Here is a 115,343-nt window from a genome sequence, read left to right on the forward strand (position 1 = left end):
TTTATGTATACAATCTGAAAAACGGTTATCCGTATATCTCATACGATTTAAAGGGAATCGGTTTTATTATGATGATTGCAGTGCCGATCCTCACAATGAGATCACTTTCTGATGAGAGAAAGACAAAGACAGATCAGCTCATGCTGACATCGCCTGTATCTGTCGGCAAAATTGTCGCAGGAAAATATTTTGCAATGGCAGCAGTATACACAATAGACATAGCTATTTTTGCACTTTCACCGCTCGTGCTGTCAATCTACGGCAAAGTGGCTTTAAGTGAAGCCTATGTGGCTTTGTTTGGCTACTGGCTTTACGGTTTATCATGCATCGCAGTGGGACTTTTTATATCGTCAATATCTGAGAGTGTGATTATATCTGCAATACTTACATTTGCGGCATTGTTCCTTTCATATATGATGCAGTCCATCACAGGGCTTATCTCATCGAGCGGCAACCTGCTTACAAATGTGCTTAATTGCTTTGATCTGTACACACCATTTGAGAATTTTGTGAGTGGCTGCTTCAGTGTCACATCGGCAGCTTATTATGTGACGGTTATTCTGCTTTTATGCTTCCTTACGACGCAGTCTATCCAGAAGAGAAGGTGGGCTTTTTCAAAGAAGAGGATAGGCACAGGAGCGTTTTCGGCTGGAATGATAGTCATAATGTGTGCAATCTGTGTGGTTGTAAACCTCGTGGTGTCAGCGCTTCCTGCTAAGTATACGTCAATTGATTGTTCGGCTACAAAGCTGTACTCGCTCACAAGCGATACAAAGGACAGGGTAAGTAAGCTCGACGAGGATATCACAATCTATGTTTTGAATTCCAAAAAATCAAAGGATGCAAAGATAGATGAGACAATAAACAGATACAAGGACCTTTCAAGTCATATAAAGGTAAAATATGTAGACCCGGCGACAAGTCCGAAGTTTTATCAGGATTACACAGACACGACACCTACCACGAACAGTCTTATCATTGAGAGCAAAAACCGTTCAAAGGTGATTGATTACAATGACATATATGAATATGACAGCTCATCATACTATTACGGATACCAGTCGCAGTCGAGCATCACAGGCTATGATGCAGAGGGACAGATTACAAGTGCTATAGAGTATGTCACGATGGATGCAGATGAGCTTCCTGTAATCTATCAGATAACAGGACACAATGAAACAGAGATAGGAAGCAATTTCCAGAGTGTTGTAAGTAAGGCAAATGCAAATTTAAAGAGCCTTGAGCTTTTTAATGAGGAAAAGGTGCCGGAGGATGCAACAGCCATTATTATTAATTCCCCGACGGTTGATTTCAACGAGGAGGACGCCCAGAAGGTAATTGATTATTTAAATGGCGGCGGAAAGGCACTGATTATCGGCTGCTACGCATATAATGACGAGCTTACAAACTTTAACAAGATACTTGCGGCTTACAATGTCAGCTTCAAGACCGGTGTTGTAGCTGAAAATGACAGTTCAAAATACTATCAGAATCCTCTCTACCTGCTTCCAACGGTTGAGACGACAGATTACACCTCAGATGCCACAGACGGATATGTATTTTTGGCAGGAAGCTGTGCGATCAGTTATCCTGAGGATACAGATGATGTGACATATACAAAGCTGCTTTCTACATCAGACAGCGCAGTTTTAAAGAAGGACTGGAAGAATATCACCACATCGAAGGCAGAGGACGGAGATGAGAACGGACCTTTTACCACAGGTCTTGCTGTAAATGATTCAAGCACCGGCGCATCGGTTGTCGTGTTTGGCACACCGTATGTGGTTGATGATTCATACGATAATGCCGTTTCCGGCAACAATGCAGACATGTTCAAGGATGTTATCACATCAATGACCGGAAATGTGGAGCTTGCATCAAGTGTGATACCGGTGAAGGATTACACCTTAAGCAATATCACTATAAATACGCTGCAGGCAGTTGTTACGGGACTTATCATAATGATTGCTGTACCGATACTGCTTATAATCATAGGAATCGTTGTGTGGGCAATGAGGAGAAAGAAGTAGATTTCAGTTAAAAGCGTATAGGAAACAGGAGAAATAATGAATGAATAAGCAAAAACGCACCTTTGTGATACTTGCGATAGTTCTGGTAGCCTGCCTGGCGGGCTACCTGGGGCTTCTAAATTACAATAAATATAAAAGTGATGATGATTCAGAGAGCGAAAGCGACAGTGTTGAGGCACTTTCGCTTGACTCATCGGATGTCAAATCGCTCTCATTTCTGATTGAAGGTCAGGAGTATACCTTCAGCCGTATAAAGTCAGAGGATACCTCCGATGATACCGAGTCAACGGAGTCTGAGAAAACAGATACCGATTCCGAAAGCAGCGCAGATGATGATGACCAGTGGGTCTGCGATAATGACACCTCTCTTAAAATCAATACAAGCAAGGTTACATCACTGCTTGGAAACGCTACAAGCATCACAGCTTCAAAAAAATTTGATTCAGATGCGGATACATCTGATTTTGGACTGGACGAACCACAGAATGTTGTAAAGCTAAGCACCGATGATAAGACATATACCATCACAATCGGTGAGAAAAACGCTATGCTTGGAGAGTACTATATCAAGGTAAATGATGATGTATATCTTTCAAGCAACACAATCCTTGGAACAATACCGGATTCTATAGATGATATGGTAGCAACAGAGGACAGTGAGAGTACTGAGACTGAAAGTGAATAGTTACAATGTGAAAACAAATTAAGAAATAGTTCATCTTTTTTTTATGAAATATGTATTGAAATCATGCTGATGTTGTATCATTATTATTATGATTAAAGGGTCAAAAGGTATCATCGATGCATGCTTGCATGCAATTCGATGTATACCTTAGTGATCCGCACTACACCGAGAAAGTAGCAATTTGCTGCGGAAACGCAGGAAATTAGCGGATTTCGAGGTGGAGTCAGATTACGGGAATGCGTAGCATGTAGTAATCTGATTAATCATAAATGAGGGGCAAAAGGTGAATAGCATGAATCAGATGAATAATGACAGCAAAAATATAAATATCACGGGTCTTACGGACGAAGAGGTTAGGCAGAAAGCAGAGGAAGGACTTACCAACAGAGCGGATATATCGACAGACAAGACAACAAAGGAAATTGTGATTTCAAACGTTTTCACATATTTTAACCTTATATTTCTTGTCATAACGATTCTTCTCATAATGGTAGGTTCTTTTAGAAATCTGACATTTCTGCCTATAATTATTGGAAATACGGTAATCGGAATCGTTCAGGAGATCCGTGCAAAAAAGACTCTTGAGAAAATGAGCCTTTTGAATGCTCCACATGCGGATGTCATCAGAAACGGAAGTCTAAAGCAGATTAGTACGGAGGAGCTTGTAAAGGATGATGTGATTTTACTTACCGCAGGAAAGCAGATTTGTGCGGATGCGGTTGTGATATCCGGAAATATACAGGTAAATGAATCGCTGCTCACAGGTGAAGCTGATGAGGTGGAAAAGACAGAGGGCAGTACTCTCATGTCGGGCAGCTTTGTTGTATCGGGAGAGTGCTATGCAAGGCTTGAAAAGGTCGGTAATGAATCATATATCTCAAAGCTGAGCCTTGAGGCAAAATCAATGGGAGACAAGGAGCAGTCAGAGATGATACGCTCCATCAATTTGATCGTCAAATGGGTTGGCATAGTGATTATTCCGATTGGGCTTATACTGTTCTGGCAGAGTCATTTTGTGAATGGTGAGTCTATCACAAAGAGCGTTACATCGACAGTTGCAGCGATTATAGGAATGATACCGGAGGGCTTGTATCTGCTGACTACGGTGGCGCTTGCCCTAAGCACTATGAAGCTTGCAAGCAAAAAGGTATTGCTTCACGATATGAAAAGTATTGAGACGCTTGCGCGAGTGGATGTGCTGTGTGTGGACAAAACAGGCACAATAACTGAGCCTGATATGAAGCTTAAAGAAATTTTCCTATGCAAAAACAGTGGAGCAGATGGCGCACAGACAGCTTTGACATTAGATGAGCTTAAGAGCCTTATTTTAGATTATGCAAATGCCTCCGTTGACAACAATGCGACTATGCTCGCACTAAAGGCATATGCAGCAGATGCTTTGACAAATAATACATCTGCATTACACCGTACAGCGGTTTCACAGCAGGCCTTCTCGTCGGGCCTCAAGTATGGCAGTGTTACCTTTTCTGACGGAACATATCTGCTCGGAGCACCTGAGTTTATCATGCACGATGACTTTGCGCGCATTGAGGAGGAAATCATACCATACGCTGACAAAGGCGACAGAGTGCTTTTATTTGCAAGGTATGATGGAGAAAACGTGGAAAACGGCATAAACGGCAGCGTTACTCCGCTTGGATTTGTGGCACTTGCCAATCCTATCAGGGCAAATGCAGTAAAGACCTTTGAGTATTTCAAGAGTCAGGGTGTTGCGATAAAGGTTATTTCAGGTGACAATCCACGTACTGTTTCAAGGATTGCCATACAGGCCGGGATAGAAAATGCAGAAAGCTTTGTCGATGCGGCAACACTTGATACTGAGGATAAAATAGCTGATGCAGTGAATAAATATACTGTATTCGGACGAGTGACACCAAAGCAGAAGAAGCAGCTTGTAAAGGCTTTGCAGGCTAAAGGTCATACAGTTGCGATGACCGGAGACGGAGTCAACGATATACTTGCCATGAAGGATGCAGACTGCAGTGTGGCTATGGCATCGGGAAGTGAGGCGGCAGCCCAGGCAGCACAGGTTGTCCTTTTGGACTCTGACTTTGCACACATGCCGGATGTGGTATATGAGGGCCGCAGGGTGGTAAACAATATCCAGCGCTCAGCCAGTTTGTTCCTTGTAAAAAATATATTCTCACTGTTACTTTCACTGTTTTCGGTTGTTCTGATGGTTACGTATCCGCTTGAGCCGGCACAGGTATCGCTCATCAGTATGTTTACCATAGGAGTACCGGGATTCTTACTGGCACTGGAGCCGAATAAGGACAGGATAAAGGGACACTTTATCACAAATGTCATGCTAAAGGCGCTGCCCGGCGGACTTACGGATGTAATAGCTGTCGGAGCACTTGTCATATGCGGAGAGGTATTTTGTATATCGGATGCAAGTATCGGAACGATAGCGACACTTGTACTTTCGGTAGTGGGCTTTATGATTCTCTTTAAAATCAGCGAGCCGCTCAATGGAATGAAATATGCAGTTATTATCGGAAATATAGCAGGTCTGGTATTTTCAGGCTTCTTCTTAAAGAAGCTGTTTGCACTGACGGATTTGTCAAATATATGTATTCTTCTCATGATAGTGTTTGGCTTTGCGGCTGAGTCACTGTTTAGGAATCTGACACTTCTGGTTGAGAAGCTGCGAGGCTCCTATGAGAAAAATCTGATGAAGAAAGAAATGAAAAAAAAGAAGGGCTTCAATGTCTGATATTGAAAATCTGCATGGCACCGTAGGTGTGTGGCAGCTTAGGACCCGGAGCCTTTCTTGACGGGCACGACAGATTCTTACAGCTTGCGCAGGTATTGCAGAGCTCTGTGATATTTTTTTTCTTTTGTGAGTCAAGCTTTATTATGAGAGCGGCTGTCTTAAGCGGCATGAGCATATTTGAACCGGTGAGACGTATGCCATCGGGGCTTACGTGCTCAAAAATCTCAGGCAGCAGCTCAAGTGGATATTCATCGCCTAAAAAGGACAGCTCTATGGCATAAAGGCAGCTGTCTTTTTCAACAGTCTTTGCAAACTGCTCATATGCATTTGACAAAAGCATGAGACTTAAACAGTCTGCTATGTATGCTTCCTCAAGCTGCTCGTGGTTTAAATACAGCTCTGACAGCTCGTCTGCACCGTTTCCAAGTGTCACGAGGCCGTAGGCATAGTGCGCTAAGGATACCCTCTGCAAATCCTGTTTTATGGAATAATATGCGTAGGCATCCACCAAAGGAAGCATTGCTGTGTATATAGACCGGATAAGAGGCAGCTTATCATTATCAAAATGGAAACGGCTGCAGAATTCCTTCCAGTCTTTAGCTGATAATTCAGGTGTGATTTTGCATTTCATGGCATGGATACTCCTTGAAGGATGATGCTATTTGTGAAGAGAGTCGTTTTTATCACTGGCATCTGCTTTATTTTTGTTTACATCATCAGAGTCTTTATCAGAACCCTTTAAAAGCCTGTATACAAATGAATATGCCCAGATAAGCACCGGGATAATGATGGTTGCGGCAACGGCAGCCTTCCAGTAGCGCATGTCGTTTGTGTGATCGAGCACAGTGGCAGCAAATGCCACAACATATAAAAGTAATAAAAGGATGGCACCGGTCAGGGCCAGAATACGTTTTGTCTTTTTCATGAATTGTTCTCCGTGGTTCTGAATAGTTATTTAATAATTATAATATGATATGAGGGTCAAAAGGTATTTTGCCCCTCATTTATGATTAATCAGATTACTGCATGCTACGCATTCCCGTAATCTGACTCCACCTCGAAATCCGCTAATTTCCTGCGTTTCCGCAGCAAATTGCTACTTTCTCGGTGTAGTGCGGGTCACTAAGGCATACATCGAATTGCATGCAAGCATGCATCGATGATACCTTTTGACCCTTTAATCATAATATAAAAAAACAAAATTGACGTCAAGCCGTTATTTTGGTATAATACATCCATATGTGAAGTTGAGGCTGTAGTTGGCCTCATATCAGTTTATAAAAGATAAAGGTGGTAGTAAAAATGGCTTTATTAGAAGAGTGGCACAAGATTGCCTACAATGACAAAGCAGATCAGGGAGAGTTACAGCGTTTTTGGCAGCATTATTTCCTCTTGGAGAAGGGCGTATATGAGCAGCTTCTTGCAAATCCGGATGAGGCAGTAGAGGGAACAGTCAAAGAGCTTGCTGAGAAATATGAGTTATCAATCATGGAGATGACAGGCTTCTTAGATGGAATCAATGACAGTCTTGTTACACCAAATCCAATCGAGGAGATGGATGAGGACACAAAGGTAAGCCTTGCATTCGATAAGGAGAAGCTCTACAAGAACATGGTAGATGCAAAGGCAGACTGGCTTTACAATCTTCCTGCATGGGATGAAATCTTTGATGCAGAGACAAAGCATGCGCTTTACCTCGAGCAGAAGAAGTCGGGAACAGTAGTAGTAGGCAAGAAAATCGGCCGAAATGACCCATGTCCATGCGGTTCAGGCAAGAAATATAAAAAATGTTGCGGAAAAAATGCATAAAGTACTTTACAGATTAGAAAAATAAGTATATTATCATTTTTTGAAAGGAACATTAGCATAATAACAATACGTTGAAGAGCACAGTAAGTATATTAAAAGCAGCAGAGAGGGAAGCCTTGGAGGACGATAAAATCTCATGTCCAAAGAGTGGTGAAAGCTCCCCGGTGGATGATATACCGAACACCAGCTTGGAGTGGCTCTAATAAAGCCCGGTGACACCGTTATAGTCAAATGAGTTTCTGTCGGATACATACAAGCAGTTTGTTTTCAGGCAGAGAGAATGTGGGTGGAACCACGGTAACAAAGCTTATCGTCCCCGATGTCGCAGCAATGCGGTGTCGGGGATTTTTGTATTAAAAATAAAGGAGAGATAACCATGAAGATAACATTGAAGGATGGCTCATCAAAAGAGTACAGCGAAGCAAAAAGCGTATATGAAATCGCAAAGGACATAAGCGAGGGTCTTGCAAGAGCAGCCTGCGCAGGAGAGGTTGACGGAGAAATCGTTGACTTAAGAACAGTTCTCGACAAGGACTGCGCACTCAATATCATCACAGCAAGCGATGAGGAAGGACTTCGTGTCATCAGACATACAGCATCACATGTGCTGGCACAGGCAGTAAAGAATCTGTTCCCGGATGCAAAAGTCACAATCGGACCGGCAATTGATGACGGTTTCTACTATGATTTTGATTCACAGCCATTCTCAAGAGAGGATCTTGATGCACTTGAGGCAGAGATGAAGAAAATCATCAAACAGGGTCATGAGATAACAAGATTTACACTTCCTAGAGAGGAAGCAATCAAATTAATGAAGGAAAAGGATGAGCCATACAAGGTAGAGCTTATCGAGGAGCTTCCTGAGGGTGAGGAGATTTCGTTCTATGATCAGGGTGGCTTTGTAGATTTATGTGCAGGACCACATCTTATGAGCACAAAGGGAGTAAAGGCCTTCAAGCTCACATCGTCATCAATGGCATACTGGAGAGGCGATTCAAACAAGGCAAGGCTTCATCGTATCTACGGAACAGCCTACAATAAGAAAGAGGACTTAAAGGCACATCTTGAGAGAATGGAGGAGGCTAAGAAGCGTGATCACAATAAGCTTGGCCGTGAGATGGAGCTTTTCACAACAGTAGATGTAATCGGACAGGGACTTCCGCTTATGATGCCAAAGGGCACAAAGATGATTATGAAGCTGCAGAGATGGATTGAGGATCTTGAGGATAAGGAGTGGGGCTATGTGCGTACAAAGACACCACTCATGGCAAAATCAGATCTGTACAAGATTTCAGGACACTGGGATCATTATCTTGACGGCATGTTTGTTCTCGGAGATCCTGAGAAGGATGGCGAGGAAGAGGTTATGGCACTTCGTCCGATGACATGTCCGTTCCAGTATTATGTATACAAGGCAAAGCAGCACTCATACAGAGACCTGCCTTACAGAATGGGTGAGACATCCACACTGTTTAGAAACGAGGATTCAGGAGAGATGCACGGACTGACACGTGTCAGACAGTTTACTATCTCAGAGGGTCACAATGTTATCCGTCCTGACCAGTGTGAGGAGGAGCTTAAGGCATGCTTCAGCCTTAACAGATATATCCTTAAGGTGCTCGGACTCGAGAATGATGTGACATACCGTCTTTCAAAATGGGATCCAAAGAACACAGAAAAGTACTTAGGAGATGACGAGTACTGGAACTCAACACAGGAGGTTCTTCGTAACATCCTTATTGAGGAAAATGTTCCTTTTGTTGAGGCCGACGGCGAGGCTGCATTCTACGGACCAAAGATTGATATCCAGGCCAAGAACGTATACGGTAAAGAGGATACCATGGTAACAATACAGCTTGACTGCGCTATTGCTGAGAATTTTGATCTGTACTATATTGATCAAAACGGCGATAAAATCCGTCCGTATATCATTCACCGTACATCACTCGGCTGCTATGAGCGTACACTTGCATGGCTCATCGAGCACTACGCAGGAAAGTTCCCTACATGGCTCTGCCCTGAGCAGGTAAGAGTACTTCCTATTTCAGAGAAGTATGCTGATTATGCTAAAAAGGTAGCAGATGAGCTTAAGAGAAATGATGTCGATGTGACAGTTGACAACAGAGCTGAGAAGATTGGATACAAGATCAGAGAGGCTCGTATGGATAAGCTTCCATATATGCTTGTTGTCGGAGCTGACGAGGAGGCAGACGGCACAGTATCTGTAAGAAGCCGTTTTGAAGGAAATGAGGGTGTTAAGCCGCTTTCAGATTTCATCGATCAGATTTGCAAGGAAATCCGTACAAAGGAAATCAGAGTGGAGCTTCCGGAAGAGGAAAAACACAGATAATTGATTTAAAAAGCATAAAAACAATCAATCAGGACATACTAGCCTATGCATAAGCAAAGGAGGCAAAAGTATGACAAGACTTGATTGTAATGTTGAAAAATGTGCGTATAATGCAGATAACTGCTGTAAGCTCAGAGAAATCGATGTGAAAGGAACTAAGGCAAAGAAAGCCTGCGATACACAGTGTGGCAGCTTTTCAAACAAGGCCTGTGACTGCGAGGTATCTGCAGAGTTAGCTATTCACAAGGAGACAGATGTGCACTGTGATGCGGCAAAGTGTAAGTACAATGACCACAATAGCTGCATGGCCAATCAGATTGGCATCAAGAAAAACTGTACACCAAACAAGTGCAGTACAGAGTGTGCAAGCTTTGAGTGTGAGGCATAGAAGCTTTAGTGACGATAGTGTCTTTGACTAAGAAGCACATAATGACAGCTGCCCGGAGTATCATGCTTATGGTGCTCCGGGTACATATATTTTCATAATTGGTGATTGTTACCGTATATATTATGGTGTGACAGACAGCAATTACAGCCAGGAAAGGAAAAATATGGATTATAATATAAACTTCCCACATCTTCATATATATCTGCAGCATGTGATAAAAAGTATATCAATAGGCAGCTTTGATATTGCTATGTACGGCATAATAATCGCATGTGGTATGCTTGCGGGGCTTGGTGTGGCCTGCTATGTGGCCAAAAAATCAGGACAAAATCCTGATACATACTTTGACCTGGCACTTGTGGCAATCATATGCTCGGTGATAGGTGCAAGAATATACTATGTGGTATTCAGGTGGGATTTGTACAAGGATGACCTGCTTAGCATATTCAATATCAGGCAGGGCGGACTGGCAATTTACGGAGGTGTGATAGCGGCGATTATCACTACATTCGTTTTTGCAAAGGTCAGAAAGCTGTCGTTTCCACTGCTGTGTGATACGGCAGGACTTGGACTGATACTGGGACAGGTGATTGGCAGATGGGGAAACTTCTGTAACAGAGAGGCCTTTGGCGATTATTATGATGGGCTTTTTGCCATGCAGCTTCCGGTATCTGCTGTCAGGGCATCAGATCTGACGGAAAGGCTTATGGCACATACAACCATGATTGACGGAGTGGAGTATATCTCGGTGCATCCCACATTTTTGTACGAATCATTCTGGAATCTGTGCCTGTTTATTTTGCTGATGCTTTATTTTAAGCACAGAAGGTTTGACGGAGAGGTGTTTCTTCTATATTTATTAGGCTATGGTATCGGAAGATTTTGGATAGAAAGCCTGCGTACAGACCAGCTTCTCATACCACATATCAATTATCCGGTGTCTATGGCACTCGCCGCCACTTTGGTGGCAGTATCAGCCATATGGATAGGTATTGTCAGGTATAAGCAGATGAAAATGGGTAAAATGGTGGACACTCCACCACAATCCACCACTAAAGAGTAAATTTTATATGTATTTTATAAAAAAGGCGTAAAGTCCACAAAAGACTGAACGTCTTTTTTTAATGCTTTTTTATGGGAATTTGGCTTAAAGCCTTGATTTTGTGGGCTGTTAGGTGTAATATTGTATTCAAGTGGTGGAAAGTGGAGCGAAATACCATATAAGTGGAGTGAAGTGGTGGAAAGCTTCAAAATGAGGAAAAGGAGGATGGATGCCATGTTCATGGGCGAATATAATCATTCAATAGACGCCAAGGGCCGTATGATTGTCCCGGCAAAGTTCCGTGAACAGCTTGGCAATGAGTTCGTAGTTACCAAGGGCTTAGATGGCTGTCTGTTCGTCTATTCCAATGAAGAATGGCATCGCATTGAGGAAAATCTCCGTGACAAACCACTCACATCAAGAGAAGCAAGAAAATTTATGAGATTCTTCTTTGCAGGAGCAGCCACCTGTGAGGTGGACAAGCAGGGCAGAATACTCTTACCGGCGAACTTAAGAGAATACGCAGGTATAGATAAGGAAGTAGTATCTGTCGGAGTATACAGCAGAGTAGAAATCTGGAGCAAGGACAGATACCTTGAGAACTCTGATTTTGACGATATGGATGAGATAGCAGATCATATGGCAGAGCTTGGCATAGGAATTTGATTTTAAATGGAGAGACCGCATGGAATTTAAGCATTATTCAGTCTTAAGGGACGAGACAATTGAAAATTTAAACATCCGTCCTGACGGCATATATGTTGATGGTACTCTCGGAGGAGCCGGGCACTCATATGAGATAGCAAAGAGACTTTCAGGCAAGGGCAGGCTGATTGGCATAGATCAGGATGCAGATGCCATAAAGGCAGCAGGAGAGAGACTTGCAGAGTTTGGCGACAGGGTAACGATAGTCAGAAGCAATTATTCTGATATGAAGAATGTGCTTCATTCACTCGGAATTGAAAAGGTGGATGGTATTATGCTGGATCTTGGAGTGTCATCCTTCCAGCTTGACACACCAAACAGGGGATTTACCTACAGGAGTGAGGATGCACCGCTTGATATGCGTATGGATGACAGAAATGCCCTTACCGCAAGGGATATAGTAAATACCTACAGCGAAAATGACCTGTACCGTATCATCAGGGATTACGGTGAGGACAAGTTTGCAAAGAATATTGCAAAGCACATTGTAGCAGCAAGGCAAGAGCATGAGATAACGACAACAGGCGAGCTCAATGAGATAATAAAGGCGGCGATACCCAAAAAGGTCAGAGCTACCGGCGGTCACCCGTCAAAGAGAACCTATCAGGCTATCAGAATTGAGCTGAATCATGAGCTTGATGTGCTAAGGGACAACCTGGATGACATGATAGATTTACTTAATCCAAGCGGCAGGATATGCATTATCACATTCCACTCGCTTGAGGACAGAATAGTAAAATCCAATTTCAAAAAAAACGAAAATCCATGTACATGTCCACCAAGCTTTCCGGTATGTGTATGCGGGAATAAATCGAAGGGAACGGTTATCACCAGAAAGCCTATCCTTCCATCAGAAAAGGAACTTGAAGAAAATTCACGCTCGAAGAGTGCAAAGCTTCGTGTGTTTGAAAGAAATGAATTGTAGAATGACAGCAAAAGGAGCAGCTAAATGAATAAAACTACTTATTATATAAACGGGAATGCAGTAAGACAGCTTGACGAGGCAGCACCGGTCAGAAGACCTCAGAAATCGACAAGAGAGCTTGAGGAAGTAAGAAGAAAGAAAAACAGAAGAACAGCTGCAAGAAGAAATCAGGAGAGAGCGCTCTCCATGAACAGGGCTTTTGTAGCCTTTCTCACAGCGTGTGTGGCAGCTTCAGCCTTTGTATCTGTTTCACTTATTCAGATAAGGTCAAATGTGACACAGCAGATGAAGGAGGTCGCAGCACTTGAGAGCCAGATAAATGATATGAAGGCTGATAATGATGCCAGATACAAGCAGATTACTACATCTGTTGATTTAAATGCGATCAAGGACGCCGCTATCAACAGACTTGGCATGAAATATGCTTCACAGGATCAGATAGTTTATTACTCTGTTGACAAGAGCAACTATATGGATCAGTATGATGATATCCCGGAATAAATTGGAGGAATCATATTGGCAGCCAGGACAAGAAAAAGACCGGTAAGAAAAATCGGACGCAAAATGAAAACAAAGCTGTTTGCGTTGTTTATGTTAATAGTTATAGCCATGCTCGGACTTATCGGCAGGCTGATGTTTATTGAATATACAAGCGGAGACGCATATACCAAAAAGGTACTGTCATTACAGTCATATGACAGCAAAACAATACCGTTTCAGAGAGGAAATATTGTAGATTCAAACGGTACAGTGCTTGCTACGAGTGTGGCTGTTTATAATGTTGTGCTTGATTGCTCTGTCATGACCAGTAAGAAAGAGTATATAACTCCGACGATAGATGCACTGACACAGTGCTTTCCGGATTTAGACAGGGCAGCACTTGAGGATTATGCAAATAACAGCAAGGATAATAAATACATTGTACTGTTAAAAAAGCAGTCCTATGATGCGATTCAGCCATTTGTACAGCTGCAGGACGCAACAGATGAAAAGGGCAATCTGAAGAATCCAAACATCAAGGGTGTGTGGTTTGAGACCGAGTATCAGAGAAATTATCCGTTTAAAACACTGGCAAGCTCGGTTATCGGCTTTACCTCAGCAGGAAATGTAGGTACAACAGGACTTGAAAACTATTACAATGATACCTTAAATGGTGTAAATGGCAGGGAGTACGGCTATCTGAACGCAGACAATGATTTTCAAAAGACTGTAATTGCCGCACAAAACGGAAATACCCTTTACACAACTATAGACGCAAATATCCAGTCGATTGTTGAGGACAAGATAAAGCTGTTCTCAGATACTTATGCAAATAATGCAAGAGAAGGACTTGGCGCAGAAAATATTGCCGTCATTATAGAAAATCCTAAAAATGGTGAGATACTCGCCATGGCGAATTATCCAAACTTTGATTTGAATAATCCAAGGGATATGAGTGCATATTACAGTGAGGAGCAGCTTGCGGCATTTAAAGAGGACAGCACTCAGGAGATGGATGCACTAAATAAGCTGTGGCAGAATTTCTGTGTTACACATACATATGAGCCGGGTTCTGTACAGAAGCCTTTTACAGTTGCATGTGGACTTGATACAGGCACGCTCACCACTGATATGACATTTTTATGTGATGGATATGAGATGTTTGGCGGCGAGAGGGTATCATGTGTAAATCGTAGCGGACATGGCATAGAGACACTTGAAAAGGCACTCATGGATTCATGTAATGATGCACTCATGCAGATGTCATATAAGATTGGTGCAGAGAATTTTCTGTATTATCAGAGCGTATTTGGATTTGGTCAAAAGACAGGCGTTGACCTGCCGGGTGAGGCAAATACATCAACGCTCATGTATACACTCGACAATATAAAGCCTGTCGATTTAGCGACAAACGTATTCGGACAGAACTATAACTGTACCATGATAGAGATGGTCAGTGCATTTTCTTCACTGGTAAACGGCGGAAATTACTATCAGCCGCACGTAGTAAAGAAAATCACAGATGACAACGGCAACACAGTAAAGACAATTGAGCCTACACTGCTGAAAAAGACAGTGTCGGAAAATACGAGTGCGACACTTAAAAACTATCTGCAGAACGTAGTTGCAAACGGAACCGGTAAGGTTGCGAAGGTTGACGGATACTCAATGGGAGGCAAGACAGGAACAGCGCAGATGTATGATGAGACAACACACCTTAGAAAAAAGGGCAGCTATCTCGTATCATTTATAGGCTGTGTACCGGCGCAGGATCCGCAGCTTGTTATTTACACTGTAATCGATCAGCCGAATGTGCAGGATCAGCCTCACAGTAACTATGCACAGAACCTGACCAGAGAGATATTAAAGGAAGTACTCCCGTATATGAATATATACCCTGATGAGGAACAGACAGGTGTAAATGCTGACCTTACGATAACAGGCGCAAATCCTCCTACAGGAGAGAAGGTTACCCAGGAGGGTGAACAGGGTGAATAGAGAATAGCCTCAATATTTTTTGCATATATTAGTGTAAAAATATTGAGGCATTTTTTCTTATGATACTTAACAATACGCGCTACAGAAGAAAAATATGCGTGTTTTGCAGTATACTGACAGCAGTTCTTATCGCCTTGTGCGGCAGGCTGTTTTATCTCATGATAGTAAAAGGCGATTATTACAGCAAAAAGGCAGCTGCGCTCCAGGAAAGAGAGCGTGATATCGCAGGAATCCGCGGAGATATAGTGGACAGAAATGAAAGGATAATAGCGACAAATGAAACTGCATATAACATAAGCGTTATACACAATCAGATAACCGACAAGGAAGCTGTCATATCGGTTTTGAGCAGTGAGCTTTCGATTGATGAAAAGACTATCCGCAGTAAGGTGGATAAGGTTACATCCATTGAAAAGATAAAGAACAATGTTTCTAAAAAAACGGGAGATAAAATACTTTCATATGGCTTGGCAGGGGTAAAGGTTGACGAGTCAAGTGTCAGGTACTATCCGCTTGAAGAGCTCTTCTCAAAGGTTATAGGCTTTGCCGGAGCAGACGGTCAGGGAGTTGTGGGACTGGAGACCACATATGATGATGTTTTACGTGGTACACCGGGGTGCATATATACTGTATGTGACGGCCGAGGTGTGGAGGTAAAGGGCTATAAGGAGAGAAGGAAGGCTCCGAAAAAAGGAGATACACTTGTCACCACACTCGATATAAATATACAAAGAGTATGTGAGAAAAATGCAATGATGGCATATGCGCAAAACCTGGCGGACAGTGTGAGCATAATTGCCTTAAATCCTAAAAATGGAGAAATATATGCCATGACCGACTATCCGGAGTACAATTTAAATGACCCTTTTTCATGCGAAAACCATGACGAAGCCTGGAGAAACGGCTGTGTGAGTGATACATATGAGCCCGGCTCCGTATTCAAGATAATCACAGCGGGAATCGCACTGGAGGAGGATGTGGTGAGCCTTGATGACCGCTTTTACTGCCCGGGATATATTACTGTGGAGGACAGACGCATACACTGCCATAAGAGAACAGGACATGGAAGTGAGACCTTTGTGCAGGGCATACAAAATTCATGTAATCCGGTGTTTATAGACCTGGGCCTTAGAATAGGCAGTGAGAGGTATTATACTGATTTCAAGAGGTTTGGTCTGCTCGATAAGACAGGTATTGATTTGCCGGGAGAGGCTGCAACCATAATGCATCAGCCGGATAAGATAGGCCAGGTGGAGCTTGCGACGATTTCCTTTGGACAGTCATTCCAGCTCACACCCATTGAGCTTATGACAACGGTATCATCACTTATAAACGGTGGCAACAGAATAACTCCTCATGTCGGTAAGGAAATTCATGGCACTGACGGCACGGTAAAGGAGGTATTATCCTTTGAACAGACCTTAGGTATATGCAGTGAAGAAACCTCTGATACACTGCGTAAGCTTTTGGAGGGCGTGGTGTCGGAGGGCTCAGGAAAAAATGCAAAGGTTGAAGGGTATGCGATAGGAGGAAAGACTGCCACATCACAGACACTTCCGAGAAGTGACAATGTATATATAGCCTCATTTCTCGGGTTTTATCCGGTGGATGATCCGGCTCTTATGGTGCTTGTTAAGATAAATAATCCAAAGGGCGGTGCATACTATGGCGGAACGATCGCTGCACCGGTTGCCGCTGAAATATTTAAGGAAATAATACCGTATGCACAGGAAATTGGAGCTTTTAACTGACTTACGACCTCTTGCGAAATAGAAGCAAATAACGTATACTATAATTTAATGATTAAGGCTGTCATTTGGAGGATATGATTTGTAATATATCCACACGGATGGCTGCAATAAAAGATGGAGGAATAAAAATGAGCTTACAAGGAAAAAAGGTACTGGTTGTCGGCACAGGAAAGAGTGGCATTGCAGCGACTGAGCTTTTGTGCGCAAATGGCATCGATACAGTATTGTTTGACGGAAATAAAGAACTGGATTCAAAAGCACTTTATGAGAAAGCGCCAAAGCTTAAGGAGGTGCCGCTTATTTTAGGCGACCTTACAGATGAACAGATGGATGAATTTGATGTGGCTGTGCTAAGTCCGGGAGTACCGACAGACATTCCTATGGTCAATTCCTTACGTGACAGGGGCGTTAAAATATGGGGTGAGATTGAGCTTGCATATACATTTGGGGCAGGTGAGATTATCGCCATCACAGGAACCAACGGCAAGACGACCACGACTGCCCTGACAGGTGAGATAATGAAGAATTACTTTAAGGATGTGAGAGTTGTAGGAAATATCGGAATACCTTACACATCAATGGTCACAGAAAGTACCGGTGAGACAGTTACGGTTGCAGAGATATCAAGCTTTCAGCTCGAGACAGTTGACACCTTTAAGCCTCATGTAAGCGCAATTTTAAATATCACACCTGATCATTTGAATCGTCATCATACGATGGAAAACTACATCAGGGCGAAGGAGGATATTACAAAGAATCAGACAGCGGATGATTACTGTGTATTAAACTACGAGGATGAGGTGCTTAGAGCTTTTGCAACAGAGTGTCCGGCCAAGGTTATATTTTTCAGCAGCAAGTCTGAGCTTTCAGAGGGCTTTTATCTGGATGGAGACATCATCATATATGCACACGACGGTGTTCGCGATGAGGTAATTGATGTAAATGAGCTGAATCTTCTTGGAAAGCACAATTTTGAGAATGTAATGGCAGCGTGTGCCATGAGCTTAAGCTTTGGCGTACCGATGGATAAGATTGTCGAGGTGCTTAAGGTATTTAAGGCAGTTGAGCACAGGATAGAGTATGTGACCGAAAAGCGCGGAGTCAGATTCTACAATGATTCAAAGGGCACCAATCCTGATGCAGCCATTCAGGGCATACGTGCCATGAACAGACCTACACTTCTCATTGGCGGTGGATATGATAAGCAGTCTGAGTATGATGAGTGGATAGAGGCCTTTGACGGCAAGGTAAAGGAGCTTGTGCTTATCGGTCAGACCGCAGATAAAATCGAAGAGTGTGCACACAGACATGGATTCATGAATACTGTAAAGAAGGATACGTTTGAGGAAGCGGTAAATTACTGCTACGAGCATGCGGTTTCAGGTGATGCAGTGCTTTTATCACCGGCATGTGCCAGCTGGGGCATGTTTCCTAACTACGAGGAGCGCGGACGTATCTTTAAGGAAATAGTAAAAGGATTTAAGGAGTAAATGTTTTGGCAGGAAAGCGTAGAAGAAGTAATAAGAATAAAGAAAAAAAAGAAAAAGGAATACCTTATTTCGACTACAACCTGTTGTTTATAGTTATATTCCTGCTCTGCTTTGGCCTTGTTATGCTCTATAGCTCAAGTGCATACACCTCGGCCATCAAAAATCATGACAGCATGCACTATCTTAAGCTTCAGATACGAAATATTGTACTGGGACTTATACCTATGGTATTTCTGGCCAAGGTCGACTACAGATACTGGAAAAAGCTTGGTTTTTTTGCGTATATAGTATCGCTTATACTGTGTGTGCTTGTGTTTGTGCCGAAAATAGGCTCAAGCTCACATGGTTCATCGAGATGGATCGGCATAGGACCGATACAGTTCCAGCCTTCAGAGGTGGCTAAAATTGCTGTCATACTGTTTATGGCTATGATTATTGACAAGATTCCCAAGCAGTTTGACAAATTTTCAAGTCTAATAAAGGTGCTTGCAATGCTTATTCCACTCATAATAGTTGTTGCAATCAGCAATCTGAGTACGGCAGTTATCATCATAGGCATTTCGGTCTGTATGCTGTTTGTCGCAAGCCCGAAGTATCTGCAGTTTATTATTGTAGCAGTGGCGGTAGTTGTGTTTGCAGTGGCGTTTGTCATGCTGGCAGGCTATAGAAGTACGCGTATTGAGGCATGGCTGCATCCGGAGACTGCGGGAACAGACGCTGTGTTCCAGACTATGATGGGACTTTATGCGATAGGCTCGGGCGGATTGTTTGGAAAAGGGCTTGGAGAGAGCTTGCAGAAGCTTGGCAATGTGCCGGAGTCACAAAATGATATGATATTTACAATCATCTGTGAAGAGCTTGGGCTGTTTGGAGCTATCTGCCTTATTTTGCTTTTTATACTGCTTATCTGGCGTATGATGGTCATTGCAAACAATGCAAGGGATTTGTATGGCTCACTTTTGGTGATTGGTGTGATGAGTCATATTGCAATCCAGGTGATACTGAATATTGCGGTAGTTACCAATTCACTGCCCAATACCGGTGTTATTCTGCCATTTATCAGCTATGGAGGTACGTCAATCATCTTCCTGATGGCGGAAATAGGGCTTGTTTTGTCTGTGTCAAGAGGCATCAGGCTTGAAAATGTGTAGATTAAGGCGTGAAATATAATGATTAAGAAAAAAAGAAAACATAAAAAGAGATTAAAGCATTTTTTTATGGGACTGTTAATTGCGGTAGCGGTGCTCGCAATACTGTTTCTCATTGCACTTAAGCTTTTTACTGTAAAAAAGGTGGTTGTCGAGGGCAATGAGCTTTACGACCAAAAGACTATAGAGGATGCGGTGCTTAATGATAAGTACTCATGGAACTCACTGTATGTCTATCTGAAATATAAGGTAAAGGATACAAAAAAGATACCGTTTATTGATACAATGAGCATAAGCCTGGATAGTCCGTATACTCTTCATATATCTGTTTATGAAAAAGGAATGCTTGGATACATATATATTCCGGGAATTAATGAAAATGCATATTTTGATAAGGATGGTTTTGTGGTGGAAACGTCATCAGACACGGTGCCGGGTGTGCCATGTATAGACGGCATAAGCTGTGACAAGGTAGTGCTCTATGAGAAGCTTCCTATAAAGCAGACTATGCTAAGAGATATCCTTGAGCTTACCCAGGGATTAAAAAGGCAGGAGCTTGTGCCTGATTCTGTGGATTATGGCGCACAAAATGCACCGGTAGCCAAGTATGGCAATGTGAGTGTGATAATTGGTGACACGACAAAGCTTACACGTAAAATAGAGCGGCTTAAGGCCATCATGCCATCGCTTGAGGGGCAGTCCGGCACACTACATTTAGAGAGCTGGACGGAAGAAACCACAAATATTGTGTTTGACAAGTCAGAATAATGTAAAATTAAATAAAAAAAATCATATTTTATAGTTGATTATTTGGAAGAAAAATTATATTATAGAATATATGAGTTTAAGAATATTTGATATTTTTATATAGATAATTAAATTTTGGGAAAGAAAGAGGAGGAATCACCTTGCTTGAGATAAGAACTAACGAGGCTGATAACAGCGCAAAGATTATTGTCATTGGAGTCGGAGGAGCCGGTAACAATGCAGTTAACAGAATGATTGATGAGAATATTGGTGGAGTAGAGTTTATCGGTATCAATACTGATAAGCAGGCTTTACAGCTTTGTAAGGCTCCTACACTTATACAGATTGGAGAGAAGCTTACAAAGGGACTCGGCGCAGGTGCGCAGCCTGAAATCGGTCAGAAGGCCGCAGAGGAGAGTGCAGAGGAGCTTCAGGCAGCAGTAAAGGGCGCTGACATGGTATTCGTTACATGCGGTATGGGAGGCGGAACCGGTACAGGTGCAGCTCCTGTTGTTGCAAAGATTGCAAAGGATCAGGGCATACTTACAGTTGGTGTTGTTACAAAGCCATTCAAATTTGAGGCAAAGCAGCGTATGATTAATGCTGTTTCAGGAATAGAGAGACTTAAGGAGAGCGTTGATACACTTATCGTCATTCCAAATGACAAGCTTCTCGAGATAGTGGACCGTCGCACAACTATGCCGGATGCACTCAAGAAGGCAGACGAGGTATTGCAGCAGGCAGTTCAGGGAATCACTGATCTTATCAATCTGCCTGCACTTATCAACCTTGACTTCGCAGATGTACAGACTGTCATGAAGGATAAGGGTATGGCACATATCGGTATCGGTAGTGCACAGGGCGATGATAAGGCTATCGAGGCTGTCAAGCTTGCGGTTGCTTCACCTCTTCTTGAGACAAAGATCAATGGTGCAACACATGTCATCATCAACATCTCAGGAGATATCTCCCTTATGGATGCAAACGATGCAGCAAGCTACGTACAGGATCTGGCAGGAGAGAATGCCAATATTATCTTCGGTGCCAAGTTTGATGAGAGCATGACTGATCAGGCTTCTATCACTGTTATTGCTACAGGACTTGAGGATGTTTCAGAGAAGATAGATATGCAGGGCAAGCAGGCAGTACCTGGTGCAGGTATGGCAGGCGGTATGCAAAGCCGTATGGTATATCCAAATCAGACAGCAGCAAGACCTGTTTCAAGCATGGGTACACAGTCTACAGCGACAGCAGGGCTTCATAGCACAGCTGCAAGCGGACTTCATACAGCTGCCCAGCCACAGCAGACAGCACCTGCACATGCATATACAGGTATCCAGAAGCCACGCCAGCCGGAGAGCACAGTTAAGCCGGTAGAGATTAATATACCTGACTTCCTTAAGAATTCAAGACGTTAGTTTATAGGACATGCAGCCTTTTGGCTGCATGTCTTTTTGATTATTGTCGACATATTACGTCACTTAAAAACCTGCTTTTACGCTATTCTTGTCTGTGAAAGTGAGGTGAAAAATTATCTATGCATTTTATCTCGATATTTTTCTTCTTCGTACATTTATCACCAACTGTCTCATACTTATATTTGTCACATATATGCTAAAAATCCCATTGACCGGGAAGTTGCTGCGTCTGATTGCTTCTGCGGCGGTGGCAGCGGGAGGTGAATGTGTACTGCTTCTTTTGGCAGGCAGCTATGCGTTTTATAAATGGACCTCTGTTTTGGTGGTCGTACCACTTGCGGCAAGGCTTGCGATAGGCAGACAGGCCGGCAGAAAAATCACGTTTCTTAGGCTTTTTGCACTTTGTATGTTTGTAACAGTGCTGGCCGGAGGCATAGTGACAGCGTTAGACAGCTTTTTTAGCTCTGATGCGACAGTTATGATATGCTTTGGTTTTGTCATATCATACATAGTGTTAAAATGCTTCTGTGAGCGAAGCAATGAGAGCAGAAGACTATATAGGGTCACACTCCTAAAGGATGGTAAAAGAGCTTGTGCCACGGCCTTGTATGATACAGGCAATCTGCTAAAAACACAGCCCGAGCAGCTTCCGGTACATATAGGCGGCAGTGCATTGTTTGATATTGTGGGAGAAGATGTCAGCTTTTTTGATGTGCCGTACAAGAGTCTGGGTAATGATGGTGGAAGCCTTAGAGTGTGCGTATTTGATGAGATGACAGTCATGAAGGGAAATAGTAAGCTGATTTTACATAATGTGCTGGTGGGAAGAGCATCGGATAGTTTATTTGAGGACAATGCATATGATATGATTTTGAATGAAGCTGTTTTTAGTAATAAAACGGGTATGGAAAATACTCTGGGGAAATAAGCCGGACACAAATGAGGTGTTTTACATAGGAGGGACGGAGGTGCTGCCGCCTCCGCTTGAGACAGATGAGGAGAAATGCTGCCTGGTTGCACTGGTGGATAAAAATGTGGCAATGTCAAAGGAACAGGCAAAAAAGCAGCTTATAGAGCACAATCTGCGGCTTGTTGTGTATCTGGCAAAGAAATTTGAAAACACGGGAGTATGCGTGGAGGACCTTATCTCAATCGGTACGATCGGCCTCATAAAGGGGATAAATACATTCAATCCCGAGAAGAAAATAAAGCTTGCCACATACGCATCCAGATGCATAGAAAATGAGATTCTAATGTATCTGCGGCGCAACAACAGAGTGAAGCTTGAGGTATCCTTTGATGAGCCTCTTAACACGGATTGGGACGGAAATGAGCTGCTTTTATCGGATATATTGGGGACGGATGAGGACGTTATATACAAGGATATCGAGACTGAGGTTGAGATATCACTGTTAAAAAAAGCCATGCTGTCATTAAACGAGCGTGAGAGGCAGATAATAGAGCTTCGATTTGGAGTAAACCGTGTGGAGAATAAGGAGCTGACACAGAAGGAGGTGGCAGATATCCTTGGGATTTCACAGTCATACATATCGAGGCTTGAGAAAAAAATAATGGCAAGATTGAAGAAAGAAATACAGAAAATGGCATAAGTGTGATATAATATTTTTATTATAAAACAGAATAGGAGATGGTAGTATGGTATTGGAATTTATCGGGGCTGACAGAGAGGTTACTGGAAGCTGTCACTATCTGACATTTGGGGACACACATATACTTATTGACTGTGGAATGGAGCAGGGGGCTGATTTGTACGTGAATCAGGAGATTCCGGTCAATCCTTCACTCATAGACTATGTGTTTGTCACACACGCACACATTGACCACTCAGGTCTTTTGCCGCTCATATACAATCATGGTTTCAGGGGTACCATTTTTGCTACAAAGGCGACAACAGATTTATGTAACATCATGCTAAAGGATTCTGCGCATATTCAGGAATTTGAGGCGGAATGGAAGAACAGAAAGGCAAGACGAGCCGGAAGACCTGAGGTGACTCCTATGTACAATGTGGAGGATGCACAGAATGTCATGCAGCACTTTACACCGTGTGATTACAACAGTGTGTATGAGATATGTCCGGGGCTTAAGGTGCGATTTGTGGATGCCGGTCATCTGCTTGGCTCCTCATCTATTGAGATGTGGGTGACTGAGGAGAATGTGACCAAAAAGATTGTCTTTTCAGGTGATATCGGAAATCACAACAGGCCGCTCATCAAGGATCCGCAGTATGTGGACAGTGCTGATTATGTGGTTATGGAATCTACATATGGCAATCGTCTGCACGATACGCCGCCTGACTACGCGGTGGAGCTTGCAAAGGTCATCAATGCAACCTTTACAAGAGGCGGCAATCTGGTAATCCCGGCATTTTCGGTAGGCAGGACACAGGAGATGCTCTACTTTATCAGGCGTATAAAGACTGAGAATCTGCTGCCGGAGCATCCGAATTTTGAGGTTTACATCGACAGCCCCCTTGCTGTTGAGGCGACAAATGTATTTCATGAGAATATATCGGACTGTTTTGATGAGGAGGCTATGGAGCTTATTTCATCAGGCATCAATCCAATCAAGTTTCCGGGACTTCGTGTGGCAGTATCATCGGATGAGTCAAAGATGATTAATTTCGATAAGAAGCCAAAGGTTATAATCTCTGCATCGGGTATGTGTGAGGCCGGACGTATCAGGCATCACTTAAAGCACAATCTTTGGAGAAGCGATTCGACAGTTCTGTTTGTAGGATACCAGGTTCCGGGCACACTTGGCTATGCACTTTTGAACGGAGCTAAAAAGGTGAAGCTTTTTGGTGAGGAAATAGAAGTAAGGGCAAGCATAGTAAATCTGCCGGGTATCAGCGGACATGCAGATAAAAATCAGCTTACCGAGTGGCTTGGCGCAATAAAAAACAAGCCGGAGCATGTATTTATAGTTCATGGAGAGGAATCCACAGCAGAGTATTTTGCAAACCATGTGCATGAGACCTTCGGCTATGATGCGGTGGCACCGTACAGTGGTGATGCCTATGACCTTATCACGAATCAGAAGGTGGCTGATGGTTCACGCAAGCGTGTTGAGAAAAAGGCTTCATATGGCATGGCGAGCAGAGAGAAGACTATATTTGACCGTCTTGTGGCAGCAGGACAGAGGCTTGTATCTGTTATCCAGAAGTGCCAGGGTATGGCGAATAAGGATTTGAGCAAGTTTGCAGACCAGATAAATGCACTGTGTGATAAGTGGGATAGATAGAATATAATCACAGCATATCAAAGTAATAAAGCAAAAAGCTCTGTGCATACATATAAGTGTATGACACAGAGCTTTTTTATTTTATGACGCGCAGCTTATTAAAAGTGCTATGTATGTAACTACGCCTCGTCCTGCTTGAAAATGACATTTCTGTATTTTGAAAGTATTCCTTTTAACAGGCCTCCAAGTACACATATTGATATAATCTCACCGATTCCGACTGTAACTGCATTGAAAACAAGAGAGATATCAACACCCTTGTATACAGTTGTAAAACCGTATCCGTATCTGAGCACGAGTGGCACGATAATTATGTTGGCGATGACCGGTGGCAGGGTGTATACAAACTTCTTCTTTCGAAGGAAGTAAGTGCCGAGTGCGCCGAGCAGTGTGGCGATGCTTCCAAAGATGATATCCCAGATGATGCCGCCTGTGATAAGGTTGGAAATCAGACATCCGATAAAAAGCCCCGGAATGGCTGCCGGTGTGAAAACCGGAAGGATGCAAAGCGCCTCAGAAAAGCGTACCTGAATAGTTCCTGATGCGAGACCAAGCAGATTTGTGATATACGTGAGCACAACGTAGAGTGCCGCGATCATAGCTGCCTGTACTGCAAATAATACTTTTTTGTTTCTCATATTTAGTTCTCCTTTAGTTTTGTTTTACGTCAGGAAGGTTTCGAACTGACGCAATTATTTTTGCCTTGACATGTTAACAAAAATTGCATTGAATGTCAAGAAATATATAAAGTCAGTGTCCCCTATTTGGAAATGTTGTGCTATAATAAGTACAAGTGAGCAGTTAAGTGAGAAGATAAGTGACAAGAGGAAACAGGTATTATGAGAGAACTAAAGGTTAATGAGCTAAAAGAGGGAATGTTTACTGCTATAGATGTTTTTTCTCCAAAAGGACAGCTTATCCTTAAAAGACATCAGGCTGTATCGGCATTTGATATAGCAAAGTTTGGATTTTACAATATAGATTCGATTTTTGTTGAGGGAAGCTCAGAGCAGAAAAAGGAAGAATGGAATAAAAAATATGCCCTGATTAGGGAAGAATATCGTGACTCCATCGATAACCTGCATGAATATATGAATGATATACTATACAGGAATATCATCCCTGATAAGAATACGATCATCAGGGATTCGGTAGAGATTTTTGACAGGTTTGAGACCTCATATGAGCTTTTTGAGGCACTTCAGGTATTAAAGCAGACAGATGTATCTACGATGGCGCATTCCATGAATGTATCAATCATTGCACGTCTCATTGGTGTATGGGCAGGGCTTGATACTGAAAAACTGGATGAGATTTCCATGGCAGGCTTATTACACGACATAGGCAAGTTCAAGATACCCGATGAGATATTATTGAAGCCGGGAAAGCTCACAAAGGATGAGTTTGAGGTGATAAAGAAGCATACGATATATGGCTATGAGATACTTAAGAATTTCAAGATTCTTGAAAGCACAAAGCGTGCGGCGCTTTTACATCATGAAAAGTTTGACGGCTCAGGATATCCGTTTGGATATGAAGCTGATAAAATCGACGATATATCAGCTATTATTACGATAGCCGATGTCTATGATGCAATGACCTCAAAGCGCTGTTACCGTGACGGAATGTGTCCGTTTGATGTGATAGCAGATTTTGAGTATGATGGCATATCAAAGTATCATCCGAAGTATATAGGGATGTTTTTAAAGAAGATTGCAAGCTCATATATCGGAAGTAATGTGCTGTTGACAAACGGTAAAAAGGCTAAAATAATTTTTGTGACGCAGAAGTATTCAAGGCCTACGGTTACATTACTTGATGACAACAGTGTGCTGGCACTGAAGGATGAAAAGGACATAAATATTGCGGCAGTGTTGTAGAATAATACGCGCAGATTAATTGAATAAAATTACTGTAAATGGGAATGCTTTAGATAAAGAAATTTATCCGGAGGATTCCCATGTCTGTATATAAGGTTGATATATGTGGTGTGACTACATCAAAACTGCCGGTACTTAAGGATGACGAAAAAGAAGAACTGTTTGAGAAAATAAAAAAGGGGGATAAGGCTGCAAGAGAAAAGTACATTCGTGGAAATTTAAGGCTCGTGCTCTCGGTAATAAGAAGGTTTTCAAACCATAATGAAAATATGGATGATTTATTTCAGATAGGCTGCATCGGGCTTATGAAATCAATTGATAATTTTGATCCGACTATAGGTGTTAAGTTTTCCACCTATGCTGTGCCGATGATTATCGGTGAAGTGAGGCGCTATCTGCGTGACAACAGTGCGTACCGCATTCCGCGTTCTCTGAGGGATACGGCATATCAGGCTATTAAATCAAAGGAAAAGCTATCCAGAAAGCTGGTGCATGAGCCATCATTGGCAGAAATATCAAAGGATTGCGGCATTCCCGAAAACGATATACTATACGCACTTGATGCAATCCAGACACCGCTTTCACTCTTTGATCCTGTATATACTGACGGTGGTGATACACTTTATGTGATGGATCAGATATCGGACAAGAAAAACAAAGAGGAAGCATGGGTGAAAAATCTGGTTCTCGACGATGCATTAAATCTGCTTGATGACAGAGCGAGACAGATAATAAAGCTGCGATTTTTCGAGGGCAAGACACAGATAGAGGTGGCAGAGGAGATAAATATCTCTCAGGCACAGGTATCAAGGCTTGAGAAAAATGCGCTTAAAAATATGCACGGATATCTGGTATCTTAAATGTCTCTTTTAGATTAACTATCTAGTCGGTCTGTGCTAAAGAAGTTTTTTTAAGCACAGCTGCAATTATGACTGCGTATACACCTCCGATAACAGCGGTGATAAGCTGAGTCACTGAAAACTGAAGCTGTAAAACCGGCAGCATTTTGTGCATCGGAGCAGGCAGAAATGCCGGGAGAATGATAAGAGCAATGGCTATACCCATGAAAACGGCTTTTAGTACGGCTCCTATAGCAATTGATACAGGAAAACCGGCAGCTTTGCCGCATTTTTTGCGAAGCAGTCCCACACAGACCACGAGAATGATATTTCCTATCATGATACATGGAAACATCGCAGGGATAGCTGCCATAACAGGGCTTCCTGTGATGAAAAATGATGTGACAGGTGTGATAATGCTTAGGATAATGCCACATGCCATTCCGGCATAGAGCACGGTAAGTATTAAAGCTGCATTGATGACCGGCCCTGTGATGTATACGCTTAAGTTCTTAAAGAACTGGCTGACAAGACAGATTGCAAGCATAATTGCAGTAACAGTTATTTGTTTGGTTTTTATCTTCATTGATAAGACCTCCTTTAATTTTTCATATGCAAGCATACTCCTTTAGGGGTGTAAATGCAAGTTTACGTTACATCTTATCTGTTTAATCCGCAGGCAAAAATGACGGTTGATGTTGAAAGCAATTCATTTGTGTGCTAATATAAGTATATTCGCTGTTTGACGCAAAACAGCTATATATCAGGAGGAATACAATGAAAAAACTGATTAATTTGATATCAGAGGAAGTGACAAAGGCTTTCGTCAGTGCAGGATATGATGAGAAGTACGGAAAGGTTACACTTTCAAACAGACCGGACCTTTGTGAGTTCCAGTGCAACGGAGCAATGGCAGCAGCAAAAGAATATAAGTGTGCACCATTTATAATCTCAGACAAGGTAGCAGCGCTCCTTGAGTCAGATGAGATGTTTGAGTCGGTAGAATCAGTAAAGCCGGGATTTCTTAATATCAAAATGGATACCGCTTTTCTGGCAAAATATATGAACGAGATGAAGGCTGATGAGGGCAGATACGGCTTGGAGAAAGCCAAAAAGCCACTCACTATAGTAGTGGATTACGGCGGACCAAACGTGGCAAAGCCTCTTCATGTAGGTCATCTTCGCTCAGCAGTAATCGGAGAGAGCGTAAAGCGTATCGCAAAGTTCATGGGACACAATGTGATTGGTGATGTACATCTTGGTGACTGGGGACTTCAGATGGGGCTTATCATTACAGAGCTTCGAGAGAGAAAGCCTGACCTGGTTTATTTTGATGAGAGCTATACAGGAGAGTACCCGAAGGAGGCACCGTTTACCATATCAGAGCTTGAGGACATCTATCCGACAGCCAGCGGCAAGTCAAAAGAAGATGAGAGCTTCAAGGAAGCAGCACTTCTTGCCACAAAGGAGCTTCAGGGAGGCAGGAGAGGTTATCAGGCACTGCTTTCACACATCATGAATGTCTCTGTAACAGACCTTAAGAGAAATTATGAGAATCTGAACGTTCATTTTGAGCTGTGGAAGGGCGAGTCGGATGCACAGCCATACGTACCTGAGATGGTTGAAATGATGAAGGAAAAGGGCTTTGCACATATGAGTGAGGGCGCTTTGGTTGTAGATGTGAAGGAAGACACAGATACAAAGGAGATTCCGCCATGTATCATCCTAAAGTCTGACGGAGCTTCACTTTACAGCACTACAGACCTCGCAACACTTGTTATGCGTATGAAGGAGAACAATCCTGACCGTGTGATTTATCTGGCAGACGCACGTCAGTCAATGCACTTTATTCAGGTATTCCGCTGCGCAAGAAAGACAGGCATCGTACCTGACACAACAGAGCTTGTACATATCGGCTTTGGAACCATGAACGGCAAGGACGGCAAGCCTTTCAAGACAAGAGACGGCGGAGTAATGCGTCTTGAGTACCTCCTCAAGGAAATTGACGATGAGATGCTCAATAAGATTAAGGAAAACCAGAAGGAAAAAGAGAATCTCAACATAGACGAGGCAGAGGCCAAGCAGACAGCCAAAACTGTAGCGCTTGCAGCAGTCAAGTATGGTGATCTGTCTAATCAGGCGAGCAAGGATTATGTCTTTGATATCGACAGATTCACATCCTTCGAGGGCAACACAGGACCATACATCCTTTACACCATCGTGCGTATCAAGTCGATCCTTTCAAAGTATGAGGCAAAGGGTGGCGACATCAGTGCACTGAAGGATGCAATCATGCCGGCAGTCAATGCAGGACAGAAGAATCTCATGCTCTCTCTGGCAAAGTTCAATGCTACAATTGAGAGCGCATACGAGGAGTCTGCACCGCACAAGATATGTGCATACATCTACGAGCTTGCCAATGCATTCAATGGCTTCTACCATGACACAAAGATTCTTTCCGAGGAGAATGAGGAGCTTAAGAAGTCATATATTTCACTTCTCGTGCTCACAAAGGAGATACTTGAGGCTTGCATCGATATGCTTGGATTCTCAGCTCCTGACAGGATGTAGAAAATATTAATTTTTACGTTCTAAAACAATTGGACATGTAATATAAATAGGACATAGATGATTTAACAGAATCGTCTGTGTCCTTTTTTTATTTGAAGCTACGATAAGGGGTGAAAATATGGATATAATTGATTACCTGCCACAAAAGATGAGAGCTGAGGCAGAAGAGTACATGCCGCGTGGTCTGGAGGAAATCAGAGTGCGCGTGGGAAAGCCGGTGCAGTATAGGTTTGCGGGAGGCTATAGAACAGGAGTGAATATCTTACAAAGCGATATAGAGGAGATGATAAATTATCTGAGCGGATATTCAATCCATGCGATAGCGCCGCAGCTTGCCGCAGGCTATTTTACGGTGGAAGGAGGTCATCGTGTGGGAATTGCGGGACAGATGGGCTGCGATGGAGGAAAGGTTACAGCAGTCAGTGAGATAGCATCCTTAAATATCAGAATTGCCCATCAGATAAAGGGTGTTGCAATGCCGCTGATGCCTTATATCAGGGATGAAAACAGCATTTACAATACATTGGTTGTATCGCGTCCGGGAGAAGGGAAAACAACATTTTTAAGAGACTGCATCAGGATACTTTCAGACGGCTGTGACGGAAAAAATGCTCTTAAGGTGTCGGTGGTGGATGAGCGCTCGGAGATAGCGGCGTGCTACAGGGGAGTGGCTCAAAACGATGTTGGAAAATCCAGTGATGTGCTGGACAACTGTCCGAAATCACTTGGCATGAGGATGCTTTTGCGCTCTATGTCCCCGGATGTGATTGCGGTGGATGAGCTGGGTGGCGAAAGTGATATCGAGGCACTAAATCAGCTTGTGAGCTGTGGAATAAGGATACTTGGCAGCGTACATGGCACCAATGCAGAGGATCTGCGAAGAAAAATGCTGCCACATGCAATAGAACGGTTTGTGTTTATAGACCATGACGAAAAAGGGGTGAGACGCTATAGCATTTATGATGAAGCTTACAGGCTTTTGTATAGTACTGTTTGCGGTATCGGGGCTGATAAACGATTACAGCAAAAGAAAAAAGGCAGATATAGCGATGCTGTATGATTTCATGCTTTTGCTTGAAAAGGGGGCATTTTATCTGGCAGGAGAAAGAATGAAGGCACCACAGTTTTTTAGCAGCATAAGAGGAAAGAGCGAGGTGTTTAATGAGGGCTGCAAAAGAATGGGAGAGGTACTTTCAAACAGAAGCTGTAGAAGCGGAGAGGAGGGCTGGAGGGCTGTGTGGGAGGATGTGCTTTGCGGCAGGATATCGGATGAGAAGGTGAAGAAAATGATAGTTGAAATGGGAGGCGCATTCTTTGAAAAAAATGCAGCCGCAATGGAACAGCGGCTTAAGGAATGTGCTTTGGACATACATAAACAGATAGATTTTTACAGGAAGGAGTATATTGAAAAAATGAAGGTGATTTGTCCGGTGGGGATTTTGGGAGGGATTATGATATCAATCATGCTTATATAAAAATGCTCGTATAAAAAGTGGTAATCAGATTAGACATACTGTTGTATGAGATGAAAGGACTTGATGATGGAGATTTCGATTATTTTTAAGATAGCAGCACTTGGAATAGTGATTACAGTGCTTGGACAGGTCTTAAAACACAGCGGAAGGGAGGAAATGACTTTCCTGCTTAGTCTGGCCGGACTTGTGATTGTATTGTTCTGGATTGTGCCATATATAAGTGAGCTGTTTAAGACAATGCAGGATATGTTTTCTTTGTAATATGTTGAAGATTGGGATAATAGGAATTGCGGCGGTGTTTTTTGCGGTGCTTTTAAAGCGTGACAGACCTGAGCTGTCCATGCTTCTTTCAGTGGCCTGCGGTACGATAATTTTTGCTTTTGCATTGGAGCGGCTTGGCGCAACAATTGAGTTTTTTAAAGGGCTTCTTTCAAAGCTTCCTGTGGATTCGGCATTTTTTGTCACTATGATAAAGATGCTTGGGATTGCATATATTGCGGAGTTTTCATCCTCAATCTGTAAGGACTGCGGTCATAGCGCGATTGCATCGCAGATAGAGCTTTTTGCAAAGGTGGCGATTGTTGTGATGTCAATTCCTGTAATGTCGTGTCTGATAGAGCTGATTGGAGAGCTGCTTTGATTTATAAAAAATATATTTTGATAATAGTCATGTTGGCTGTGATATTTTTGCCGCAGGATTTTGTGTATGCGTCGGACGCCGAAATTACAGATACAATTGAGCAGCAGATGCTTGAAAAAATAGATATGTCCGACGTGGAAAAATATTCAAAGGATTATCTGCCGGAGCGACTATCGTTTTCGGATATTGTGGATGCTTTTTTAGATAAAGACCAAAAGGCAGGCGAAAAAATCTGTGAGTATATTTACGAGCTGTTCTTTTACGAGATAGCGGCAGTGAAGCCTGTTGTTATAAATGTGCTGTGCTACACGATACTTTTTATGGTGTTTTCAAGGCTTATTTTCTGGCGGCAGGATTATGTATACAATGTAAGCTTCCTGTTCATGTATGCATCGGTTATATCGATGCTTATGGCATCATTTTTCGTGCTGTCTGACGTAGCAAAGCGCTGTATTGATGTGCTTTTGACCTATCTTACAGCTTTAGTTCCGGCATATGCGACAGTGCTTCTTGCGTCCGGAAAAGGCTTTTCGGCATCAGGCTTTTACATGCTTGCATTTGTACTTATTTATGTGGTGGAGTGGCTCATAAAGCTGGTGCTTATTCCGGGAATCCATCTGTTTCTGGTGCTTGAGGTGCTCAATCATGTATCAAGTGAAAAGAAGCTTGAAAAGCTTGCAGAGTTTATTGAAGCAGCAATCACAAAAATAATGAAGGCATCCATAAAGATAGTGGCAGGAATAGGCATAGTCCAGGCAATGATTGCTCCCGCAAAGGACAAGATATCGGAAAGTCTTATCTTAAAAAGCTTTCAGGCGATACCCGGTGTGGGGAGGCTTGGGCAGGGCGCAGGCGAAATCCTGCTTGGCTGTGCGATGCTCATAAAAAACAGCGTTGGGATGGCGGCAATTATCGTGCTCTTTTTCATAGTACTGACACCGCTTGTAAAAACGCTAGTTTTTTCTTTGATGTACAGACTGCTTTCTGCGGCACTGCAGCCGGTTTCTGACAACAGGATTGTGGAGGGGATAGAAGCTGTTGCGAGGGCAGGAAATCTGTATTATATCGTGATAAGGGATGCATCTATATTGTTTTTTATAGTGATTGCGATAGTATGTGCATCCACAAGCTTTATTGGAGGTTGATAAGGAATGAAGGGTTATCTGTATCTGGCACTTTTTTTCATGGTAATGACATATCTTTCGCCAAAGGAGCAGTACAGGAGGTATTTTAGGTTTATGCTTGGGGTATTTTTGGCGCTCATTATCCTAAAGCCTCTTGCGGCAGGGTATGAATATGACTTGAGATTTGCTGAGCTTACAAAGAAAATAGAGGGGATTTCATATGAATATGACGCGGATGCAACAGATTTGTTCACGGCTTTTGAAGCTGAAGAAAACTGACTATATCGTGATTTTACTCGTTGGAGTGCTGCTTCTTATTGTAGTGCTTCCGGTAAAAGAGGATAAAAAGACCGGTAGTGATTCACAAAATAAGGCTAAAGCTAAGTCAGTAAGTGAAAGCACCTCCGATGATGAAGAATATGAGAAGCTGCTTGAAAAAAACCTTGAGAGTATTCTTGAAAGGATGGACGGGGTGGGAGAGGTGTCTGTGATGATTACGCTGTCAGACGACGGCACGAGGATAGTGGATAAGGATACTAAGGAGACCACGGAGAGCGTTGAAAAGACAACTGTCATATACGATGATGAGGATGCAAGCGTACCCTATGTCACAAGCACGGACAAACCGACTGTTTCCGGAGTGCTTGTGGTAGCGCAGGGAGGAGGAAGCCCGCAGATAAACAACGATATTTCTAATGCGGTTTCTGCATTATTTGATGTGCCCATGCATAAAATAAAAATAGCAAAAATGATATCCAGGGAGGAATAAAAGTGAAGAAAGGCAGCCATAAAAATCAGATAATTATTACGACACTTGCACTTCTTTTGGCAGTGGTCGGATACATAAGCTACGATAACAGGGATACCTTTATGAATGCAAGGGATGTGCTTTCCACCGAAATCGAAGCTGTAAATGGTAAGGCGGGGACAAAGGAGCCGGATGAAGGCGGGGATACACAGGTATCGGATGAGGTGGCACTTGAGACAGACTCGACAGAGGAGATATTAAATGCCGGTGAGACAGTGCTGACAAGTGCATCAACAGAGAGTGAGGAGTGTGTGGCACAGGTGAAGCTGGGACGCGAGCAGGTGCGCTCAAAGAACAAGGAGGCCCTGCAGAAGATTATTGATGATGCAGGAGTATCGGAGGAAGAGAAGAAGAGCGCGGTCGATGCCATGGTGAAGCTGACAGAAAACGCACAGATGGAGGAGGATGCCCAGATGATGCTGGAGGCAAAGGGCTTTAAGAATGCGGTGGTAAGTCTCAGTGACGACTGCTGTGATGTGATTGTTGGAAAGGAGGATGTGACTGATGAAAAGAGGGCTCAGATAGAGGACATTATCAAGCGCAAAACCAATATAGGGGCATCAAATATCGTCATATCTACGATGGACTGATACATAAATTTTTAGTATCTTGAAATAGAAACCGTTTTAAGCTATACTATACTCTGATTTTGTTTGGAGGAAATATCAGTGGATAACTTAAGACAGGAAATAGAAAAAAGAAGAACATTTGCAATAATTTCCCATCCGGATGCAGGAAAGACTACTCTGACAGAGAAGTTTCTTTTGTACGGAGGGGCAATAAACCAGGCCGGCTCAGTAAAGGGAAAGGCTACGGCAAAGCATGCTGTTTCGGACTGGATGGAGATAGAAAAGCAGAGAGGTATTTCGGTTACTTCATCTGTGTTACAGTTTAATTATGACGGATATTGCATCAATATCCTTGATACACCGGGACACCAGGATTTCTCAGAGGACACATACCGTACACTCATGGCAGCCGATTCGGCCGTCATGGTAATTGATGCGAGCAAGGGTGTTGAGGCACAGACCAGAAAGCTTTTTAAGGTCTGTGTCATGAGACATATCCCGATTTTTACATTCATAAACAAGATGGACCGTGATGCCAACGATACGTTTGAGCTTCTCGATGACATCGAAAAAGAGCTTGGTATCGCGACATGTCCTATCAACTGGCCGATAGGCTCGGGAAAGCAGTTTAAGGGTGTGTATGACAGAAACAGTAAAGAGGTCATGACCTTTGCTGACACCCTAAAGGGCACAAAAGAGGGCTCGGAGAAGATCATCCATATAGATGATCCGGCTCTTTCCGATGAAATCGGAGAGGAATTTAAAAGCCAGCTCATGGATGAGATTGAGCTGTTGGATGGCGCCAGTGCTGATTTTGACATGGAGCTTGTAACAAAGGGAGAGCTTTCACCTGTATTTTTCGGCTCGGCTCTCACAAACTTTGGTGTTGAGACATTTTTACAGCATTTCCTTAAGATGACATATGCACCGACAGCCAGACAATCCGATATCGGAATGATTGATCCGTTTTCAGAGGATTTTTCTGCATTTGTATTCAAGATTCAGGCCAATATGAACAAGAACCACAGGGACAGAATAGCATTTATGCGAATCTGCTCAGGACAGTTTACGGCCGGCATGGAGGTATATCATGTGCAGGGCGGCAAGAGCTTAAAGCTTTCACAGCCGCAGCAGATGATGGCGGATGAGAGAAAAATAGTGGACAAGGCATATGCGGGAGACATCATAGGTGTGTTTGATCCGGGAGTATACTCCATCGGAGATACACTCACAACAGCAAAGGATAAATTTGAGTTTGAGGGCATCCCGACATTTGCACCTGAGCATTTTGCGAGGGTATCGCTTGTGGATTCCATGAAGAGAAAGCAGTTTGTAAAGGGTGTCACACAGATAGCGCAGGAGGGTGCTATCCAGATGTTCCAGGAGTACAAGGGCGGCATGGAAGAAATCATAGTCGGCGTGGTCGGCGTGCTTCAGTTTGACGTGCTTAAATTCAGACTGGAAAATGAGTACAATGTGCAGATCAGACTTGAGAATCTGCCATATGAGCATATCAGATGGATTGAGAACAAGGATGAGGTCAATGTAGATACAATCAACGGAACGAGCGATATGAAGAAGGTTGTCGACATGAAGGGCAATCCGCTTCTTCTGTTTATAAATGAGTGGAGTATCGGCATGACTCTTGATAGAAATGACGGACTTGTGCTTACAGAGTTTGGAAGAAACTAGGTAAGGATTTCAAGGTTGAATTTGGACTTGACGTTAGTAAGAGATTATGTGTATAATGAGGACAGTTGTGAAAGCAACTGTCTTTTTAATTATGTTTATTTGTATATTTTTGAGTATTTTATTTATAGCTGTTTTTAATGGCAGCTATTTGATTCTGTAATTATTCCAATTTATTAGTTGACAATTGAATAGAAGTGTATTATTATAATAACAGAACGAACGTTTGTTCGCGAGAGAATAGGAGATTATTATGGCAAAGGAAGATAAATTAAAAGCATTAGACGCTGCCATCGCGCAGATTGAGAAACAGTACGGAAAGGGCTCTGTCATGAAGCTTGGCGACAATTCAGCCAATATGAATGTGGAGACAGTACCTACAGGCTCATTAAGCCTTGATATTGCATTAGGACTCGGAGGCCTTCCAAAGGGCAGGATTGTTGAGGTGTACGGACCTGAGTCATCAGGTAAGACAACGGTTGCACTCCACTGTGTGGCAGAGGTGCAGAAGCGTGGCGGTATCGCGGGCTTTATTGATGCGGAGCATGCTCTTGATCCTGTATATGCCAGAAATATAGGTGTTGATATTGACAATCTCTATATTTCACAGCCTGACTGCGGTGAGCAGGCACTTGAGATAACAGAGACAATGGTGCGTTCGGGCGCTGTGGATATCGTGGTTGTCGATTCGGTTGCGGCACTCGTACCAAAGGCCGAGATTGACGGAGATATGGGTGATTCCCATGTGGGTCTTCAGGCAAGGCTTATGAGCCAGGCACTCCGTAAGCTCACGGCAGTTATCAGCAAGTCAAATTGTATCGTTATTTTCATCAATCAGCTTCGTGAGAAGGTAGGTGTGATGTTTGGAAATCCTGAGACTACCACAGGTGGAAGGGCATTAAAGTTCTATTCATCAGTACGTCTTGATGTCAGAAGAACCGAGTCGCTCAAGCAGGCCGGTGAGATAGTTGGTAACCATGTCCGTGTAAAGGTTGTCAAGAATAAAATAGCTCCACCTTTCAAAGAGGCAGAGTTTGATATCATGTTTGGTCAGGGTATCTCAAGAGAGGGCGATGTGCTCGATCTTGCAGTCAATGCAGGCATTGTCAATAAATCAGGTGCATGGTACGCATACGAGGGCGATAAGATAGGCCAGGGTCGTGAGAATGCAAAGACTTATCTCCATGAGAATCCGGCATTTTTTGATATGCTTGAGGCAAAGGTCAGGGACTTTTACTTTACACAGCCGGAGGATGAGGAGACTGCAGTACAGGAAGATTCTGAAAAGGCTGAATCAGAAGAGTAATAAGTGAGCAGGATTATATATGATAGAAATTACCGGATATGAGAATATTGGTAAGGGTAAATACCGCACGACCTTTGATAATGGTACGACATGTGTGTTGTACCGTACAGAGGCCGTGCGGTCCTCTATTATGGAGGGCGCCTTTATCAGTGAAGAGGATTATGAAAAGCTGATAAATGAGGTGGTAGGAAAGAGAGCCAAAAAGAGAGCACTGCATCTGCTTGAGCAGATGGACAGGAGTGAAAGAAAGCTCAGGGAAAAACTCGCACAGGGCGGATATCCGGATTGCTGTGTGGATGCAGCGATAGAGTATGTGAAGAGCTTTCATTATCTTGATGATTACAGATTTGCCGCCACATATGTCAGATATCATCAGGACAGCTTAAGCCGCAGGCAGCTTGAGCAGAAGCTTATGACAAAGGGCATAGGCAGAGATGATATCAATTGTGCCATAGAGAGTGAATATACCGCTGAGGAAGAGAAGCATATAGTAAAGCTTCTTGAAAAGAAACACTATGATCCTGATAACTGTGATGAAAAGGAGTTTCGCAGGATATACCAGTTTCTAATGAGAAGGGGCTTTAAGAGCAGTCAGATTCTTTCAGCAATGAGGTCACAATTACCTTGACAATTTGCACCAAAAAGTATAGAATTTAATTGTTGTAATTTGTGAAATACAATGAAAATTTAATAAAGGAGGTGCTCCTGTAATGCTACCGTATATCATTACTGCTGTAGTTTCTATTGTTATTACTGCATTGGTTGTATGGTTTGCAGCCGCTTCATACCAGAAGAAATCTGCTAATTCCAAGATAGGAAATGCTGAGGAGAAGGCAAGAGGAATCATTGATGAGGCTGTAAAGACTGCGGAGGAAAAGAAGCGCGAGTCTATGCTTGAGATCAAGGAAGAGTCGATTAAGGCTAAGAATGATCTGGATAAGGAAATCAAAGAGCGTAGAAACGAGATTTCCCGTAATGAGCGTCGTATCGTTCAGAAGGAAGAGAATGTCGACAAGAAGCTCGAAGCTATCGAGAAGCGTGAAGCCGGATTTGCAGTTAAGGAAGAGGAACTCAAGAAGCAGAAGATTGAAATATCAAAGCTTAACGAGCAGCGTTTACAGGAACTTGAAAGAATCTCTGGATTAACCTCCGAGCAAGCTAAAGAATATCTCTTAAAGACCATTGAAGAAGATGTAAAACTTGATACTGCAAAAATGATTAAGGAAATGGAAAACAAAGCAAAGGAAGAGGCAAACCGTAAGGCTAAGGATTACGTGGTTACAGCTATTCAGAAATGTGCAGCAGACCATGTATCTGAGACTACTATTTCAGTAGTATCACTTCCAAATGATGAGATGAAGGGACGTATCATAGGAAGAGAGGGACGTAATATCCGTACTCTCGAGACTATGACAGGAGTAGATCTGATTATAGATGACACACCTGAGGCAGTCATTTTGTCAAGCTTTGATCCAATCAGAAGAGAAGTTGCAAGAATAGCTCTTGAGAAGCTTATTGTTGACGGAAGAATCCATCCGGCCCGCATAGAGGAGATGGTAGAGAAGGCTCAAAAAGAAGTCGACAATATGATTCGTGAAGAGGGTGAGGCTGCCACACTTGAGGTGGGCATACACGGTATTCACCCAGAGCTTGTGCGTCTTCTTGGAAAGATGAAGTTTAGAACAAGCTACGGTCAGAATGCGTTAAAGCATTCTATCGAGGTTGCACAGCTTACCGGCTTACTGGCTGCTGAAATCGGCGAGGATGTCAGAATGGCAAAGCGTGCAGGCTTATTACATGATATAGGTAAGGCAGTAGATCACGAGATGGAGGGTTCACACATCCAGCTCGGTGCCGAATTATGTAAGAAATACAAGGAGTCACCACTTGTGATTAATGCAGTAGAATCACATCACGGTGATGTTGAACCGGAGTCACTTATTGCATGCCTTGTGCAGGCTGCTGATACAATCAGTGCGGCACGTCCGGGTGCAAGAAGAGAGACTTTGGAGACATATTCAAATCGTCTTCAGCAGTTAGAAGACATTACAAATGGTTATAAAGGGGTAGAGAAATCTTTTGCTATTCAGGCAGGTAGAGAGATTCGTATTATGGTAGTTCCTGAGCAGGTCAGCGATGCCGACATGGTTATCATGGCCAGAGATATATCTAAGCAGATTGAGTCTGAGTTAGAGTATCCGGGTCAGATAAAGGTTAATGTAATACGTGAGTCACGTATAGTGGATTACGCAAAGTAGAGCATTAGTGTATTGTCGGTTTGACATAATAACATGTACATTTGAAAAGGCTTCGTATGAAGCCTTTTCTTTTTGCTATATTCACAAAAAGTGATAATAGTACGTGACAAAATTGGTAAAATGTTATAAAATAATAAATGTAATATTTAGTAACTATTCAGTGTTGATGGCTGCGATATTTATAAATATTACAAGGGAGAAACTATATAATAAAATATCATATGGAGGGTTTTACAATGCAGAGATTTACATTACCAAGAGATTTATATCATGGAAAGGGTGCACTTGAGGCATTAAAGAGCTTTGAGGGAAAGAAAGCTATTATCTGTGTGGGCGGAGGCTCAATGAAGAGATTTGGCTTTTTAGACAAGGCCGAGGCTTATTTGAAGGAAGCCGGCATGGAGGTAAGGCTTTTTGAGGGAATCGAGCCTGATCCGTCAGTTGAGACAGTCATGAAGGGTGCTGCTGCCATGGAAGAGTTTGAGCCGGACTGGATTGTAGCTATCGGTGGAGGCTCACCTATAGATGCAGCTAAGGCTATGTGGATTAAGTACGAGTATCCGGATATCACATTTGAGGACATGTGCAAGGTATTTGGTATTCCAAAGCTTAGAAAGAAAGCACATTTCTGTGCTATTTCATCTACATCGGGTACAGCAACAGAGGTTACTGCTTTCTCAATCATCACAGATTATGAGAAGGGTATCAAGTATCCAATCGCAGACTTTGAGATTACACCTGACGTTGCAATCGTAGATCCTGAGCTTGCAGAGACAATGCCACAGAAGCTTGTTGCACACACCGGAATGGATGCTATGACACATGCTATCGAGGCATATGTATCCACAGCCAACAGCGATTTTACAGATCCGCTTGCACTTCATGCAATAGAGATGATACAGCATGACCTGATTGATTCATACAATGGCGATATGGCAAAGAGAGATGCAATGCACAATGCACAGTGTCTGGCAGGAATGGCATTCTCCAATGCACTCCTTGGAATAGTTCATTCCATGGCACATAAGACAGGCGCAGCGTTTGCAGATTACGGCGCACATATCATTCACGGAGCAGCCAATGCAATGTATCTGCCAAAGGTTATTGCTTTCAATGCAAAGGATGAGACAGCAAAGGAGCGCTACGGAGCAATAGCTGATTTCATGAAGCTGGGTGGAGAGACACTTGACGAGAAGGTTGAGCTTCTTATCAAATACTTACGCGGCATGAATGATGACCTGAATATACCACACTGCATCAAGAATTACGGAGCAGACAGTTATCCGACAGAGCAGGGCTTTGTACCGGAGGAGGTATTCCTTGAGAGACTTCCTGAGATTGCAGCAAATGCTATCCTTGATGCTTGTACAGGCTCAAATCCACGCCAGCCAAGCCAGGAGGAGATGGAGAAGCTTCTCAAGTGCTGCTATTATGACACAGAGGTTGATTTCTAATCAAAACAGCGGCTCTGAATTTTAATTATTTAGAAGGTAAACAGGAAAATGATTGATGAAATGAAACGGCAAAAAAGAGAGCTTGTATATAAGGGCTCAATACTCGATATATACAAGGATACAATGCAATTTGCAAATGGCAAGACAGAGGAGTGGGATTTTGTCTCACACAGAAAGGGAGCTGCGGCAGTGCTTCCGGTACTCGATGACGGCAGGATAGTCATGGTACGCCAGTACAGAAATGCCCTCGAGAGAGAGACAATAGAGATTCCGGCCGGCTGCAGGGATTTTGTGGGAGAAGACACAAGGCTGTGTGCAGAAAGAGAGCTGAAGGAGGAGACAGGCTACAGTTCTGATGATATCTCGTTTTTACTTTCACTTCGCACAACAGTAGCGTTTTGCAATGAGGAAGTAGATGTCTATCTTGCCAAAAACCTGAAAAAGGGCAAACAGCACCTCGATGATGCCGAGTCAATCGATGTAGAAATATACACCCTAAAGGAGCTGTGCGACATGATTTATGCAGGGAAAATCCAGGATTCCAAAACAGTCAGTGCAGTTCTTGCCTATAGTAATATGATTAAATAAATAGACAAATAATTCAAGCCACAGGATATTTATTCCTGTGGCTTGTGTTTTGCAAAATAATGTGCTTATAATCCGCGGCTTAAGAATTCATTTCTGCAATATCGTAGATAAGCTTCTTTGAATCCTCCCATCCAAGACATGGATCGGTGATGGATTTTCCGTAGACGTGCTCGCCGATTTTCTGGCTGCCTTCCTCAATATAGCTCTCAATCATGAGACCTTTGACCAGTGATTTGATATCAGAAGAAAGCTGTCTGTTGTGCATGACTTCTTTGGCGATACGAATCTGCTCCTTGAACTGTTTTCCGGAGTTGGAATGGTTGGTATCGATGATACAAGCCTGGTTGACAAGATCCATCTTGTTGTACATTTCGTGCAGACGGATTAAGTCCTCGTAATGGTAGTTTGTTGTAGTGTTGCCATGCTTGCTGACTGCACCTCTTAAAACAACGTGTGTGAGAGGATTTCCTGATGTCTCAACCTCATAGCCTCTGTAAACGAAATGATGTGGGTGCTGTGCTGCGTAAACAGAATTGAGCATGACAGAAAAATCACCACTTGTAGGGTTCTTCATGCCGCTTGCCACATCAAAGCCGCTGACGGTGAGACGATGCTGCTGATCCTCAACAGAACGGGCACCGATTGCGACATATGAGAGGAGATCCTCAACATAGCCCCAGTTCTCAGGGTAAAGCATCTCATCTGCACAGGTGAGTCCGCTCTCTGCGATAGCACGGATGTGCATCTTTCTCATGGCAATGAGACCCTCAACCATGTCGGGAGCCTTCTCCGGATCAGGCTGTGAGGCAATTCCCTTGTAGCCCTCGCCGGTTGTTCTTGGCTTATTTGTATATACACGTGGGATGATGATTACGCGGTCCTTTACATCCTCCTGAATCTTTGTAAGGCGGCTGACATAGTCACAGACGGAATCCTCGTTGTCGGCTGAACATGGTCCGATAATGACAAGAAATCTGTCATCCTTTCCGCAAATGACATCTGAAATCATTGCATCACGCTTGGCTTTGAGCTCGGTAAGCTCCTTTGACAGAGGATATTCTTCCTTAATCTGTGCAGGAGTTGGAAGCTGGTTTAAAAATGTGAAACTCATAATACTGCTCCTTATGTAAATAGTAATTTTATTAATTATAATGGTATATTATAATGGCATATTGGGAAAAATTTCCAATATATATATTGCCCGAATAGTTAAATAATAAGATAAATGAAATATATTGTCAAATTTTTATCAATTATAGTAACATGCATAAAAAGTTATAATAAGGAAAAGGACATTTATGGAAAATAAGCTGTAATAAAAACTAAAAGGCTTTAATAAGTAAAAAGTAACATTGAAAAAAAGTAAAAGATGTGATATAAATAGTTGGTAACTTTTTTGTGACCGTAGTTTAATGGATAAAATTCCGGACTCCGACTCCGGCGAGTGCGCGTTCGATTCGCGTCGGTCACATACTTTGATTTTAATATGTTGGGTTAATGGAGGAATCACATGAAGGACTTTTTTAACAAGGAAACATTGGATAATATAAAGCAGTTTTGCACAGAAAATAAAAAATACGTTGGAGTAGCAGCAATACTTATAGGGCTTATACTGATACTTATAGTGGTTGTTGCGGGAGGACATAATGACAGACACTCTGATACAGAGTCAGGCTCCCAGGAAGAGATTTCGGTAAAGGACTTTGAGTTTGAGAAGGATTATACAAATGACGCAAAGGATGATATCAGCACTCTGCTTGCTGATTACTACAAGGCATACGTAGGCGATGATCTCGATACACTTGATAAGCTTGCGACACCTATGAGCGACAACGAGAAGAGCTATATCGGTGTAGTCAGCCAGTATTATGAATCAGTTAATGATATCACACCTTATACAAAGAATGGATTAAAGAAGGGCTCATACTTTGTGTCTGTCAAAAACAGCATAAAGTTTACAGGAGTTGATACACAGGCGCCTACACTTGACTTCTTTTATATAGAGACAGGCAAGGACGGAAAGCTCTTCATAAACAATGTATACAGCAATTTCAACAGAACATACTGTGAGAATGCACTCGATGACGATATTATGGAGCTTATTTCTAAGTATACTGCTTCATCTGAGTTTGCAGACCTGCATGAGGATGTGCAGAAGGCATATGAGCAGGCGGTCAGTTCTGACGCCAACCTAAAGAATATGCTTGAGACAACACTCACAGGTGCCATAAAGCAGTGGTATACATCGTCAGGCATTGCCAATTTAAAGAAGTCTGATACAGATACACAGACCACAGAGGCTGATACGCAGCAGGCCGAAGATGCATCAGAAAGCGGTGATCAGCAGACTACGGATGCAAATGCCGGACAGAATGCAGACCAGCAGACTACGGATGCAAACGCAGGACAGAATGCAGACCAGCAGACTACAGATGCAAATGCCGGACAGACCACAGATCAAAATGCTGCAAATCAGCAGCCGGCAGAGCAGCCACAGGCACCGGCTGAGTATCAGGTGGTGACAAAGGATGTTGTAAAGGTGCGTGATGGTGCAAGCACAGATGCCAAGGAGCTTGGTCTCTTAAAGGAGCAGGTAACACTTACAGCATACGGCACAGAGGGAGACTGGACTATAGTAGCATACAGTGCCGGAACAAATGGCAGAGCATATATCAAGACGGAAAATCTCCAGACAGTAGGACAGTAAAAGCAATACAAAGTAACAGATGTGCATAAAATCATAAAAGCAACACGGAGGCTTACAGGTCTCCGTGTTTTAATCTACATGGCATATGGCTGCCTGGTTTATGCATATCGGATAAAGAAATCTAAAAAGAGGATATGGTATGGAAGAAAATGGTGTAAGAATAAATAAATTCCTCAGTGAGGCAGGTGTGTGCTCAAGGCGTGAGGCAGACAGGCAGATAGAGGCAGGTAAAGTAGAAATAGACGGCGTGACAGCAAAGACAGGCGACAGAGTTCTAAATGGACAGACTGTCACATATAATGGACAGGTAGTATCAAAGGAAGAAGAGATGATACTGATTGCCTTGAATAAACCGGCCGGCATAGTCTGTACAGCGGAAAAAAGAGAAAAAAACAACGTGATAGATTATCTTAATTACCCAAAGCGTATTTATCCTATTGGCAGGCTGGATAAGGATTCGGAGGGACTTTTACTTCTGACAAACAACGGAGAGATAGTAAACAAGATGATGCGCTCCGGCAACAGACACGAGAAGGAGTATATCGTCACGGTAAACAAAACAATATCTGACAGCTTCATCAGAGGACTCGCAGGAGGCGTACCGCTTGTAGAGCTTGGTGTGACAACCAGAAAGTGCCATGTGAAAAAGCTGTCTTCAAAGCAGTTTAAGATTATTTTGACACAGGGCTACAACAGGCAGATAAGACGAATGTGTGAATACTTTGGCTACCGTGTGGTCAAGCTCGAAAGAGTGAGAATCATGAATATTGAGCTCGGCGACCTGCCAAGAGGAAAGTACAGGGAAGTAACACCACTTGAATATAAGGGGTTAAAAAGACTTATTGCGGATTCATCGAATCAGCCGGTTATGCCTGATGCGAATAAGAAGCATTCTGATAAGAAATATCCGGATAGAAGAGCAAAGTAAAGCAGACAGGGGATTATTACAGCATGGAAAATAACAATATAAAAGATAAGATAGATGAGCTTGTTGAAAGTCTTAACCGCGCATCCAAGGCCTACTACAACGGTGCGGATGAAATCATGCCAAACTACGAGTGGGATGCAATGTTTGATGAGCTTACACAGCTTGAAAAGGAGACAGGATATATCCGTCCGGACAGCCCGACACAGAATGCAGGCTATGAGGCAGAGGCTGGAAATCGTGAGCCGCATGAGTATCCGGCGCTTTCACTTGCTAAGACAAAGAGTGTTGAGGAGCTTAAGAAATGGGCAGGCGATATGCCAATCTGGCTTTCGTGGAAGCTTGACGGTCTGACACTCGTGCTCACATATGACGGTGGCAGGCTTGTGAAAATATTGACAAGAGGAAATGGAACTGTAGGAAGCAATATCACCTTTTTGCAGGATGCCATAAGTGGTTTTCCGAAGAAAATACCATACAAGGGGCATATGGTTGTAAGAGGAGAAGCGACAATTTCCTACACGGATTTCAAGCTCTTAAATGATACAATCGAGGACGATGATGAGAAATATGCCAATCCAAGAAACCTTGCCTCCGGTACATTAAATCTCGATGATGTGGAAGAGGTGAAGCGCAGACATGTAGTGTTTTATGCATTTACACTTGTGCATATAGATGATGATATCGTATCATGGGGCGATAGAATGAGCTATCTTTGTGATATGAAATTCAATGTTGTCAAAAGGGAGGCAACTGATGCGGCAGGTCTTGAGGAGGCTATAGAGCGTTGGACAAGGGATGTCGAGAGCGGAAAGATGGATGTGCCTGTGGACGGGCTTGTCATTTGCTATGATGATACAGCCTACGCTTCAGGTGGAAGCATCACGGGACATCATGCGACGAGAGCAGGCTTTGCCTTCAAGTGGCAGGATGAGGCTGTAGATACGAGGCTTCGCTATATTGAGTGGTCGTGTGCGGTTTCGACGATATCGCCGGTGGCAGTTTTTGAGCCGGTGCAGATAGAGGGAACGACGGTTTCGAGAGCCTCGCTTTGCAATCTGACTGAGATAGAAAGGCTTGGAGTGGGAAAGGAGTGTACGCTCTCTGTCATAAAAGCCAATAAAATTATTCCAAAATGCATAGCTGTAAAGGATGCCGTGGGAGCCGTTGAGATACCGAAGGAATGCCCGGTATGCCATCATCCGACACGCATATTTGTCAGTAAAAACAGCGGTGTAAGGACATTGCACTGCACCAACCCGGACTGTACAGCAAAGAATGTGAAAAAATTTTCAAGATTTGTAAGCAAAAGCGGAATGGATATAGATGGACTTTCGGTACAGACAATGTTAAAATTTATAAATGAGGGCTTCATAAAACAGTTCCCAGATATATATCATCTGCCCGAGCACTTTGATGAGATAAGCAGCATGGAAGGCTTTGGCGAGAAGTCGTGCATGAATATGCAGGCTGCCATCGAAAAAAGCAGACATGTACACCCGGTCAATCTGATATTTGCACTCTGCATACCTCTTATAGGCACCGATGCCGGCAAGAAGATTGTCAATGCAATAGGCTTTGATGCCTTTGCGGACAGGATGAGAAATGCCAATGCCTTTGTGGACATAGACGGCATAGGTCAGGAAAAGTCAGGCTCCATACTTGAATGGTATGCAAATCCTAAAAACAGCGCAATGTTTGAAGCATTGATTAAGGAACTTGACATAGAGCAGGTGGCTATAAAGGATATGTCAGAGGGCAGCTTAAACGGCAAGACCTTTGTCATCACAGGCGATGTGCATGATTTTGCAAACAGAAGCGAGTTTAAGGCCTATGTGGAGTCACAGGGCGGCAAGGTGACGGGAAGTGTGTCAAAAAAGACAGACTATCTGGTCAACAACGACACAGAATCTACTTCATCAAAAAACAAAAAAGCAAAAGAATTAGGAATACCTATCATCTCGGAGGATACATTTATAGAGATGTTTGGGCGTTAGAAAAGAGGTTATAAAATGCCTATAAAGACACAAAATGATTTACCTGTAAAGGAAATACTTGAGAGAGAAAATATATTTGTGATGGATGAAAACAGGGCATCACATCAGAACATCAGACAGCTCGAGATTGCGATTGTAAATCTCATGCCGCTTAAGGAGGATACTGAGCTTCAGATACTGCGCTCATTGTCAAATACTCCTATACAGGTCAATGTGACTTTTGTAGCTACTTCGACTCACGAGGCTACACACACATCACTCAGCCATCTGAACAAGTTTTACGAGACCTTTGAGGATATAAAGGACAGATATTTTGACGGCATGATAATTACAGGAGCACCGGTTGAGCTCATGGAATACGAGGAGGTAGACTACTGGGACGAGATATGCAGGATAATGGAGTGGAGCAAGACACATGCTTTCTCTACACTTCATCTGTGCTGGGGTGCGCAGGCCGGGTTGTATTATCATTACGGCATACCAAAGCGTGTGCTTCCAAAGAAGAAGTTCGGTGTATATGCGCATCGCGTAAAGAACAGAAAAATCCCGCTTGTCAGAGGCTTTGATGATGTATTTTACGCACCGCATTCAAGGCATACCGAGGTGTTAAAGGAGGATATATTAAAGCATCCTGAGCTTACCATACTTGCAGAGTCGGATGAGGCAGGAGTATTCCTTCTTATGGATCAGGACGGTAAAAAGATTTTTGTGATGGGACATCCTGAGTATGACAGATATACTCTTCACAATGAGTACGAGAGGGATAAGAATAAGGGGCTTGATATAGATATGCCTGTGAACTACTATCCGGATAATGATGATACACAAAAGCCGCTTTTACAGTGGAGGTCACACGGCAATATACTTTACTCCAACTGGCTTAACTACTATGTGTACCAGGAGGTACCGTACGAGTTCATAAACAATCGCGAGATAATTGGAAAATAATGACAAAAATTATAGTTATTTTTAGTTAATTTTGAATTGCATAAATGCCAAAGTGTGGTAAAATATAACTATAAACCATTATAAAAAACCAAAATAATTGCAAAAGCTAACAAAATTTAATAAAATTTAACAAGGGGGATTTTAATATGGCAAAAGAGCTAGTTGCGATGCTTCTTGCCGGTGGTCAGGGCTCAAGACTTTATGCACTGACACAGAAACTTGCAAAGCCGGCAGTTCCGTTTGGAGGCAAATACAGAATTATTGATTTTCCACTTTCTAACTGTGTTAATTCAGGCATAGATACAGTTGGTATACTGACACAGTACCAGCCGTTTGTTTTGAATGAGTACATAGGAAATGGACAGCCATGGGATCTTGACAGATTATATGGAGGAGTGCATGTGCTGCCACCGTATCAGAAGGCTTCAGGCTCTGACTGGTACAAGGGCACAGCCAATGCGATTTATCAGAATATAGCATTTATCGAGAGATATGATCCTGAGTATGTTATCATACTTTCCGGAGATCAGATTTGTAAGCAGGATTACAGCGATTTCCTTAAGTTCCATAAGGAAAAAAATGCGGAGTTTTCTGTAGCGGTTATGGAGGTTCCGTGGGAGGATGCATCGCGTTTCGGTCTCATGGTAGCGGACGATAACGACAAGATCACAGAGTTCCAGGAAAAACCAAAGAATCCTAAGTCCAATCTTGCATCTATGGGTATTTATATCTTCAATTGGGATATACTTAAGAAGTATCTTATCGAGGACGAAAATGATCCGGATTCAGAGAACGATTTTGGTAACAATATCATTCCAAACCTTTTGAGAGATGGCCGCAGGATGTATGCATACCACTTCAATGGATACTGGAAGGATGTAGGAACAATACCGGCTCTGTGGGAAGCCAATATGGAGGTGCTTGACCCGGAGCACAGCGGTATCAACCTGTTCGATGAGAACTGGAAGATATACAGCCGTAACAGCGGTCATACAGGACATTTCATCGGCAACAATGCAGAGGTTACAGACTCTATGATTACCGATGGCTGTGTAGTGAAGGGTACAGTAAAGCATTCGATTCTTTTTGGCGGTGTCGTCGTAGAAGAGGGCGCAGTGGTAGAGGATGCGGTTGTCATGGGCGATACTGTGATAAAAAGAGGCGCTAAGGTCACACACTGTATAGTTGCAGAGGGTGTAACAGTAGGCTGCGATGCAGTTATTGGAGAAAAGCCACAGGAGGATATAACAGGTGATGTTGCCACAATTGCACCGGGAGTTACAATTGGCGACAGAGCGGTTATAGGACCGAAGGCTATGGTATATAATGATGTTGAGGAGGGCCAGGAACAATGCTAAACATGAACAACGAAGAGGCTTTGGCCGTTATTTTTGCAAACAGCTACGATGCCCTCATTCCTGAGATGGTATCCGAGAGACTTATGGCTTCCATTCCGTTTGCAGGTCGTTACAGACTCTGTGATTTCCTGATTTCAAGCATGGTGCATAGCGGAATCGACAATATATCTCTCATAGTTAAGAAGAATTATCACTCTCTGATGGATCACCTCGGCTCAGGCCAGGAGTTTGATCTCGCAAGAAAAAATGGTGGTATCAATATAGTTCCGCCGTATGCGCAGAAGCAGATTAAGGTATATGAAGGCCGTGTTGAGGCAATTGAAAGTCTTAAGGGCTATCTGAGAAAGTGCACACAGAAGTACGTTATCATGGCTGATGCCAACTACGTATTCAACTTTGATTTCAGGGAGCTGATTGAGGCACACAAGAGCACAGGAGCTGATATCACTGCAATGTACCGCAAGCAGGAGGTACCAAAGGTATTCCTAAGACCAAACGGCAACAATGATGAGCTGTACTATACATTTGATATAGATGACGGACGCATTAAAAAGATATATATCAATGCCAGGGATATGGGCAAGGTAAACTTTGGCATGAATATCTATATCATGGAAAAGGAAAAGCTCATGAGAATAATCGATGATGCTTTTGTGCATGGATATTCTTATTTCACAAGAGATCTGATGGCTGCAAACACTGATTCACTCAATATCCAGGCATATGAGTACACAGGCTATGCTTCACAGATTACAGATATGAAGAGCTATTTCGAGGAGAATATGAAGCTCCTTGATGAGGATAACAGGGCAGCACTGTTTAAGAGTGGCAACTCTATCTATACAAAGATCAGGGATGATAACCCTACAAGATACATAAATGGCTCAAAGGCCAAGAATGTCATGGTTGCCGATGGCTGTGTCATCGAGGGAACCGTGGAAAACAGCGTCCTATCAAGAGGCGTCAAGATAGGAAAGAATGCAAAGGTCAAGAACTGCATCCTGTTACAGGATACGGTGATTGAGGATGGCGCCAATCTGGAGTACGTGATCACAGACAAGAATGTTCGCGTATCAAGCAATAGATCACTTACGGGTAATGACTCATTCCAGGTTTACGTGGCAAAGGGACAGACCGTATAGCCGGTTAAGGAGGAACATGGACATGGCAGAAAATAGAAACACAATAAATATCAAATCAGATGAGTCTGGCGAGATCAAGGTAGCGGATGAGGTTGTAGCTATCATAGCAGGTCTTGCTGCCACTGAGGTTGAGGGAGTAAGCTCCATGGCAGGCAATATCACAAACGAGATTGTCAGCAGGCTCGGTATGAAGAATCTCTCAAAGGGAATTCAGATTGAGATAGCAGACAATGAGGTAGTAGTTGATGTTGCACTCAATATTGCTTATGGATACAGCATCCCTGAGGTTTCTACAAAGGTACAGGAGAAGGTTAAGTCTGCAATTGAGACAATGACAGGGCTTTCTGTGGCTACTATCAATGTTCGTATAGCAAGTGTTGATATGGGAGAGAATTAAATAGTTCTTTTTAAATGAGCACAAATGTAGTATAATTAAGGATGTCGTACAGACATCCTTAATTTATATAAAATACTATTCACGAGAGGAATTTAAATGACAAGAAGCAAAATAAGAGAAAACGTTTTTAAGATGCTTTTCAGGGTTGAGTTTCATGACAAGTCTGAGCTTGCAGAGCAGATGGAGCTTTTAAATGATGAGCTTACAAATCCTACAGACGAGGAAAAGCAGTATATTGATGAAAAGTGCAGTGCGATTATTGAGCACATGGCTGAGCTTGATGCACTCATCGATGAGAAGTCTACAGGCTGGAAGACCAATCGTATGGCAAAGGTCGATCTGGCAATCATCAGATTGGCCGTTTATGAGATAAAGTTTGAGGATGATATTCCTACAAAGGTTTCAATAAATGAGGCTGTTGAGCTTGCAAAGAAGTATGGCGCAGATGAGTCAGGTGCATTTGTGAACGGAGTGCTTGCAAAGTTTGCATAGCTTAAGCTAACAGCGATACAGAGCATTAATATGACAAAGAAAAATATATATTCGGTAGCACAAGTAAATAGCTATATTAAAAATATGTTCGCTCAGGATTTTATGCTCAGACAGGTGAGTATAAAGGGAGAGGTGAGCAACTGCAAGTATCACACGAGCGGTCATATTTATTTCACAATAAAGGACGCGGGAGCGGCCATGAACGCTATCATGTTTGCCGGCAGCAGGGCAGCAGGACTTTCCTTTCGTATGAAGGAAGGAGACCAGGTTATTGTGACAGGCTCTGTTGAGGTGTATGAGAAGACAGGTGCATACCAGCTTTATGCCAAAAAGATAGAGCTTGACGGAGAGGGCAATCTGTATCTCAAATTCGAGCAGCTAAAGCGTGAGCTTGAGGAGATGGGCATGTTTGCCGCAGAGTACAAGCAGCCCATTCCGCAGTATGCAAGCCGTATCGGTGTGGTTACAGCACCGACAGGCGCGGCTGTGCAGGATATAAGGAATGTATCATCGCGCAGAAATCCATATGTACAGGTCATACTTTACCCGGCACTTGTGCAGGGCGAGGGTGCGGCTGATAGCATAGTGAAGGGCATACAGACATTGGATGCGATGAAGCTTGATGTGATAATAGTCGGCAGAGGAGGAGGCTCCATAGAGGATTTGTGGGCCTTTAACGAGGAGGCTGTGGCGAGAGCCATATTTGACTGTCGCACGCCAATCATCTCGGCAGTAGGTCATGAGACAGACTGGACAATAGCGGATTTTGTGGCAGACAGGAGAGCTCCCACACCTTCAGCGGCTGCAGAGCTTGCAGTCAGTGACTACAGGCAGACATTAGAGCGTCTTGACAATCTGCGCCGCAGGATGGACAGAAATCTGACAGGCCGGATTGATTTTTTTAAGGAAAAGCTGTCACATATTAAAACAAGGCTTAATTTCCTTAGTCCACAGAATAAACTAAATGAGAATAAAAGGCGTCTGGCAGATATCGAGGATGCACTTGAAAGGATTATGAAGCAGAGGCTTTCGGACTGCAGACAGCGTCTGGCACTGCTTTCAGGTACACTGGATGCATATTCACCGGCCAAAAAGCTGGCACAGGGCTATGCATATGTTGAGGTGGAGAAGAAAGGTGCACTGCACAGTGTATCCGATATCAATGCAGGCGATGACATAGATATATATCTGATAGACGGTCATGCAAAGGCCGTAGTTTCGGAGGTTATTAAAGATGAGCAAAGAAAATGAAAAAACACTGACACTGGAGGAGCGCTTTGCACACCTGGAGCAGATAGTGGCGAGGATGGAGGATGCGGATGTATCCCTGGATGAGGCCTTTGAGCTCTACAAGAAGGGGATTGATGAAGTAAAAAGTGCCAATGATATGGTGCAGGGCATGGAAAAGGCCATGCTTGTGCTAAACAGCGACGGACAACTGGAGGAATTCTGATGAGCTTAAACGGTAATTTAAATAAGTCTCAATTCATGGAAGAGCTGCAGAAAAAGGCAGAGCATATTAACGGCGTGCTTGAGAAGTTTCTTCCTGCTGAGGAGGGACAGCAGCGTATTATATTTGAGGCCATGAACTATAGTGTGAGAGCCGGTGGAAAAAGGCTTCGTCCTATGCTCATGGAGGAGACATACCATATGTTTGGCGGAAGCAGTGCAGTGATTGAGCCATTTATGGCTGCGATTGAGATGATACATACCTACTCGCTGGTGCATGATGACCTGCCTGCCATGGACAATGATGAGTACAGGCGTGGAAAGAAGACCACACATGCTGTGTACGGTGAGGCTATGGGTATTCTTGCAGGTGATGCACTTTTAAATCTGGCATATGAGACCGCCTCAAAGGCATTTGGCATGGAAGTGGCTGATGCGCGCGTGGCAAGGGCATTTGTAGTACTTGCAAAAAAGGCAGGCGTGTATGGCATGGTCGGAGGACAGGTGGTTGATGTGGAAAGTGAGAAATCCGATGACTGTCCTATCACAAGGGAAAAGCTTGACTTTATCTACAGGCTTAAAACCGGTGCACTTATAGAGAGCTCGATGATGATAGGAGCAATCCTTGCGGGAGCATCGTCTGATGAGATATCACGCGTGGAGCAGATAGCGGCAAAGCTGGGGCTTGCGTTTCAGATACAGGATGATGTGCTCGATGTCACAAGCTCACTTGAGGTGCTTGGAAAGCCGGTAGGCAGTGACGAGAAAAATAATAAAGCGACATATGTCACATTTGAGGGATTGGATAAGGCAGTTTCTGATGTGGAACGCATCTCTAAGGAGGCAGAAAAGCTGCTTGATGATTTGGGATACGACGATGCATTTCTTAAGGAGTTATTTGAATATCTGATCCATCGGGAGAAATAGGATGGTTTTAGAAAAGATACAAAAGGAAAATGATATAAAAAAACTGACACCTGAGGAGCTTGAGCTGTTAAAGGATGAAATCAGGCAGTTTCTTATAGAGAGCATATCGGTGACAGGAGGTCATCTGGCATCAAACCTCGGAGTAGTGGAGCTTACCATGGCGCTACATCTGTGCTTTGATCTGCCGAAGGATAAGATAGTGTGGGATGTAGGGCATCAGTCGTACACACACAAGATACTCACAGGCAGAAAGGATGGATTTTCATCGCTCAGACAGTATGGCGGCATGAGCGGCTTCCCGAAGGCGGATGAGAGCGACTGTGACTGCTTTAATACAGGACACAGCTCCACATCAATCTCAGCGGGACTTGGGCTTGCAACAGCCAGACAGGTGACCGGAGATGACTATCATGTGGTTTCTGTAATAGGAGACGGTGCGCTGACCGGAGGCATGGCATATGAAGCACTCAACAATGCTTCAAGCGTGAAGGGCAATTTCATTATAGTGCTAAACGACAACAATATGTCGATTTCAGAGAATGTCGGAGGTATCAGCCAGTATCTTTCAGGCTTTCGCACAGCGGATGCATACAGGGATTTAAAGAATAATGTCATGAATTCCCTAAACCATATACCAATCTACGGAGAGCGTATGGTAAAGCATATCAGGAATACAAAGAGCAGCATAAAGCAGCTTTTTATTCCGGGAATGTTCTTTGAGGAGATGGGTATCATCTACTTGGGACCTGTGGATGGCAGTGATATAAAGGAAATGTGCCGTGTGTTTGATGAGGCAAAGCGTGTGGATGGCCCGGTGCTGGTGCATGTGCTCACGAAAAAGGGGGCAGGCTATGGTCCGGCAGAGCGTTATCCTTCCAGATTTCACGGTGCAGAGCCGTTTGTCATAGAGACAGGGCTTCCAAAGAATAAGCGCACGAAGGCCAATTACACAGATGTTTTCTCAACGGTCATGAAGAAGCTGGGTGAGAGAAATCCAAAGGTGGTTGCGATAACGGCTGCCATGGCAGAGGGAACAGGGCTTCGCAGATTTCACCGCAATTTCCCGGAAAGGTTTTTTGATGTGGGAATAGCCGAGGCACATGCCACGACCTTTGCGGCAGGTCTTGCAAAGTCAGGACTTATCCCGGTTTTTGCGGTGTACTCGTCATTTTTACAAAGAGCGTTTGACCAGATACTTCACGATGTTTGCATACAGAATCTGCATGTCATCTTTGCAATCGACAGGGCAGGGCTTGTAGGCAGCGACGGAGAGACACATCAGGGTATATTTGACATATCATATCTGTCGGTCATCCCGAATATGACAATCATGGCTCCGAAGAATAAGTGGGAGCTGTCCGATATGATGAAATTTGCAGTGGCATATGACGGTCCGATTGCGCTCAGATATCCAAGGGGTGCAGCCTATGACGGTCTCAAGGAAATCAGACAGCAGGTAGAGCTTGCAAAGAGTGAGCTTATCAAAAAAGGAAGCACGGTGGCTATCATGGCACTCGGCAGTATGGTAAAGACTGCCGTTGATGTAGTAAAGCTGCTTGAGGCAGAGGGAATCTCTGCTACACTTATCAATGCGCGTTTTGCAATGCCTTTTGACAAGGAAGCAATAAAGGAGCTGCCGGCTGAGCACAGCCTGCTTGTGACCATGGAGGAAAACGTGCAAAGCGGCGGTTTTGGTGAGCATGTGACGGAGTATGTCAAGACTAACGATATAGCTCTAGAGGTGTTGACAGTTGCACTTCCTGACTGCTATGTGGAGCATGGCAATGTCGAGGTGCTCAAAAAGGAGCTGCATGTGGATGCCGAATCGGTGGCTAAGCGTATAATAGCAGCATTATAGATAGAGGTAACATACAGTATGAAAGAAAGATTAGACGTATTACTTGTAAACAGAGGCCTTGCACCATCACGGGAAAAAGCAAAGACCATGATTATGGAGGGCAATGTTTTTGTAAATAACAACCGTGAGGATAAGGCGGGAAGCACATTTCCTGATGACTGCAATATTGAGATTCATGGAAAGACACTGCAGTATGTGAGCCGTGGAGGTCTAAAGCTTGAAAAGGCTATGAAGCACTTTGATATCACGATGGATGGCAAGGTGTGCATGGATATAGGTGCTTCAACAGGCGGTTTTACAGACTGTATGCTTCAAAATGGTGCTAAAAAGGTGTATGCCGTGGATGTCGGATATGGCCAGTTTGCATGGAAGCTACGCCAGGATGAGCGCGTGGTGTGCATGGAAAAGACAAATATCAGATATGTGACGCCCAATGACATAGATGATGCGCTGGATTTTGCATCGGTTGATGTGTCATTCATATCACTTACCAAGGTGTTAGGTCCTGCAAGAGCACTGTTAAAGGACGGTGGCGAGATGGTTTGTCTTATCAAGCCACAGTTTGAGGCAGGCAGGGAAAAGGTAGGTAAAAAGGGCGTGGTCCGTGACAAGAGCGTGCATGAGGAGGTAGTGAACAATATCATATCCTTTGCACTTTCAAATGGATTTAGCGTGTTAGACCTTGAGTATTCACCAATCAAGGGGCCGGAGGGCAATATAGAGTACCTCGTACATATCAAAAAGACAGATGATCCTATAAAGGAGGAATCAGTGGATATTCATAGTGTGGTCGAGGCCGCGCATGGAGAGCTGGACAGGAAATAGACTATGAAACATTTTGTTGTGATAGCAAATGCCTATAAGGACAGGGATTTTGCACTTACAAATAAAATAGTGGCATACATAGAGCAAAAGGGCGGCACGGCAAAGGGTCTTATGAGCAATGTCGAGGCTATATCCGATAACGAGTTTGAGCTGGAGGATATACCACAGGACACGCAGTGTATTCTTGTGCTCGGCGGAGATGGTACACTGATTCGTGCAGCCACAAGGGTGGAGACACTTGAGATTCCGCTTATGGGAGTGAATCTCGGCACACTCGGCTATCTGTGTGAGGTGGAGGAAGCTACGGTATTTGACGCTATTGATTCGCTCATGGCTGATAAATACATGACAGAGGATCGTATTATGCTCACAGGGCATAAAAGAGGCAGTGAGACCTCGAGAGTTGCATTAAATGATATAGTCATCCATAGAAAGGGCAATTTGCAGATATTAAGCCTCAATGTGTATGTAAACGGTGAGTTTTTAAACAATTACCATGCCGACGGCATCATTGTTGCGACTCCAACGGGCTCTACAGGCTACAGTATGTCGGCGGGAGGTCCGATTGTGGATCCGAAGGGCGATATGATACTGCTCACACCGAATAATGCTCACAATCTTACGTCAAAGAGCATTGTGCTTTCAGGCGATGATGAGATAGAGATAGAGATTCTAAGCCGCAGGGAGCAAAACGATGAGCTGGCGTGTGTCAGCTATGATGGCGACACCACAGCAGAGCTGGCTGTGGGAGACCGTTTTGTTATTTCAAAGGCAGCCAATCATACAAAGATTTGCAAGCTTCACCAGAGAAGCTTTTTGGAGATACTCCGCAAAAAGATGGGAAATTATTCATAACACAGATAAGGATTGTTATAATGAATAGTTACAAATAATATTTATGAGGTGACAGGACATGAAAACAAACAGACAATCCAAGATAATTGAGATAATCCAAAAGAATGAGGTAGAGACGCAGGATGAGCTGTCTGCGCTTCTTGAAAAAGATGGTTTTCGCGTGACTCAGGCCACAGTATCCAGGGATATCAGGGAGCTTAAGCTCACAAAGATTCCTACCGCAGGCGGCAGACAGAAGTACGCCGTGATAACGGATGCACCTGAGAATCTCTCAAAGAAATACGAAAGAGTACTCAGAGAGGGCTTTTTGTCAATGGATATGGCACAGAATATCCTCGTTATAAAGACTGTATCGGGAATGGCAAGCGCTGTCTGTGCTGCAATAGATGCCATGAAGATGAGAGAAATCGTCGGTTCGATTGCAGGAGATGACACAATCATGTGTGCAATCCGGACTGTTGATGATACATATGCGGTGATGAAAAAAATCCGCAGAATTGTGGAATAATGTTACATGAATATCAGATTATAGCTGAACTGTAACAGAAAATAACATATATCGTCATGCCTGGGAGAGGAAGGAGAAAATATGTTACAAAATCTACATGTAAAGAATCTGGCACTCATAGATGAGTGTGAGGTTGAGTTTTCCGACGGACTAAATATACTGTCGGGAGAGACCGGAGCCGGAAAATCAATCATCATAGGCTCTATCAATCTGGCGCTTGGTGAAAAAGTGCAAAAGGAGATGCTAAGAGACAATGAAAAGCCTGCTTTTGTAGAGCTTATTTTTTCAGTTGAGGACCCAAAGATTATAGAGGCTTTAAGGGAGCTTGATGTGGAGGTCGAGGACGGATGCGTGATTTTAAGCCGTAAAATCACACAGTCGCGCGCAGTCGGCAGGGTAAACGGTGAAGCCGTGTCTGTTTCGCGAATGAAGGAAATAGCCTCATATCTCATAGATATCCATGGTCAGCATGAGCACCAGTCACTTTTATCAAAGAAAAAACACCTTGATATACTTGATGAGTACGCAAAGCAGCCGCTTGGAGATAAAAAGCAGCAGCTTTCAGTCACATACAAAGCATATAGGGCGCTTAAGGATGAGTATGAAAAGTCAAATATCGACAATGAAGAAAGAAGCCGTGAGCTGTCATTCCTTGAGTACGAGGTGAAGGAGATAGAAGAAGCTTCCCTTGTGCCGGGGGAGGATGAGGAGCTTGAGGCGCAGTTTAGGAAGTTTTCAAACTCAAAGAAAATCATGGAGGGCGTAAATGCTGCATATTCTGCCACAGGAGGCGAGATGGAGAGTGCCTCAGAGCTTATTGGCAGGGCGGTAAGAGAGTTGTCACTGGTATCAGGCTATGATTCGGATGTGGAAGCTCTGGAGAGTCAGCTGTCAGAGATAGACAGTCTGCTTTCTGATTTTAATCACGAGATATCAGGATATATATCACAGGCTGAGTTTGACGAGGAGACCTTCTATGAGACACAAAAGCGTCTGGATGAGATAAATCATCTAAAAAGCAAATACGGCAATTCGATTGACGATATACTGATAGCACTCAATGAAAAGAGGGAGCGTATCAGTGTCCTGAATGATTATGATTCTTATTTACAGAAATTAGAGCAGCAGCTTGCGAAAAAGGAAAAGGAGCTGGCACAGATATCGGATGAGGTATCAGAAATCAGACAAAGGAGTGCTGTAAAGCTTGTGTCAGAAATTAAATCAGCACTTAATGATTTGAATTTCCTTGATGTACAGTTTGATATGCAGTTTGACAGATTGTCTGACTATACGGCAAACGGCATCGATGCGCCGGAGTTTCTCATATCAACTAACCCCGGAGAGCCGCTTAAGCCGCTCGGCAGGGTAGCATCGGGAGGAGAGCTGTCGCGTATCATGCTTGGCATCAAGACAATCATGGCAGAAAATGACCACATTGAGTCGCTTATTTTCGATGAGATTGATTCTGGAATCAGTGGACGTACAGCTCAGATGGTCTCTGAGAAGATGAACGAGCTTGGCCGTAACCATCAGATTATATGTATCACACATCTGCCACAGATAGCAGCTATGGCAGATGCACATTTCCTTATTGAAAAAGCAGTTGAGAACAAATCCACGGTTTCAAGGATTCGAAGACTAACTGACAATGACAGCGTGGCTGAGCTTGCCAGAATGCTCGGTGGTGCAAAAATCACGGATACTGTGATTGAGAGCGCACGAGAGATGAAAGCACTTGCCATGGAGAAAAAAATCTGACATTATCAGTTTACGGCGCGGTTGATTACCAGTATATCACCGGTGGTCAGCCGTACGTTTCCGTTTGGGATGATTACCTGCCCGTTTCTTTGGATCATTATTATAATCTCATTGTGTTTTTTTGATATTTCAGACAGCAGTTTATTATTATATCTGCTGTCTTTTTCTATTATTTTTTCCACCAGCCTTATACCATGCACCTCATCAGGTGTGATGGCACTAAGCACGAGCACATCATTTTGCAGAATTATTGTTTCACCGTCCGGTATTATATTCTGCTCACCTCTTCGTATAAGCACAATCAGTGTCTCAGGAGGCAGCGTCAGGTCCTTTAGCTTGTGGCCGCACCACAGATGATTTTCCGGTATGGTAAGCTGTATGAACTGGATGTCTGCTTCCTCGGAGTAATCATTGAAGGTCTTCATTACATCGGCTGTTTTATCAAGCATGTCAAGCTTTCGTGATATCCATGGAAGCATTGAGCCTTGAAGCAGTATTGAAAAAAGTACTATCATAAATATTATGTGGAATGTGTCGAGGTCATCATTGGTGACGGTATATGCCATGATGGAAAACACTATGGATGCAGCTCCTCTTAAGCCGGACCATGAGACAAGCAGCTGCTGTTTTATTTTGCTGTGAAATGGTGTGAGCACAAGTGCGACAGAAAGAGGTCTTGCCACAAAGGTCAGCCACATAAATATTAAAAGTGCCGGTACTATGACGTGTGGCAGCTTTGATGGGAAAGAAAGCAGACCAAGTAGAAAGAAAATAAGCATCTGCATGAGTCCCGTTATGCCATCAAAGAAATTCACCAGATTCTTTTTATTTTCTATTTCTGTGTTACCGAGTATAATGCCGACTATATAGGCACTTAAGAAGCCGTTTCCGTCAAAGTAAGCAGGCAGGGCATACGATATCAGAGCAATTCCCACCATGAAAATCGCATCAAACCCTGCGCTTTTGAAGCATATATATCGAAGGAGCATGATGGAAAGCTTTGCAATCAGGATGCCGAAGATTATGCCGAAGGCAAGCTGCTTTACTATGAGTATGGCAATATTTCCCGCGCTTGCGCTACCCTGGGATACGGCTATAAAAGCAACTGTGAGCATATAGGCACATGGGTCATTACTACCGCTTTCCACTTCAAGAAGAGAGGCAGTATTGTATTTCAGATTCAGCTTTTTCGAACGCAGTATGGAGAAAACGCTCGCCGCATCAGTTGATGAAATCAGCGCACCGAGGAGAAAGCTTATTTCCCAGCTCATATTAAGGGCAAAGCGACAGAACAGCCCTGTGAGAAAGCATGTGATAATAACACCGATGGTGGACAAAAGCACAGACTTAACGGCAACAGCCTTTGCACGCTGCCAGTTGGTGCCAAAGCCACCGTAGAACATGATAAAAATAAGGGCGGTAGAGCATATCTGTTCGGCAAACGCATAATTATCGAAATCTATCTTCATGATGCCGTCAGAGCCAAAGAGCATGCCGAGCACGATAAAGGCTAAGAGCGCCGGAATACCTATGCGGTTTGAGACACGGTTTAGCAGGATACATAGGAAGATGACTATTGATGTGATTAGCAGGTATGTATTCATGAAATCCCTCCTTTATTAAATGGTGATTTAAGAATTGTAAAGCAATTGCTGTATTTATTTGTAACTGACAATATGGAAATTATATATGAAATTTATAATAAACATATAAATATAACGAAATTATATAGGAAAACACCTAAGCTGTCAAACTATATCGTTTTTTCTCAAAATGATTGGAATAGTTACAATGAGATAATAAGATAATAAAAGAATAAAAGAAAAATGACAGGCGCATACTAACCAAAATGGAGGTAACAGTATGCGGAAGTTTTTTGGAAAATTTGTGAGTGTCACTCTGGCGGCAGCAGTGATAGCTATGTTTGCGCTAAGCAGTGATGATAAGTGGTGCAGCAGGGTAGATAAGGCATTTGATGAGAGTGTTTTAGGCAGTTTTTTAAGCGAATCAAAGGGAGACTATGGGAGATATGCGACCGGTCTTTCAGGACAGACGGCGAGTGTATCGGCTGATTCGGGCGAGAATGGTGGAAATGACGGAAATGGTGGAACAGGACAAGTCATAGGACAGACAGCAGATACAGCATCAACTGACAGAGCTACTGACAGTGATTATCAAGAGACCGGAAAAATATGTGATAGCACAGGCGTTGAGGGTGTATATGCCTGCGGCAGACTGACCGGTATATATGAGCAGACAGAGGGAGTGCTTGTAGTGAATACGACAGAGGTGACGAACGAGGATGGCAAAAAAGTCAATCCGGCAGATAAAAAGGTGAAGTGCGGTGATTATATCATGTCTGTCAATGGGCGCACTGTGGCAGACAAGGAGGAGCTTTCTGAGGCTGTGAATGATATCATGAAGCAGTATGATGAAAGTAATGAAGATAAAAGTACCGTAAACATCAAATTTCTTAGAGGCGGTGAAGAAATGTCAGCGGATATCGCGCCTGTCAGGATGGACGATGGCAGATACTACATGGGAATATGGGTGAAGGATGATCTGGCGGGAATCGGTACTATCACTTATTATACAAAGGACGGTCGTTTTGGTGCGCTGGGACATGGAATAGGAGACGGAACACAAAGCGGCAATCTCTTGTATGCAAACAGCGGTGATTTGTACAGCATGAAGCTTACCAAAATCAAAAAGGGAAAGGCAGGCACGCCGGGAGAGATAGGCGGAGTGGTGTATTTTGGCAAAAAAAGTCATATAGGCACACTTGACTGCAATAGTAATCTGGGAATTTACGGACAGCTTGACAGTGATGAATTGTCGGAATATGCCGCAGAGGATACGTATTATCCGGTTGCAGACAAGGATGAGATACACACAGGCAGTGCACAGATGATATCGGAAATATCGGGAAAACTGGAAAAATATAATCTGGAAATAACAAATATAGACAAAAAGGCAACAGATACCAATAAGGGAATGGAGCTTAAGGTGACAGACGAAAGGCTGATAGAGCTTTCCGGTGGAATAGTGCAGGGCACATCCGGAAGCCCAATCATACAGGATGGCAAAATAATAGGAGCAGTCACCCATGTGTTTGTCGATGATCCGACAGGAGGCTATGGCATCTGTATTGATGAGATGCTGTAATTACTGCTCCATTTTGCGAAGCTCCGGCAGTACTGTACTAAGCATGGTTACAAAGCAGATGCTTCCGCCAATCACGTTTGATACAGGCTCTGCCATAAACACACCGTCCGTTCCCATGCCAAAGGAGTATGGCAGAATATATGTCAGCGGTACAACGATGAACACCTTGCGAAGCAGGGAGAAAAATATAGCCCGCTTCTTTTTGTTAAGTGATTTGAAGGTGGTCTGTCCGATGTACTGCAGATCCATAAATATGAATGCCGCAAAGTAGATATTTAAAGCCTTTACCGCATCATCCATGAGTGTGGCATCGGAGCTGAAAATTGCAATCAGGGCATGCGGAGCAAGTATGATTACGCTCCACATGATAGCTGTGTACAGAAGCACGAGCAGTCCCATAGTGAAAATGGATTTTCTCACCCGGGCAGGCCTTTTGGCGCCATAGTTGTAGCTTAAAACAGGAGACGAACCCTCCACGATAGCATAAATTGGAGTCTCTACCATCTGCCTGATGCTTGATACGATGGTCATTACCGATATGTACAAATCGCCACCGGTCACTGAAAGCACATTGTTGCAGCATATAGATACCAGACTGTTGGTGAGCTGCATGACACAGCCGGAGGTGCCTAGGCTTATGATATCCTTTGCATAGCGTGTATTTTCACTAAATTCAGAAGGATTCAAAAGACGCACCTTAAGCTCGGCATTTCTCCTAAGGAAGTGAAGCACAAAAAGTGCAGACAGAGTCTGTGAAAGGACTGTAGCAATAGCCGCTCCCTTGATGCCAAAATTAAATCCAAATATAAAAAGTGGATCCAAAACCAGATTGGCAACGGCTCCGATTGCCACGGACAGCATGCCTGTTGTGGAGTAGCCCTGAGCGTTGATAAATGGATTCATGCCTGTTGAAATCATGGATGGGAGTGTTCCAAGCAGATAAATCAGCAGGTATGGGAGAGCATATTTAAGTGCATTCTCAGATGCACCAAAGAGTATTAAAAGGGGCTTTGCAAAAATCATGCACAAAGCTGTAAAAATGACTGCAAATGTGCAGACCATTGTAAAGCTGGTATTCATTATAGTATTTGCGGCCCTGTCATCACTCATGCCTCTTTTTATTGAAAAAAGCGGAGCGCCGCCGCTGCCAAAGAGATTTGAGAAAGCGATTGTCAGCATTATAATAGGAAAGCAGAGCCCCACAGCACCGAGTGCAGTAGTTCCGACATCAGGTATGCGGGCGATGTATATGCGGTCCACTATGTTGTACAACAGGCTTAGAATCTGCGCTACCAGCATGGGAAGAGCCGCCTGCAATATGTTTTTCTTTATCGAGTCGTTATCGAAATCTATTTTTTTCATAAGGTACCTCTTTTGGATTTGCTTCGTTCATTATATCACCACATATAAAAAAATCAAAGGTTCAGCAAGTTTTGATATAGATTTTATTTATGACAAACTAGAAGAAAAATATATTTTACAATGACAAAAAACTACAGTAATATAAGGACTATATTATTACGAATTCTGAAATGATCATATATACCGGAGGATAACATGAAGATTACACAGATACATACAAACAAACCACAGTCACTTTCTTTTGAGATTTTTCCACCAAAGAAGGAGGAGGACTTTAAAAATATCGACGAGATGCTTGAGATACTCTGTGATTGTCATCCTGAGTACATCAGTGTGACTTTTGGCGCAGGCGGCAGCTCAAACAATAACAAGACAATAGAAATTGCAAAGAAGATAAAGAACCAGTACCATGTGGAGCCGGTAGTGCACCTTACATGTCTGTGCTATAACAAGGCAGAGATAGATGAGTTCACCAGACAGCTTTCATATGAGGGCATTGAGAATATCCTCGCTTTAAGAGGAGACAGAAATCCAAATGTGCCTGCAAAGGAGGATTTTCTCCATGCAAGCGATTTGATTAAATACATAAAGGATACCACAGGCAATCAGTTCTGTATCGCAGGTGCGTGCTACCCGGACATCCATCCGGAGGCAGGTAACAAGGTAGAGGATATTAAGAATCTTAAGAAAAAGGTTGATGCCGGAGCAGAGCTTCTTTTATCACAGCTCTTCTTTGACAATGATACCTTCTTCAATTTCGCTGAGGACTGCAGGCTTGCAGGTATCAATGTGCCTGTTATCCCGGGCATCATGCCTTGTATCAATGCGGCTCAGATTCAGAGAATGGTCACAATGTGCGGTGCTAAGTTCCCTGAGAAGTTCCAGAAGATTGTACACAGATACGGAGACAACAAGGCAGCACTTTTTGATGCCGGAATGTCTTACTGCGAGAGCCAGATAATTGAGCTTTTAGCTAATGATGTGGAGGGAATTCACCTTTATACTATGAACAATGTGAGAGTTGCAAAGCGTTTAACAGAGGGAATTAAGAACCTTATTTAGGACTTTTATTAGTACGGAACGCAAGCCCCGGGTACCACGGGCGCACACGTACTTCCGCCATCGCTACGCTATGTGGCTAAGATACTGTACGAAATTATGCTTGATGGTTTTCTATGCTTGACGAAACCGTCGAAACGCGCCTTCCGTGGCGCGGTTCTCCTCGCCCCTGCGTCCATGCAGGGGCGTTTCTGCGTCTTGTGGGCATAATTTCTACAGTATCTAAGCCGCTTCGCTATGCGCTCCGGCTGGAGTACGTGTGCGCCAGCGGTACCCGGGGCTTACGTTCCTTATGTTGTGGTGAATTTGCGTTACGTGTGGTGGCACATGGCAGGTGTCGTGAGAGCGAATAGCGGAGCTGTCTAGATACTGTTGAATTATGCCAGATGAAAATCAGAAATGTCCCGGCATGGATGCCGGGACAAGGAGCTATCGAGCCATGGAGGGCGAGTAGCGACGGTTTCGTCAAGTTATGAAAGTCTTTGAGGCATAATTCTTACAGTATCTTGACAGTGTAGCGTAGCACTCACGACATCTGCCATGTGCCACCACACTGCAAATTCGAATAAATAATATCAACCGTTGCAAAATGTACTCCGGATGATTATAATAGGTATATTAGATTTGTAAATGGAAACAATGTCCATATTAAATCGAAATTAAACTATATAATTATATAAGGAGACACTAGAAAATGAAAGAAAAATCAAGAAGCACTTTTTCCGGCAATATTGGGTTCGTTCTTGCGGCAGCCGGCAGTGCGGTAGGACTTGGAAATATATGGAGGTTTCCGTATCTGGCAGCAAAGGACGGAGGAGGACTTTTTCTGCTGGTGTATCTGATACTTGTTCTGACCTTTGGTTTTACATTGCTTACCACTGAGATTGCAATAGGCCGTAAGACCGGACAGGGACCGCTCACAGCGTATGGTCTTATCAATCCAAAGGGCAAGTTTATCGGTGTGCTGGCGTGCACAGTACCGGCTATTATTCTGCCTTACTACTGTACTATAGGTGGATGGGTTTTAAAGTACTTTACACTTTTCATTACAGGAAGCGGCAAGAATGCGGTTGCTGACGGATATTTCACAGGCTTTATCACAGGCCAGTGGGCACCGATCATATTTGGAGTGGTTTATCTGCTTTTGACAGCAGCTATTGTCATTGGCGGAGTCAATAAAGGTATCGAGCGATTCAGCAAGGTGCTTATGCCTATCCTTGTTGTGCTTATATTTGCTATAGGTATTTTCTCACTGACGCTCAACCATAAGGATGCATCGGGCGCAGTAAGAAATGGTCTTGAGGGACTTAAGATATATGTGATTCCGGATTTCAAGGGGATTACAATGCAAAAGCTTGTCACAGTATTTGTTGATGCGCTCGGTCAGCTTTTTTACTCAATCAGTGTTGCTATGGGAATCATGGTTGCATACGGCTCGTATGTCAAGAAGGAATCAAAGCTCATGGGTTCAATCAACCAGATAGAGATTTTTGATACACTTGTTGCATTCCTTGCAGGTCTTATGATCATTCCGGCAGTATATGTATTCATGGGTCGTGACGGCATGTCAGCAGGACCGGGGCTTATGTTTATATCACTTCCAAAGGTATTTGATGCAATGGGAATAGCAGGAGATATTGTAGGCCTGATATTCTTCATGATAGTTGCATTTGCGGCAGTTACATCGTCTGTATCTATTATGGAGGCTATTGTATCGAGTCTTATAGACAGATTCCACTGGAGCCGCAGGAAAAGTGCCATTCTGGTCACAGTATATGGCCTTATCGCAGAGATAATAGTCTGCCTCGGCTACAATAAGCTCTATATGGAGGTTAAGCTTCCAAACGGAACAGTCGGACAGATACTTGATATCATGGACTATGTCAGCAACAATGTGCTCATGCCAATCGTCGCACTTGCTACATGTATCCTCATCGGCTGGATTGTAAGTCCAAAGGTGATAATAGATGAGGTGACACGCGGAGGCAGCAAATTTACCAGAAAAGGGCTTTATATAATCATGGTTAAATTTATTGCACCGGCATTCCTGCTTATATTATTGTTGCAGGCACTCGGAATCGTTACTTTTTAGTATTTAATTAAATTTATTGTATATTTTATATAAATACCCTTGAAATACAGCCATCATAATGGTAGTATTTTACTAAATGATGAAAGAGGGGGGAGCCACTATGGCTTTTAGACGTGAGAAAAAGCGTATCGGTGATATGCTTATAAATGAAAATGTAATTACTCAGGAGCAGCTTGAAAAAGCCCTGCCTATAGCTAAAGAACGGCATAAGAAGATAGGAGAAACGCTCATTGAGCTGGGGTTCACCAATGAGCTTGAGATAGCAAAGGCATTGTCACAGCAGCTGGGACTTGAGCTTGTGAATGTGAGCGCAATCAACATACCTGAGGAGGTGCAAAATCTTGTCAGTGAGACAGTGCTCAGAAAGCATGTCATGATACCATATGCCTTTGACAAGAATAATGCCAATATAGTGCATGTGGCCATGGCTGATCCTATGGATATGGTGGCGCTTGATGATTTTTCAATCGTTACAAATCTGCAGGCTGAGCCTGCGGTAGCAACAGGCAGAGACATACTTTTGACGCTCGACAAATATTATGGTGATACAGAGGCCATGAAGGCGGCTCAGGAGTATGCGAGGGAGAGAAAAGAGCGTGAGCAGAAAAATGCCGAGGCTGAGGAAGCTACCAGCAAGGATGTAAACAATTCGCCGGTCGTTCTGCTTGTCAACTCTATCATTGAGCAGGCAGCCAGACTCAGAGCATCAGATATACATATAGAGGCACTGGAAAACAAAGTCAGGGTGCGATACAGAATTGATGGTGCGCTTTATGAGAAGGCGGCATATAGTATACATCTGCTTTCTGCAATTATTACACGACTTAAAATCATAGGCGGTATGGATATTTCCGAGAAGCGTAAGCCACAGGACGGCCGTATCACTATGGAGATAGACAAGACAGAGTATGATATCCGAGTTTCAATCCTTCCGACAGTATTCGGTGAGAAGTGCGTTATGCGACTTGCGCAGAAAAAGGCACTTACAAGAGATAAAAAGGAACTGGGATTTTCGGATGACGAGCTTAAGGCCTTTGATCATATACTGATGAATACAAACGGCATCATACTTGTTACAGGACCTACAGGAAGTGGTAAGTCAACCACACTATACACGGCACTTTCTGAGCTCAACAGGGAGGATGTAAATATCATCACGGTTGAGGATCCGGTCGAGGCCAATATAGACGGAATCAACCAGGTACAGGTAAATAACAAGGCGGATCTGACATTTGCATCAGCACTTCGTTCCATTCTGCGACAGGATCCGGATATCATTATGATCGGTGAGATCCGAGATCAGGAGACAGCACAGATTGCAGTACAGGCTTCAATCACAGGACATCTTGTGGTCAGCACACTGCATACCAACAGCTCGGCAAGTACTATTTCACGACTGGAGGACATGGGAGTGGAAAGCTACCTGCTTGCGGATTCGGTAAAGGGAATAATTGCACAGCGACTTGTAAGAAGGCTCTGTCCGGCATGCAAGAGAGAGCATCTGCTGACAGAGGATGAGAAGGCCTTTATGAATATACCGGCATTCCGCCCGGTAAAGATTTATGAGCCATGTGGCTGTGAAAAATGTGCCAATACAGGCTACAAGGGACGAATCGGTATATATGAGATAATGACCATAACACCAAAGCTCAAATCACTTATTTCAAAGGGTGTTGACATCGAGGACATAAATAAGGCTGCATGTGATGAGGGCATGCATACGCTTAGACAGAGTGCAGAAAAGCTTGTACTTGAAGGAGTTACTTCATACCAGGAAATGTTAAAGACAACGTTCGAAAACTAAGGGGGAAAAGAAAATGCAGATAGTAGACATTTTAAAAGCAGCACAGCAACAGAATTCATCGGATATACATATCGCGCCGGGAAATCCGGTTATGCTTAGAATTGACGGAACACTTGTACCGCAGGGCAATCAGGTACTCACCAATGTTGAGACGGACAACCTGCTTTCTCCGATTGTTCCGCAGGAGCTTAAAGAGGAGCTAAAGGAAAAGGGAGAGCTTGATTTCGCCTTTTCGGTGGAAGGCTTTTCACGAGTCAGAGCCAATGTGTTCAGACAGAGAGGCTCATATGCGGCAGCACTTCGTATTCTCTCATATGATGTGCCAACACCACAGCAGCTTGGCATACCGCAGTCGGTTGTAAATCTGACCACAAAGATGAGAGGACTAGTCCTCGTGACAGGAGCTACAGGAAGTGGTAAGTCAACTACGCTGGCAAGTCTTATAGATGTCATTGCATCAAGAGATTCCAAAAATATAATCACGCTTGAAGATCCTATCGAGTACCTGCACTCAAGGAGACGCTCAATAGTGGCGCAGAGAGAGGTTGGAAAGGATACACTCTCATATGCTGCAGCTTTAAGAGCTGCACTGCGACAGGATCCGGATGTAATACTTGTAGGAGAGATGCGAGATCTTGAAACTATATCTACAGCTATTACAGCAGCGGAGACAGGACATCTTGTATTTTCTACACTGCATACCAACAGTTCATCTGACGCAATTGACCGTATGATTGATGTTTTCCCACCGCATCAGCAGCAGCAGATACGAGTACAGCTCTCAGGAGTTTTGGAGGGAATTGTTGCACAGCATCTGCTTCCAATGGTAAATGGCGGACGAATTGCAGCCTTTGAGGTGCTTCTTGCCAATAATGCCATCAGAAACTTGATTCGTGAGGCGAAAGCATTTCAGATTCCATCTATCATACAGACATCAAAGAGAGAGGGTATGATGATGATGGATGACTGTATTTTACAGTATTACAGTCAGGGGCTTATAGCACCGGAGACAGCGGTGGCATATGCACATGATCCGGTAGGCATGGCCAGCCGTGTGCACCTTTACTATTGATAGTATAATCGTATGTATTTTACTATTATGGTATAATGTTGTGGAGTCTTAAATAAATTATGATTTAATTTATCCGGAGGCTGCACAGTATAGGGATAAGGAGGAGAAGAAAGTGGCTGACTGGACATATCAGATTATAGACCAGAGCGGAAAAGAAAGAAAAGGAAATATAGTAGCCGAGTCAGAAGCAGAGGCAAAAAATAAGCTTAAGATGGATGGCAACATGGTCATAAGCCTCACCAAGGCAACAGCATTGACCAAGGAAATCTCATTCAGCGTAGGAGGAAAGGTAAAGCCGAGAGATTTATCGGTATTCTGCCGTCAGTTCACCAGTATGGTCAATGCCGGTGTTACTATCCTTGATACATTGGACATGCTATCTGATCAGACTGAAAATAAGGTCATGGCCAAGGCTATCAGAGGTGTTCATGCCGAGATTCAAAAAGGTGAGACTCTCTCGGATGGCCTCAAAAAATACCCGAATGTTTTCCCTGATATCATGGTGAGCATGGTTGCAGCAGGAGAAGCATCCGGCAAGATTGATGTAGCCTTTGAAAGAATGTCTGCGCACTTCGAGAAATCAGCAAAGCTCAACGGCATGATAAAAAAAGCGGCAGTTTATCCGATTATTGTTGTGATTGTAGCTATTGCGGTTGTTATTGTAATGCTTGTAAAGGTTATACCGAGCTACTCAGAAATGTTCAATGACCTGGGCACAGAGCTTCCGGGCATCACAAAGGCAGTTGTTGCGATGAGTGATTTCGTCACCGGATACTGGTATATTGTGCTTGCTGTCATAGCAGCGATTGTTATAGCCATCAAGCTTTACAAGCAGACTGAAAGCGGCCAGATGTTCTTTGGAAATCTCGCCAGAAAGGTGCCTATTTTCGGAAAGCTGAACATCAAGACAGCAGCCAGCAACTACGCGCGTACACTTTCCACACTTGTGTACTCAGGACTTCCGATGATAGAAGCTCTTGGCATCACTGCTGACACCATGAAGAATGCCGTTTACAAAAAGGCTCTGAAAAATGCGAGGGAAGAAGTAAGTAAGGGTGTTCCGTTGTCTGAGCCAATCACAGCATGCGGACTGTTTCCGCCTATGGTTTCACATATGACTAAAATCGGTGAGGAGACCGGTGATCTCGAGGGTATGCTTACCCGACTGGCAGACTACTATGATGAGGAAGTTGAGATGGCTACCCAGACAGTTATGGCAGCTATTGAGCCTATGATTATCCTTGTTCTGGCACTTATTGTTGGTGTGCTTGTGGCAGCCGTTATGGCTCCTATGCTTACCATGTATCAGGCTATGGACAGCTTATAAAATGAAAAAGAAGCAGGCTTTGAGTGTGAAATTCAAAGGCTGCTTTTTTTGTGCAGGTACTGGCGGTAGAACGGGGCTTCATCCCATGAGTCCTGGCTGGTGCACACTCTCTCGCTTGAGCTACGCTACACTGCCAAGATACTGTAGGAATTATGCTTTATAGCTTTACGATGCCCGACGAAACCGTCGAAACGCGCCGTCCGTGGCGCGGTTCTCCTTGAGCTCCCATCCGTGGGAGCTCATTTCTGTGTATCGTGTGCATAATTCGACAGTATCTAAGCAGCTTCGCTATTCGCTCATGCGAGAGAGCGTGCCCCAGCAGGTCTCAGGGGATGAACCCCTTACACTGTGGCAGAGGACTGTGCGGAAAAGAGCCTCAAAAAATACATTGACAACTGTTACACAATAGGCTACAATTCGAATACATGGTTCGGGTATGTTCTTTACCCGGTGATTTATCATGCTGTGTCAGCAACAAATCCGATTGTGCGTTAAAAATAAATATCAGCTAAAGTACCAGTCTATTCGTTTCTATGCGTGGCAGACATTTATTTGAGGAATATAAAGGGTTATTATCATTTGAAATTATGTATGCACAAAAAATGGGGCTATAAAAAAATGTGTATACAGATTTTATGTGGAAAACAGGAGAAGTGTATGATATACAGAAAAGTGAAGACAAATTTGTCCAGAACTCTTAGCTCTATAGAGCAGGACAAGGCAACCAGCGATGACTACGTGAAGTGTATTCTGGCAGATCCGCAGATAGCAGCCTATATAGTTCAGGCACTCGTGCCGGAATTTAAGGAAATGGAAGTCGAGAAAATAATTCCGTGTATTGGTGAGCCGACAGTAATGCTCAGATTTCCGGAAAGGCTTGGAGTTAAAATCCAGAACGTAAATAATGAGTCAGTTGATGAGGATGATGGAAAAATTATTTACGACATCAAATTTCCATTGTATTATAATGGAAAAAGAAGAGAATTTATCATCAATATTGAAGCACAGAAGAGCAGCAAAAAATCAAAGCTGGGCTACCGGTTGGAAAACAGGATTGCCTATTACATGGGAAGAATGATTTCTGAACAGAAGGGAACGGAGTTTGTAAATTCGAATTATGATGATTTAAAATCCGTATATACTATATGGATATGTATGGATACGAAAAAATCAGAGGACTCAATAATCGAATTTGGGATGAAATCCAGCCTGATTTATGGTAAAATAAAGAAAATACCACAGATTGATAAACTAAACGGTGCACTGATAAATGTCCGAACGAGAGCAACAAAAAATAAAAAGCAGTCTAAGAATAAACTCATAGGAATGCTGGAAGAGCTGTTCTCAAAGTCAGAGTTTATCGAGAAAAAGAAGATACTTGAAGAAGATTATGGACTTAAAATGAGCATGGAACTCGAAGGGAGGATGAGCGAGATGTGTAATGTGAGTGATTACTGGGAAGAGGTTGCAACAGAAGAGGGTAAGGAAATAGGTAAGGAAATCGGAGAAAGACAAAAGATAATCTCACAGGTTGTAAAAAAGCTGCAAAAGGACAAGAGTGTGGCGGAGATAGCAGATGACCTGGAAGAGAAAGAGGAGGTTATCGCTCCAATTTACGAAGCAGCATTGTCAATGAAGCCGGATTATGATGTTGAGAAAATCTATGAGCTTCTTGAGAAAAATAAGAAGCTGGCATAGCAGCTGCAGGTACTGACAGTAGGGCGGGGCTTCATTCCCTGAGACAGGCTGGTGCACATTCTCTCGCGTGAGCTACGCTGCACTGCCAAGATACTGTAGGAATTATGCATTATAGCTTTATGATGCCCGACGAAACCGTCGAAACGCGCCGTCCGTGGCGCGGTTCTCCTTGAGCTCCCATCCGTGGGAGCTCATTTCTGTGTATCATTTGCATAATTCAACAGTATCTAAGCAGCTTCGCTATTCGCTCACGCGAGAGAGCGTGCCCCAGCCGGCCTCAGGGGATGAACCCCTTACGCAGTGGCAGAAAAAGAAAAAATATGATGACAAAGCACAGCCTCTATGCTACAATCAACTCAAAGCATTATATTTCTGTAAGCGGCACCACATAACAATTTTTTACAGGTGCACACCACTTTGAAGAGGGCAGACCACTTCGCATCATTCTACAAAGGACATGGAAGTTTTCGATGCTTTATTTACCAATCAACAGCAGGAAAATTGAAATGCCGTATGTAGGCGGAATGCAGAAAATGCAGTAAGAAACAGATAAATGCAGTCAAAAAAGGCAGCAGAAATATACAGCGCGTTAATCATAATGTAAACATAAAAAAGAACAGCACATGTATATTTCATAAACTGTACCACTGTACCCTCATTGGCACCAAATTTTCCTGCTCACACAAGAGAACAGGAGGAGAAGGATTGAGCGCAAAAGACTCAATGGCAAAGGAATACTTTGCTGACAATGCCAGGTTTGCGGATCTGTGCAACAATATACTGTATGGAGGAAGAGAGGTCATCCTGCCGGAAAACCTTAAGGAAAGGGATACCACGGAGGTTCTGACCGCACTGGGGCTTGACAAAAAGACCATAGCGATGCAGAAGCTGAGGGATATCTTCAAAAATGCCAGCATCAAATATACCGGCAAATCATATGTCGTACTGATAGGAGTAGAGAATCAGTCTGATATACACTATGCCATACCTGTAAAAAACATGTTGTATGATGTCATGGCATACGGCAATCAGGTAAAGGAAACTGCAAAAAAACACCGCAGGGAAAAGGATACCGCAACTTCGGATGAATTTCTCTCGGGATTTACGAAAGAAGATAAGCTGATTCCTGTAATTACGATTACAGTGTATCTCGGGACAAAGGAATGGGATGGTCCAAGAAAGCTGTCGGATATGTTTGGTGATGTGGATGAGGAGCTTCTGCCATTCATACCGGATTACAGGATTAATCTGCTGGCACCGAGGGAGATAACAGACTTTACCGGATTCAGGACATCAATCAGGCAGCTTTTCGAGGTACTGAAGAATGCGTATGATAAGGAAAAAATGCAGGAAGTGCTGCAGAATGACGAGAAGTTTAGCAAGGTGGACAGAGAGACGGTCGAGGCAATCAACCTGTTTGCAGGAACGGATATAGACATAGATGAGAAAGAAGAGGTGATTGATATGTGTAAGGCGTGGGAAGATCAGAAAAATGAAGGCCGAGAATTAGGCCGAGAAGAAGGCCGAGAATTAGGAGAAAGACAAAAGATAATTTCTCTGATTGTAAAAAAGCTGCAAAAGAACAAGAGCGTGGCAGAAATAGCAGATGACCTGGAAGAAAAAGAGGAGGTTATCGCTCCAATTTACGAAGCAGCCTTGTCAATGAAGCCGGATTATGATGTCGAGAAAATCTATGAGCTTCTCGAGAAAAATAAGAAGTTGGCATAGCAGCTGTAGGTACTGTCAGTAGGACGGGGCTTCATCCCATGAGCCATGGCTTGTGAACATTCTCTCACGTGAGCTACGCTACGCTGCGAAGATACTGTAGGAATTATGCCTTATAGGTTTACTATGCTTGACGAAAACGGCGAAACGCGCCGTCCATGGCGCGGTTCTCCTTGAGCTCCCATCCGTGGGAGCTCATTTCTGTGCATCATGTGCATAATTCAACAGTATCTAAGCAGCTTCGCTATTCGCTCACGCAAGAGAGCGTGCACCAGCCGTTCTCATGGGATAAAGCCCCTTACGCTGTGGTAAAAAAAGAAAAAATTTGATGACAAAGCACCACCTCTATGCTACAATCAACTCAAAGCATTATATTTCTGTAAGCGGCACCACATAACAATTTTTTACAGGTGCACACCACTTTGAAGAGGGCAGACCACTTCGCATCATTCTACAAAGGACATGGAAGTTTTCGATGCTTTATTTACCAATCAACAGCAGGAAAATTGAAATGCCGTATGTAGGCGGAATGCAGAAAATGCAGTAAGAAACAGATAAATGCAGTCAAAAAAGGCAGCAGAAATATACAGCGCGTTAATCATAATGTAAACATAAAAAAGAACAGCACATGTATATTTCATAAACTGTACCACTGTACCCTCATTGGCACCAAATTTTCCTGCTCACACAAGAGAACAGGAGGAGAAGGATTGAGCGCAAAAGACTCAATGGCAAAGGAATACTTTGCTGACAATGCCAGGTTTGCGGATCTGTGCAACAATATACTGTATGGAGGAAGAGAGGTCATCCTGCCGGAAAACCTTAAGGAAAGGGATACCACGGAGGTTCTGACCGCACTGGGGCTTGACAAAAAGACCATAGCGATGCAGAAGCTGAGGGATATCTTCAAAAATGCCAGCATCAAATATACCGGCAAATCATATGTCGTACTGATAGGAGTAGAGAATCAGTCTGATATACACTATGCCATACCTGTAAAAAACATGTTGTATGATGTCATGGCATACGGCAATCAGGTAAAGGAAACTGCAAAAAAACACCGCAGGGAAAAGGATACCGCAACTTCGGATGAATTTCTCTCGGGATTTACGAAAGAAGATAAGCTGATTCCTGTAATTACGATTACAGTGTATCTCGGGACAAAGGAATGGGATGGTCCAAGAAAGCTGTCGGATATGTTTGGTGATGTGGATGAGGAGCTTCTGCCATTCATACCGGATTACAGGATTAATCTGCTGGCACCGAGGGAGATAACAGACTTTACCGGATTCAGGACATCAATCAGGCAGCTTTTCGAGGTACTGAAGAATGCGTATGATAAGGAAAAAATGCAGGAAGTGCTGCAGAATGACGAGAAGTTTAGCAAGGTGGACAGAGAGACGGTCGAGGCAATCAACCTGTTTGCAGGAACGGATATAGACATAGATGAGAAAGAAGAGGTGATTGATATGTGTAAGGCGTGGGAAGAACAGAAAAATGAAGGCAGAGAAGAAGGCAGAGAATTAGGAGAAAGACAAAAGATAATTTCTCTGATTGTAAAAAAGCTGCAAAAGGACAAGAGTGTGGCAGAGATAGCAGATGACCTGGAAGAAAAAGAGGAGGTTATCGCTCCAATTTACGAAGCAGCATTGTCAATGAAGCCGGATTATGACGTTGAGAAAATCTATGAGCTTCTTGAGAAAAATAAGAAGCTGGCATAGCAACTGTAGGTACTGGCAGTAGGACGGGGCTTCATCTCATGAGCCATGGCTTGTGAACACTCTCTCACGTGAGCTACGCTACGCAGCCAAGATACTGTAGGAATTATGTCTTAAAGATTTACGATACTCGACGAAAACGTCGAAACGCGCCTTCCGTGGCGCGGTTCTCCTTGAGTTCCCATCCGTGGGAGCTCATTTCTGTGTATAGTGTGCATAATTCAACAGTATCTAGGCAGCTCCGCTATTCGCTCACGAGAGAGTGTGTGCGCAAGCCGGGCACATGGAATGAAGCCCCTCACACTGTGCCAAAATATAGCCTGAAATATAATTTTTTTGAAAAAATATGATTTAAATGCAATAAATCGGTTAAAATTTGGTTAAAATTGCTAAAAAAGGCGAAAAAAATTATACAGTAATGATACTATTGTACTAGAAAACAACTTGCATTATGCTTTGATTTATGGTACAATGAGCGCATACAAACCAAAGAGATGCTGATAGGGCACAGCTCTTTGCACAAAAAACCATGTTATAATGAAAAGGAGAAAAGAACTATGGTAAAGAATGTATTTAAAAAGTTAGGAAAGAAACAGAAGAACAACAAAGGTTTCTCTCTCGTAGAGCTTATTGTTGTAATCGCCATCATGGCAGTGCTTGTAGGTGTACTTGCTCCACAGCTTATTAAGTATGTTGAGAAGTCAAGAGAGGCTACAGATATCCAGAATGCTGATAGCATTGCAACAACTGTAAAAGCTTATTATGCAGATGTTGAAAATGCTGATAATGTAACGGTAAAACTGACAAAAGCTGCTGCACCAGTAGTTACGGTTGGCGCCACAGAGGATACGGGTAAAAAATGCTTGACTGGATCAGGACTTGATGCTACTCAACTTAAAGGTAGTGGCTGGAATGATGGAATAACAATAACATATACCGGAGCTTCTGGCAAAATCACATATAAGCTTTCATCAAGTTATTATAAAGCAGACAATTCAGAGAGTATTTCAAAAAATGAATAATAAAAATTACATCAAGGGTAATTTAGAAACTATTTTTTAAGGACCACCAACCATGACCACAGAACTGATACCCATCTACATCTTAATATTTGCATTCGGTATAGCTATAGGCAGCTTCCTAAATGTCTGTATCTACCGCATACCGCAGCATGAGACAGTGGTGACCGAAAGGTCCCACTGCATGAGATGCGGGTATCAGCTAGCGTGGTACGATATGGTGCCGGTTTTCAGCTGGCTGTTTCTTCGTGGCAGATGCCGCAAGTGCAAAGAACCGATATCACCTCAATACCCTATTATTGAGGCGTTAAACGGTATATTATACATAGTAGTATTTGCAGTAAATGGACTTGAGCTTACGAGTGTCATCTACTGCTTTCTTACATCTGCACTCATAGTTTTGAGTGTGATAGACTGGAGAACATATGAAATTCCATTCGGAATCAATATATTTATACTGGTGCTTGGAATCCTGCATGTGTTTATAGACCACGACAACTGGTCTGAATATGTGATAGGATTCTTTTGTGTCAGCATATTTCTTGAAATCCTCCTTCTTGTAAGTGGGGGAAGAGCCATAGGTGGCGGCGACGTCAAGCTCATGGCGTGTGCGGGCCTTACAATAGGCTGGCAGAATATTACATTAGCATTTTTCCTGGGATGCATCATAGGTTCCGTGATACATCTGATTCGTATGAAAGTAACAAACGCAGGCAACAGGCTTGCGATGGGACCATACTTGGCAGTCGGAATATTTATTTCGATGCTATGGGGTGAGAAAATGATAACGGCATATTTGGCACTCGCAGGGTTTTGAAAAGTGTGTTATAATAAAGCGTGCTTGACACAAGCGCAGGCAATATGACTTACGGTGAGATAAAAGCAGAGTAAAGCACAGATATACCGAAATTTATATAGAAAGTTTGTAACTGTTCAGTACAGTTATGAAAGTTTTACAGACGTATACAGTGTAAAACAAAGATAAACATGGAGGATTAGGTTATGGCAAACAGGGTACTCGGCATTGAAATAGGGGAGAACCTTACCAGAGTAGTTGAGATTGATTACAAAGCAAAAAATCCAAAGATTTACAATATGTTCGGCTTCCCGACACCACCGGGGATGATTAGTGATGGAGTAGTACAGCCGGATGGGATGTTTCGTTCTATCTTATACAGTAAGCTTAAGGAAAAGAAGATTGCCACCAAGAAAGCTGTTTTTGTTTTAAATTCAGCGCGTATAGCAAGCAGAGATATTGAGCTTCCGCTTGTTAAGGAAAAGCAGCTTAGGGAAATGATTGCAATGAATGCATCGGATTATTTTCCGGTGGATTTGAGCCAGTACAAGCTGGTACATCAGATTATAGAGAAAATTGACAGACCGGAAGAAAAGAAATTACGTCTTTCGGTTATTGCTGTACCTAACGATCTTATTTTGTCGTATGGGGCTCTTGCGGCTGATTGCAGACTGCAGCTTGTAGCTCTTGACTATAGTGGAAATGCCATCAAGCAGCTCATGAGAAGAGAGATTCCGGGAGATGTGAAGGTGACTGTCAAGGTGGATGAGGTTTCTACCACACTGACTATCATGGATGGAAGCATGGTAAAGCTGCAGCGCAATGTCAATTATGGACTGGCTGATGCTATCGAGGAGATTCAGGATAGTGAGCTTTTCGGAGAGTACCTGTCATTTACCGATGCCGTCGATGTGGCACGCAGAAAGACCTGTCTTGCAATAAAGCCTGATGGCACAGTGCCGGATGAGCCTGCAGGCAGTGTCATGGATCCTATGGGGCATGAGATTGATTCGGAACGCTTTAAGAAGCTTCGCCTGAATGTGTCATATGCACTTTCTAATCTGATAAGCAGTCTCGGACGAGTGATAGACTACTATCAGTCGAGAAACTCGGATACTCCTATCGAGAGAATTTTCCTCATTGGCTTAGGTGCTGATTTCAGTGGACTCTCAAAGCTTTTGACCAATGAGCTGAATGTCAAGGTGGTTCCGCTCCAGCAGTTTGACGGCATACATGTGGCAAAGAACATCAACCTCGCAGAGGCAAAGCTGGCAGAGTATTTTAACTGTGTCGGATGTTCACTGAGCCCGCTTGATATATTAGACAGTAGGAAAAACAAGGGAATCGGTGCTCCGCTTATGGCAGGGGCAGCTGCAGGTGCTATGCCACCCGGCGGCGCACAGGCAGGTATGCAGGGAAATCCACCTGTTGGTCCAGATGGGAAGCCTCTTCCGGTACCGGCAGGGGAGGAAGCTGAAAAGCCTGTTTCTTTTGCAGTGCAGCTTCTCATTTTTGGTTTGTGCGTGGTAGTTGCAGTTGGTATCACGGCATACAGCATTTTTTCAAATCTTGTTTTAACTTCAGACAATATGACGCTTAAAGCGCGTGTCTCTGATTTGTCATATGCACAGAATATATATGATGTGTACAACCAGACCAAGAAGGACTATGACTGGACCAAGCTTCTTGAGAGCGCTTCATCCAACAAGAATGATGAGATAACAGGCTTTGTGGATGAGCTGGAGCAGAAGCTTCCGTCAGAGGCCAAGCTTGTGAATATGTCTGTTACGACTGATGGTGTTTCGATGACCATCAAGACAGGCAGCAAGGATATAGCGGCTGATGTGATTGCACAGCTTCGTACATTTGAGAGTATCATGGTATCCAATGTGTCAACCATCACGGAGGAGGTTGATGAGACCGGTGCTTCAAAGGTTCAGTTCACAGTAGATTGCACATATGTAAAGGCTGATGACAGTGCTGCCTCTGAATCGGGGGATGGCACAGGCAGTGAGTCGGCTGATACATCAGGGGATGCGTCATCACAGGCACAGTCGGATAGCAATTCATCATCAGATACAGACAGTACAAATCAGTAGGGGGTGTTAGGATGTCAACTAGAGATAAAAAGTTACTTATTATATTAGCGGGTGTTGCCATTTTAGCACTGACATATTTTTTTATTTTTATACCACAGTCCAATAAGAGGGATTCACTCAAGAGTGAAAATATGAACCTGAAGTCACAGTACAATCAGCTTTCAGCCCTTGCGGCAAAGGCGGATGACTACACAGAGAAGACAAAGGATATGTCTGATGCCATGCAGCAGGTGTATGACAATTTTCCTTCATATTTACAGATAGAAAACGGCATCATGGATGCGGTTGCTATCGAGAAATCTACCAATACAAATATTACAGAGCTTACAGTCGGCTCACCGACAGCTATTGATGTGAATAATCCGACCGGCGATGCAGGTACAGCTTCTTCGTCAGGAAGCAGTACAGACAGCAGTACCACGGATAGCAGTAATGCAGACAGTTCACAGGCCGCAGACAGCAACAGCTCTCAGTCACAGACAGGCGACGGCAGTGCAGCTGATGGCAGCACATCAACAGGCTCTGCAAAGTCTACGGTTACAGGCTATCAGCTTTATGATGTCAGCACAGTTATGGCATTCAAGACAGAGTATCATGGTCTTAAGGCTATGCTTGGAGAGGTGATTGGTTCATCACAGAAGAAGACTATCAGCACACTCAATGTGAGCTTTGACGATTCGACAGGCAAGCTGACAGGTGAGATGCTTGTGGATTCATATTTCCTGTATGGACTTGATAAGCCATATGAGGCACCATACATACCTGCAGTACCACATGGTACAAATAATCTGTTCGGTACAACAAACTAACTGATTATTATAATATTAGATTATTAGATTACAGGGCTATTGAGACATTAAGTGATAAATATTAAATGTTAAATTATTGAATTATGAGATAACAAAATACAAGAGGGGAGGAAGCAGATTTGAGAAAGCTAAAAAACGATGATCGAGGAGTAACACTTGTGGAGATTATTGTGTCGATTGCTATTCTCGCAATAATCGTGCTTCCTTTTTTGAATGCATTTGTTACTGCTACAAAGACCAATGTGAAGGCTAAAAATGAGATGAATGCCACACATCTGGCGACAAACATTATGGAGGGTATCGAGAAGAACTCCATGAAAACTCTGGCGTATCAGTTTAACTATCCGTCTGAGGGCTTTGACGTGACGGACGGCTTTAATATATCAGATGGAAGCAGTGCATGTGAGCTTCTCAAGAAATCGGATAAGTTTGATAATGTAAAGAGGCTTGAGGATATCAGTGCTGAGATTGTAAACAAGGACGATGTCATCACTAGCTGTATCCATAAGATTGACGCATCAGCCCAAATAGGCGATACATCACTTTGGGATTTCAGAGAGTCGGATGCGCACAAGTATTATTTTTATATGTCCGGCGTGCAGTCAGGCACAAAGAAATATAATGCACTTGTGACAGTGGATGCAAAATCTGACGCATCAAATAAAGATGAAACCGGAAAACCGAACAATAAGGTTACAGAGTACAACATGGACGAGGTGGCAGATATGTCGGCCATGGATGCAAACTTCGACTGCATGAGTGCAGATAGGTATTCTGCTACGAATATTATATCTGCATTAAACAATATGAATCCGGGCCTCAGTGTACAGCAGAGTGATATAAAGAGAACTATCACAATTGACATAGAAAAGAGTGGAGCTGCGAGCAATAAGGCTACCAAGGTGACGGTGTCGTATTCGTATTCTATCAAAAATGGAGTAAAAAAGACTTTTCCGGATCCAACCAGTGCGCTGAAGGATGATTATACCATGGTGATTTACGACAATTCTTCAGACACTGTGAACCATAATCTGAGAAATGTCTATCTGTTTTATAATCCATGGTACACATCGACCGGCAACACCTGGGATACGGCAAATGATGTCATCATTGTAAACAACAAGGACAAGGTCGACTGTACAGTAAATATTGTAAAGCAAAAGACTATATCGGATCAGTCAGAGCTGAGCACGAAGGAGAGTACATATAAGGCATATGTGAAGGTAAGTGAGCCGGGAAACCGTACAGGTCATGCTTATACTCATATAGCCACCAATCTGAATGTGGATATGGGAGCACCGGATAAGACACCTCAGCCAAATCAGGCTATATATGGCTTCAATAACAATGTAATTCAGAATGAGGTAAAGGCTATTGTCGATATAAAGAATCTGACAAGAAGCAAGGCATCTGAAAGGCTGTATAATGTGAAGGTAGCTATATACGAGAGTAAGGCTTCACTGGATGATATATTTAAGGATAAAGATCCGGTTGTTACGATGACCGGAAGCATGGGGTATTAATTATGAAGCGTAACGATAACCGTGGTGCTTCCTTTGTGATGGTTGTAGTTGCAATGGCTATAGTGGCTGTTTTAGCTGTGACTGTGCTGTGGATAGCGCTTATGAACCTCCAGATGAAGGTGACAGACGAAAAAAATACAGATAACTTTTACTCGGCAGAAGGTGTGCTGGATCAGATATGCACCGGTCTGCAGAGTGATATTTCCAAGGCTTACTCAGCAGGATATACCAAGGTTATGGAAAATTACTCTGACAGCAGCATAAATGAGGCCGGCAGACAGAGCAACTTTGCGCAGGAGTATTTAAAGAGCTTAAAGACCAGCCTGGAGTATGACAGCACCGGTATGACGTTTAATATTGGAAAGCTCATACAATATGTAGACCCGAAGCTTCTCGAGAATAAAGACAATCAGCCACATGCTGTTATCAAATCGACCAATGCCGATGTATACGGCAATGGTCAGCTCAAGGTGTACCAAAACCGTGTCGTGCTGAACGGACTAAGGGTAGAGTATACCGATGAAAAGGGATTTAAATCAATAATAGAAACAGATATTTCTCTGGGAGTTCCATCCATGAGCTTTACAGCATCGGGAGGTGTTCCGGAGCTTTTTACATATTCTCTTGTAGGAAACGAAGGTCTGAAAATTACATCAGGACTTAATAAAGTAAATCTATCCGGCAATCTCTATGCCGGCTGTGAAAATGCGGCAGACACAGGAACTTCTACTACGAGTGTTACTATTCCAAACAAAGCCACACTTGATGTAAAGGATACCAGCTATATGATTGCAGAGGGCGATATAGAGGTGGGAGACTTTGCCGGAAAAGATACTGGTACAATAAAAAAGAATATGGCGGGTGTACACAATGACAGTACACTTTCTGTTGATTCACAGTGTCAGCTGTGGACAAGCAATATAAATGTAAATGGTGCAACAGTCAATCTGGATGGCATGACATATGTGGCAGATGACATGACCTTAAAGGGTACAGGCTCAAAGGTCACACTTGGCAAGAATAATAAGAATAACAATGCAAAGTACGTAGGCTTCGGTAATGGAGGCGATGACAAGGAAAATCCTGTCGCAGGCGATAGCTCTGCTATTATCATAAACGGCAGGGAGGCATCGCTTGATATGTCAAATATCAGGGAGCTTATGTTGGCAGGAACCGCATATATCAATACACAGGCTATTGTAAACTCAAGTGGTGTGGAAAACAGCAATGTGGCTATGGGTGAGTCAATTTCTGTAAAGGGTGACCAGATAGCATACCTTGTGCCGCCTGAGTGCATAGGAACAAGTGGAGATGGTGCGGATGCCAAATCGCTTTACAATAAGAATCCACTCTCCTATAAGGAGTACAAGGATATCACGGCAACAGGACAGGATCAGACAAAGTATACTGAAGTTAATGCCAATGTGGTCAGCACAAAGACAGGCAAGGCTCTCTCGGCATATCTGCCGGAGTCAAAGACAATCGACAACTATATAAAGAAGGTCTTTGTTCCTTCTACCGGTAAGAATGATGATGGACTTGTATACTATTATGTCAATCTGCCAACGAACAAGGCTGCTGAGTATTACAGAGACTATTTTGGTGCAGACATTGACAAGCTCAAGAGATACACTAACTTCTATACTGACAGCATACAGGTAAATGAGGCTGCAAGCATCTATACTGCCGGAAATTACAGCATCTACGATGGCAGCAATTTAAGCCTTTTGAAGGGTATAGCTGATGGTGTAGACATGGATGCACAGTCAGATGCCTTACAGCGCACATATACTGCACTAAACTCAAAGCTTTTGACGAATTATGCTGATTTACCGGCAAATGCAGCAAGTGTTTCGCTTTTTACAAATATAGTTAACAATACCAATTTGCTGCAAATAGTGCCAAATTCCGGTAATAAACATATATTTGAGACTGAGTATCAGGGGAAAAAATATCAGGCAATTGTCAAAAACGGCAACTACACCTATGATGCAAATGACAAATCACACAATGTGGATATAATTGTTGCTACGGGAGATGTGACACTGAATGCTGACTTTACAGGTACCATAGTTGCAAAGGGCAGGATAATTGTAAACAAAGACCAGTGCGAGATTGATAATGGTACTCAGGAGCTATTTAAGGCATTGCTTCTTGAAAAGGTAAGTGATGCAGACGATGCACTGCACCTGTATGATGTGTTCATGGACGGTGCCAACTATCTGGGTAATGTTTCTTCTTTTTCAAATAAGAAAGAGGCAGATACAAAAATAGATTATGCTACGCTCATTACATACCAGAACTGGACCAAGGAGTAGAAAACAAGCGGCTTCTAAGGCGCAAAACAGCTGCGAAATATTTATATTTGACAAATTTTGACGATATATACAAGGGAGGAATCCAATATGTCTGTAAAAGAAAAAAAGAATAATGGTGGTTTCTCTCTGGTAGAGCTTATAGTAGTGATAGCGATATCTGTCGTACTTATAGGTGCGGCAACTATATCCATTCGCTCGGTCATGGGTGTTGAGGTGAAGCAGTGTGCCAGAAATATTGAATCGATAATTAATAAAACAAGAGTCACCACTATGGGAAAGGACAGCGCAGTTCTTGAGATATATAAGGATGCATCAGATGGTGCCTACTATTATAAGACGACCATAAATGGTACAGTATCTGCTCCGAGCAAAGTCGGAAAGAGCAGGATTGATGTTTACTATTCCATGAAGGATGATTATAGTGATAAGACACAATTGAACAGTTCAGGCAGTATAGTGCTTCAGTTTGACAGAAGCTCAGGTGCACAAAAGCCTGATGCCAATGGTAAGTACTGCAGCCGTATCTGGATTCAAAAAAACAGCACCGAAAAGGTTATCACGATATACAAGGAGACCGGCAAGGTGGTATGTGAGTGATTTACATAGTTTGATGTTTTATATTTTATTTTGACGCAAGGCTGTTATAAGGTTGTATGATGAAATCGGAGAGGAAGATGAACCATGAAACTTTTAAGGCGCATGAACAAATCAAATAATAGGAAAAACAGTGGCTTTACACTTGTTGAGCTTGTCATTGTCATGGCGATAATGGGAATACTCGGACTGGCTGTTGCAGGCTTTATCGGTACAAGCACGAAGCAGTATAAGTATGCTTCAAAGGACGTAGATTTACAGTATGAGGCACAGCTGACCATGAATCAGATAGGAGACCTCATAATTGATGCGCAAAAGGGTGTCAAGTATGAGCCTGCTACAGTGGCGGCGCCGGTGGAGGTGGCATCAGCAAATCCTGAGGCTGGTTATGTTGCAACTGCATCAGCAGAAGAGGGACAGGCAGAAGAAACATCATCTGAGGAAACATCATCCGACAGCAAGCTGATTATCTACAACAAGGATTGTACATACAATATCATATACAGACCATCAGAACACAAAATCTATCTGCGAAAGGATACACTGGATCCCGCAACAGGTGTGGTGAAGGCAGATGGTCAGGGCAAGGAATCTCTTATGGCAGAAAATGTCACAGGCTTTACCCCTGATTTAAGTGAGGCAGAAAGCAAGAACTCTGTCGGACTTGTTGTGGACTTTAAGGCAGGAGACAAGAAGTATACTTCAAAGCAGAACTTCACTATGCGCAATAAGGTACCGACCGGAGCAGATGTGGAGTATGTGGCACCGGTAGAGCCGATTTCTGTACATATATACTATGGTGGCAGAGATGTTTCAGGTCAGAGCATTTCATATGTCAGAAGAGATAATAGCAATGTCCTTGAATTTACATCTAAAATATTGGGTGGAAATAATCCAAGCCAAGAGGTTATATGGTCATACACCGGCAGGGCTGATGATTTGAATGGAACAACGTTTAATTCTTCCGGAAATACAGCAAAATTGTCTATCGCAGAAAATGAAACATCAAAGCAGTTTGTGGTTAAGGTGACTTCAAAAGAAGATGCTACCAAATATACATCTGTAACGATAAATGTGGTTGATACACGTAATTGGCTGACTAATCAGGAAATGCAAAATGTGTTGGTGCCAGGGGCAACATTGAAAACATGGCTCGAACCGGAAAATGTCAAAAATAGCGGAATAGAATACGATCCTGACGATTTTGAATGGCATATGGAATCCTATCAATACATAGATGGAACGAAAACTAAAATAAATAATGATTATATTTTAAATAATAATAGTGAAGAAAGAGTAGATTATGGTGGAGGTATTTATCTTAGTTATCATATTGATAAGACTAAGCACTGGAATGGGGATTTTAACCAGACAATTGCTGTTACGTCTGGATTCAAAAATAAAGAGTATGATATATTGATTTGGGTAACATTGAAATCAGATCCATCTATAGGATCAAATATTATTACATTAAGATGTAGGCCATATAACTAAAAGGAGCAATCGCAATGAGCAAATTAACAAAAAAAATAGTGGTTCCAATATCGCTCACACTTACAGGATGTCTCGTTGTGGCAGCTTTTGTGCTGAATGACAGCCTTACAAAGGTCGATGCAAATGTAGCATTCAATGGAATATCTGATATAGTCAGCTCACATGGCAAGGACAAGCCCTTCAATATAGTGGAGGTGGTGCCTGACAAGAAAATGGCATCCATTGGCTATCTGATCGACGGTCAGGAGCCTGACGATTGGTTTGGTACACTGTCAAAGATGTCTGACAAAGATGGTGCCGGTGTAAAAAACAGGTCTGCCTATATGGAAGGTCTGAAAACAAAGCTTGCGCCTATTACTACCGAGAAAAAGGATAATACAAAGCCTCTTTATTATGAGCCATATGAGGAGAGCTATGTCAGTCAGGGCGATGACTGGACAGAGCTTGCCCTTGTAGATATGGACAGAATAAACAAGGGTACCACCGGTTATAAGATGACAAAGCAGGCAGAAGGAGATTATAAGTTCAATACCGATTACCAGCTTGCTGTAAATGAAGATGGACTGCCTACAGGTCATTACAGACAAAATGTTGACCATTATGTTTTCATGCAGGGCGAGGATGAGACAGAAGATGGCTCAAATACAGAGACTGAAAATGGCAATCAAATTAAGGCACCCGGAAAAAGAGGCTACTACAGTGTTGCTTTTACTGCAGTCAAATTGCCGGATGGCATGACAAATACCCAGTATCTGGTACCGTCTGATAATTCACAGAAAGCTGATGGAAATACAGACAGCAGTACAGATAATACACCAGATACAGGCACAGCTGACGATACAGTTGAGAAGCATGTAGTCTATGCTATAAAGAGTTCATATGCAATCGTTTCCGATGAGAGCATGCAAACCATCGCAAAATATGACCCAAAGGCATATATTTATAGGACTGACAATTCAGATACTACCTCACCATATGAATTTGTTGCCAGGGCTGACCGGATGGCTGGTCTGCCTGATGGCAGTAAGCCGGATTATGAGAAGTATACATACTATACGGTTGAGATGGAGTATGTGCCTGCAGATAAAATCACTGATGATGAGACCTACTACGAGGTGAACACTGAGGTACCTATTGAGTTTAATTACGATGAGACCGGCGAGTATGGAGCAGTGCTTGATTCACAGAATCCATACGAGAAGATAGATGATGGCACACCGGACAATCAGTCGGCAGGTAACAAAGGAAAGGTAATCCTCACTGATACAGACGGATATTTTGATATAGTTAAGGACAGCCAGACATACACCTATGCGGGTAAGGGAAAAGGTGACTATATAATGGTGGCTGATAAAAACGGCTCGCTTGATTATCCTGTAAATACCACACACATATATTATAAGGGTGGTTTCAAGAACAATAACTGGTTCAGAAACGGTGTATTTAACCAGGAGGGAAAGACAGGCGATGATGATAAGACTGCCAATATGACTTTCAAGGTAAAAACGGTCACACCAAAGGAGCTTGAGCAGATAGATGTGTCAACAATTGATTTACTCTATCTTTCCGGCTCAAAGTCCATCCTTTCAAAGGATTTAGGAGACGATGCTGCAAAATATAATGCTGATAATGACATTACATGGGACAAGGTAAAGCAGATAGTCCAGCGTGTACATCAGAGTGGTATCATGATGCCTGTTATAGTGGATAATGGTATTGTGTGGGCTTCTTCATCTGCAGATTACTCAAGTAATATTAAAAAGCTTGCAGGTCTTTTGAGCTGTAACAATTTCAGTTCCTTGAATTTTACAAAGGACTCTGCTGATAATTTTATTAACTGGAATGATAACAAGGTCATAACGTATTACAAAGTTGACAGTTCAACTCGTACACATGGCTATGTGGTTGGCAACGAATATGTTATTCCACGAAACTATTATCCTGATAAGGATGTGCCATTTGTTTTAAGAGATGATTTTGCTTCTGCGTTTATTGAAAATGAAGATGAAACACAGTTTGTCAATGCTGCTAAAAATGAGAATTTTGACGAGATAGCAGAGTACATCAACTCAGAGAATACAAGCAGGAAAAATGAAAATAATACTCTGGGACAGGAAAAGTATGAATACTATGACAAGAAGATTTCAAAGGCAATAGTTTTAAGCTATATCATATCGTATTCTGATAAGAGGGATGTCGCAAAACCGATGGATGAGCTCAACATCCTTGATATAGAGCCGGGCATGAATACCGGAAGCGTCCCGGGTATTATTAGTGACCTGAAAAAGAATCTTAAGTCATGGCTTGGCTCTAACTGCCCGGCTGAAGACAAGATAAATATCACCTGTGTCAACAGCTCAGAGTTTATAGGCCGAATTGAGGATTTGAACAATTACGACATGATACATATGGGGCTGTGTTGGCATAATTTGAATTGGGGTCATGAGAATGGGAACGAAGAGTGGATAAGTGTATATAATGATTCTTCCATGAATGGGCTTATTTATTCTAATGTTGGTGATATAGTTGTTATAGATCCAAGTTCTATAAGTAAAGATGAGAACGGATTTACACGCTCTAACGGACATGCGGGGTTACTTGACAGCGATTATTTGACTAAATATGATGGTGAATTAGGACTTGAAACCAAGTTGACAAAACCAGATGATAAGAACTATGTGAATGCCGTAAATACATATAGGGGCTCCGGAAATGATATTACAATCGAGAAAGTAGAGGCTTTAAACAATTATTTGAAAGCCGGTTATCCTATTGTGGTAGACAAAGGCTTTTATAAGTATGATAATAGTGAAACAGTAAATGATTATTATATTGACAATTGTTCAAATATATATGATTTTTTAAAAACAAATACTTTGGATGATCACATAATAAAGACATACTCTGATAATCACCTGTCAAAGGACCTATATACCAACCTCACTGCCGAAAAACCGCAGATCAAGGTCAAGGAGCAGAAGAAAGAGGAAGACAAGGACTATGTAAAGCTTGAGGATAATCACATAGTACTTGAGTTTAGTATCAATAACCGAGGTGGAGCAGATGCCAATGCATCCTTTGATTTAGGTTTTTATCTTGATACAAATGCGGATGGTAAGTTTTCACCTACACAGGAAAAGATAGCCGGAAACAATGTACAGATTTATCAGGATGGTACTCTTGTGAGTCCACAGCTTGATGTAAATGGAGAATATTACTATAATCTAAAGGCTGGAAAATATAACTATAAACTGGTTTATGAACTGCCTACACAGTTTGTAGGTGTTATTCCGTGGCAGCTTAGGGCATCGCAGACTACGAATTCATATCGTTATGATGTGACAGGAGGATATTTTTACAAGCAGGCAAACAGTAATCAAAAGCAGCATATTAAGATTTTGCAGATTAATACATCAAAAGGAAATAACGGCAATTACCTTGCAGGGGATACTACATTTAATATGCAAAAGGAAAAGGATAATTCAAATTCAGAATTTGCAAAGCTTTTAAAGCAGGTTACAGATTTTGAACTTGACATTACAACTCTTGCGGGAGATTCTGATGAATTTAAGACTCTTTGTAAAAATGACAAGGTCAAGGATTATGATATGCTTGTAATTGGATTCTCAGATTGTTATGAGATTTATAATGATAGTGGACAGGTGGATAAAATAAGAGAATTTATCCAGTCTGGCAAAGCAGTATTATTTACCCATGATACTACATCTCTTAGCAATAATAAGTATACAGAAACATACAGAGTATGGAATAAATATCCATGGGGTGGAAATATAGTAAGAAACAATACCTGGGGCTATGAATTCAACACCATTGTAAGAGATGTCGTTGGAATGGACAGGTATGGTATATTGAATAGTTCTGCTTTGAAAAAGGGAAATACTCTTACTAAGGGAACGGCAGACTTTGAGGCAGCGGTGAGCTATGCAACAGAACATAAAACGGATTTGGCATATCAGCCTAGGTCAAATAAGACAGTAATTACCAGACAGAATCAGGGCTTCGTGTATGGCGATTTGAATTCAAATCAAAATACGGGGTATGGCGGTTACAGACTATATGGACAGTTGTGGAATGATATGGGCCACACCTATAATGCTACAAAGGTGAATTCCGGACAGATTACTACATATCCGTTCAAGATTTCCGACAAGATAAATATTTCTGACACACACAGGCAGTACTATCAGCTCGATTTTAATGAGGACAGTGACAATGATGGTGAGAGTGATATTGTTGTCTGGTATACACTTTCAGATCAGGGGATTTACAATGCTTCACCTAAGGATGTACGAAATAACTACTATATCTACACCAAGGGCAATGTCACATACTCAGGTGTAGGACATTCCAATGTCACAGGTTCGATTGATGAGCTAAAGCTCTACATCAACACCATGATTGCGGCATACAGTGTTGTAGAGCATGCACCTGCTATTTCATTAAAAGAGGGCTACGACCCTAAGTCAGCAGATATCAGTACTATTTACTCGACAATAGATGCTGCTATACAGCAGGATGAGGAAGCAAAGACAAATGGTAATCCTGATGCTGCGAGACTGGATGTAGATAATGATGGCAATATTGCCACACAGGATGTATATTTTACTGTTAAGGATACCAACATGCTTCGTAACCAGGTAGATAAGGATACGACTGTCAATATGAGCTTTTTTATCGAGGGTACAGAGGATGACCATGATAAGGAGATAGATGACGATGGCAATACAATCTACCTGAAGGAGATGAAGAACTGGCAGATTTATTCACTGCATGATGATGGCTCAGAGGCTGACCCTATAGGACTATCAGAAGCAGGAAATAACAGAACCTTCTTTGCAAACAATAAGACCTATAAGGTTAAGGTACCTCTAGCGACTCTGCCGGCAGGACAGAATTCCATCAAGGTATATGCAGTGGCAAGCAGTAATATCACTGTCATGCAGAACAACGAGCCGGTTAATAAGAAGACACCGGAGGCATACAAGACCTTCCAGATACAGCGTGTAGGACTTGCTGATTTGGATTAGTTTTCAAAGGCTCCTAGCTATCACATACTTTTCGATTAAGCGCAATTTATCAAACAGAGACTTATATAAACCATTTATATAGTCTCTGTTTTTTTACTGTTTCTTTATACTTTCTTTATTGAATTATCCGCGCTAATTGATAAAATAGATAGTATGCGCACGATTGCGGATATTTTTTTGCATTCGTGTATGGGGGATAAATTAACCGGAAAGAAAGGAAACGTTTATGAGTAAAATTTTCAAAAACCTGATTCCATATTGGCGATGGATCATATTAATTTTTGTTTTTCTCATTGCTCAGGCTTACTGTGATCTGGCTTTGCCTGCGTACACATCTGATATCATCGATGTGGGTATCCAGGATCATGGCATTGAGCATATCCTGCCAAAGGAGATTACCTCGGAGGATTATCAGATGGCGCAGACATTTATGCTGTCTGATGAGAAAGAAAAGTTTACGGAATGCTACGAGACAGCAGATACCGAGAACACAAGTGACGGCAGCAGTGTGACAAAATACAAGCTGAGCGCTGATTCTGACACACTTGATGAGCTGGATGAGGAGCTTTTGGTTCCTCTTGTCATGGCATATCAGGCTTTTCAGTCGGGTGAGCAGATGGATGTGGATGCATCAGCCATACCGCAGGGAGTAGCACTTGATGATAACATGATAAAGCAGATAAGAAGCAAGGTGCAGGACAAAATCGATGCGGTGGGTTCATCTACTTTAAAGTCCATGGGTGTAGCTTTTGCGACAAAGTGTGACGAGAATGCGGGAATTGATGTGGATGCCAATCAGATTGCTTATCTGTGGAGGGCAGGAGCCAAGATGGCAGCCTTTGCAGCAATTATGCTTATAGCAGCATGTGTTGTGGGCTTTGCGGCTTCTAAGGTCGGTGCCGCTGTCGGCAGGGATTTGAGAGAGAAGACCTTTTCAAAGGTTGTGGGCTTTTCAAATGCCGAGATTAACAAATTCTCTACGGCATCACTGATTACGAGAAGCACGAACGATATACAGCAGATTCAGATGGTTACTACCATGATGCTTCGTATGGTGCTTTATGCGCCAATCGTTGGTATAGGTGGTATCATCAAGGTGGCACAGACCAAATCCGGCATGGAATGGGTGATTGTGATTGCGGTTGTTGCCATAATGGTTTTTATTTTTACACTGGTCGGCATTGCTATGCCAAAGTTCAAGATTATGCAGACTCTTGTAGACAAGGTAAACCTTGTTTCGCGTGAGATTCTTACAGGTCTTTCCGTTATTAGGGCGTTTGGCCGTGAAAAAGAAGAAGAAAAGAGGTTTGATGAGGCTAACCGTGAGCTTACACGCACACAGCTGTTTACAAACCGCGTCATGACCTTTATGATGCCTGGTATGTCCATGATCATGTACTGTATCACACTCGGTATCGTGTGGGTTGCAGCAGGCAGAATAGACAAGGGCTCTATGCAGGTAGGTACCATGACTGCGTTTATTACATATGCCATGATGATTGTCATGTCATTCCTCATGCTCTCAGCCATGTCAATCATGCTTCCGAGAGCAGGTGTTGCTGCAGAGCGTATAGATGAGGTTATAAGGACAAACAGCACTGTAAATGATCCAAAGGAGCCTGTTACTGAGGCAGATCATAGGGGGGTTATCCGTTTCAACCATGTGGATTTCAGATATCCGGGAGCGAAGGAGGATGTGCTTTCAGACATTGATTTTGTGGCAGAGCCGGGAAAGGTTACAGCTATCATCGGAAGCACGGGCTGTGGAAAGTCTACACTTGTAAACCTGATTCCGCGTTTCTATGACGTGACAGGAGGCTCAATAGAACTTGACGGACACGATATCAGAGACTACACACTAAGCGAGCTTCGAGAGTCAATAGGCTTTGTTCCGCAGAAAGGTATTCTTTTCTCGGGAACCATCGCCTCAAACCTGCGCTTTGGTAAAGCAGATGCGAGTGATGAGCAGATAAAAAAGGCAGCAGATATTGCACAGGCTTCTGAGTTTATAGATACAAAGAATGACGGATATGAAAGCTCAATCGCACAGGGCGGCTCCAATGTGTCCGGTGGTCAGAAGCAGAGACTTGCCATCGCAAGAGCAATTGCAAAGGATCCTCATATATATGTGTTTGATGACAGCTTTTCAGCACTCGATATGAAGACTGACGCGCGCCTTCGTGCAGCCTTAGCTGAGGTTACGGAGAATGCTTCCGTAATCATCGTGGCACAGCGTATCAGCACTATTATCCATGCTGACCAGATTCTCGTGCTCGATGACGGTAAAATCGTAGGAAAGGGCACCCACGAGGAGCTTCTTGAAAATTGTGATGTGTATATGCAGATTGCACAGTCGCAGCTTTCTGCGAAGGAGCTTGGACTTGAGGATAACAAAAAGGAGGGCATGTAAGATGAGTGAGAATAATAACGAACAGTTCAAGATGCCTCCTAAGAGGCCGAGAGGGCCAATGGGGCATGGCCCCGGGATGGTCACAGAAAAGGCCAAGGATTTCAAGGGCTCTACAAAGAAGCTCATAAAGTATCTCGGCAGATACTGGGCTGCTATCATTGCTGTTATGATATTTGCAGCAGTTTCGACTGTATTTTCCGTTGCAGGACCGAAGGTAATGGGAAAAGCCACCACAGCGCTTGCCGAGGGACTCATGAACAAGATTGCAGGAACAGGCGGCATAGATTTTGATTATATTGCAAAGGTTCTTTTGTTTACGCTGGCTTTATATGTGGTGAGTGCTATTTTCATGTTTGCCCAAGGGCTTATCATGACAGGCATCACACAGAAGACCTGCTACAGGATGCGTAAGGATATCACAAGCAAAATCAACCGTATGCCGATGAAGTATTTCGAGTCAAGGACATACGGTGAGGTGCTTTCACGTATCACAAACGATGTGGACACACTCGGACAGAGCTTAAACCAGAGTATCACACAGATTATCACATCTGTTGCCACATTAGTCGGTACACTTGTCATGATGCTGTCTATTTCACCGCTCATGACGCTGATTTCACTCATTATCCTGCCTGTTTCGATGATACTTATTTCGTTTGTCATAAAGCATTCGCAGAAATACTTTAGACAGCAGCAGGAGTATTTAGGACACATAAACGGACAGGTCGAGGAGGTGTACGGCGGACACCTTGTCATAAAGGCATACAATAAAGAGGCTGAGACTGTAAAGACCTTCAAGGAGGCCAACAATGTGCTCTACAAATCCGCATGGAAATCACAGTTCCTTTCAGGACTTATGATGCCTATCATGCAGTTTGTGGGAAACCTGGGATACGCAGGAGTTGCCATCTCAGGCGGTATACTTGCCATAAAAAATGTCATCACAATCGGTGATATCCAGGCCTTTATACAGTATGTGAAGAATTTCACACAGCCTATCCAGCAGATAGCACAGGTGGCAAACCAGCTTCAGTCGATGGCGGCTGCATCTGAGCGTGTATTTGAGTTCCTAGAGGAAGAGGAAGAGGATATTACAGTGGAAAATCCTGTAAAGCCGGATCATATCGAGGGAAGTGTGGAGTTTTCGCATGTACACTTTGGATACAATCCTGACCAGATTATCGTTAAGGATTTCTCTGCAAGGGTTAAGCCGGGGCAGCAGGTGGCTATCGTTGGACCGACAGGAGCAGGAAAGACCACCATGGTCAAGCTGCTTATGAGATTTTATGATGTAAACTCCGGTGCCATCCTTGTCGATGGACATGACATCAGGGATTACAACAGAACAGATCTGCGAGATGCATTTGGCATGGTATTGCAGGATACATGGCTCTTTAAGGGCTCTATTATGGAAAATATCCGCTATGGCCGTCTGGATGCCACAGATGATGAGGTCATCGCGGCAGCAAAGGCAGCACATGCGCATCACTTTATCCAGACACTACCGGGTGGCTACGATATGGAGCTTAATGAGGATGCTTCCAATGTGTCACAGGGACAAAAGCAGCTTTTGACTATCGCAAGAGCTATCCTTGCAGATAATCCTATACTCATACTCGATGAGGCCACATCCTCTGTCGATACACGTACAGAAATCCGTATCCAGAAAGCTCTCGACAATCTGATGAAGGGCAGAACAAGCTTTGTCATCGCCCACAGGCTGTCTACCATCAAGAATGCCGATATGATTCTTGTCATGAAGGACGGAGACATTATCGAGCAGGGTACACATGATGAGCTTCTTGCAAAGAACGGATTTTATGCAGACCTGTATAATTCTCAGTTTGAAGAATAGAGACATAAAATTTAAAAAAAAATTCGCTCTCGACAAAATTCGACAAAATGTGCTATCATAAAAGCGTACAATTTGTTTTGACATGACAGTAATTGGCGGCATAGGAGAGTTTGATGAGCACTTTAAATGTCGCAGTAGCAGACGAAAAGAAAAACATGCAGAGTTTATTAAAGGGCATGGAGTTTTTAGGAACAGCAAAGAGTAGTGATGAGGCATACAGCATGATAAACGGTAATGCCGGTTCTGATGTGGTACTTGTGTATGTAAAGAGAGCATCCGGTGACATGGAGCCACTTGACGATACATATATGCAGAAAAAATCCCTTGAGACACAGGTGACGGATATCATTCATGAGATAGGTGTTCCGGCTCATATAAAGGGATATCAGTATCTGAGAACTGCGATAGTGATGTGCGTGGAGGATATGGAGATGCTTAGCTCTATCACAAAGCTTTTGTACCCCACTATTGCAAAGAAGTACAAGACTACCTCAAGCAGGGTGGAAAGAGCCATAAGGCATGCCATCGAGGTGGCATGGAGCAGAGGCAGGATGGATACGATAGACTCCATGTTTGGATACACCGTAAACTATGGCAAGGGCAAGCCTACCAATTCGGAGTTTATTGCTCTGATTACAGACAAAATACGTCTGGGGATGTAAAAATCGTCATTATAGACAAATAAAACCACGTTTTGACAAAATTTACTAGGCAAAATGTACTCCCGCGTGATATAATATGGTATACATTCTATTGGTATCAGGATGTATACTATATTTTTTTATCAGATTAATCGTTGTTTAAATAACCGTAATCTGGAGGGGGTATCAGCATGGACAAAATTAAAATACTAATGGCCGCATCAGAGGCAATACCTTATATGAAGACAGGTGGACTGGCAGACGTAGTGGGATCTTTACCGAAGTATTTTGACAAGGACAGATATGACGTGAGAGTTATTCTTCCGAAGTACAAATGCATGAGTGAGAATTTACTGCCACAGCTTAAGTACGTCTGTCATTTTTATGTCAATCTCAACTGGCGCAGGCAGTATGTGGGGATTTTTACATCACAGTACGATGGAGTGACATATTATTTTGTCGATAATGAGTTTTACTTTGCGGGAGATAAGCCATACAATAATATATACGAGGATGTGGAGAAGTTTGCTTTCTTTTCAAAGGCGGTGCTTGAGGCTCTGCCGGTTATAGATTTCGCCCCGGATGTGATACATTGTAACGACTGGCAGACAGGACTTTTGCCGGTATTTCTAAAGACCGTGTACGGCTCTGACAATTTCTATGCCGGAATAAAGACGGTCTTTACCATTCACAATATGAAGTTTCAGGGGCGCTGGAAGATTAAAGAGGTGGCTGATGTCACAGGACTTCCGGAGCACATTTTTAATTCAGGGGAGCTTGAGTTCTATGGTGAGGCTAATTATTTAAAGGGCGGCATAGTATATGCAGATGAGGTTACGACTGTCAGCCCTACATATGCAGATGAAATCTGTACACCTGAGGGCGGCGAGGGCCTGGATGGCCTGATGCTCGAGCGACGCAGGCATTTGAGAGGTATAGTAAACGGCATAGATTATGAGGTCTTTAATCCTATGAAGGATACATATCTGGATAAGCATTTTTCTGTAAGGGATATGAGTGGAAAGGTCGTTAATAAGCGTCAGCTGCAGGAGAAGTATGGTCTTGCTGTGGATAAGGATGTCATGCTGATTGGAATAGTTTCGCGTCTGACAAATCAGAAGGGCTTTGATTTGGTGGCATATGTGATGGAGGAGATGCTTTCCACCATGAATGTGCAGTTTATAGTGCAGGGTACAGGAGAGCAGCAGTACGAGGAGATGTTTAATTATTTCCATGGCAGGTATCCGCAGAAGCTTGGCGTATATATTGGCTACTCGGAGGAAAATGCACATGAGATATATGCAGGCTGTGATGCGTTTCTCATGCCGTCTCTTTTTGAGCCGTGCGGCTTGAGCCAGCTTATGTCTATGCGATATGGCACGCTGCCTATAGTCAGGGAGACCGGTGGTCTTAAGGACACTGTAGTGCCGTACAATGAGTACGAGAATACGGGCGATGGATTTTCCTTTGCAGATTATAATGCACACGATATGCTGCATGTCATCAAATATGCTCTTGATGTGTTTGAAAACCATAAGGACAGATGGCAGGAGATGGTACAGCGCGCCATGAGACATGACTTCTCATGGAAAGCATCTGCGAGAGAGTACGAGAAGCTCTACGACATGCTGCTTGGTAACTAGTACATCGTTTGGCAAATAACCGACTAATAGCTTTCATGAATTTCCAACTACGTTATTAGAAAGTAAATGGGGCTGTAAAATAAGTCCCTAATTAAGAAACGCCAACTCCGGCAAATGTCGGTTTTGGCGTTTCTTTGTATGAATTTTTCTATTTTTGAACAGGATTTTGTGTTATCGGGTTACATGATTATCAGTAGACAGTGTCTGTTTTACTGTCGTATATGTAGTACCTCTCACCGAGCACTTCCTCGTCACGTACCTCTGTCGAGTTTACCTCACAGATGAACTCGCTCAGGTTGCAGACATCTATATCGCTATCCAGCGGCATTACCAGAAACTCATGGATGCTGCTTGGTATGAGCAGCATATTGCCGCCTAGCTTTTTAGCCAGCGAGCTTAGCACACCCGGGTAAAGTACGGCGGATGCACCGTTTGTCTGCCTGCTGTTTGTCAGGATGTACATAGGCAGGCTGTCAAAATCACAGACTGCGCGCATCTGACTGGCATAGCCCGGGCATTTTTTGGCTAGAAACTCTGCCATGTTGATTATTGAACAAGGAAGTATCCTTGGGGTATTTTGCATTGAGGCGCGGATTAGTGTTTCTGTATCTATGCCCCATCGTGACAGAAGCGCATCTGTGACTGTGATAGTGCCAAACTCCGGAAGCTGTGCTCCAACATACACTTCAAATATGATGGCAAAATCCAGATATTTAATATAGGGAATATCCTTTAGCTGCTTTTGATTTTTCTCGTAGCTTATGAGCTGGAAAATTATTTTGTCCTGCACCTTGGAAAAATCATCACAGAAGCTGATGTCAAAATCTTCAGTTGGCTTGAAATCATTGTAGGTGGATAAAATCGCATCGAGAATAGAATCAATGGATACACCATCAAGATACCAATGGTAGTAAGGATTGAGATAAATAGTCGGTGCTATATTGAATTTGGGATTGATAATCACCAATCCGTCGTAGATCATCCCGTTGTTCTTTTTTACAGGATGGATAGTGAGCTTGAAATCATTGTCAAGTCTTGAGGTTATTTCTGTTTCTATAGTATGTAAAAACTCCGTGTATTTCATGAATCTCCTTGCGGAGCATAAAAATATCGGATCCCGTGGAAAAGTAAAACCCACGAAGCAGGGCGCTTCGTGGGTTTTACTCTATCATTGTTTGATGTAGTTTGCAATATGTATTTTTGTACAATTTTTAGGCTTCATTTTTGTGACATCATACAAAATATAGCTGTGCTATTCATTTTTAATCAGATTTGAGCCTCTGCCACAGTGTGTTGTACATAGTGGCATCCTCATCGTTTAATGCTCTGTATACCTCACAGTTTTTGATCATATCGGAAGGAGGATTGATTGCCTCATTTTCCTTCGTTTCCTCATCCTGATTGTCGATTACAGACTGGATAGGTGATGCATAGTATACATACTCAAAGTTGAGCTGTGCAGGCTCATCATTGCAGATATAGTTCAAAAATTCCTGTGCGCCCTCTTTATTCTTGCAAGTCTTTGGAATGAACCATGAGTCAATCCAGAGGTTAGAGCCCTCCTTTGGCACGATATAGTCCAGGTTGTCATTTTCAGCCATGGCGGCAGCAGCCTCACCGGAGTAGCACACTGCGATTGCAGCATTTTCCGCAACCATCTCATCGCAGGTCTCATCCACGTAGTAGGCGAGCACATCACTGCTTTGCTTGTTTAGTATATCGAAGGCTTCATCGAGCTTTTCAGGGTCTGTCTCGTTTATCGAGTAGCCAAGTGTGCGAAGGGCAGGAGTAAAGGCATCACGGACAGAATTAATCATAATCATGTTGTCCTTGTATTTGCCATTCCACAGGCAGTCCCAGGTATTTAGGTCTGATGCATCAGCCAGCCTTTTATTGTAGAGTATGCCGAGTGTACCGTAGAAATAAGGCACAGTGTACTCATGCGTCGGGTCAAAGGATGCGGACATATCAATTATATCCTGATTTACATTTTGATAGTTTGGCATAGCGCTGTAGTCTATCTTGTTGACCTCGCCCTCACTTATGAGCTTCTCGATGATGTAGTCGGAGGTGCAGATGACATCATAATCGATGGCACCGGACTTGTACTTCGTGTACATCTCCTCAGGCTCCTCGTATTCCTCGTATTTTATGGTGATTCCGGTTTCCTGCTCGAAGCTGTCGATTACTGATTCATCGATGTATTTACCGTAGTTTAGCACTGTTATGGTATTGTCATTGTTCGTGCTTCCTGCGCTTATGGTAAATACCGAAAAGCAGCCTATTACGAGTACCGCAACAATTGCGAGGCTTACACTACGCTTTACGATGCGAAGCTTTTTAGCCCTTGCAGGCTTCTTTGCGGCACTTACGGGTATCTGGTTTGAGTTGATGTTTACCACAACCAAAAGCAGCAGCACTGTGAAGAAAAGTATGGTCGACAGAGCATACAGCTCCGGCTTTACACCCTTTTTAAGCTCTGTGTAGAGCATGGTTGAGAGGGTATTGACTCCGGCACCCTTCGTAAAGTAGGTGATGGAGAAGTCATCGAGTGACATGGTGACCGCCATCATAAAGCCGGAGAACACTCCGGGACTTATTTCAGGCCAGGTGACCTTGAAAAATGCATATAGAGGCGATGCACCCAGATCAAGTGCGGCCTCGTAGGTGTATTTGTTGGTCTGCTTGAGCTTTGGCAGCACATTCAGTATCACATAAGGGATATTGAAGGTGATGTGCGCGATTAGCACTGTCACAAAGCCCAGATTTATGAATTTTACAAACAAAAGCATCATTGAGATACCGGTCACGATATCGGCATTGAGCATCGGGATGTTTGTGGCGCCCAGATAGATTGTCTGGTTTCTTTTTTTCATGGCGCTTATACCCATGGCTGCGAGAGTTCCGATTATTGTGGAAATCACAGCCGCAAGCAGCGTAATCTGCAGGGTTGTCGAAAATGCCGACATGATCCGCTCACTCTGAAAGCACTTTATGTACCAGTTGAGCGTGAAGCCTCCCCATTTAACCTTGGATTTGGAGTTGTTGAAGGAGAGTACTATTAATACAACGATAGGCAGATACAGGAACAAAAATATCAGTCCCATATATACCCTGGATGCTATTTTCTTTACCATAATGCGCTCTGGTCTCCTTCCTTATCAAACAGATTGACTAGTGCCATGCTGATTAATACAAATACCATGAGCACGAGTGAGAGACCGCTTCCTGCGCCCCACTGTGAGCCATGGACGAAATCCTGTTCTATGATATTTCCGATGAGCAGGACCTTTCCGCCACCGAGTATCTGTGAGATGGCAAACGATGTGAGTGATGGCACAAAGACCATTACGATTCCGCTTATGACACCGGACACTGTAAGTGGCAGTATAATTTTGAAAAATATTGTGACTTTATTTGCACCGAGGTCAAGAGCCGCCTCAATCCAGTCGTTTTTGATTCTGGTCATTGAGTTGTATATAGGCAGCAGCATGAATGGCAGAAAGTCATAGACCATGCCAAGCACGACAGCTCCGGAGGTATTCATGATGTTGAAGCCCGGCAGTCCGAGAGTGGTGAGTATCGAGTTGATGACACCGTTTTTGGACAAAAGCTGCTTCCATGCAAGTATTCGAAGCATAAAGTTCATCCACATAGGAAGCATGAAAACAAATACCACAAAGCTTTGATTTTTAATCTTTAAGCCGTTTAAAATCATTGCAAGAGGGTAGGACAGCACCAGGCATATTATGGTGCATATGATTCCAAGCCTGAGGGATAAAAGCAGTGCCTTGATATTGGTGTGCTGTGCTATTGCAGCCACATATTCAAATGTAAAGCCGCCGTCAGAGCCTTTAAAGGCATAGTACACAATCATGAAAAGCGGAAGTATGATAAATCCGATAATCCATATAAGGTACGGCCCTGCGAGCAGCTGTTTCTTTATTTTAGACATCTATCTCCACCGCCTTTTCATCTGAGGACTCAGGCTTGTGCATTACCTGGATATTAAATGGAATCACCCTGATACCCACATGGCTTCCGACCTCGACATATTTGGTTGTGTGCACCATCCAGTCGTAGCCGTTTGCCTTTACCTCAAGCTCATAGTGCACACCCTTGAAGATATTGGACACGACATCGCCCTGCATGTAGCCGTCCTCCGCAGGCACCAGCTCCACATCCTCCGGGCGGATGACTATATCGACAGGTGTGTTCTCACCAAAGCCCTCGTCCACACAAGGCATTTTTACACCGAGTATCTCGACAAGCTTATCCTTTATCATAATACCGTCTATGATGTTGCTGTGTCCGATAAAGTCAGCGACAAAGGCATTTTCAGGCTCATTGTAAATGTCCTCTGGTGTGCCAATCTGCTGGATGTAGCCCTGATTCATGACTACGATGGTGTCAGACATGGTAAGTGCCTCCTCCTGGTCATGTGTGACGTAGACGAAGGTGATACCGAGCTCATTTTTTAAGCGGATGAGCTCATACTGCATGCTCTGGCGCAGCTTTAGGTCGAGAGCGCCAAGCGGCTCGTCCAAAAGCAGTACCTTAGGCTCGTTTACAATAGCTCTTGCAATGGCGATACGCTGCTGCTGGCCTCCGCTAAGAGAATCCACAGAGCGGTTTTCAAAGCCGTCGAGATTGACGAGCTTTAGCGCATACTTTATTTTGTCATCGATGTAGGCCTTGCTTTTTTTCTTTATTTTGAGACCAAACGCGATGTTTTCAGCGATAGTCATATGAGGGAAAAGAGAGTATTTCTGGAAAACAGTGTTCAGATTTCTCTCGTTTGCAGGTACATTTGTGATGTCCTTTGAATCAAACATGATTTTTCCCTTGTCTGGAGTCTCAAAGCCGCCGAGCATGCGAAGCGTAGTGGTTTTTCCACAGCCCGATGGTCCAAGCAGCGTCAGAAACTCATTCTCCCTGATATATAGATTTAATTCGTCGAGTACAACATTGCCGTTGTACGACTTTGTGATATCGATAAAATCAATTAATTTCTTTCCCATGGTGTAAACCTTTTGTTGCTGGTCATATTGATGTGTGAACAGTAACAACCTTTCTCATGTAATCTATGGTATTGATATGGCTTCTGCAGGGCATCGTCAGAAGCTCGGAGGATTGCTGACCCATATGAGCACAGCATCCTTTGAAGACTTATTTTCAATAAAATGCTTCTTGCCGGCTTTAAAATAAAAGGACTCACCGGTCTTTACAGTGTGCACCTTGCCACCATAGCTAAGCTTCACTGTGCCCTTTATCACATATCCAAACTCCTCACACTCCTGTGGCAGATATATTTCAGAGCTGCCGCCCGGATGAAGAGTGAGCCTGACAGGCTCCATGGAGCGGGTCTGTGCGTTTGGAATGACCCATTCCACCTTGCTGTTTTTTTCCTCGTCAATTTTTTCAAAATAATCGTTCGCCTTGTAGACAATCTGCTCAGGCTCCGAATCTGTAAAAAACTCCGCCGGTGTCATACCCAGGCACTGGATGATATCAAGCAGGGTGCCGACTGACGGTGAATTCTGATTTCGCTCAAGCTGGGAGATAAATCCCTTCGTCAGCTCAGCTCTGTCAGCAAGCTCCTGCTGGGTAAGTCCGTACTGGATACGAAGCTCCTTCATACGATGTCCGATATCCATGTTTACTTCCTTTTCTAATACATTTTACACTATATTTACTGTAGGCTTAATAATAGATTTTTTGTTTACTAAAAATAAACCAACGAGATAATTTTAATATATTTTTTATAAATGTCAAGAGGGATTTTTGTAATAAAAAAACACCTCATTCTGTTTTGAATGAGGTGCTTTTTTTGAGAAGCCGATAACCGGGATCGAACCGGTGGCCTACGCATTACGAGTGCGTCGCTCTACCTACTGAGCCATATCGGCAAGCTATATTATATTATCAGATATAAGAGTGTATGTCAAATCAAAATTTTTAGGGATAATTTCATAAAGGTATTGACAATAGAATGTATATAGCGTATATATAACACATGAACAGTTAATATATACAGTACGGAGGTAGCATATGAAGCTGATGCAAAATTCAGGAGTGCCCATCTATCAGCAGATAGCGGACAGCTTCAAGACAGATATTTTGACCGGCAGGTATGAGCAGGGGGAGTTCCTTCCGTCGATAAGAGGGCTGGCGAAGGACTTGAAAATCAGCGTGATAACCACGATGAAGGCTTATGAGCAGCTTGCAGATGAGGGACTCATCACAGCGGCGCAGGGCAAGGGTTTTTATGTCAATGCACAGGACAGTGAGATGATAAAGGAACAGCACCTGCGCAAGGTGGAGGAGTCGCTGACAGACGCGATAGCCGCGGCTGAGATAGCCGGAATCTCAAACGACGAGCTGAAGGGGATGCTTGAGGCATTACTTGATGTAGAATGACAGGAGTAGATTGGTTATGAGTATGATAAACATAGTGATGACAGCATTAGGTCAGCTATTAATGCAGTTTGTAACACAAATTATATCCAGATTTATTTAATACAATGATTATGGATAGCTATAAACAATGAAAAATTTAAGTAAGAATTAGTTCATATTAAACAATGATATGAAAATGAATAAGGAGAAATGAAAATGACAACACAGAATGCAATTGAGGCAGCAAAAATCACAAAGAAGCTTAAAAACTTCACACTGGATGTGGAGAATTTCGCAATACCGCAGGGCTTTGCCACAGCTTTAATCGGAGAAAACGGAGCAGGAAAGACAACACTTTTAAATATCCTGGCAGGAATCAGGCTTGACTATAAAGGTGAAATCACTTATTTCGGACAGTATTCCGACAAACAGAAGGAAAACTCGGGAGATATTAAAAACCGCATAGGCTACACTGGTCCGGGCAAATATTATCTGCCACAGTGGACGGTTAAGGATATCGAGGAAATTAGCAAGCTGATGTTTGATGACTTTTCTGCAGAGGATTTTCACAGATATTGTGAGGAGCTTGCAATATTTTCACATGGCAGCATTGATATGAAGAAGGCTAATAATTCATTTTCGGATGGTATGAAGATGAAGCTCATGCTTGCAGGTGTCATGGCACGAAAGACAGACCTTCTTTTGCTGGATGAGCCGGCATCGCCGCTAGATCCGCTTATGAGAGATAAGCTGTGCCAGATGATTGGCGAGTATATCCATGAGGGCAACGGAAAGCGCAGTGTATTTTTCTCTACGCACAATATTTCTGATATGGAAAATATCACCGATTACGCCATTATTATGGAAAACGGACAGATTGTGGAGCAGGGCTTTGTCGAGGATTTGAAGGAAAAATATATCCTGATTAAAGGAGATGCAGCAGATACAGAGGCTGCCGGTAAGGTGCTTTATTCAATGACCAAGAATCCGTACGGCTTCGAGGGCATATGCTTGGCGGAAAATATAGATAAGCTCGCAGGGCTTAATGTAACAAAGGAGATTCCGACACTTTACCAGATAAGCGTTGCGGTCATGAAAAATAATACAAAGATTGTGATGCGCTAGTGCGAGGTGAGGTGTTATGGAAAATATGTCAGGAAGTATGAATGAAAAGATAGTTTCACAGGAACATAAAGATTACAAAGCAAAGAATAAAGCTCTAACATACATCAGGGATTACCGTGTTATGACTAATCTCAAGTATCGTCTGATAACAAATATACTGATTCCTCTTTTGGCAATTCTGGCATCAATGCTAATTGCCTGTTCAAAAACAGTCTGGACATGGATAGGAGTTATAGTAATTGTTTATGATTTTTATATGATGTGCGAGGTGGTACAGGACTATTTCTGCTTCGGCTGTATGTGCAAGAAGAATGCATTTGGCATGCATTTTTTAAAGACTGGTTTTAACGGAGTAAGATACTTTGAGAATGCAGTTCTTGTGGATATACTTGTGAGACCGATTCGTATTGGAATTACGGTACTCATTGCATCAATACCGTTTATTAAATTAGGAGTTAATGTTTGGTCGATATTTGACATTATTATGATATCTTCAATTGTGTCGGTTGGCTCGTTAAATATATTCAGATACATGGATCTGGGAATGTATATTTATCTGCTGGCGCTTATAGTTATCTTCCCTGCAATTGCCGGCAGTATAGCTGTTTTGATTTATGGTGGTACACTGAAGTTTATTGCACCTTTACTTGCGGTAGCACTCGTTTGTGTGATAGCAGCGACATACTATCACATGGTGGTTCGTATCCGCAGATCATATGTTGATGTGTAGAGGCGCTTTAAATTGGAAGTATATTTGAAGAAGTATATTTGAAAAGGAGAAATATTATGCTGAAAGATATTAAATTAGGATTTAAATTATTGAGATATGGCTATAAACTGAAGTTGAATGTGATCATGCTTGTATTCTTTGCAATAATCGGAATTGCATCTGATATAATGAGCAAGGGAACTTCCATCATAGGTGGTGTATACTTTATGATGTGCGGGATGTTCACATTTCAGCTCATCATGTCGATGGATGTGTCAGAGCTTATCCAGTCCACATCACTGAAAAAGAAGCTGCAGATATACATTCCGGTGATGTCAAGCACGGTAATCAATCTTGTTGTTTTCACATTTTTGGTAATAGAAAGAGTCATTCTGATACAGAATTCCGTGGCAGATGAGAAACAGCTTATCTTCACACTTTTTACGCTCGATGTTGTGCTGTTGACAGTATATCTGTACACAAGCATATGCTATAAGTATTTTGTACTTGGCTTTATTGTATTCATGGTTTTGTTTATGGGCGTTTTTACTGTGCTTTCAGGAGTGGCGTTTGTGCCGGTTTCTAATGCTGTTTTTAAGCTTGGACTCCCGGTGGTGGCATTGCTGGGCTATATTGCTATTTTTGCAGGTGGGGCGCTTGAGATATTGATAGGAGAGCTGCTTTACAAGAAGCCTTTGTCAGAATTCGCATTCAGGGGATTTTTCCGTGATGCAAAGTAGTGATGTTACTGTTCCCGCATAACAGTGTGACCAGCAACATAGTGATTTCAAAAAATAAGAAATATTTATGTAAAAATATTGAAAAATTGATTACTTTGTAGTATGTTATCATTGTCGGTGCAAAAGCCGGCAATGAGACTAATTAACATATTATCAGGAGAAAAATATATTAAATGGATAGTGACAGTTATAGTAAACAACAGTTAGACGATTTGTTTATGGATATGATTGCCTACTATGATGGCGATCCAAAGAGAATCCAGCATTTCACCAAGGTGCACAGCTATGCAAGGCTTATCGGTATAGGAGAGGAGCTTGATGATGCCTCGCTCTTTATACTTGAGGCAGCGGCTTACACACACGATATCGGCATACGTGTGGCGGAGGAGAAGTATGGCAGGTGCGATGGAAAGCTTCAGGAGCAGGAGGGACCGATAATCGCCCAGAAGATGCTCTCACAGCTTGGCTTCGAGAATTACATAGTTGAAAGAATATGTTTTCTCATAGGTCACCATCACACATATGACAATATAGATGGTCTTGATTATCAGATACTCGTTGAGGCTGATTTCCTCGTAAATCTGTATGAGGATGATGCGGGAAACCGTGCAATCGACAAGGCATACAAGCGTATATTCAAGACAGAAACAGGAAAAAAGATTTTTAGACTAATGTTCGGATATGAAGAGGATTAGTATGAGCCGGGCCGGGAGGAAACTTCCGGTCCTTGTTCGTATTATGCGGCCTATATATTATGCAGCTTATATCAGAAATAGTAATTAATCAGAATAGTAAATATGCAGAATAGTTACCTGAAATATATTTGAGGATGTGTTAAATAATTTTGTATTTGGAGAAAAAATATAATATGGCAAATAAAATTAACTATCAAAAATTAATGGAGGATTTAATAAAAGAAAATTGCATAGATAATAGCTGTACTCCACGACTTTTACTTCATAGCTGCTGTGGGCCGTGCAGCACGTATTGCATACAGACTCTCTCAGAGTATTTTGAGGTGACGGTATTCTATTATAATCCAAACATTTATCCGCCAGAGGAATATCACATGAGAGCACATGAGCAGAAGCGCTTTATAGATGAGTTTCCGGTGAAAAATCCGGTTCACTTTGTGGAGGGCGTATACGACACAAAGCGCTTTTACGATATGGCGCGCGGCATGGAGGCAGTTCCTGAGGGTGGCGAGAGGTGCTTTAAGTGCTACAGGCTGCGTCTTGAGGAGAGCGCACAGTATGCAAGGGAGCATGGCTTTGACTTTTTTACCACGACGCTTTCCATCAGCCCGTTGAAGAATGCCGAAAAGCTCAATGAGATAGGAAAGGCGCTTCAGGAGGAGTATGGAGTGCGATATCTTTTCTCTGATTTTAAGAAGAAGGAGGGCTATAAAAAGTCCACGGAGATATCAAAGCAGTATGATATGTACAGGCAGTACTATTGCGGCTGTGTATTTTCCAAGGAGCAGCGTGACAGGGAGATAGCAGCGCGTGGATGAAATTGTGGTTGCGTGACAGCAAAAATTATTATATAATTTAGCACAGTAAAGCGGCTGTATAGGGCAGACGGCGGTATCACACTTTGGTTTTACTCAATGTTTTATGATACCGTGAAAATAAATCATCATTTAATAATCAAGGAGGAATCTCATGGCACAGTTATGGGGAGGACGTTTCACAAAGGAGACAGATCAGCTCGTTTACAATTTCAATGCGTCCATTTCATTTGATCAGAAGTTTTATAAAGAGGATATAGAGGGCAGCATCGCCCATGTCACGATGCTTGGAAAGCAGGGCATTATCTCTCAGGCAGAGAGCAACGATATAGTAGCATGCCTAAAGCAGATACTTAAGGAGGTAGAGTCGGGAGAGCTTGAAATCAGCTCAAAATATGAGGATATCCACAGCTTTGTTGAGGCTACACTCATAGACAGGCTTGGAGATACCGGAAAGAAGCTTCACACAGGCCGAAGCAGAAACGACCAGGTGGCTCTTGATATGCGTCTTTTCACAAGAAAGACCGTAAAGGAGACAGATGATGAGCTTAAGGAGCTTTTAGCTGTTATCCTTAAGATTATGAAGGAAAACACTCAGACTATCATGCCGGGCTTTACACATCTGCAGAAGGCACAGCCAATCACTCTGGCTCACCATATGGGCGCATATTTTGAAATGTTTAAGAGAGACAGATCAAGACTTTGCGATATATATAAGAGAATGAACTATTGTCCGCTTGGCTCAGGAGCGCTCGCAGGCACCACATATCCGCTGGATCGCGACTATACAGCACAGCTTCTGGATTTTTACGGACCGACACTTAACAGTATGGACGGTGTGTCAGACAGGGATTATCTGATTGAGTTTTTATCTGCTCTTTCCACTATTATGATGCATCTGTCACGTTTTTCCGAGGAAATCATCATCTGGAACTCAAACGAGTACCAGTTTGTTGAGATTGACGATGCATACAGCACAGGAAGCTCAATTATGCCACAGAAGAAAAATCCAGATATAGCAGAGCTTGTCAGAGGAAAGACAGGCCGTGTATACGGTGCGCTCATGTCGCTTCTTACCACCATGAAGGGTATTCCGCTTGCGTACAACAAGGATATGCAGGAGGATAAGGAGCTGGCATTTGATGCATTTGACACTGCAAAGGGATGTATCGCACTGTTTACAGGAATGATTGACACAATGAAGTTTAACAAGGAAGTGATGAGAAAGAGCGCAAACAATGGCTTTACAAATGCCACAGATGCAGCAGATTATCTCGTTAAAAAGGGTGTACCATTCAGAGATGCACATGGTATTGTAGGAAGAATAGTGCTTTACTGCATAGACAAGGGTATTGCAATCGACGATATGAGCATCGATGAGCTCAAGGCTATCTCTCCGGTATTTGATGAGGATGTGTACGATGCCATTTCAATGGAGACTTGTGTCAGCACAAGGTGTACAGTTGGAGCGCCATCAAAGACATCAATGGACAAGGTTATTGCCGTTTACGACGAGTATATGAAGTCAAATTGGCAGGATGAAGTGTAGTTTTTGTGCATATTTTATAAAAAACAGGGAGAAAAATTATTAATTTAATATAGTTTTTTCCTTGTTTTTCATTAGAGTTTCAAGTAATATATTTCCTATAAAGACAGTTGTACGTGACGGACGGACAAAATGAGAATAGTCAATATTAAAAATGAACGTATGACAAGGTCGAAGAAAATCTAGAAGATAGGGAGATTAGAGTAATGAGTGAAAAGCTTAAAGTAGGTATCCTCGGTGGAACAGGAATGGTAGGACAGAGATTTATTTCTCTTTTAGAGAATCATCCATGGTTCGAGGTAACAACAATTGCAGCCAGCCCAAGAAGTGCAGGCAAGACATACGAGGACGCCGTTGGTGATAGATGGAAAATGGACACACCAATGCCTGAGGCAGTTAAGAAAATCATCGTAAAGAATGTCAACGAGGTAGAAGAGGTTGCTTCACAGGTTGACTTCGTATTCTCAGCTGTTGATATGTCAAAGGACGAGATCAAGAAGATCGAGGAGGACTATGCAAAGACAGAGACTCCTGTAGTTTCAAACAACAGTGCCCACAGATGGACACCTGATGTGCCAATGGTTGTACCTGAAATCAATCCACAGCACATGGAGGTTATCAAATATCAGAAGGAGCGTCTCGGTACAAAGAGAGGCTTCGTAGCAGTAAAGCCAAACTGCTCAATCCAGTCATATGCTCCGGTTCTTACAGCATGGAAGGAGTTTGAGCCATATGAGGTTGTTGCTACAACATATCAGGCAATCTCAGGTGCCGGAAAGACTTTCAAGGACTGGCCCGAGATGGTTGGAAACATCATTCCATTCATCGGTGGAGAGGAAGAAAAATCTGAGAAAGAGCCACTTCGTCTCTGGGGATATGTGGATGATGAGAAGAAACAGATTGTTCCTGCAGAGTCACCGGTTATCACATGCCAGTGTATCCGTGTTCCTGTATTAAACGGTCATACAGCAGCAGTATTTGTTAAGTTTAAAAAGAATCCTACTAAGGAGCAGCTCATCGAGGCACTCGAGAAGTTCAGCGGAGTACCACAGGAGCTTGAGCTTCCAAGCGCACCAAAGCAGTTCATCAGATACTGTGAGGAGGATAATCGTCCTCAGGTTGCACTTGATGTGGATTATGAGCATGGCATGGGAATCAATGTCGGACGTCTCAGAGAGGATACAGTCTATGACTGGAAGTTCGTTGGACTCTCACACAACACAGTACGTGGTGCAGCCGGTGGAGCAGTGCTTTGCGCAGAGCTTCTTAAGGCACAGGGTTACATCACAAAGAAATAGATTTAGCAAAAGTCGAGCCTCTTAAAAGAGGCTCTCTTTTTTTGTTACGCTTGAATTTATATTATATCGTGGTAAAATAGATAGGCTGAGGAGAATAATTTTTAAGAGGTAGATATAAGTGAAGAATAATAAGTATGAAATTGATATGGTGAACGGTTCAATAATGGATAAGCTTATTTCATTTGCGTTGCCACTTATGATTTCGGGTATTTTACAGTTAGCGTTTAATGCGGTGGATATTATTGTTGTTGGACAGTTTAGTGGCAGCAAATCACTTGCGGCGGTAGGCTCGACTACGGCTCTCATCAATGTGTTTGTCAATCTGTTTATTGGTATATCACTTGGGGCGAATGTGCTCGCTGCCAGATTTTATGCGGCAGGCAAGGATGAGGAGATGTCTAAGACAGTGCATACTGCCATTATGATTGCGCTCATAAGCGGTATTGTGATGGGCATAGTCGGTGTCATTTTCACAAGAGGTGCGCTAGAAATCATGGGAACACCGGATGATGTCATAGGTCTTTCCACTATTTATATGAGGATTTATTTTTGCGGTATGCCGTTTTTTATGCTTTATAACTATGGTGCGGCGATTTTACGTGCAGTCGGCGATACAAAGAGACCTCTTATCTTTTTGATTATTTCAGGCTGTATCAATGCAGTGCTCAATCTGTTTTTTGTAATAGTGTGCAAAATGGGTGTGGCAGGCGTTGCAATCGGTACAATTGTTTCGCAGTTCGTATCCTGCGTGCTTGTATTATACTGTCTGAGCAAGGCAGATACCAGCTACAAGCTCTGCTTTAACAAGCTTGCGATTGACAGGGAATATATGCTTCAGATATTCCAGGTGGGAATACCTGCAGGCATACAGAGCACGGTCATAAATATCTCAAATGCCATGCTGCAGTCATCAGTCAATTCCTTTGGCTCAATAGCCATGGCAGGATATACGGCGGCAAACAATATACTTGGATTTTTATATGTATCGGTCAACTCAATCACACAGGCCTGCATGAGCTTCACAAGCCAGAACTATGCGGTAGGAAAGCAAAAGAGAATGGACAGAGTACTGATAGACTGTCTGTTTCTGACGACTGTGGTAGCACTTGTGATGGGAAGTGCCTCATACATATTCGGAACGCAGATACTTGGTATATATACAAGCAATAGCGAGGTAATTAAATCAGGACTTGAGATTATTTCGATTACAACAATCCCATATTTCCTGTGCGGCATCATGGACCTTTTCCCGGGAGCACTAAGAGGAATGGGATACTCAACAGTACCTATGATACTTTCCATAATAGGAACAGTCGGAGTCAGAATCATCTGGATATATGGTCTGTTCCCAAGCCACAGGTCGCTGTTTTTCCTGTTTATATCATATCCCGGTTCATGGATAGCGACTATCATCATGCAGGTTATCTGCTACATGTTCGTCAGAAAAAAGGTGAAGGCTACTATAGGAGCCCGGAAAATATAATTAAAAATATATTTGTATATGTGTTAAATTGTGATATAATATTTCCAGTTGATTATTTTGGAGGAATATTATGAAAGCAAAACACACAGATTTAGAGAAACTTGAGCAGCTCTATAAAGAGTCAGGCAACCAGCTCGTAGTGCTCTACGGAAGGAGAGGCTGTCAAAAGGAGGAGCTCATAAAGGAATTTTGTAACGGAAAGAAATTCTTTTACTACAGATGCAGACAGGCATCGCCCGAGCATCAGCTTGAGATGATGGGAGAGGAGATAAGCCGTCAGTACAAGGTAAGTCTGAGCAGACAGACCTATGAGGAGTACTTCGCGAGAATCAAGTCAGGAGACCCGTCGAAGCTTGTAGTGGTAATCGATGAGGCGCAGTTTATTGCAAAGAGGGATGCATCATTTATGGAGGCAGTTGCAAAGCTTAAAAAGCACAAGCTGTATCCGGGACCGGTACTTATAATACTGGCTACATCATCTACAGTATGGGCTACACAGGAGGCAGCAGAGCAGTTTAAGGGAGCCGAAATGAAGCTTGAATCGCTCAATTTCCTCGAGGTCGTAAGACATTTTGAGAATCTTCCGGTTGCGGAAATCGTGAGGATTTACGGAGCAATCGGTGGAGTTCCGGCATATCTGGATAAGTGGGATGCAGCTAGATCCTTTAAGGAAAATATATGCAGGCTCGTATTGACACCATCAGGAGCACTGTATGGTGAGGCGGATGCTGTCATATCCGCAGAGCTTCGAGAACTTTCAGCGTATAGCACAATACTTGCAGCAATCGCAAGAGGAGAAAATAAACTCAATGATATTTTCCATGCGACAGGATTTTCGCGTGCCAAAATCAGCGTATATTTAAAAAATCTTGCCGCCTTCAATATCGTGGAGAAGGTGGTTTCATTTGAGACCGGCGGATGGGAAAATGCCAAGAAGGGTGTATATCA

Annotated in this window: 95 protein-coding genes, 2 tRNA genes and 1 pseudogene (2 of these 98 cut by a window edge); 85 read left to right on the plus strand and 13 right to left on the minus strand. The window is 43.0% G+C overall.

Annotated features, from left to right (window positions below):
* The 3 genes from ACW6PM_RS06740 to ACW6PM_RS06750 all read left to right on the plus strand — a co-directional run.
* Nucleotides 1–2,030: the 3' portion of a Gldg family protein gene (locus tag ACW6PM_RS06740; protein WP_456056645.1), read on the plus strand. Its footprint begins 97 nt before the window's first position; the window shows 2,030 of its 2,127 coding nt (coding positions 98–2,127); its start codon lies off the left edge, out of view; its stop codon occupies nucleotides 2,028–2,030.
* 40 nt (nucleotides 2,031–2,070) lie between these two features.
* Nucleotides 2,071–2,715 carry a DUF4340 domain-containing protein gene (locus ACW6PM_RS06745; RefSeq protein WP_456056646.1) on the plus strand — a complete coding sequence of 215 codons (645 nt, stop codon included), beginning with the start codon at nucleotides 2,071–2,073 and terminating at the stop codon, nucleotides 2,713–2,715.
* A gap of 292 nt (nucleotides 2,716–3,007) precedes the next feature.
* Entirely contained in the window at nucleotides 3,008–5,452 is a 2,445-nt protein-coding gene (locus ACW6PM_RS06750) for an HAD-IC family P-type ATPase (protein ID WP_456056647.1), read from the plus strand.
* Here the strand turns inward: ACW6PM_RS06750 and ACW6PM_RS06755 are convergent.
* Entirely contained in the window at nucleotides 5,442–6,083 is a 642-nt protein-coding gene (locus ACW6PM_RS06755; protein ID WP_308650053.1) for a hypothetical protein, read from the minus strand. The two genes, ACW6PM_RS06750 and ACW6PM_RS06755, sit on opposite strands and share 11 nt — an antisense overlap.
* A gap of 27 nt (nucleotides 6,084–6,110) precedes the next feature.
* The gene (locus ACW6PM_RS06760; RefSeq protein ID WP_456056648.1) at nucleotides 6,111–6,377 is read right to left on the minus strand and encodes a hypothetical protein; all 267 of its coding nucleotides are present in this window, start codon (nucleotides 6,375–6,377) and stop codon (nucleotides 6,111–6,113) included.
* A 377-nt stretch (nucleotides 6,378–6,754) separates the two neighbouring features.
* Here ACW6PM_RS06760 and ACW6PM_RS06765 point away from each other — a divergent pair, with 377 nt between their 5' ends.
* The 16 genes from ACW6PM_RS06765 (at nucleotide 6,755) to ACW6PM_RS06840 (ending at nucleotide 24,967) form a co-directional block, all read left to right on the plus strand.
* Complete coding sequence (locus tag ACW6PM_RS06765; RefSeq protein ID WP_308650051.1) at nucleotides 6,755–7,261, plus strand: SEC-C metal-binding domain-containing protein; 507 nt, start codon at nucleotides 6,755–6,757, stop codon at nucleotides 7,259–7,261.
* A 376-nt stretch (nucleotides 7,262–7,637) separates the two neighbouring features.
* Nucleotides 7,638–9,611, plus strand: a complete 1,974-nt coding sequence (thrS, locus tag ACW6PM_RS06770) for a threonine--tRNA ligase (RefSeq protein ID WP_456056649.1) — start codon at nucleotides 7,638–7,640, stop codon at nucleotides 9,609–9,611.
* Nucleotides 9,612–9,681: 70 nt separating this feature from the next.
* On the plus strand, nucleotides 9,682–9,999 hold the full coding sequence (locus ACW6PM_RS06775; RefSeq protein WP_308650049.1) for a DUF1540 domain-containing protein: 318 nt from the start codon (nucleotides 9,682–9,684) through the stop codon (nucleotides 9,997–9,999).
* A gap of 163 nt (nucleotides 10,000–10,162) precedes the next feature.
* Nucleotides 10,163–11,062 (plus strand): prolipoprotein diacylglyceryl transferase, encoded by a 900-nt coding sequence (gene lgt, locus ACW6PM_RS06780; protein ID WP_456056650.1) that lies wholly within the window; start codon nucleotides 10,163–10,165, stop codon nucleotides 11,060–11,062.
* Between the two features lie 213 nt (nucleotides 11,063–11,275).
* Nucleotides 11,276–11,707 carry a division/cell wall cluster transcriptional repressor MraZ gene (gene mraZ / locus ACW6PM_RS06785; protein WP_015516716.1) on the plus strand — a complete coding sequence of 144 codons (432 nt, stop codon included), beginning with the start codon at nucleotides 11,276–11,278 and terminating at the stop codon, nucleotides 11,705–11,707.
* Between the two features lie 19 nt (nucleotides 11,708–11,726).
* Nucleotides 11,727–12,671, plus strand: a complete 945-nt coding sequence (gene rsmH, locus ACW6PM_RS06790; RefSeq protein ID WP_456056651.1) for a 16S rRNA (cytosine(1402)-N(4))-methyltransferase RsmH — start codon at nucleotides 11,727–11,729, stop codon at nucleotides 12,669–12,671.
* Between the two features lie 24 nt (nucleotides 12,672–12,695).
* Nucleotides 12,696–13,172 carry a hypothetical protein gene (locus ACW6PM_RS06795; RefSeq protein ID WP_308650046.1) on the plus strand — a complete coding sequence of 159 codons (477 nt, stop codon included), beginning with the start codon at nucleotides 12,696–12,698 and terminating at the stop codon, nucleotides 13,170–13,172.
* A 15-nt stretch (nucleotides 13,173–13,187) separates the two neighbouring features.
* Nucleotides 13,188–15,149: a peptidoglycan D,D-transpeptidase FtsI family protein gene (locus ACW6PM_RS06800; RefSeq protein WP_456056652.1), complete on the plus strand. Its 1,962-nt coding sequence runs from the start codon at nucleotides 13,188–13,190 to the stop codon at nucleotides 15,147–15,149.
* Between the two features lie 59 nt (nucleotides 15,150–15,208).
* Nucleotides 15,209–16,900 carry a peptidoglycan D,D-transpeptidase FtsI family protein gene (locus tag ACW6PM_RS06805; protein WP_456056653.1) on the plus strand — a complete coding sequence of 564 codons (1,692 nt, stop codon included), beginning with the start codon at nucleotides 15,209–15,211 and terminating at the stop codon, nucleotides 16,898–16,900.
* A gap of 128 nt (nucleotides 16,901–17,028) precedes the next feature.
* The gene (gene murD, locus ACW6PM_RS06810; RefSeq protein WP_456056654.1) at nucleotides 17,029–18,390 is read left to right on the plus strand and encodes a UDP-N-acetylmuramoyl-L-alanine--D-glutamate ligase; all 1,362 of its coding nucleotides are present in this window, start codon (nucleotides 17,029–17,031) and stop codon (nucleotides 18,388–18,390) included.
* 5 nt (nucleotides 18,391–18,395) lie between these two features.
* Nucleotides 18,396–19,541, plus strand: coding sequence for a putative lipid II flippase FtsW (gene ftsW / locus ACW6PM_RS06815; RefSeq protein WP_308650042.1), 1,146 nt, complete (start codon nucleotides 18,396–18,398; stop codon nucleotides 19,539–19,541).
* Nucleotides 19,542–19,559: 18 nt separating this feature from the next.
* The gene (locus ACW6PM_RS06820) at nucleotides 19,560–20,306 is read left to right on the plus strand and encodes a cell division protein FtsQ/DivIB (protein ID WP_456056655.1); all 747 of its coding nucleotides are present in this window, start codon (nucleotides 19,560–19,562) and stop codon (nucleotides 20,304–20,306) included.
* A gap of 140 nt (nucleotides 20,307–20,446) precedes the next feature.
* Complete coding sequence (gene ftsZ, locus ACW6PM_RS06825) at nucleotides 20,447–21,703, plus strand: cell division protein FtsZ (protein ID WP_308650040.1); 1,257 nt, start codon at nucleotides 20,447–20,449, stop codon at nucleotides 21,701–21,703.
* A 178-nt stretch (nucleotides 21,704–21,881) separates the two neighbouring features.
* Nucleotides 21,882–22,631: a sigma-E processing peptidase SpoIIGA gene (locus ACW6PM_RS06830; RefSeq protein ID WP_456056708.1), complete on the plus strand. Its 750-nt coding sequence runs from the start codon at nucleotides 21,882–21,884 to the stop codon at nucleotides 22,629–22,631.
* Entirely contained in the window at nucleotides 22,579–23,313 is a 735-nt protein-coding gene (gene sigE, locus ACW6PM_RS06835) for an RNA polymerase sporulation sigma factor SigE (RefSeq protein WP_308650039.1), read from the plus strand. The genes ACW6PM_RS06830 and sigE overlap by 53 nt, the downstream gene beginning before the upstream one ends.
* Before the next feature lie 46 nt (nucleotides 23,314–23,359).
* Nucleotides 23,360–24,967, plus strand: coding sequence for an MBL fold metallo-hydrolase RNA specificity domain-containing protein (locus ACW6PM_RS06840; RefSeq protein ID WP_448755058.1), 1,608 nt, complete (start codon nucleotides 23,360–23,362; stop codon nucleotides 24,965–24,967).
* Between the two features lie 119 nt (nucleotides 24,968–25,086).
* On the opposite strand, the gene ACW6PM_RS06845 is transcribed toward ACW6PM_RS06840, so the two are convergent.
* Nucleotides 25,087–25,605 (minus strand): QueT transporter family protein, encoded by a 519-nt coding sequence (locus ACW6PM_RS06845; RefSeq protein ID WP_308650037.1) that lies wholly within the window; start codon nucleotides 25,603–25,605, stop codon nucleotides 25,087–25,089.
* A 201-nt stretch (nucleotides 25,606–25,806) separates the two neighbouring features.
* Between ACW6PM_RS06845 and ACW6PM_RS06850 the strand changes: the two genes are divergently transcribed.
* Both ACW6PM_RS06850 and sigG read left to right on the plus strand, forming a co-directional pair.
* Complete coding sequence (locus tag ACW6PM_RS06850; protein ID WP_456056656.1) at nucleotides 25,807–26,847, plus strand: HD-GYP domain-containing protein; 1,041 nt, start codon at nucleotides 25,807–25,809, stop codon at nucleotides 26,845–26,847.
* An 80-nt stretch (nucleotides 26,848–26,927) separates the two neighbouring features.
* Nucleotides 26,928–27,707, plus strand: a complete 780-nt coding sequence (gene sigG, locus ACW6PM_RS06855) for an RNA polymerase sporulation sigma factor SigG (RefSeq protein WP_330021569.1) — start codon at nucleotides 26,928–26,930, stop codon at nucleotides 27,705–27,707.
* A 22-nt stretch (nucleotides 27,708–27,729) separates the two neighbouring features.
* Here sigG and ACW6PM_RS06860 read toward each other — a convergent pair whose 3' ends face one another.
* Nucleotides 27,730–28,272: an ECF transporter S component gene (locus tag ACW6PM_RS06860; protein WP_308650034.1), complete on the minus strand. Its 543-nt coding sequence runs from the start codon at nucleotides 28,270–28,272 to the stop codon at nucleotides 27,730–27,732.
* 191 nt (nucleotides 28,273–28,463) lie between these two features.
* Here ACW6PM_RS06860 and argS point away from each other — a divergent pair, with 191 nt between their 5' ends.
* The 15 genes from argS (at nucleotide 28,464) to ACW6PM_RS06935 (ending at nucleotide 42,168) form a co-directional block, all read left to right on the plus strand.
* The gene (argS, locus tag ACW6PM_RS06865; protein WP_456056657.1) at nucleotides 28,464–30,257 is read left to right on the plus strand and encodes an arginine--tRNA ligase; all 1,794 of its coding nucleotides are present in this window, start codon (nucleotides 28,464–28,466) and stop codon (nucleotides 30,255–30,257) included.
* 118 nt (nucleotides 30,258–30,375) lie between these two features.
* Entirely contained in the window at nucleotides 30,376–31,317 is a 942-nt protein-coding gene (locus ACW6PM_RS06870) for a stage III sporulation protein AA (protein WP_456056658.1), read from the plus strand.
* Complete coding sequence (locus tag ACW6PM_RS06875) at nucleotides 31,220–31,732, plus strand: hypothetical protein (protein ID WP_456056709.1); 513 nt, start codon at nucleotides 31,220–31,222, stop codon at nucleotides 31,730–31,732. Before ACW6PM_RS06870 ends, ACW6PM_RS06875 begins: the two co-directional genes overlap by 98 nt.
* Before the next feature lie 66 nt (nucleotides 31,733–31,798).
* A complete protein-coding gene (gene spoIIIAC, locus ACW6PM_RS06880; protein WP_117714939.1) occupies nucleotides 31,799–31,993 on the plus strand; it encodes a stage III sporulation protein AC in 195 nt (64 codons plus the stop codon).
* A 1-nt stretch (nucleotide 31,994) separates the two neighbouring features.
* Complete coding sequence (spoIIIAD, locus tag ACW6PM_RS06885; protein ID WP_443594960.1) at nucleotides 31,995–32,372, plus strand: stage III sporulation protein AD; 378 nt, start codon at nucleotides 31,995–31,997, stop codon at nucleotides 32,370–32,372.
* Nucleotides 32,369–33,517: a stage III sporulation protein AE gene (locus ACW6PM_RS06890; protein WP_456056659.1), complete on the plus strand. Its 1,149-nt coding sequence runs from the start codon at nucleotides 32,369–32,371 to the stop codon at nucleotides 33,515–33,517. The genes spoIIIAD and ACW6PM_RS06890 overlap by 4 nt, the downstream gene beginning before the upstream one ends.
* Before the next feature lie 6 nt (nucleotides 33,518–33,523).
* Nucleotides 33,524–33,775 (plus strand): stage III sporulation protein AF, encoded by a 252-nt coding sequence (locus ACW6PM_RS06895; protein ID WP_456056660.1) that lies wholly within the window; start codon nucleotides 33,524–33,526, stop codon nucleotides 33,773–33,775.
* Entirely contained in the window at nucleotides 33,756–34,265 is a 510-nt protein-coding gene (locus ACW6PM_RS06900; protein ID WP_456056661.1) for a stage III sporulation protein AG, read from the plus strand. Before ACW6PM_RS06895 ends, ACW6PM_RS06900 begins: the two co-directional genes overlap by 20 nt.
* Nucleotides 34,266–34,267: 2 nt before the next feature.
* Complete coding sequence (locus ACW6PM_RS06905) at nucleotides 34,268–34,894, plus strand: SpoIIIAH-like family protein (protein ID WP_456056662.1); 627 nt, start codon at nucleotides 34,268–34,270, stop codon at nucleotides 34,892–34,894.
* Nucleotides 34,895–34,972: 78 nt separating this feature from the next.
* Nucleotides 34,973–36,565 (plus strand): peptide chain release factor 3, encoded by a 1,593-nt coding sequence (locus ACW6PM_RS06910; RefSeq protein WP_022292823.1) that lies wholly within the window; start codon nucleotides 34,973–34,975, stop codon nucleotides 36,563–36,565.
* Nucleotides 36,566–36,815: 250 nt separating this feature from the next.
* Complete coding sequence (gene recA, locus ACW6PM_RS06915; RefSeq protein ID WP_456056663.1) at nucleotides 36,816–37,868, plus strand: recombinase RecA; 1,053 nt, start codon at nucleotides 36,816–36,818, stop codon at nucleotides 37,866–37,868.
* A 19-nt stretch (nucleotides 37,869–37,887) separates the two neighbouring features.
* Nucleotides 37,888–38,496, plus strand: coding sequence for a regulatory protein RecX (locus tag ACW6PM_RS06920; RefSeq protein ID WP_456056664.1), 609 nt, complete (start codon nucleotides 37,888–37,890; stop codon nucleotides 38,494–38,496).
* Between the two features lie 82 nt (nucleotides 38,497–38,578).
* Nucleotides 38,579–40,126: a ribonuclease Y gene (gene rny / locus ACW6PM_RS06925; protein ID WP_308650023.1), complete on the plus strand. Its 1,548-nt coding sequence runs from the start codon at nucleotides 38,579–38,581 to the stop codon at nucleotides 40,124–40,126.
* Between the two features lie 236 nt (nucleotides 40,127–40,362).
* Entirely contained in the window at nucleotides 40,363–41,580 is a 1,218-nt protein-coding gene (locus ACW6PM_RS06930) for an iron-containing alcohol dehydrogenase (protein ID WP_117685816.1), read from the plus strand.
* A 48-nt stretch (nucleotides 41,581–41,628) separates the two neighbouring features.
* Nucleotides 41,629–42,168, plus strand: coding sequence for an NUDIX domain-containing protein (locus ACW6PM_RS06935; protein ID WP_456056665.1), 540 nt, complete (start codon nucleotides 41,629–41,631; stop codon nucleotides 42,166–42,168).
* Between the two features lie 79 nt (nucleotides 42,169–42,247).
* Here ACW6PM_RS06935 and ACW6PM_RS06940 read toward each other — a convergent pair whose 3' ends face one another.
* On the minus strand, nucleotides 42,248–43,279 hold the full coding sequence (locus tag ACW6PM_RS06940; RefSeq protein WP_308499600.1) for a 3-deoxy-7-phosphoheptulonate synthase: 1,032 nt from the start codon (nucleotides 43,277–43,279) through the stop codon (nucleotides 42,248–42,250).
* A 287-nt stretch (nucleotides 43,280–43,566) separates the two neighbouring features.
* On the opposite strand from ACW6PM_RS06940, the gene ACW6PM_RS06945 reads away from it, so the two are divergent.
* The 17 genes from ACW6PM_RS06945 to recN all read left to right on the plus strand — a co-directional run bounded on the left by ACW6PM_RS06945 (nucleotide 43,567) and on the right by recN (nucleotide 60,314).
* Nucleotides 43,567–43,639 (plus strand) — tRNA-Arg (locus ACW6PM_RS06945).
* 39 nt (nucleotides 43,640–43,678) lie between these two features.
* Complete coding sequence (locus ACW6PM_RS06950; protein WP_456056666.1) at nucleotides 43,679–44,875, plus strand: hypothetical protein; 1,197 nt, start codon at nucleotides 43,679–43,681, stop codon at nucleotides 44,873–44,875.
* 139 nt (nucleotides 44,876–45,014) lie between these two features.
* Entirely contained in the window at nucleotides 45,015–45,803 is a 789-nt protein-coding gene (gene rluF / locus ACW6PM_RS06955) for a 23S rRNA pseudouridine(2604) synthase RluF (RefSeq protein WP_456056667.1), read from the plus strand.
* Between the two features lie 23 nt (nucleotides 45,804–45,826).
* Nucleotides 45,827–47,797, plus strand: a complete 1,971-nt coding sequence (ligA, locus tag ACW6PM_RS06960; RefSeq protein WP_456056668.1) for an NAD-dependent DNA ligase LigA — start codon at nucleotides 45,827–45,829, stop codon at nucleotides 47,795–47,797.
* A gap of 15 nt (nucleotides 47,798–47,812) precedes the next feature.
* Nucleotides 47,813–48,745 carry a homoserine O-acetyltransferase MetA gene (metA, locus tag ACW6PM_RS06965; protein WP_308650017.1) on the plus strand — a complete coding sequence of 311 codons (933 nt, stop codon included), beginning with the start codon at nucleotides 47,813–47,815 and terminating at the stop codon, nucleotides 48,743–48,745.
* A gap of 146 nt (nucleotides 48,746–48,891) precedes the next feature.
* Nucleotides 48,892–50,103, plus strand: a complete 1,212-nt coding sequence (locus ACW6PM_RS06970; protein WP_443596751.1) for a glucose-1-phosphate adenylyltransferase — start codon at nucleotides 48,892–48,894, stop codon at nucleotides 50,101–50,103.
* Nucleotides 50,097–51,245, plus strand: a complete 1,149-nt coding sequence (glgD, locus tag ACW6PM_RS06975) for a glucose-1-phosphate adenylyltransferase subunit GlgD (RefSeq protein WP_448754446.1) — start codon at nucleotides 50,097–50,099, stop codon at nucleotides 51,243–51,245. The genes ACW6PM_RS06970 and glgD overlap by 7 nt, the downstream gene beginning before the upstream one ends.
* A 22-nt stretch (nucleotides 51,246–51,267) precedes the next feature.
* Nucleotides 51,268–51,642, plus strand: coding sequence for an Asp23/Gls24 family envelope stress response protein (locus tag ACW6PM_RS06980; RefSeq protein ID WP_015516688.1), 375 nt, complete (start codon nucleotides 51,268–51,270; stop codon nucleotides 51,640–51,642).
* Between the two features lie 96 nt (nucleotides 51,643–51,738).
* Nucleotides 51,739–52,134, plus strand: a complete 396-nt coding sequence (nusB, locus tag ACW6PM_RS06985) for a transcription antitermination factor NusB (RefSeq protein WP_015516687.1) — start codon at nucleotides 51,739–51,741, stop codon at nucleotides 52,132–52,134.
* A 30-nt stretch (nucleotides 52,135–52,164) separates the two neighbouring features.
* Nucleotides 52,165–53,385, plus strand: coding sequence for an exodeoxyribonuclease VII large subunit (gene xseA / locus ACW6PM_RS06990; RefSeq protein WP_456056669.1), 1,221 nt, complete (start codon nucleotides 52,165–52,167; stop codon nucleotides 53,383–53,385).
* Nucleotides 53,369–53,587, plus strand: a complete 219-nt coding sequence (gene xseB / locus ACW6PM_RS06995) for an exodeoxyribonuclease VII small subunit (protein WP_456056670.1) — start codon at nucleotides 53,369–53,371, stop codon at nucleotides 53,585–53,587. The genes xseA and xseB overlap by 17 nt, the downstream gene beginning before the upstream one ends.
* The gene (locus ACW6PM_RS07000) at nucleotides 53,587–54,510 is read left to right on the plus strand and encodes a polyprenyl synthetase family protein (protein ID WP_456056671.1); all 924 of its coding nucleotides are present in this window, start codon (nucleotides 53,587–53,589) and stop codon (nucleotides 54,508–54,510) included. Before xseB ends, ACW6PM_RS07000 begins: the two co-directional genes overlap by 1 nt.
* A 1-nt stretch (nucleotide 54,511) precedes the next feature.
* Nucleotides 54,512–56,368: a 1-deoxy-D-xylulose-5-phosphate synthase gene (dxs, locus tag ACW6PM_RS07005; protein WP_456056672.1), complete on the plus strand. Its 1,857-nt coding sequence runs from the start codon at nucleotides 54,512–54,514 to the stop codon at nucleotides 56,366–56,368.
* Nucleotides 56,369–56,386: 18 nt separating this feature from the next.
* Nucleotides 56,387–57,193 carry a TlyA family RNA methyltransferase gene (locus ACW6PM_RS07010; protein WP_456056673.1) on the plus strand — a complete coding sequence of 269 codons (807 nt, stop codon included), beginning with the start codon at nucleotides 56,387–56,389 and terminating at the stop codon, nucleotides 57,191–57,193.
* Nucleotides 57,194–57,196: 3 nt separating this feature from the next.
* Nucleotides 57,197–58,048, plus strand: a complete 852-nt coding sequence (locus tag ACW6PM_RS07015) for an NAD(+)/NADH kinase (protein ID WP_055061866.1) — start codon at nucleotides 57,197–57,199, stop codon at nucleotides 58,046–58,048.
* Between the two features lie 58 nt (nucleotides 58,049–58,106).
* Nucleotides 58,107–58,556 (plus strand): arginine repressor, encoded by a 450-nt coding sequence (gene argR / locus ACW6PM_RS07020; protein ID WP_015516682.1) that lies wholly within the window; start codon nucleotides 58,107–58,109, stop codon nucleotides 58,554–58,556.
* A gap of 81 nt (nucleotides 58,557–58,637) precedes the next feature.
* Entirely contained in the window at nucleotides 58,638–60,314 is a 1,677-nt protein-coding gene (recN, locus tag ACW6PM_RS07025) for a DNA repair protein RecN (RefSeq protein ID WP_456056674.1), read from the plus strand.
* 5 nt (nucleotides 60,315–60,319) lie between these two features.
* Here recN and ACW6PM_RS07030 read toward each other — a convergent pair whose 3' ends face one another.
* Entirely contained in the window at nucleotides 60,320–61,918 is a 1,599-nt protein-coding gene (locus ACW6PM_RS07030; RefSeq protein ID WP_456056675.1) for a potassium/proton antiporter, read from the minus strand.
* A gap of 259 nt (nucleotides 61,919–62,177) precedes the next feature.
* On the opposite strand from ACW6PM_RS07030, the gene ACW6PM_RS07035 reads away from it, so the two are divergent.
* Nucleotides 62,178–63,479: a SpoIVB peptidase S55 domain-containing protein gene (locus ACW6PM_RS07035; RefSeq protein WP_456056676.1), complete on the plus strand. Its 1,302-nt coding sequence runs from the start codon at nucleotides 62,178–62,180 to the stop codon at nucleotides 63,477–63,479.
* Here the strand turns inward: ACW6PM_RS07035 and ACW6PM_RS07040 are convergent, their stop codons facing one another.
* Nucleotides 63,480–64,841: an MATE family efflux transporter gene (locus tag ACW6PM_RS07040; protein WP_456056677.1), complete on the minus strand. Its 1,362-nt coding sequence runs from the start codon at nucleotides 64,839–64,841 to the stop codon at nucleotides 63,480–63,482.
* 195 nt (nucleotides 64,842–65,036) lie between these two features.
* On the opposite strand from ACW6PM_RS07040, the gene metF reads away from it, so the two are divergent.
* From metF to glgA, 21 genes and pseudogenes are all read left to right on the plus strand, one after another.
* The gene (metF, locus tag ACW6PM_RS07045) at nucleotides 65,037–65,903 is read left to right on the plus strand and encodes a methylenetetrahydrofolate reductase [NAD(P)H] (protein WP_456056678.1); all 867 of its coding nucleotides are present in this window, start codon (nucleotides 65,037–65,039) and stop codon (nucleotides 65,901–65,903) included.
* Between the two features lie 691 nt (nucleotides 65,904–66,594).
* Nucleotides 66,595–67,992: a sodium-dependent transporter gene (locus ACW6PM_RS07050; protein WP_456056679.1), complete on the plus strand. Its 1,398-nt coding sequence runs from the start codon at nucleotides 66,595–66,597 to the stop codon at nucleotides 67,990–67,992.
* A 100-nt stretch (nucleotides 67,993–68,092) separates the two neighbouring features.
* Nucleotides 68,093–69,796, plus strand: a complete 1,704-nt coding sequence (locus tag ACW6PM_RS07055; protein ID WP_308650001.1) for a GspE/PulE family protein — start codon at nucleotides 68,093–68,095, stop codon at nucleotides 69,794–69,796.
* A gap of 13 nt (nucleotides 69,797–69,809) precedes the next feature.
* Complete coding sequence (locus ACW6PM_RS07060; protein WP_456056680.1) at nucleotides 69,810–70,868, plus strand: type IV pilus twitching motility protein PilT; 1,059 nt, start codon at nucleotides 69,810–69,812, stop codon at nucleotides 70,866–70,868.
* A gap of 112 nt (nucleotides 70,869–70,980) precedes the next feature.
* Nucleotides 70,981–72,195 carry a type II secretion system F family protein gene (locus ACW6PM_RS07065; RefSeq protein ID WP_456056681.1) on the plus strand — a complete coding sequence of 405 codons (1,215 nt, stop codon included), beginning with the start codon at nucleotides 70,981–70,983 and terminating at the stop codon, nucleotides 72,193–72,195.
* A 657-nt stretch (nucleotides 72,196–72,852) separates the two neighbouring features.
* Nucleotides 72,853–73,893 (plus strand): hypothetical protein, encoded by a 1,041-nt coding sequence (locus ACW6PM_RS07070; protein WP_456056682.1) that lies wholly within the window; start codon nucleotides 72,853–72,855, stop codon nucleotides 73,891–73,893.
* A 705-nt stretch (nucleotides 73,894–74,598) separates the two neighbouring features.
* Entirely contained in the window at nucleotides 74,599–75,621 is a 1,023-nt protein-coding gene (locus tag ACW6PM_RS07075) for an Rpn family recombination-promoting nuclease/putative transposase (protein WP_456056683.1), read from the plus strand.
* 707 nt (nucleotides 75,622–76,328) lie between these two features.
* Nucleotides 76,329–77,339 (plus strand): Rpn family recombination-promoting nuclease/putative transposase, encoded by a 1,011-nt coding sequence (locus tag ACW6PM_RS07080; protein ID WP_456056684.1) that lies wholly within the window; start codon nucleotides 76,329–76,331, stop codon nucleotides 77,337–77,339.
* 554 nt (nucleotides 77,340–77,893) lie between these two features.
* Nucleotides 77,894–78,358 carry a type II secretion system protein gene (locus ACW6PM_RS07085; RefSeq protein ID WP_456056685.1) on the plus strand — a complete coding sequence of 155 codons (465 nt, stop codon included), beginning with the start codon at nucleotides 77,894–77,896 and terminating at the stop codon, nucleotides 78,356–78,358.
* A 52-nt stretch (nucleotides 78,359–78,410) separates the two neighbouring features.
* Nucleotides 78,411–79,172 carry a prepilin peptidase gene (locus tag ACW6PM_RS07090; RefSeq protein WP_456056686.1) on the plus strand — a complete coding sequence of 254 codons (762 nt, stop codon included), beginning with the start codon at nucleotides 78,411–78,413 and terminating at the stop codon, nucleotides 79,170–79,172.
* 185 nt (nucleotides 79,173–79,357) lie between these two features.
* Nucleotides 79,358–81,250, plus strand: a complete 1,893-nt coding sequence (gene pilM, locus ACW6PM_RS07095) for a pilus assembly protein PilM (protein ID WP_456056687.1) — start codon at nucleotides 79,358–79,360, stop codon at nucleotides 81,248–81,250.
* Between the two features lie 11 nt (nucleotides 81,251–81,261).
* Nucleotides 81,262–82,059, plus strand: a complete 798-nt coding sequence (gspM, locus tag ACW6PM_RS07100; protein ID WP_308649994.1) for a type II secretion system protein GspM — start codon at nucleotides 81,262–81,264, stop codon at nucleotides 82,057–82,059.
* A 119-nt stretch (nucleotides 82,060–82,178) separates the two neighbouring features.
* A complete protein-coding gene (locus tag ACW6PM_RS07105) occupies nucleotides 82,179–83,582 on the plus strand; it encodes a type IV pilus modification PilV family protein (protein ID WP_456056688.1) in 1,404 nt (467 codons plus the stop codon).
* 2 nt (nucleotides 83,583–83,584) lie between these two features.
* Nucleotides 83,585–85,900 carry a hypothetical protein gene (locus ACW6PM_RS07110; RefSeq protein WP_456056689.1) on the plus strand — a complete coding sequence of 772 codons (2,316 nt, stop codon included), beginning with the start codon at nucleotides 83,585–83,587 and terminating at the stop codon, nucleotides 85,898–85,900.
* 87 nt (nucleotides 85,901–85,987) lie between these two features.
* Nucleotides 85,988–86,497, plus strand: a complete 510-nt coding sequence (locus tag ACW6PM_RS07115) for a pilus assembly FimT family protein (RefSeq protein ID WP_456056690.1) — start codon at nucleotides 85,988–85,990, stop codon at nucleotides 86,495–86,497.
* An 84-nt stretch (nucleotides 86,498–86,581) separates the two neighbouring features.
* Complete coding sequence (locus ACW6PM_RS07120) at nucleotides 86,582–87,988, plus strand: PulJ/GspJ family protein (RefSeq protein WP_456056691.1); 1,407 nt, start codon at nucleotides 86,582–86,584, stop codon at nucleotides 87,986–87,988.
* Nucleotides 87,989–88,002: 14 nt separating this feature from the next.
* Nucleotides 88,003–93,036: a DUF5057 domain-containing protein gene (locus ACW6PM_RS07125; RefSeq protein ID WP_456056692.1), complete on the plus strand. Its 5,034-nt coding sequence runs from the start codon at nucleotides 88,003–88,005 to the stop codon at nucleotides 93,034–93,036.
* 226 nt (nucleotides 93,037–93,262) lie between these two features.
* Complete coding sequence (locus tag ACW6PM_RS07130) at nucleotides 93,263–95,446, plus strand: ABC transporter ATP-binding protein (RefSeq protein ID WP_456056693.1); 2,184 nt, start codon at nucleotides 93,263–93,265, stop codon at nucleotides 95,444–95,446.
* A 1-nt stretch (nucleotide 95,447) separates the two neighbouring features.
* Complete coding sequence (locus tag ACW6PM_RS07135) at nucleotides 95,448–97,301, plus strand: ABC transporter ATP-binding protein (RefSeq protein WP_456056694.1); 1,854 nt, start codon at nucleotides 95,448–95,450, stop codon at nucleotides 97,299–97,301.
* 320 nt (nucleotides 97,302–97,621) lie between these two features.
* A pseudogene (locus ACW6PM_RS07140) lies at nucleotides 97,622–97,963 on the plus strand (sporulation initiation factor Spo0A C-terminal domain-containing protein); the annotation flags it as partial.
* Between the two features lie 170 nt (nucleotides 97,964–98,133).
* Nucleotides 98,134–99,585 carry a glycogen synthase GlgA gene (glgA, locus tag ACW6PM_RS07145; protein WP_456056695.1) on the plus strand — a complete coding sequence of 484 codons (1,452 nt, stop codon included), beginning with the start codon at nucleotides 98,134–98,136 and terminating at the stop codon, nucleotides 99,583–99,585.
* A gap of 190 nt (nucleotides 99,586–99,775) precedes the next feature.
* Here glgA and ACW6PM_RS07150 read toward each other — a convergent pair whose 3' ends face one another.
* The 6 genes from ACW6PM_RS07150 to ACW6PM_RS07175 all read right to left on the minus strand — a co-directional run bounded on the left by ACW6PM_RS07150 (nucleotide 99,776) and on the right by ACW6PM_RS07175 (nucleotide 105,494).
* Nucleotides 99,776–100,669, minus strand: a complete 894-nt coding sequence (locus ACW6PM_RS07150) for a DUF5688 family protein (protein WP_456056696.1) — start codon at nucleotides 100,667–100,669, stop codon at nucleotides 99,776–99,778.
* Between the two features lie 178 nt (nucleotides 100,670–100,847).
* The gene (locus ACW6PM_RS07155; RefSeq protein WP_456056697.1) at nucleotides 100,848–102,722 is read right to left on the minus strand and encodes an extracellular solute-binding protein; all 1,875 of its coding nucleotides are present in this window, start codon (nucleotides 102,720–102,722) and stop codon (nucleotides 100,848–100,850) included.
* Nucleotides 102,716–103,540 (minus strand): ABC transporter permease, encoded by an 825-nt coding sequence (locus ACW6PM_RS07160; RefSeq protein WP_015569472.1) that lies wholly within the window; start codon nucleotides 103,538–103,540, stop codon nucleotides 102,716–102,718. Before ACW6PM_RS07160 ends, ACW6PM_RS07155 begins: the two co-directional genes overlap by 7 nt.
* Entirely contained in the window at nucleotides 103,533–104,606 is a 1,074-nt protein-coding gene (locus ACW6PM_RS07165; protein WP_448754474.1) for an ABC transporter ATP-binding protein, read from the minus strand. Before ACW6PM_RS07165 ends, ACW6PM_RS07160 begins: the two co-directional genes overlap by 8 nt.
* 96 nt (nucleotides 104,607–104,702) lie before the next feature.
* Nucleotides 104,703–105,242, minus strand: a complete 540-nt coding sequence (locus ACW6PM_RS07170; RefSeq protein WP_308656942.1) for a helix-turn-helix domain-containing protein — start codon at nucleotides 105,240–105,242, stop codon at nucleotides 104,703–104,705.
* Nucleotides 105,243–105,421: 179 nt separating this feature from the next.
* Nucleotides 105,422–105,494: transfer RNA gene (locus ACW6PM_RS07175), tRNA-Thr, on the minus strand.
* Between the two features lie 142 nt (nucleotides 105,495–105,636).
* On the opposite strand from ACW6PM_RS07175, the gene ACW6PM_RS07180 reads away from it, so the two are divergent.
* From ACW6PM_RS07180 to ACW6PM_RS07225, 10 genes are all read left to right on the plus strand, one after another.
* Nucleotides 105,637–106,005: a GntR family transcriptional regulator gene (locus tag ACW6PM_RS07180; protein ID WP_456056698.1), complete on the plus strand. Its 369-nt coding sequence runs from the start codon at nucleotides 105,637–105,639 to the stop codon at nucleotides 106,003–106,005.
* Nucleotides 106,006–106,200: 195 nt separating this feature from the next.
* Entirely contained in the window at nucleotides 106,201–107,109 is a 909-nt protein-coding gene (locus tag ACW6PM_RS07185) for an ATP-binding cassette domain-containing protein (protein ID WP_456056699.1), read from the plus strand.
* 16 nt (nucleotides 107,110–107,125) lie between these two features.
* On the plus strand, nucleotides 107,126–107,839 hold the full coding sequence (locus ACW6PM_RS07190; protein WP_456056700.1) for a hypothetical protein: 714 nt from the start codon (nucleotides 107,126–107,128) through the stop codon (nucleotides 107,837–107,839).
* A 56-nt stretch (nucleotides 107,840–107,895) separates the two neighbouring features.
* Complete coding sequence (locus ACW6PM_RS07195; RefSeq protein WP_448754478.1) at nucleotides 107,896–108,558, plus strand: hypothetical protein; 663 nt, start codon at nucleotides 107,896–107,898, stop codon at nucleotides 108,556–108,558.
* Between the two features lie 173 nt (nucleotides 108,559–108,731).
* Complete coding sequence (locus ACW6PM_RS07200; RefSeq protein WP_308649974.1) at nucleotides 108,732–109,253, plus strand: HD domain-containing protein; 522 nt, start codon at nucleotides 108,732–108,734, stop codon at nucleotides 109,251–109,253.
* A gap of 173 nt (nucleotides 109,254–109,426) precedes the next feature.
* The gene (locus tag ACW6PM_RS07205; RefSeq protein WP_456056701.1) at nucleotides 109,427–110,071 is read left to right on the plus strand and encodes an epoxyqueuosine reductase QueH; all 645 of its coding nucleotides are present in this window, start codon (nucleotides 109,427–109,429) and stop codon (nucleotides 110,069–110,071) included.
* A 151-nt stretch (nucleotides 110,072–110,222) separates the two neighbouring features.
* The gene (gene argH, locus ACW6PM_RS07210) at nucleotides 110,223–111,617 is read left to right on the plus strand and encodes an argininosuccinate lyase (protein WP_456056702.1); all 1,395 of its coding nucleotides are present in this window, start codon (nucleotides 110,223–110,225) and stop codon (nucleotides 111,615–111,617) included.
* A gap of 203 nt (nucleotides 111,618–111,820) precedes the next feature.
* The gene (gene asd / locus ACW6PM_RS07215) at nucleotides 111,821–112,912 is read left to right on the plus strand and encodes an aspartate-semialdehyde dehydrogenase (protein ID WP_117718390.1); all 1,092 of its coding nucleotides are present in this window, start codon (nucleotides 111,821–111,823) and stop codon (nucleotides 112,910–112,912) included.
* A gap of 145 nt (nucleotides 112,913–113,057) precedes the next feature.
* Nucleotides 113,058–114,395 carry an MATE family efflux transporter gene (locus ACW6PM_RS07220; RefSeq protein ID WP_456056710.1) on the plus strand — a complete coding sequence of 446 codons (1,338 nt, stop codon included), beginning with the start codon at nucleotides 113,058–113,060 and terminating at the stop codon, nucleotides 114,393–114,395.
* 70 nt (nucleotides 114,396–114,465) lie between these two features.
* Nucleotides 114,466–115,343 carry the 5' portion of an ATP-binding protein gene (locus tag ACW6PM_RS07225; RefSeq protein WP_456056703.1) on the plus strand. 466 nt of this gene lie beyond the right edge of the window, so only the first 878 of its 1,344 coding nucleotides appear in the window; the start codon lies at nucleotides 114,466–114,468; its stop codon lies beyond the right edge, outside the window.

The sequence above is a fragment of the Agathobacter sp. genome (genome assembly GCF_977054825.1).

What these genes read in the sequence shown, in the direction of transcription:
- rny (WP_308650023.1), top strand. Translation starts at nt 38,579, where the DNA reads ATGCTACCGTATATCATTACTGCTGTAGTTTCTATTGTTATTACTGCA.
- ACW6PM_RS07150 (WP_456056696.1), bottom strand. Translation starts at nt 100,669, where the DNA reads ATGAAATACACGGAGTTTTTACATACTATAGAAACAGAAATAACCTCA.
- recN (WP_456056674.1), top strand. Translation starts at nt 58,638, where the DNA reads ATGTTACAAAATCTACATGTAAAGAATCTGGCACTCATAGATGAGTGT.
- ACW6PM_RS07135 (WP_456056694.1), top strand. Translation starts at nt 95,448, where the DNA reads ATGAGTGAGAATAATAACGAACAGTTCAAGATGCCTCCTAAGAGGCCG.
- ACW6PM_RS07165 (WP_448754474.1), bottom strand. Translation starts at nt 104,606, where the DNA reads ATGGGAAAGAAATTAATTGATTTTATCGATATCACAAAGTCGTACAAC.
- xseA (WP_456056669.1), top strand. Translation starts at nt 52,165, where the DNA reads ATGACAAAGAAAAATATATATTCGGTAGCACAAGTAAATAGCTATATT.
- dxs (WP_456056672.1), top strand. Translation starts at nt 54,512, where the DNA reads ATGGTTTTAGAAAAGATACAAAAGGAAAATGATATAAAAAAACTGACA.
- ACW6PM_RS07205 (WP_456056701.1), top strand. Translation starts at nt 109,427, where the DNA reads ATGGCAAATAAAATTAACTATCAAAAATTAATGGAGGATTTAATAAAA.
- glgD (WP_448754446.1), top strand. Translation starts at nt 50,097, where the DNA reads ATGCTAAACATGAACAACGAAGAGGCTTTGGCCGTTATTTTTGCAAAC.
- ACW6PM_RS06980 (WP_015516688.1), top strand. Translation starts at nt 51,268, where the DNA reads ATGGCAGAAAATAGAAACACAATAAATATCAAATCAGATGAGTCTGGC.
- spoIIIAD (WP_443594960.1), top strand. Translation starts at nt 31,995, where the DNA reads ATGTTGAAGATTGGGATAATAGGAATTGCGGCGGTGTTTTTTGCGGTG.
- murD (WP_456056654.1), top strand. Translation starts at nt 17,029, where the DNA reads ATGAGCTTACAAGGAAAAAAGGTACTGGTTGTCGGCACAGGAAAGAGT.
- argH (WP_456056702.1), top strand. Translation starts at nt 110,223, where the DNA reads ATGGCACAGTTATGGGGAGGACGTTTCACAAAGGAGACAGATCAGCTC.
- lgt (WP_456056650.1), top strand. Translation starts at nt 10,163, where the DNA reads ATGGATTATAATATAAACTTCCCACATCTTCATATATATCTGCAGCAT.
- ACW6PM_RS07120 (WP_456056691.1), top strand. Translation starts at nt 86,582, where the DNA reads ATGAAACTTTTAAGGCGCATGAACAAATCAAATAATAGGAAAAACAGT.
- ACW6PM_RS07125 (WP_456056692.1), top strand. Translation starts at nt 88,003, where the DNA reads ATGAGCAAATTAACAAAAAAAATAGTGGTTCCAATATCGCTCACACTT.
- ACW6PM_RS06850 (WP_456056656.1), top strand. Translation starts at nt 25,807, where the DNA reads ATGAGAGAACTAAAGGTTAATGAGCTAAAAGAGGGAATGTTTACTGCT.
- ACW6PM_RS07115 (WP_456056690.1), top strand. Translation starts at nt 85,988, where the DNA reads ATGTCTGTAAAAGAAAAAAAGAATAATGGTGGTTTCTCTCTGGTAGAG.
- nusB (WP_015516687.1), top strand. Translation starts at nt 51,739, where the DNA reads ATGACAAGAAGCAAAATAAGAGAAAACGTTTTTAAGATGCTTTTCAGG.
- ACW6PM_RS07085 (WP_456056685.1), top strand. Translation starts at nt 77,894, where the DNA reads ATGGTAAAGAATGTATTTAAAAAGTTAGGAAAGAAACAGAAGAACAAC.
- ACW6PM_RS06940 (WP_308499600.1), bottom strand. Translation starts at nt 43,279, where the DNA reads ATGAGTTTCACATTTTTAAACCAGCTTCCAACTCCTGCACAGATTAAG.
- pilM (WP_456056687.1), top strand. Translation starts at nt 79,358, where the DNA reads ATGGCAAACAGGGTACTCGGCATTGAAATAGGGGAGAACCTTACCAGA.
- thrS (WP_456056649.1), top strand. Translation starts at nt 7,638, where the DNA reads ATGAAGATAACATTGAAGGATGGCTCATCAAAAGAGTACAGCGAAGCA.
- ACW6PM_RS07195 (WP_448754478.1), top strand. Translation starts at nt 107,896, where the DNA reads ATGCTGAAAGATATTAAATTAGGATTTAAATTATTGAGATATGGCTAT.
- ACW6PM_RS06935 (WP_456056665.1), top strand. Translation starts at nt 41,629, where the DNA reads ATGATTGATGAAATGAAACGGCAAAAAAGAGAGCTTGTATATAAGGGC.
- ACW6PM_RS06970 (WP_443596751.1), top strand. Translation starts at nt 48,892, where the DNA reads ATGGCAAAAGAGCTAGTTGCGATGCTTCTTGCCGGTGGTCAGGGCTCA.
- ACW6PM_RS07190 (WP_456056700.1), top strand. Translation starts at nt 107,126, where the DNA reads ATGGAAAATATGTCAGGAAGTATGAATGAAAAGATAGTTTCACAGGAA.
- ACW6PM_RS07110 (WP_456056689.1), top strand. Translation starts at nt 83,585, where the DNA reads ATGAAGCGTAACGATAACCGTGGTGCTTCCTTTGTGATGGTTGTAGTT.
- ACW6PM_RS07220 (WP_456056710.1), top strand. Translation starts at nt 113,058, where the DNA reads ATGGTGAACGGTTCAATAATGGATAAGCTTATTTCATTTGCGTTGCCA.
- ACW6PM_RS06755 (WP_308650053.1), bottom strand. Translation starts at nt 6,083, where the DNA reads ATGAAATGCAAAATCACACCTGAATTATCAGCTAAAGACTGGAAGGAA.
- ACW6PM_RS06745 (WP_456056646.1), top strand. Translation starts at nt 2,071, where the DNA reads ATGAATAAGCAAAAACGCACCTTTGTGATACTTGCGATAGTTCTGGTA.
- ACW6PM_RS06950 (WP_456056666.1), top strand. Translation starts at nt 43,679, where the DNA reads ATGAAGGACTTTTTTAACAAGGAAACATTGGATAATATAAAGCAGTTT.
- gspM (WP_308649994.1), top strand. Translation starts at nt 81,262, where the DNA reads ATGTCAACTAGAGATAAAAAGTTACTTATTATATTAGCGGGTGTTGCC.
- metA (WP_308650017.1), top strand. Translation starts at nt 47,813, where the DNA reads ATGCCTATAAAGACACAAAATGATTTACCTGTAAAGGAAATACTTGAG.
- ACW6PM_RS07060 (WP_456056680.1), top strand. Translation starts at nt 69,810, where the DNA reads ATGCAGATAGTAGACATTTTAAAAGCAGCACAGCAACAGAATTCATCG.
- ACW6PM_RS07185 (WP_456056699.1), top strand. Translation starts at nt 106,201, where the DNA reads ATGACAACACAGAATGCAATTGAGGCAGCAAAAATCACAAAGAAGCTT.
- ACW6PM_RS07030 (WP_456056675.1), bottom strand. Translation starts at nt 61,918, where the DNA reads ATGAATACATACCTGCTAATCACATCAATAGTCATCTTCCTATGTATC.
- spoIIIAC (WP_117714939.1), top strand. Translation starts at nt 31,799, where the DNA reads ATGGAGATTTCGATTATTTTTAAGATAGCAGCACTTGGAATAGTGATT.
- ACW6PM_RS06775 (WP_308650049.1), top strand. Translation starts at nt 9,682, where the DNA reads ATGACAAGACTTGATTGTAATGTTGAAAAATGTGCGTATAATGCAGAT.
- asd (WP_117718390.1), top strand. Translation starts at nt 111,821, where the DNA reads ATGAGTGAAAAGCTTAAAGTAGGTATCCTCGGTGGAACAGGAATGGTA.
- ACW6PM_RS07010 (WP_456056673.1), top strand. Translation starts at nt 56,387, where the DNA reads ATGAAAGAAAGATTAGACGTATTACTTGTAAACAGAGGCCTTGCACCA.
- ACW6PM_RS07035 (WP_456056676.1), top strand. Translation starts at nt 62,178, where the DNA reads ATGCGGAAGTTTTTTGGAAAATTTGTGAGTGTCACTCTGGCGGCAGCA.
- sigE (WP_308650039.1), top strand. Translation starts at nt 22,579, where the DNA reads ATGAAGCTGTTTTTAGTAATAAAACGGGTATGGAAAATACTCTGGGGA.
- ACW6PM_RS06875 (WP_456056709.1), top strand. Translation starts at nt 31,220, where the DNA reads ATGAAGCTTACAGGCTTTTGTATAGTACTGTTTGCGGTATCGGGGCTG.
- ACW6PM_RS06845 (WP_308650037.1), bottom strand. Translation starts at nt 25,605, where the DNA reads ATGAGAAACAAAAAAGTATTATTTGCAGTACAGGCAGCTATGATCGCG.
- ACW6PM_RS07180 (WP_456056698.1), top strand. Translation starts at nt 105,637, where the DNA reads ATGAAGCTGATGCAAAATTCAGGAGTGCCCATCTATCAGCAGATAGCG.
- ACW6PM_RS07055 (WP_308650001.1), top strand. Translation starts at nt 68,093, where the DNA reads ATGGCTTTTAGACGTGAGAAAAAGCGTATCGGTGATATGCTTATAAAT.
- ACW6PM_RS07200 (WP_308649974.1), top strand. Translation starts at nt 108,732, where the DNA reads ATGGATAGTGACAGTTATAGTAAACAACAGTTAGACGATTTGTTTATG.
- ACW6PM_RS07170 (WP_308656942.1), bottom strand. Translation starts at nt 105,242, where the DNA reads ATGGATATCGGACATCGTATGAAGGAGCTTCGTATCCAGTACGGACTT.
- glgA (WP_456056695.1), top strand. Translation starts at nt 98,134, where the DNA reads ATGGACAAAATTAAAATACTAATGGCCGCATCAGAGGCAATACCTTAT.
- ACW6PM_RS06930 (WP_117685816.1), top strand. Translation starts at nt 40,363, where the DNA reads ATGCAGAGATTTACATTACCAAGAGATTTATATCATGGAAAGGGTGCA.
- xseB (WP_456056670.1), top strand. Translation starts at nt 53,369, where the DNA reads ATGAGCAAAGAAAATGAAAAAACACTGACACTGGAGGAGCGCTTTGCA.
- ACW6PM_RS06795 (WP_308650046.1), top strand. Translation starts at nt 12,696, where the DNA reads ATGAATAAAACTACTTATTATATAAACGGGAATGCAGTAAGACAGCTT.
- argS (WP_456056657.1), top strand. Translation starts at nt 28,464, where the DNA reads ATGAAAAAACTGATTAATTTGATATCAGAGGAAGTGACAAAGGCTTTC.
- ACW6PM_RS07015 (WP_055061866.1), top strand. Translation starts at nt 57,197, where the DNA reads ATGAAACATTTTGTTGTGATAGCAAATGCCTATAAGGACAGGGATTTT.
- ACW6PM_RS06805 (WP_456056653.1), top strand. Translation starts at nt 15,209, where the DNA reads ATGATACTTAACAATACGCGCTACAGAAGAAAAATATGCGTGTTTTGC.
- ACW6PM_RS06895 (WP_456056660.1), top strand. Translation starts at nt 33,524, where the DNA reads ATGAAGGGTTATCTGTATCTGGCACTTTTTTTCATGGTAATGACATAT.
- ACW6PM_RS06870 (WP_456056658.1), top strand. Translation starts at nt 30,376, where the DNA reads ATGGATATAATTGATTACCTGCCACAAAAGATGAGAGCTGAGGCAGAA.
- ACW6PM_RS06920 (WP_456056664.1), top strand. Translation starts at nt 37,888, where the DNA reads ATGATAGAAATTACCGGATATGAGAATATTGGTAAGGGTAAATACCGC.
- argR (WP_015516682.1), top strand. Translation starts at nt 58,107, where the DNA reads ATGAAAACAAACAGACAATCCAAGATAATTGAGATAATCCAAAAGAAT.
- ACW6PM_RS06840 (WP_448755058.1), top strand. Translation starts at nt 23,360, where the DNA reads ATGGTATTGGAATTTATCGGGGCTGACAGAGAGGTTACTGGAAGCTGT.
- ACW6PM_RS06750 (WP_456056647.1), top strand. Translation starts at nt 3,008, where the DNA reads ATGAATCAGATGAATAATGACAGCAAAAATATAAATATCACGGGTCTT.
- ACW6PM_RS07155 (WP_456056697.1), bottom strand. Translation starts at nt 102,722, where the DNA reads ATGGTAAAGAAAATAGCATCCAGGGTATATATGGGACTGATATTTTTG.
- ligA (WP_456056668.1), top strand. Translation starts at nt 45,827, where the DNA reads ATGGAAAATAACAATATAAAAGATAAGATAGATGAGCTTGTTGAAAGT.
- ACW6PM_RS06860 (WP_308650034.1), bottom strand. Translation starts at nt 28,272, where the DNA reads ATGAAGATAAAAACCAAACAAATAACTGTTACTGCAATTATGCTTGCA.
- ACW6PM_RS07130 (WP_456056693.1), top strand. Translation starts at nt 93,263, where the DNA reads ATGAGTAAAATTTTCAAAAACCTGATTCCATATTGGCGATGGATCATA.
- rsmH (WP_456056651.1), top strand. Translation starts at nt 11,727, where the DNA reads ATGGAATTTAAGCATTATTCAGTCTTAAGGGACGAGACAATTGAAAAT.
- ACW6PM_RS07050 (WP_456056679.1), top strand. Translation starts at nt 66,595, where the DNA reads ATGAAAGAAAAATCAAGAAGCACTTTTTCCGGCAATATTGGGTTCGTT.
- ACW6PM_RS07070 (WP_456056682.1), top strand. Translation starts at nt 72,853, where the DNA reads ATGATATACAGAAAAGTGAAGACAAATTTGTCCAGAACTCTTAGCTCT.
- rluF (WP_456056667.1), top strand. Translation starts at nt 45,015, where the DNA reads ATGGAAGAAAATGGTGTAAGAATAAATAAATTCCTCAGTGAGGCAGGT.
- ACW6PM_RS06820 (WP_456056655.1), top strand. Translation starts at nt 19,560, where the DNA reads ATGATTAAGAAAAAAAGAAAACATAAAAAGAGATTAAAGCATTTTTTT.
- ACW6PM_RS07000 (WP_456056671.1), top strand. Translation starts at nt 53,587, where the DNA reads ATGAGCTTAAACGGTAATTTAAATAAGTCTCAATTCATGGAAGAGCTG.
- ACW6PM_RS07040 (WP_456056677.1), bottom strand. Translation starts at nt 64,841, where the DNA reads ATGAAAAAAATAGATTTCGATAACGACTCGATAAAGAAAAACATATTG.
- metF (WP_456056678.1), top strand. Translation starts at nt 65,037, where the DNA reads ATGAAGATTACACAGATACATACAAACAAACCACAGTCACTTTCTTTT.
- ACW6PM_RS06765 (WP_308650051.1), top strand. Translation starts at nt 6,755, where the DNA reads ATGGCTTTATTAGAAGAGTGGCACAAGATTGCCTACAATGACAAAGCA.
- ACW6PM_RS07160 (WP_015569472.1), bottom strand. Translation starts at nt 103,540, where the DNA reads ATGTCTAAAATAAAGAAACAGCTGCTCGCAGGGCCGTACCTTATATGG.
- ACW6PM_RS07090 (WP_456056686.1), top strand. Translation starts at nt 78,411, where the DNA reads ATGACCACAGAACTGATACCCATCTACATCTTAATATTTGCATTCGGT.
- ACW6PM_RS06760 (WP_456056648.1), bottom strand. Translation starts at nt 6,377, where the DNA reads ATGAAAAAGACAAAACGTATTCTGGCCCTGACCGGTGCCATCCTTTTA.
- sigG (WP_330021569.1), top strand. Translation starts at nt 26,928, where the DNA reads ATGTCTGTATATAAGGTTGATATATGTGGTGTGACTACATCAAAACTG.
- recA (WP_456056663.1), top strand. Translation starts at nt 36,816, where the DNA reads ATGGCAAAGGAAGATAAATTAAAAGCATTAGACGCTGCCATCGCGCAG.
- mraZ (WP_015516716.1), top strand. Translation starts at nt 11,276, where the DNA reads ATGTTCATGGGCGAATATAATCATTCAATAGACGCCAAGGGCCGTATG.